Raw genomic sequence first — 113,582 nt, 5'->3', positions numbered from 1 at the left:
CTCACGAGTAAAAGCGCCGAATTCACGAGTAAAAGCGCCGAATTCACGAGTAAAAGCGCCGAATTCACGAGTAAAAGCGCCGAATTCACGAGTAAAAGCGCCGAATTCACGAGTAAAACGCCGAATTCACGAGTAAAACGCCGAAACTCACGAGTAAATGCCACGAATTCACGAGTAAAGCGCCGAAACTCACATGTAAAGCACAAAACCCAAAGAGTAACTAACCCAAAAATTTTCAATAATGTACGGAAACAACACGCTTAGGAGATTCCTAAGCGTGTTGTGTATTATTATTTCAAACTAGGTGGCAAGTATTGTTCACAGATGATGATTTCATCGTCTTTTAGGACATAAGGATGTGTTTCCAACAATATGGTTTTAAGGTAGTCTGGCATCCTGTCACCTTTATACGCACAAATTAATGGAAACGACAGTAGATTTACAGCTTCATCTACTGTTCTCTCAAATTCCTCTATGATGTGCAGCGGCTCTTCCAGGGTTGCCCATTCCACATGTGCCCATGATCGGAAAGAGATTTTATTTTCCACATAGGGCTGTACCATTTTATTAAAGTATTCTTCGATTGCAGGAGGATGATAACTGCCGCTTGAACAATAGAAATCGAAGTTGTTCACAAAATGAAGGAACTCCATTTGATCTTCCGTTAACCGAGTGCTCAGCTCTTTTTGAATAATGGGGTAAATACGGTCATTTTCAACAAGAATGACGTAATCTCCCGCCATGATGCCATCTTGGATATAACTTAAAACCTGGTTAAGGTAATGTTCCATTTCATTATAGGAATACAGCACATGAATGTTTTTTTGATCTTCAAACAACTTATTCATTTTGCTTTTCAATATATCATTCCTTCTTTCATGTATCGCTTCCATTATACTAGAGTTCCATAGGCAGGACAAAATGAGAATTTTTTAACAAGGACAAAAAGCAATCCTTCGCCATTGAAGGATTGCTTTTCAGTATTATTTCAGCCGCTCGATGAGGTCGGTCATTTTATCCAAATTGCTTATGTTCTGGTTGCATTTCATACTGTCCAGGCAAATGTAATTCCCTTTTTTAATGAATGTACCTTGGACGGTTCCTTTTGTTTCAGACATGAACATCCCTACTTCTTCAAAGCGGCTGCATATGGCACAGATCCCTTTTTTGTTGGCAGGCTGAATGGTTCCATGCAATCCGGTGAGTTTATGATGATGGGGGGCAATGATGAATTTCTTTCCGGATCCGACATCATCCCATCCTAGGTATGAAATCTCTCTCAAATCGATGTTTTCCAACAAAGGGGTTTTTAATTTCTTTGCTTTAGGAAATAGTTTTTTTATCGTTTTTTCGGTTACTTCTTTAAATGGGATCACAAATGGCTTCACCTGTAAGAGAAAGGCTTCGGCTTGTGCGGGATCCTTGATGGTATCCACTGGGTCCAGCAGTTGTTTTTGCTCTTCGTTCAAGTCACTGAATAAGCTTAATACTCTTTCTTTGGCGACTGTTTTCAGGGTGTTGATCACATCCTTATCGTTGGCAGTCGCGTGTCCATTTATGAGAATTTGTGTTTGGGATTTTATGAAGTTATACTGCTCGCTCCTGATAAAAGGTTCCATTTTCTTCACTCCTGTTTCTGCAAGTGTTACCGTTTCTCTTTACTTTACATAAATTGCATCTGCTTTAAAAGGGGGAAAACGGCTAAGAAACATACTCTGCATACAAATAGCACTGATATCATTATCAGTGCTACCCGTGTAATCCTTATTTAGAATATACGATTTTCTTGATGGTTTCCGCGGAGAGAAAATGTTCCTCTGCTAATTGATGGATGGTATGCCCGTCCTTGAATGCATATTTTATAGAAGCATTCCGGTCATCGATCAATTCCCTTGATCCCGAACGGGTTCCCCATTTGTGATGGGCCTTTTCGGGTTTAGGGATATATATGGTTTCACCTTGCACATACTTTTGAATTTCAACGATCAGCTTTTCAGGTAAAACGGCCGTCGCTTTTACATATTTCATTTCTGCCAGCCCCTTATTCTTTATTAAGAATGAAATAAGGTGCAAAGCCGAATATTAGAAATGATAAGGCGGGCGATTAAGTTTAGCTTAATTCAACCCCATGCAAAGTATCGCCTCCAATACTAGGCTTTGCATGAGACGCTGCAGAAGGTGGCATTAACATTCTTATTGCCATCTTTACACCTCCCCTTTGTGTTTCCGAAGAACACGTATTGTTCTTATTATAAAATATATAAGGGTGGTTGCCAAACTTTTTCCAATGTTAAAGCAGAATCGGCGGGCTGATTGTTTGATAATGCTCTGAGTCCATGAAATAATTTTAATGGAAACCAAACTAACCATTATGGGAGCTGACCTTTATGAAAGTATTCGTAGTTGGGGCAAACGGGCAGATCGGTAAACAGCTTGTAGATTTATTAAAAGATAGCCGGGATCATAGTGTACGGGCGATGGTTCGCAAAGAAGAGCAAAGTAAGCATTTAGAGAGAAGTGGAATTGAATCTGCGGTCGTCAGTTTAACTGGATCAGTGGATGAGATTGCGAATGCGGCAAAAGGCTGTGATGCCGTCGTGTTCACAGCAGGGTCCGGAGGAAGCACCGGTGCTGATCAAACGCTGTTGATTGATCTGGATGGTGCAGTTAAAACGATTGAAGCGGCAGAAAGCTTGGGAATCGACCGATTCATCATGGTGAGTGCTTTTCAGGCCAATAATCGCGAAAACTGGAATGAAGCGATCAAACCGTATTATGTGGCAAAGCACTATGCGGATAGGGCATTGTTACAAAGCGATTTAAATTATACGATCATTCGGCCTGGCGGTCTGGTGAATGAAACGGGAACGGGAAAAGTGACAGCTGCCGAGGAATTGGAAAGAGGTTCGATTGCCCGTGAAGATGTGGCTCGAACGATTCTTGCGTCATTGACTGAAGAAAATACCTACAAGCGTTCTTTTGATTTAATCTCTGGCGATATTGCAATCGCGGAAGCATTGAAGAAAATTTAACGAAAAAAAGGAGGCAGAGCCACTCAGGGGGAGTGGGCTCTGCTTATTTAATTCCTTCAATATGCTTGATGACCTTCGCTGGGTTTCCACCGACAACAACGCCTTCAGGAACATCCTTTGTTACGACGGCCCCTGAAGCGACGACGGAATGACTCCCTATTGTAACGCCGGGATTGATGATGGCCCTTCCGCCAATCCATACATGATCCCCTATCGTAACCGGCTTTCCGTATTCCACTCCAGAACTGCGTTCAAAGGGATCCAGCGGATGTGTGGCTGTATAGATATGCACTCCGGGAGCCAACATGCAGTCCCTGCCAATTTTCACTTCACAAACATCCAAAATGACACAATCAAAATTAGCATAAAAGTTTTCCCCGACAGAAATGTTGTATCCATAGTCACAACGGAAAGTGGGTTCAATATATACATTTAGCCCAGTGGAACCTAAAAGCTGTTTCAGCAGTGCAGTTCGTTCGTCCCCTTCACTTTCCGTTGTCTGATTGTATAACCGGGTCAACTTTCTGGCATTTTCCCTATCTGTGATTAATTCCGGATCAGCGGCCATGTAAGGTTTCCCGCTCACCATCTTTTCTTTTTCAGTATTCATGTTTACCTCCTATATTCTTGTTTTTTATAGTTTGGTTAAATATTAAAACATTTTTCCTGCAAAATAAATTGCGGTACTTTTTACTCAAATTTCCTGTTGAATCTAAATGCCTCTCTCGTTTTCTTGGAAAGAAGTAAGAAAAGAAAGATTTTTCCGAATAATGAATGAAATAGCTTTGACAAACGTTCCGCCGAATTTTATAGTAAGAAGAGTTATGGATGATTCATAGTTTCATGAAGGTCCATTTTAACAGATAAGTAGAATGGTTCGAAGTTCATGTCACTTTTTACCGGAAATTGATGGACAACTTTTCTTCGTTAAGATAATCAAATCAATGGAGGGCTCTATATGTCACAGAAAGCACCGCTATCTTTTGTCATTGTAACAGGATTAATGCTTTTTGCTTTATTTTTTGGAGCAGGAAACTTAATTTTCCCTGCCATGCTCGGTCAATCCGCGGGGACCAATTTGTGGTCGGCCAGTTTAGGGTTCATCATTACTGGTGTTGGATTGCCATTCATTACAATATTGGCATTTGGTTTTTCGGGGAAAAATGATGTTCAATCGCTTGCAAGCAGGGCACACCCGTTATTCGGCATCATTTTCACAGTCGTTCTTTATTTATCTTTGGGACCGCTTTTCGCGCTTCCAAGAACGGGGAGTGTGTCCTACGAAATAGGGATTAAACCTTTCCTATCTAATGATGTCGGTTTTTTACCATTGCTGATATTCACGATCATATACTTTGGAATTGCCTGTTTGTTATCCATCAATCCATCAAAAATGCTCGATATCGTCGGAAAAATATTAACACCTTTATTATTGATTTTCATCGGGATTCTCATTGTGGTCGCCATTATTAACCCAATGGGTGAAATCCAGTCACCAGCGGCTGATTATTCAGATAATTCTTTCTTCAAGGGGTTTAAAGAAGGATATTTGACCATGGATACGCTGGCCGGATTTGCATTTGGGATCATCGTCATCAACGCGATCAAAGATAGAGGGATAACATCAAGAAAAGAAGTGTTAGGCTTCTGTTTGAAAGCCGGCTTAATTGCTGCCACCTTGTTGGTGATCGTTTATGCGTCCATAACTTATGTCGGGGCAACAAGTGTGGAAAAACTCGGTCAACTGGGTAATGGCGGAGACGTTTTGGCTCAAGCCTCGAATCATTTTTTCGGACCGGCTGGTGCCGTGTTGTTAGGGTTGATTGTGATCGCTGCTTGCCTGACGACAAGCATCGGTTTGATAACGGCTTGTGCTACGTATTTCAATAAAATACTGCCTGCTGTATCGTATAAATCATATGTCGTCATCTTCTCCGTTTTCAGTGCGGCTGTTGCCAATGTAGGTTTGACAAAGCTCATTTCCATTACAGTGCCTGTGTTAACGGCGCTTTATCCCGTGGCGATCGTTTTGATTGTCCTAACGTTCTTCCATTCCTTATTCAAAGGGAAATCGGAGGTATATTTAGGAAGCTTATTATTAACGGCCATCATCAGCATAATGGATGGAATAGTGGCATCAGGCATTAAAATGGATGCCGTTTCGGACCTTTTCACTCAATACCTTCCACTATATAGTGTAGGGGTGGGATGGATAATTCCTGCCATCATCGGCGGTGTATTGGGCTACATGGTATACCTATTGAAAGGCGACCCTAAGGAAGCCTATTAAGGGATATCATTCACTAACATCGATTCTTGAAAGGAGCTGTCTTGCTGACAGCTCCTTGGTTTGTCTACAAAAGTGGGTTCGGAATGGTCTTACCCCGCCCCTATTTTGATGAGGCTGGGCATCCGCGGAAAGGGAGCGGATTTCAGAAATCAGGAAGGAACGTCTTTTACATAAAAAACTGCAGCGAACTAGTTCTATGGTTTTTTATTGTTTTATGAAACTCTTATTGGATTGAAGAAATCTGTGACACGCAATTTGCTTTGATGAGTCTTGGTATCGGAGTAAGGGAGCGAATTTCAGAATGAAAAACTACAGGGGAAACTCGTTTTATTCCGAGTTTATCCACAGTTTGGGAGCTGTCTTGATGACAGCTCCTTTTCTTAGTGTTTGTTTTTAATGGGAAAGAGCCTTAAAATGTTCAGAAAGGGGTGTAGGAACATAATGATCAATCGACTACCAATAGAAATAGCAAATATATTACAAGCAAGCAAAAAGAATCCTGCTCAATTTGAGGAATTGATCAGGAGCGGCGGATATCTGCCTCCCGAGATGGAGTTGATGGTGGATGCCATCACGGCCTTGAGCATGGGAAAGAATATCCTTTTGAAGGGTCCGACAGGGGCTGGAAAGACAAAGTTTGCCGAGACATTATCGAACTTATTCAACCAGCCGATGTTCAGCGTCAACTGCTCAGTCGACTTGGATGCAGAAAGCTTATTGGGCTTCAAGACGCTGGCTTACAAAGAGGAAAAACAAGTGATAGAATTCGTACCTGGACCAGTGACCAATTCGATGAATCACGGTCACTTCCTATATATAGATGAAATCAACATGGCAAAACCGGAAACTCTGCCGCTTATCAATGGCGTGCTTGATTACAGAAGGACGATAACGAATCCGTTCACGAATGAAGTCATAACGGCAAAAGAAGGCTTTAATGTGATTGCTGCAATCAACGAAGGGTATGTCGGAACAGTGCCGCTGAATGAAGCGCTAAAAAATAGGTTTGTCGTCATTGAAGTTCCTTATATTGAAGGGGAGCAGTTAAAGCAATTGATAGAAACCAATACAAAGCTGGAGGACCCAAAAAGTATTGATTTATTCGTTAAACTGTCGAGTGATTTGATAAATGCCGTGAATCAAGGGAAGGTGGCTGAAGATGCGGCATCGATCAGGGCTTTGCTTGATGCTTGCGATCTGAGTGTGTTGATCCCGGCGAAACGGGCGATTCTTCGTTCCATTGTGGATAAGTTGGACGAGGAACGGGAGCGTGAGTTCGTGAAGAACTTGGCTGACACATTATTCTAACTAGGAGAATGCCTCATGAAGTATATCCGGTTCAATGATTCAATAATAGATACGGCTCTTTTTTTACAGCTTCAGGATCTCTCGACTGTTTTATCCGGCATTCCTGAGCTGGAATTCGAATACAATTATGGCTCCTTCATTGATCTGATCGAGAATAAGGTCACAGCTAGCCATTTTTGGGAAAATGGCAATAAGGAAGTGAAGGAAGCGGGATTGAAAACGGACGTGCTCCTTAGAACGATAGGCACGCTGCATCATACGACAATCCAGAGCATGAAGGAGTACCAGGACAGCATCGGGGAAAGTTCACTTCCGAAGTTTGCAGCCCAATTATTCGCTTTGCTGGAAGATTTGCGATTGGAAGAATTGGTGAAGAAAGAAAGGCCAGGCACGAAAAAATGGTTTTCGGTAAGGGGGGCTTACCTTAAACAATATTTCGAAAGCCAATTGGCGACGAATGTCACAAGAAGTTTTGCACTGGATGAATTATACTGCCTCATATATTTACTGCTTCAATCTGACAGGCCGGATCCGATTTTTCCAAGAGCCAATGAAAGGCAGCTGGAAGAACTGGAGAAGCTCAAACCGTTCATCCATTCGGTCTTTGAAGCCACTAAAACCAGTGATATCACAAGGATTTGCGAGCAAATCGTTTTCCGTGTCAATGATGGATACGAGGATACGATGAATGAATATTTCATTTTCCCCATTGCAAGTGTGGAAAAGTATAAAGCAAATACCTTATTTGATGAACTGACTAGAAATGATGAACTGTTGAACGATGATACAGATGATGCAGACGAAGAAAAAAGTGAGTTCATTGATGAAAAATTTTCGACTTGGCATCGGGAGAACAAGAACGGCGAGAGTAATTCGACGTTTCTCCAATTTGAATTGGAGCAGGGAACGAAAACAAGCCTGATGGGCGGAGGTGCCCGGGAAGCGGAAGATGCCGACCAAGCACTGGCTTCGATCCAGGGTTCATCAGGTGAAAGTCAACAAAAGGAATACAATCAGCAAGAAACGCTGGAGAAGAAACAAACCAATATGGGCAAAAGCGGTGAACATCCATTTGGTGAAGAAAATAAAGACGTGGTTCAGGTAATCAAGGAAGCAAAAGTACCAACACTTACGGAAGAGAAGCGCTACCGTGAGTTTGTTGCGGATATCGAACCGTTTAAGAGAAAACTCTCCAGTACAATTGAAAAAACACTGGAAAATAAAAAGAACGCACCTAGAAAAGATTTGGTTTTTGGCCGTTTATCAAAGAAATTACTGCCGCTTGTATTTGAAGAGAATCCTCGGGTTTTTTATAAAAAGAACCAGGATTCAAATGAAATGGATGCCGTATTCACATTGCTTATCGATTGCTCGGCATCCATGCATAACAAGATGGATGAAACGAAACGAGGGGTGGTCCTGTTTCATGAAGTACTGAAGAAATTAAGGATCCCCCACTCGATAGTAGGCTTTTGGGAAGATGCAAATGAAGTGAGAGAAGGATATCAGCCAAACTACTTCCATGTGATTCAATCCCATTCTGATTCTCTTTATCTAAACTCAGGAGCTAAAATCATGCAGCTTGAACCTGAGGAAGATAACCGGGACGGATACAGTATCAGGGTTGCCGCAATGGAATTGGAAAAAAGACGCGAAAAAAACCGTTTCTTGCTCGTGTTTTCCGATGGTGAGCCGGCAGCTGCCGATTATGATCAAAATGGCATTGTCGATACACATCTTGCTGTTTCGGAAGCCAGAAAAAAAGGCATCGAAGTCATCGGCCTGTTTTTAGCCGATGGAGGCATCGATGAAAGTGAAGAGATGACGATGAAAAACATCTATGGCAAAGAACGCCTAATGATTCCGAGTGTAGCTGAATTGCCAGAGCAATTTACACCGCTGTTAAAAAAATTGCTGCTGAAGACCATTTGAGAAATCGGGTTTCCCCTGAAAAGCAAGATTAGAACGGAAATAGGAATCCGATTAGAATAAAGGAATAAAACACAGTAAGATCCAATGGGATCTTACTGTGTTTTTTGTTTTCATGTCAGTTATTTGCATTAAGTGAATATATTGGTGGAGACTTGAAAAGACAACGAATGCGATTTCTTTTGAAGGGATTGGGGTAAACCATAGATGAGGAAGTGATCATGTTGATGAATTTACTTTTTATGCTGCTTTATTTTATAATCATTGTTCTTGTTATTGAAATATCGGTCACCTTGATGAAATTGACTGGATTAAAAAGCACAGTGGCAAGATTTCAGGTTATTTCCATGCTGACGGGCACTGGTTTTACAACTGACGAGTCAAAATCCATTATCGATCACCCCGTTCGAAGGAAAATAAGCATGTTCTTAATTTTATTTGGTGCATTCTCGCTTGCTGTCATCATTTCATCGATCAGTACATTGCTTACAGATGATTTACGCTTGATGGAGTTAAGCATCATTATTGGAATACTGCTGGTTTTAACCGTTTTAGTGAAAGTTCCATTCCTGAATAATAGATTATCGAATAAGATGAAAAGTGAAATGTACAATCATTATGAATTATGGGAACACCCGATAGAAGAGGTCCTATTTTTAGAAGATGAAGACGTGGTCATGGAGATCGATATTTATGAGGACTCGGAGTTCATCGATGTCAAAGCCTATGATGTCATATCACATGGAGCCGACATCAATATTTTATTTATTGAAAGCGGAGAAGTGAAAATCAGAAAAGAGCTATATGAGTATAAAATCAAATTAGGGGATAACCTCTTTTTATATGGAAATAAAAATGAGATAGAAGAAACATTTTCTAAAGAAATCGAAGAGATGAAGAAGAAAAAAAGTGCATCGGAGTGAAAAGAATCCCAGCCTGAAATTTAAGGCTGGGATTTTTTGAAGAAGGACTTGATTAATGTTTTTTATTCGGTAATTTCTGAGCGGGATTCCCATTGCCTTGACGGCGCATATTGCCTTCTTCCTTTTTTTGCTGCTCTTGAATGCTTTCAACAAATTCCTTAGAACTTTTCATTGAATGTACCTCCTCCGTTTATTTTCTTCTTTACTATAACCAGAAGAGGTGAAATTCATGAGTATGGGAGATAAAGGGCGACTCTAGGCAGATGGTAAAGGGAGTAAGGTGGTAAAATATAGACTGGAAGGATGTTTATTAAATCCTATCATGAAAAGAAATAAGGGAAATGAGTGGAAAATCGGTTGGATGGAAAAGTTGCCTTGGTTACAGGTTTATCAAGAGGTATTGGTCGTGCTATAGCGGAACAGCTTGCTGATTTGGGTGCAAAAGTGGTGATCAACTATTCAGGCAGTTCTCAAAAGGCATATGAAGCGGTTGAAGGTATAAAGAAGAACGGCGGGGATGCGGTAGCTATCCAAGCAGATATTAGCCAAGTTTCCCAAATTGTAAATCTCTTCGAAGAAACGCTCCAAGCGTTCGGGAAAATCAATATTTTAGTGAACAATGCGGGACTGATGATAAATAAACCACTTTCCGAAGCAACGGAAGAAGACTTTGATAAACAGTTTGCAGTGAACGCCAAGGGACATTCTTTGCTTGCCAACAAGCTTTGAAATATATGGAGACGGAAGGCAGGATCGTCAATATTTCAACCTCCGTAATAGGCCAGATGTTTCCTTCGTATAGTATGTATGCCGGTACAAAAGGGGCAGTTGAACAGTTCACAAGACATTTGGCAAAAGAATTCGGCCCAAAAGGGATTACGATCAATGCAATTGCTCCAGGACCGGTTAACACAGAGCTGTTTAATGTAGGGAAATCGGAGCAGCAAATCGAAGGGATGAAAAAAATGAATGCCTTCGGACGTTTAGGTGAAACGGATGATATTGCCAATGTGGTTTCGTTTTTAGTAAGTGAACAAGCGCAGTGGGTTACGGGTCAGACGATTAGGGTCAATGGCGGATTCATTTAATTTAATTGCTTGTAATTCAACTAAAGCAACGTAATAATCCAACGTTGCTTTAGTATTTTGTAATATCTTTAATTTGAATTTAACCATTCCAGTGAATTGTTTGAGCGATGATCAAGAAAGCGCCCGATAAGATGAACCAGATAAAAAACAAGGGCAGGTAAAAGCGAACCCATTTTTGCCAGGCGACTCCTGCTAAGGCAAGGGTGGCCATGAAATAGCCAGATGTTGGATATAATATATTACCGATCCCGTCTGCCAGCTGAAAAGCTAACACGGCTGTTTGTCTTGTAACACCGATGATGTCGGCCAATGGAGCCATGATGGGCATGGTAACTAAGGCCTGGCCGCTGCCGGAGGGAATTAAAAGACTACATAACATTTGTACAATGAACATGCCAAGAGCGCTAAATACAGCGGGGAAGTCGCCGACAAGATTACCTAGACTATGAACGATCGTGTCCATCACTTGACCATCCTCCATAACAACAGCGACAGCTCTTGCAACACCCACAATCATGGCACCGACCAAAACTTCTCGAAATCCGTCATTAAATCCTTCGCAAATTTCCGATAAGTTTAACCCGGCAACTAAACCGACAACGATTCCCATGATAATGAAGAGACCTGCCATTTCCAACATAAACCAACCTTTTGCTAAAACGCCATATACGAGTAGGAACAAGAAGCCGACTGTTAAAATTAATGCAATTTTCTGTTTTTTATTCACCTTATATATTTCAGATCCAGGCTTATTTAAGTATAGCGTCCGTTTGGCTTGATCCTCATCAAATACAAAACTACACTTTGGATTATTTTTAACCTTTTTAGCATACCGCATAATGTAAGCCATCCCTGCAGTAACAAAAATGATAAAAGCGATAATCCTTAGCTCGATACCGGAATATAGGGGAAGACCTGCGATTTTTTGACCTAACCCAGTGTTAATGGGGTTAAGAAAGCCTGTCATGAACCCAGCGGTAGTTGCGACTAAAGCTACAGAGACGGCAACCATAGAATCAAATCCTAAGGCAATCATTAGGGGGAGGATGACAGGTACATACACTAAACTTAATTCCTGTGTTCCAATCAAACTGCAAATAATAGCAAATACTACTGTGAGGATAGGAATTAACATCATGCTTTTTGTCGAAAATCGCCTTGCTAATCTATCCACTCCTATTTCAATAAGTCCTGTTTTCCGTAGTACTGAAAATATTCCTCCGATGATGAATGTGAAAAAAACGATCTCCCCTGCAGCTACCAAGCCTTTTGGTATAGCTGTCATGAAGTCTACTGGAGTAATAGGTGTTTGTTCAACGAGTCGATAGGAATTTGGATCAATCGTCAATCGATCCTCAGGACCTGGAATTCGCTCATAAACACCAGCAGGAACGAAATAAGTTGCGAGTGCTGCAAGGAAGATAAATACGAATAATATGACATAAATATGAGGCATATTAAACTTCTTTTTTTTGAATTTAGTCACTTCATCGATACTGAGAATTTTTTTCGAATCATTTTCTAATGCCATTATTTTTCCCCCTTCATCTTTAGTTTATTAGCATGTTTGTGCAGATGTTATGTTAAGTGACATCTTATGTATCTATTTATTACATATTAGTTTAATGATTATGGATTGTCATTGTTCATAATCACTAAAAATAATTTGATAAATTAGATAATATGAATAATTCGAAAATATTAGGAAATGGAAAAAATTTTGTTGAACAGAAATACAAATTAGATAAAAGGGCTAATTTAGGATGTTTTTTTATAGGGAATACTATTTAAATAGCGCTATCTTATGTTAGAATACATTACATTAGAATATTTTGAATATTGACAAAAATAGGGTCGATATCTATAATAATCAATAATAATATCCATGAATAAACGTTTATTGGAGTTTTGCCTATGGAACGGACAATGACTGTCCGAGATTTATGTGAGTTGCATACTCTTTTACAGGACAGTGATATTCAAATTCTTGAAAACCTATCAACGAATTTATCGTTGATAGCCAATTTGAATAAAGCGAATGTGTTTATTGATTGTCCGGTGCGTGAAGGGAAGCATGCCATTGTCGTGGCAGAGGCATGCGGGCATTACGTGAATTCGGTTTACGATCATCCGGTTGTCGGAAAATTTGCCTATGAGGCTTTTGAACCGGCCGTATTTTATGTATTGCGTACCGGAAAGGACATGTTCGTGAATCGGGCATTGACTCAAGAGGGAGCAATGGTCCAGCAAAGTGTCGTTCCAATCAAGGGGGAATGCAATCGGGTCATCGCCGTTTTGATCATGGAAAAGGTGATAGATGAAGAACCTGAAACTTCAAATCAGTTTGATAGGCAAGATCAGCAGAATTCCTTAGTTCCTGAATTTATCGAGGAGTCCATTTTCCTGATTAATAATCAAAATCGACTTGTCTATACGAATCCTTCTGCCATTAACCTAGTATCGGAAATATGCATGACGGAATGTGTCTTAGGTGAATCCATTTTCGAATATTTTCCTGGTTTTGCCGATGTTCTTGCTTCAAAAGAGGACATTTTAATGAAGGAAATGAACATTGGTAAAAAGATTTTCCAAATAAAGAAATTCCATTTGGGCAATAAGAATTCCAATGAAACGTTCATCATCATCCGGGACCTGACTGAACTGCGGGATAAAGAGAGAGAGCTGATTAGCAAATCAGTAGCCATTCGTGAAATTCATCATAGGGTGAAGAATAATTTGCAGACAGTGGCCAGTTTACTTCGGCTGCAAATGAGGATAGGGGCCCCTGAAGAAATCAAGCCCCATTTATTGGTCAGTCTGAACCGGGTGTTAAGCATCTCGTCGGTTTATGAAATCATTTTGGCAAGCAGTGAGGTCGAACATGTGGATCTGCTGGAGCTTATTAGGAAAATAGGCGATATGATTGTTCATACGGAGGGTCATGCCCGTCAATGCCTAAGCATTGAATATAATGGTGAGCTTCATTCCATTGATTCCGACATTGGCATATCTGTCGCGCTGGTGGTGAATGAGCTCATCCATAATTGTGTGAAGCATGCTTTCAAGGAAGGGTCGGAAGGGAAGATTACCGTATGCTTGCAAAAGGATGATCCTGTATTGGAAATTCAAGTAAGAGATGATGGCATCGGGTATACACCTGCTATGAAACCTTCTTTGGGGCTGGATATCATCCGAATGACGGTGGAAAACGATTTGGATGGGGAGTTTTCGATTCATCGGATTAAAGAAGGTACCCTGGCTTCTGTAAGATTTCCATACAAGAGGTAGGTGGGAGAAGTGGTCAAGAGGATTTTGGTCGTGGAGGATGAATCGATACTTCTGCTTGATATAACGATCATGCTCAAGGATGCAGGCTTCGATGTGGTTGGACATGCACGTAATGGCGAGAAGGCAATTGAATTGGCACATGCACTACAGCCGGATCTCGTTTTGATGGATATCAAAATGCCTAAAATGAATGGGCTCAAGGCTAGCGATGTGATATCCAATACCTTTCAGATTCCAGTCCTGCTTTTAACCGCATTCAGTCAGCGTGAATATATCGATGAGGCGAAGCGGGCGAATATCGTAGGTTATCTTGTAAAGCCAATTACGGAGGCGAATCTGATTCCGGCAGTGGAGATAGCTTTGCTGCAAGCAGCCAATACAAAGAAGTATCAGGAACGAAATGCTCAATTGGATGAAACTCTCACAAATCGTAAAGTCATTGAAAAGGCAAAAGGTATCATCATGAAAAGGAAGAATGTAACGGAAGAAGTCGCTTACAATAAGCTGAGAAGGCTAAGCATGGATAAGCAGCTTTCCATGGAGACGGTGGCACGACGAATCATTGCAAATGATCAAAAACAAGTAAATAGATGAAGCAATGGCGCTTTGATGGACCAAATTGGTTGTAGGCAGGCATTTCTGCCGGGTAACCTAAGTTTGGGCTATAAGAGGCGTCTTTTTTATACCCTTTTTTTAAAAGTCGATAGGCCAAATCAAATCGGAATTCAGGGGGAATATGTATGGAGATGGTAGGTAAATTCGTTATTTATATCATTATGGTGTGTGCCGTTGTCGGTGCTATTGCATCGATTAAAGACAGTGAGCAAGGCTTGGGGAAACATTTCATGGAAGGTTTGCATACCGTTGGCCATATATTTATCCCGGCAGCTGGAATCATGGCCTCGATCCCTTATTTATCATGGTTCATCAATACAGTATGCGGCCCGGTTTTCGCTGCGATCGGTGCAGATCCCGCCCTCGCCGCAACAACGATTTTGGCGACGGATATGGGGGGCTACCAATTAGCGGCCGAGCTGAAGGAATCGTATGAAGGATGGATCATGGCGATGATTGTCGGCTTCATGTCTGGGGCAACGATTGTATTCTCAATTCCAATGGGGCTTGCGATGCTGGAGAAGCGTGATCATAAATACATGGCACTTGGTGTCATGTCAGGAATCCTGACGATTCCCATTGGCGCTTTTATCTCAAGCGTGCTGGTGGTGGCAACGAATTCGAAAATCCGCGAAGTGATTTCCACGAATGCGGATTCTACATACGAATTCGCGTTGAGCTATTTGAAAATTGCCCTGAATCTTTCCCCTCTTCTTATTTTTGTGGTCTTGCTCGCGTTAGGCCTTTATTTCCTGCCGGATTTGATGATCAAAGGTTTCATGTGGTTTGGAAAAATATTGGACGCCGCGATTAAACTAGTACTCGTGTTTTCGATCGTTGAAATTTTCACGGGATTGTTTTCCAAAGTATTTGGTGCTTGGGGTTTCCATCCGATCATGGCCGATAAGGCAGACCAGTTCCGTGCCCTGGAAACGGCGGGGTATATCGGGATAATGCTGGCAGGTGCATTTCCAATGATTTACCTGATTCAAAAATATGCAGGCAAGCCTTTGGAAGCGATGGGAGGGAAAATTGGGTTGAGTAAAGCTGGGAGTGCGGGGATATTAGCCACGGTAGCCAATATATTAGCAATGTTCAAGCTTGTTAAAGATATGCCGCCGAAGGATAAGGTCATAAACATCTCCTTCGCTGTGTGTGCGGCCTTCCTATTGGGCGATCATTTATCATTCACAGCCAACTTTCAGCCCTCCTTAATATTACCGATCATTGTCGGTAAGCTATCTGCCGGAGCGATTGGAATCGGTCTTGCTTACTGGCTGTCCGTTCCGAAAGCTTTGGAATTAGAAGAAAAGGATCGTGCAGCAGGAGTTATCGGCATTAATGAATATAAAACGAAAAACGAAGAAGAAAACAGCAATGAAATCCAAGTGGTGTAAAACTGGGGTGTGATTTTAATGAATGAACAGGTGGAACGAATCATCAGTGCAGGAATTGATATTGGCACCAGTACGACGAAACTTATTATCAGCGAGCTCTCGCTTAGGAATGTGGCGGGTGGCGGACAGGTGCCAAAAATCGAAATTACCGATAAGGAAATTCTGTATCGAAGTCCCATTTTCAGGACCCCGCTTTTATCCGAGACGGTAATTGACATACCTGCTGTTCAAAGAATGGTGGAAAGTGAATACCAAAAAGCAGGAATCACGATTGAAAACATACAAACAGGGGCTGTCATCATCACTGGGGAAACGGCAACCAAACAAAATGCAGAAGAAATGGTGTACCGGTTATCTAAAGCGGCGGGGGAATTCCTTGTAGCGGCAGCCGGTCCAGATTTGGAGGGAATCATTGCCGCCAAGGGATCCGGTGCCTATCAACATTCCATCAAGACAAGAAAGACTGTAGCGAACATAGACATTGGCGGGGGGACCGCGAATATTGCCGTATACCATTCAGGCATGCTTTGCGGAACCTGCACACTGCATATAGGAGGCCGTTTGGTGGAGTGGGACGGAGCGAAGGTGAAGGTTGCTCCTTCAATAGGAAAATGGCTGAAATCAAAAGGGCACTCTCCTTTGAATGGTGAAGGGTCAATCATCGCAAATGAAATGGCGAAGGTGCTTTCGAGGTTTTTGGCTGGCTCCTTCACAAAAGAAGATGAACTTCTATTAGTCGGGAAGGGGCCATCTTGGACAGAACGAATAGAAGTGTTGATGTTCTCTGGCGGTGTCAGTGATTGCATTTATCATGAAGAACGGGAGGACAAAAGCTTCCGGGATATCGGCATGATGCTTGCGGCCTCTATCAAGGAAAGTGAAGAATTGGCCGCATGGGAGTGGGAACAGCCCGTTGAAACGGTTCGGGCAACTGTACTTGGAGCAGGCGCACATACAACTGAAATCAGCGGAGCAACCATCGAGGTGAATGATTCTCATCTGCCAGTTCGTAATATTCCAGTCTATCGGGTCGATTTTCATGGCGGGCTTGATGATGTAACCGCGAAAATGGCACAAGCTGTTCAGGATGCGATCACAATATACGACGCCTTGCAGGAGGGGCTGAATTTTGCCTTTTATTTAACGAATTTACCTTATCAATCATTTCGGGACATTCACCGGCTCGCAGTCGCTTTCACCGAGGCACTGAAGCAAAAACCGAATCGGCAGCAGCCTCTGATCGTTGTCATGGATAGTGATTATGGGAAGGCACTTGGTCAAACCATTCTAGCGAACCAACCGGATCTGCCGGTCATCTGCATTGATCAGACAGAAGTGGAGCATGGTGAATATTTGGATATAGGAAGGCTGCTTCGGACAGGAGTCGTTCCGGTTGTAGTAAAAACGCTAACCTTTCACAGTTAGGAAAAGGAGGATCATACGATGAAATTATCCACTCAATACTTTGGGGAAATCCATCAATTCAAATCGTTGAAAGAAGTCCTGGCCAAAGCGAATGAAGAGAAATCAGGAGATAGACTTGCGGGAATTGCAGCAGATTCTGTCCAGGAACGGATTGCGGCGAAAGCGGTGCTTAGCGAATTGACTTTGGCGGACATTAGGAACTATCCCCTGCTCTCCCCGGAAGAGGATGAGGTGTCGCGGATCATAGATGGTCTCATCAATGGAACCATCTATCAATCTGTGAAGAATTGGAGCGTTGCCGAGCTGCGAGAATATATTTTGAGTGACGACACGACCGGCGAGGATTTAAAGCGATTAAGCAGGGGATTGAATAGTGAAATGATTGCTGCGGCAGCCAAATTGATGTCGAACCTCGACCTTATCCATGCAGCCAATAAAATCGAAGTGCTCACCAAGAATAATAGCACGATCGGATACAAAGGAACGCTTGCTTCGCGCCTTCAGCCTAACCACCCGACTGACAATGTGGATGGCATGCTGGCTTCTTTAAAAGAAGGCCTCTCCTATGGAATCGGGGATGCACTCATTGGAATCAACCCTGTAGATGATTCGGTCGAAAGCGTAAAGCGGCTGCTTCATGCGACACAGGATGTCATCCAGAAATGGAACATTCCGACCCAAAATTGTGTGCTTGCGCATGTGACCACGCAAATGAAGGCCGTACAGCAAGGTGCGCCTGCTGATATGATCTTTCAAAGCATAGCCGGAACGGAAACGGCCAATCGCTCTTTTGGAATTAACGTACAATTGCTCGAAGAAGCTAATGAGATCGCGAAGGCCTATGGGACCGGCACAGGCCCGCAGCATCTTTATTTTGAAACGGGGCAAGGCTCCGAGTTATCGGCTGAAGCGCATTTCGGAATCGATCAGGTGACGCTTGAAGCCAGGAACTATGGATTTGCCCGCTATTTTGATCCGTACATTGTCAATACGGTCGTCGGATTCATCGGACCTGAATATCTATATAACAGCAAGCAGGTCATCCGAGCCGGGTTAGAAGACCATTTCATGGGAAAAATGCATGGACTGCCGATGGGTGTGGATATTTGCTATACGAATCATATGAAGGCTGATCAAAATGATATCGAGGACTTAGGTGTACTTTTAACGGCTGCTGGTGTGAATTTCATCATCGCAACTCCGATGGGGGATGACTGCATGTTAAACTATCAGTCTTTGAGTTACCACGATATAGCGACTTTGAGGCAAACGATGGATAAGCGGCCTGCCCCATTATATGAAGCTTGGCTGGAGAAGATGGAGATTATGGAGAATGGAAAATTAACGAAGCGTGCCGGTGATCCAACTATATTTAACCATTAGGAGTGGATGAAATGGGAATGAATCATAAGGAAGATTTGAATGCCTTGATAGCGAAAACCCCAGCACGGATAGGTGTAGGCAGGTCAGGCACCCGGCCGAAAACGGATTCTTGGCTGAAATTTCGTTTTGACCATGCGGCGGCCGTCGATGCTGTATATGGTGAAGTCAGTGATATTCTTTTGAAGCGCTTGGATTTATTCAAGGTGAAAACGAAGGCCGATGATAAGGAAGTCTATTTACGGCGTCCGGATTATGGCAGGAAGCTTTCGGATGAAGCAAAGCGGGTGTTAGAAGCCAAATGCATAAAGGCCCCAACGGTTCAAATCATCATTTCCGATGGCTTAAGTGCCAAGGCGATCGAAGAAAATGTGGAGGACGTCTATTTATCTTTCAAACAATCTTTGGCAGTGGCAGGTCTGGATACAGGTACACCTTTTTATATTGAAAAGGGCCGGGTTGCCGTGATGGATGATATCGGTGAAATCCTTGGACCTGAAGTCATTGTCCTGTTGATCGGTGAACGGCCTGGTCTGGTCAGTGCTGAATCATTGAGCGCTTATATATGCTATAAACCAGGTTTGGGCACCATTGAAGCGGAGAGGATGGTCATTTCCAACATCCATAAAGGAGGGATTCCTCCTGTTGAAGCTGGGGCACATCTTGGCACGGTCATTCAAAAGATCCTCAAATATCAAGCGAGCGGCATGTCCCTCGTGAAGAAGGAACATGAAGAAGAAAAGCGTGAAAAACTCGGTTGACAAAATAAAATGGAGAAGCGAATTACTCCACTCAGTTTGTCGGCAAAAGGGGGTTCGGGATGATCTCATTCCGGATGATGATTAAGACTAGGACGTTGAATTCCTCTCCAGGCACTCGCTTTTCGCGGGCGGTCCGGCAGCCTCCTCGACGCTTCGCGCCTGCGGGGTCTCCCTTGGCCACGCTTGTCCGCAGGAGTCTCGTACCTTCCGTTCCAATCAAATGAGACGTTTTTAAAAATGAAAACTGCAGGATGGTCTATTCCGAACCAAGCTGGTATCCTTGATGTTTTTTTACTGTAATCCTTATTGTATGGAAGAAAATTGGAACACTCCTGCCAAAAGGCTGGCTAGTCAAGACCCCGCAGGCGCTTGCTTTGATGAGGCTTGGCAGACAGTTGGCAGACAGTTGGCGGAAAGGGGGCGGAAAGGGGGCGGAGTTCTGAAGTCGATTGGAACACTTTTAAAATAAAAAAACTGCAGGCACTCGCTTTATTTGCCTGCAGTCTGGGGGAGCGAATCGCTCCTCTATTTACTTGTCCCTAAATTCCATAATCCAAACGGGTTGTAGAAGGGATGGTCTTCTTCATATCTAAAGTCCTGAAGGCCCGTCAATATAAAGTCTGGTGCATCTTGCTGAATGCTAAACGTTTCGCCATTCTTAAAGAGAGGCCGTTCACCTACATGGTAATAATTAAATGTGTTAAGCAGAGCAGCCGCCTCTTTCGGACTCATTGTGTTAAGTGTCACGGCATCCGGAAGACCAAAGGCTTTCATTCCGAATGAACAATAATAGTCTTCCTCTCCGATGATCGTGACAAAATGGGCATATACCGAAAGAATATCCGGGCTATAATGAAGATGCTGCCAATCTTCCTTTGAATGGGCAATTCCAGCGGTTTCTATTTTCACTGCCATTCCGCCTGCCCTTAGGATCGCTGCCCCGGCATCGATCAAATCGATAACAGTTCCGGTATCGGATACATCGGCTATTATATAAACGGTAAAGGTATGGTCATTGATTTCCTCTAATGCATTCTCTGAAAAGGCGTCTTTACTGGCGTAAGAAAAGCTCTCTTTTAAAGTGGGTTCATAATCATGGACCTCCGCCTGAAACGTAATGTTCTTATCACTGTTATGAAAAACATTCCCGGCTAACAGATACCCTTCGCTTTGGGAAGCGACCGTTTGAATCAATTCTGTCCGGTCCTTCCATTTACCGGGTATCCCGATGATGATTTGGTTATCCTTCATGGATCATCTCTCCTTTCCGATCACTTCATACTATACCACTGCTGATGTTTTCCATAGTATTTCATAAGAAATAGCGCAAAGTACCGATAAATGCCAAGTGAGGGATGTGCAGGACTTTTTCAAAATTATACAATTGATGTATAATATAATCTAGTAAACGTATAGCCTATCTTCAAAGGAATTCCCCCTTTGTGGGTTTTCTCCTAGGGCCGTATCTTAATAATCTATTCATATATATCAATGATGAAAGAGAGTGGAATATAATGGGTCGTAAGTGGAATAACATTAAAGAAAAAAAAGCGTCAAAAGATGCTAATACTAGTCGGATTTATGCTAAATTCGGACGGGAAATATATGTAGTGGCAAAACAAGGTGAACCAGATCCAGAATCCAATCAGGCATTAAGGGTCGTACTTGAGCGTGCGAAAACGTACAATGTCCCAAGAGCGATAATTGACCGTGCGATTGAAAAAGCAAAAGGCGGTTCGGAAGAAAACTATGACGAACTCCGTTATGAAGGATTCGGTCCAAATGGTTCAATGGTCATCGTGGATGCATTGACAAACAACGTGAATCGGACGGCATCTGATGTACGTGCCGCATTTGGGAAAAATGGCGGGAATATGGGTGTCAGCGGATCTGTTGCTTATATGTTCGATGCAACGGCTGTCATCGGGATTGAAGGTAAAACGGCTGATGATGTTCTTGAACTGTTAATGGAAGCGGATGTTGATGTACGTGACATCATGGAAGAAGAAGAAAGTGTCATCGTTTATGCCGAGCCTGAACAATTCCATGCTGTACAACAAGCATTCAAGGATGCAGGAATCAGCGATTTTACAGTGGCAGAGCTGACGATGCTTGCACAAAATGACCTAACCCTTCCAGAAGATGCACAAGCACAATTCGAAAAAATGATTGATGCATTGGAAGATTTGGAAGATGTTCAACAAGTTTATCATAATGTAGATCTTGGTGAATGAAATAATAAGCAGACCTTTGCTATAAGATCAAAGGCCTGCTTTATTTTATTTGAATGAAAAGAGCCTGTTCCGAATCACGAAACAGGCTCTTTTCTTTTGATTATTCACTTATGGTAATTCCGGAAAGTTCACGATCCTTCTTTACCTTTTCCAATTCCGAGATTGTGACCAGTTGATAGCCTTGGTCATGCAGTTGTTTGATGATTTTTCCGGCAGCCTGGGCGCTAGTTTGGTAGATATCATGCATTAATATGATTCTGCCATCTTTGGCTTTACTCATCACCTTGTTTACGATTTTCTTTTCATTGCGTTCTTTCCAATCTTCGGGATCGACATCCCAAAGTGTGACTTTCATATCCTCCATGTATTCACGCACATTATTGTTAATCGCTCCATATGGGGGACGGACGAGATTTGGCTCAGCACCTGTAGCTTTTTCTACAGCGTCTTGGGTCTTTTCGATTTGATCTTCGATTTTGTTCTTGCTTAAGCGCGTCAGCTGCGGATGATCCCATGAATGGTTGCCGATCTCATTTCCTTGCTGCAGCATTTTTTGAAGAACTTCCGGATAGTGCTGAACGCGGCTTCCAAGCACGAAAAACGTCGCGTGACCATCATACTTTTTCAGGTTCTCAAGAATGGACATGGTATGACTTGGATGCGGCCCGTCATCGAACGTCAAGGCAATGACCTTTTTTGAAGGGTCGATCCATTCATTTTGCACGGGCAGTTTGGCAACGATATGTTTCGGCTGCCATTCCTTTACACGATCCTCATTCAAATCTTGACTTTGATATGAATCTAGCAAACTATCTTTAAAAAGTTCCTTCTTGATGGCTATTGTATGGGTCTTGGTTGAATCATCAGTCTTAACGTAGAATACAAGCGTATTTTTCAAGACTGAAAAAGAATTGAAGTTGGCTGCCTTCAGTTTGTTTTCCTTTTTAATGAGACTGTTTGAAATGCCTTCTTCTTCCTTCTCCGTTAACTCTTCAAAAACAATATCGGATAAAACGGATAAATAATCAGTATCCGTGGCAAAGATGTCTTCCATGGAGAGCTTTTGCTGAGATGGAATATCATAAGTGAAGATCTGGGTTCCAGACTGCTTCTTTCCTTCCACTTGCTCATATTTATCGAAGGAAATCGTAATGGTCTGTTTGCTGAAATGGAGGATCGTATAGGTGAGGTTAAGCTCGGAAGCTTTTCCGTCGGATGCTTTCCATTTCTTTTCATAATCCTTAATTTCTTTCTTTATGTAGGCTTCTAGCTGCTTGTCGATATTTTCTAAATTCAGAACGGGCCTGCTGGCTGAATATCCGCCTTTCGTATTATCTTTCACATACGTTTGAATATCGGCTTCTGGGTAATTCTTATCGGTTGTATAGGCCGAAACGGTTCTTTTCTTATCAAAAGCAAGGCTTTTGATGGCTAACCCCAATGTTCCCACAGCAGCTGTTAGACAAAATAGAAAAATAAAGACTTTTTTATAATTTAATTTTCTCATGATGCACTCCACCTCGATAATCATTCTACTATATAGACGCGCCAAAAGTCTTAAAAGTTTGTAAAAAATTTCATTTTTTTATATTTATATATTTCCTTGCTCATTTTCAAACTTTTATGGCTCCACCAACGTCTATTCTATGTACCTAGGATACGGAATTTAAATGTAAGGAGCTCTATCATGCAATGAAAAATCCAGATATGAATCAATTACTCGCGGCCCGGATAACCGAACGGCAAGATAATTTGTACAGACTTGCTTTTTACTATGTCAAAAACCAAGATGATGCCCTTGATATCGTGCAGGAATCGATCAGGAAAGCGCTAGCCTCCAGCAGCAAAATCAAAGACGCTGCTTCTATAGATAGTTGGTTATATAAGATCATCGTCCGAACGGCACTGGATGTATTGCGGAAGGAAAAGAAACTGACCGTCGCCGATGACGAAACAATAGAATACTTACGCAGCGGTGAGGAAGATCACTATCCTGACCTGGATTTGCAAAAGGCCCTGGAAGGACTTTCAGTCAAGTACAAAACGGTAGTCGTCCTCCGTTTCTTTGAGGACCTGAAGTTGGACGAGATAGCGGAAGTGCTGGAAGAGAACGTAAGCACGGTTAAAACGAGATTATATAAGGCGCTGCAACTATTGCGGATCAACATGACTGAACGGGAGGAAACGAAAAGATGGAAAAAAAATTAAAAGATCTGCGGGAAGAATATCTTAAAATACCGATACCAAAGGAATTGAATGATGTCGTTCAAGCAGCCTTGAATGAAAAGCCAAGGAAGAAGCCGAGGGTTGGCAGGAATATCCTCTTGTCAGCGGCTGCAGTCCTTCTAATCGTGACAGCTTCCGTAAACATCAGCCCGGCAGCGGCGAAAGCCATGAGTGATATTCCAATAGTCGAGAAGGTCATCAAAGTGATTACCTTCGTCGAATGGAAAGAAGAAGCGAATAATTCCTCGGCAGTAATCAAAACACCTGCTATATCCGGTCTGGAGAATAAACAGCTCGAAGATAGCTTGAATGATAAATACTTATCGGAAAGCAAACAGCTATATAAGGAATTCACGGACTCCATGTCAAAACTGAAGGATGGGGAAAAGGGCAATATCTCGGTGGAAAGCGCATATGTGATATTGACGGATAATGAAACGATATTATCGGTACAGCGTTATACGGATACGATTCAGGCCTCCAGTTCCACGGAAAGTCAATTCGATACAGTCGACAAGAAGAACGAAGTGCTTTTAACGTTAAATAGCTTATTTAAAGATGATCGTTATCTTCGGGTGATCAGCGAAAACATCAAGGAACAGATGAAGCGGCAGATGGCTGAAGATCCGGAAAAGATATATTGGGTCGAAGATGATGATCTTACTGCATTTAAAGGCATCGATGAAAACCAAAACTTTTATATTAACGAAGATGGCAAGCTAGTCATTGCCTTTAACAGCTACGAAGCTGCGCCGGGATATATGGGGGCAGTCGAGTTCATCATCCCGACAAAGGTGCTGTCAGACCTTCTTGTTGGCGATCAATATATCCATTAAAATGGCTCTATTGTAATTCTTATGACGGGCGGAGGGTTTTTAAAACGGTACAAAACTCATTAAAAAAGACGAACCAACGTTACTTGATTACAGTAACCTTGGCTCGTCTCTTTTTTGTTCGAATTTCATCTGATCCAGTTCCAGCCTCATTTTTTCCGTCTCCATAAGAAAGTTTTCATGTTTAAGTTTTTCAAGTTCCAATTCAACTTGCAACATCTTGTGTTTGGTTTTTGACTGTTTTTCAAAATGGGTTGTCAGTATTCCAAGTATAGGGATGGAAAAAATCATCACGACGGTTATGATCCCGAACATTAAGGTGCCTCCTCGTTTTTATATCTATTATACGGTGTATATAACGGTAATGATTTGATTATTCAAAATTTGCCATTTTGATTCTCATTAATATGTGCATGGCTACCAAAGTAATACCATTAGTGAAGTTAGGGTAATATATCATTGATGGCCGCTTTCTATTAGATTATATGGACTGTTTTTTAGTATAAATCCGGACTTTGGCTTGTGTGGTGGAAAGGCACTTCTATTTATTTTGAATTTAATTATTTAAATATACTAAATATTTGTTTACAATAGAGAAAATAAAATGTTATTATACAATAATAAAAGGAGGACTAGGTATGGCAACGATAAATAAACAGAAAATTGTGGATAGTGTACCTCAAAAAGGTTTTTTTGGAAACCCTAAAGGACTATTCACCCTTTTCTTTACTGAGTTCTGGGAGCGTTTCTCCTATTATGGCATGAAGGCCATTCTTGTTTACTATATGTATTACGAAGTTTCTAAAGGGGGACTAGGTCTTGATGAACCCACAGCCCTTGCCCTTGTATCCATATACGGATCTTTAGTATATATGTCAGGTATAATTGGCGGATGGCTCGCCGATAGGATTTTCGGGACTTCAAAAGCCGTATTTTACGGTGGTATCTTGATCATGCTCGGGCATATTGTCCTTGCTGTACCAGGCAGTCTCTCCATGTTCTTTGTTTCCATGGTACTTATCGTTCTGGGTACTGGTTTATTAAAACCGAATGTTTCCAGCATTGTCGGTGAAATTTACGCAGAAAATGACGAACGCAGGGATTCCGGTTTCAGTATATTCTATATGGGTATCAACATGGGTGCATTCCTTTCACCGTTTGTTGTCGGTACAGTCGGAATGGACTATAGCTTCCATCTTGGTTTTGGACTTGCGGCAATTGGTATGTTAATTGGACTCATCGTCTTTGTTACAACAAAGAAAAAGAACCTGGGCCTGGCTGGAACTCTTCCTGCTAACCCATTATCACAGAATGAAAAGAAAAAAGTATTCACTAAATTGGGGATAGCTGCACTAATCATAGCTGCCATTATCGGCATCACGGCTTCTGCAGGCATCTTAACGATTGAAACCTTCATTAATCTTGTAGGTATCCTAGGGATCGTTATTCCGACACTTTATTTCATTTTCATGTATCGCAGCCCGAAAACGACTTCTGTTGAACGTTCACGCTTGATTGCCTATATTCCTTTGTTTATAGCAGCCGTCATGTTCTGGGCGATTCAAGAGCAAGGTGCAACTATATTAGCAAGCTATGCAGACAAACGGACACAGTTGAATTTTGCTGGAATAGAAATAAACCCGGCATGGTTCCAATCTTTGAACCCTTTGTTCATCATTACCCTTGCACCAGTATTCGCATGGTTATGGATTAAACTAGGAAAGCGTCAGCCGACCATTCCTCAAAAGTTCTCAATCGGTTTACTGTTCGCCGGTTTATCATTCCTGGTGATCCTGCTTCCTGTTTATTTCGGTGGATCAGACGCATTAGTCAATCCGCTATGGCTTGTACTTAGTTATTTCCTTGTAGTACTTGGAGAACTTTGTTTATCTCCTGTAGGACTCTCAGCTACTACAAAATTGGCTCCGGCCGCATTCTCGGCACAAACGATGAGCCTGTGGTTCCTGGCAAGTGCAGCAGCACAAGCACTGAACGCACAAATCGTCAGATTTTACACACCTCAAACCGAAATGGCTTATTTTGGAGTGATCGGTGTTGCCTCAATGGTCCTTGGACTTGCCCTGATGGCCTTATCACCAAAGATTCAAGGCTACATGAAAGGCATTCGCTAACACTTAGCCAGCAGTAAAGGAAAGATGATCTCAGATTAAATGGGATCATCTTTTTTTATTTCGTCCTTGAAATATGATCGATTTTTTTCACGGTTATGATTCAATCCTTTAAATTCTTTTTAATATGATTCATAGTGAACACTAAGCTTGGGAAGGGCCCGATATCCGTGATAAAGAAAATACAATATCCTAAAATGAAATAAAACGAAATATGATACTGTTGCCAGGTAGAAATAAGCGAAAAAAAAAGAGCATCCTTTATAGGATTGCTCTTTTTTCCGGTTGTAAGAACCTTTTCCTTTATTGGGTCAAACGCGTCATTTCACCATTGGTTTTTTTATTGGTTTTATTCTTTTTAGTCATTGCAATGGTTCTTTTCTTTAGTTAAGTTCAGCCTTTTCCAGCTTGGAATCCTGGGTATTTGGTCATTCCGCCATCAGCATATAAGGTCATTCCCGTTACGTAGCTAGATTCGGAGGAAGCTAGCCAAGCGGCACAAGCCGCAATTTGTTCCGGTTTTCCGATATATCCCATCGGTATCAGGTCGATGACTTCTTGTTTAGCTTTTGGATCATTGAATTTTTCGGCATTGATGGGTGTGTCGATTGCCCCAGGTGAAATATTATTAATGCGAATCCCTTTAGGAGCATATTCAAGTGCAAGGGTTTCTGTCATCATCTTCACTCCGCCCTTACTTGCTGCATAGTGGACAAAATGAGGCCAAGGGATCCGGTCATGAACGGAAGACATGTTAATGATATTCCCCTTAATGCCATGATCGAGCATATAACTGATTGCTTCCCTGCTTGCCAGGAACATTCCGGTTAGATTTACATCGATGACTTTCTGCCAATCTTCAAGAGTCAATTTTTCGCTAGGCACTTCATTTTCAATGCCAGCATTGTTGATCATGATGTCGATTGTGCCAAAGGTGTCCACAGCGAATGAAAGCAATTTCTTCACATCCGCCTCCTTTGAAACGTCGCCTTGAATGGCTGCGGCTTTCCCGCCTGCCGCTTCAATCGTTTTGATGATTTCCTTATGGTCGCCATTTTCAGTGTGATAATTTAATACGACATGCGCTTTTTCTTTACCGAACCTTTCGGCCATGGCTTTTCCTAACCCTTTTGCCGCCCCAGTGATCACTACCACTTTTTTCTCTAAATCTTCATACATCATTTATCGCTCCTTTGACTATTCTTTTGTAAAGCCGATCATGATTCCGCCAGCAATTACGAGTACACACCCGGTGATGACGAAGACCATTTGCTTTTTGGATTTTTTCTCTCCTAAAAGAAAGATGCCGCCTAAAGTGGAAATGACGATCCCCATTTGGGAAAATGAGAATGCGATGGCAACGCCTACTTTTGGATTAGCGAGCAGGAGGCCGATATTACCGACTGCCCACATCATTCCGGTTAGAATATTTCTTCCGGCATATTTATTAAACGGTTTATGTTTGATGGATAGGAGCAGGGCAGCCAGGAACATGCCAATTGCTTGCGGCAGGATCGCCGACCATCCGTCAACTTCATTCCATCTGACGACAATGACATATGTAACATAACCGACCGTTGAAATGGCAAGATATAAAACCCCTTTTTTCATGCTTCCTGCTTTTTTGTTATCACCATCGCCGTAGCTCGTCAGCAAGATACCTGTAATCAAACAGATTATTGCAATAATGCCGATGATGATTGTCATCCTGTCATTCCATTCCCTGAAAATGATAACTGCAAAAAATGTATTTCCTAGAATTTGCAGCCCTGTTGAGATTGGAACGGTTTTCGATACCCCGATTTCCTTGACGCTGTTGAATTGAAATAACTGCCCGAATGCCCAGCCTATCCCGGAAATGATACCGACAATCCACACTGTACTGCTCCATTCCGGAGGATTGATGAAAGACATCATGATGGCGAACAGTAATGAACCGATTGTAATGCCAAGTGTTTGATTATAAGAGTTGCCTCCGAGTTTTTCGGAAACAAGCACTAAGCTGCCCCATGTCAATGCAGGGAGTAGCGCAAAGAGAAAACCTTCCACAAATTTCATCTCCTAAACTAGAAAACAATGTTTTAATGAATATAAAATAGTTAGTTAGTTAGTAAGCTATTGAATGTATTTAGAGTTTTCCCTTTACACGGGAAAGAAAACATGGTTTTAATTTACCAATTTGGAATTTTATTTTTCAGGGTGGAAACAATGAAAAAATAAGGGGTTTATGGTACTTTTAACTTAAAAACAGTTAGGAGAAATAGTATGACGACACTGAATGAATGGTTTGAAAAGGGGATTCCCGCTAAAGAATTTGTATCTTCAATGAAAGTTCATAAAGAAAACTTACAATCGATTCAGGAGGGTTTTTCCGTTTCTGCAGAGGACCAAGGTTTTTTCGATGAATTAAAGACGAAGGAACTTCGAGCCATTGTCATTACCGAAGACTGGTGCGGAGACGCAATGATGAACATTCCAATACTGCTGAATATAGCTGAAGAGGCAAATATTGAAACTCGGATGGTTTTACGAGACCAAAATCTTGAACTGATGGATCAATACTTAACGAATGGAACAGCGCGTTCAATTCCCATTTTTATATTCATTGATAAGAATGGTGAAGAAAAAGCTGTTTGGGGACCACGTGCACCAAAGGTACAAGAGTATGTAATGGAGTTAAGGTCAGACCTGCCGGCCAAGGATGATGAACGTTTCGAGGCAGCGCAAAAAGCAGTCATCAAGAAGATAACTGCGGCTTTTGCTGAAGAAAAACACCTGTGGGACGAAGTGTACAGCAGTATCAAGGAAGCATTGGGAACCTGCTGACAGCGGGGATATCCTTTTTAACCTTGGAGTTTCTTCCATAATTAAGGGCTGTTTCAAAACGGAGACTGCAACCATTTTGGTTGGTGAATCTATAGTATTCATGGTTCTTTTAGTCCAAGGTTTGAGAACAGCCTTTTCATTTACTTATGATTCCGGAATGATTGTAACGCCGATTGTTCGAATAGGAGAATCTTGTTTAGCACTTTGATTCGTAGAGTTGTAGTATTTTACCATTAAATCGTTCAATTCATTTTGAAAGTTAATAAAGCTTTCATCATCAAGCTTTAGTTCTAAAAGGGAAAAGGTTGAACCATCTTCAGTACAATCTCTTTCTTCTAATTTAGTAAGATAGTTTTGATATTGAGTCATAAGGGATAATTGATAATAAGAAAAGTAGTTCACCTTTTTCTCATTAGAATATTTTTTCCATTCTTCCCCGCTAAGTCGCGCTTCTTCTTCATTTAAAACATAGTATTTTTCGGAAACGGATCTCACTTTTTTCTCTTTTACAATGCGGATGACCCCTGAATCAAATAGAACCTGTATATGTCTATATAATGTTGCTTGGGGTACATCTTTAATGATTTTTAACATTTCTAATGGTGTTAAACCATTTTCCCTGTTTCTCATTAAAGCTTGGGTAATCTTCATTCTTACAGGATGCATTAAAATTTCGGCTTTATTAATCATCTTATTCTCCTCACATTGGAAATGAAATAATTTCAATTGTAATGTCTTCATGCAATAAAGCTTAATAAATATCATATATTATCTAACATGATAATATTATCATTATAAATAACAATAAAACCTCAAACAATATTTTATCAAGAAAAAAATAGGTGAAAAATACCAATTTAAATGTTATCATTACTGATAATGATAATAAAATTTGTTATTAAGGAGTGGTATATATGAAATTGCATTATGGATGGAACGAATTGAAAGATATTGATTTCATGCCTATTCTGCCGATTATTTTACCGGTAATTGCTATTGGGATGATTTTAATCCTTATTGCATTAATTGATTTATACAGAAATCGAAAGACGCGGAAAAATGTTTTATTGTGGACACTCATCATTATTTTTGCAAATACTATCGGTCCAATTCTTTACTTCGTTATTGGTAGAAAGGACAGTGACAGAATATGAAATTGGAGATTAATAATGTCACAAAAAAATTCAAAGAAAAAACAGCGGTCAATAATTTTTCAATGGAATTGCAATCTGGGGAATGTGTTGGATTGATTGGGCCAAATGGGGCTGGTAAGTCGACACTAATAAAAGTCATTGCAGATATTATTGATCCAACTAGGGGAGAAGTATTGCTTGATGGTAAGGGAATTTCAAAAATGAAAAAGGAAATAGGCTACTTACCACAATATCCTAACTTCTTTCAATGGATGACTGCCAAAGAAACCCTTACATTCATGGGGCAGCTCTCGGGTATCAAGAGGGAAGAATTATTAAGCGGCATTCCAGAGATATTGTCGAAAGTGGGGTTGAGCGGGGAAGAGAATTCAAAGGTGCGGACTTTTTCAGGCGGAATGAAACAAAGGCTTGGAATTGCACAGGCATTGTTACATAAACCAGCTTTGATTGTCATGGATGAACCGGTTTCGGCATTAGATCCAATCGGCCGGAGAGAAGTGTTGAATATCATAAAAGAGATAAAGAAAGATACGACAATTTTATTATCGACGCATATATTAAGCGATGCAGAAGAAATATGTGAGAGGTTTGTCATTATAAAAAGCGGTAAAAAAATTGAGGACACAACAATATCAGAATTATTAAACAGGGATAGTGGAAATAAAATTAATGTCGACATAACCTCTAAAAGTCAAAAATGGATTGAAAACGTTAAAAGCTTGAACTTTGTCAAAGGTGTAGAGGTGATTGGAAATAAATTGAAGATAGAAGTGGAAGATATTGAATTAAACAAGAATATGTTACTGGCGAATGCTCTGGAGCATAATGTTGATCTTATAAGGTTCGAAATAGATAACGATACATTGGAAGAGATTTTCTTAAAATTGGTGGTGGAAAAATGAGTGATTTTACCGTTTTGGCTAAAAAGGAATTTGTTCAGATGGTACGTGAATATAAAGTGATATGGCTGCCGCTTGTATTTGTATTTTTAGGAATAACTCAACCAGTCGTAAGTTATTATTTACCTTCAATATTAGAGGCACTGGGCGGGGCCCAAGGGATCACCATTGATCCAAGCATGGCGGCCCAAAAAGGCGGTGAAGTTCTTGCCAGTACCTTAGGGTCTCAATTTGATCAGTTAGGGGTCATGATCATCATCGTTTCCATGATGGGAGTCGTACAATCCGATAAAGCAAATGGTATGCTGGCTTTCATTCTTACAAGGCCCGTGACGGTTGGATCTTACATAAGCGGGAAGATCATTTCCAATTATCTGTTTGTTGCCTTCAGTGTAGCATTGGGATATTTGGTTTCATATCTGTATGCAGTTTTCTTGTTTACGAGCGTTGACTTTGCGGATATAATAGTGGCCTTGCTGTTCTATCTGCTGTGGATCCTATTTATCGTTTCATTCACGACGATGATCAGTACCATTTTTAATAGTCAGGGTATTATTGCATTAATTTCGATAGTATTTCTCCTCGGCTGTAGAATCATAGTTGGATTAAGTCCGGTAATAGACAATGTGAATCCGGCAAGCATGAGTAAACATGCCATGGAAGTACTGATTTTAGGCACAGTCAATTCACAAGCGATTTGGGGTGCATTAGCGGCACTTGAGTTGACGGCAGTAGCGATATTGGTAACGAACATATGGATTTCAAAAAAGAAATTCAATAACGAATAAGTTGGGTATGAAGGAAAAATATATCGACGAAATCTACAGTTATACCTCCGAAAATAGGAATATATCGACGGAATTCTACAATTATATCGGATTGAAATGAAAAAGGACTGATTTTTTACTCAGTCCTTTTTCAATGTAAAGTCCACACAAATCGGCGCAAATCGATTAAATGAGAAACATCGCGACAATTGTAGTCACTGCTAAACCAATGGTTACCGGAAGCAGATTCCGGCGGGCGAGTTCAAAGGGACTGACATTACATATGGCTGCGGCTGGTATCAGTGCCCATGGAATCAGGGTACCTCCGCCAACCCAAATCGCGGTTATTTGCCCGAGTGCAGTCAAGGTGGCGGTTCCGCCACCGATTGCCGTGCCAAAAAGTTTGGCGACAGATCCCGCTAAAGAAATGCCTGAGAAGCCCGATCCATCCAAGCCAGTGATGGCACCGATGCCCGTTAATGTGACGGCGGCTATTTCTTTCGTTAAAGGAACGGAGGCTGCCAAGGCGGCACCAAGGTCATTGACGATGCCGAGGGATGTTTTTGGTAAGTAGTCACCGATGATCTGATTGAATCCAGAATCACCTAGATAGAAGAATGCGGCGATCGGAATGACGGGTCCGAATACTTTAAAGCCAAATTGAAAACCCTGAATCAAATAGGCCGTTGATTTTTCAAGACCTTGTTGTTTATGTGCGACAAGGGATAAAATCAGCAAAATGAAAACGGCAGTGCCCCCAACCAATGCCGTTGCATCTCCGCCTTGCAACTTCAAAATCGACAATGCCACAACATCCAACAGAAAGGCAATCGGAATGAAAATGGCAAAAAACCTCTTTTGTCTCAATGTAAGCAAATCTTCATTCATTGTCTGATCTTGGACGATCCCCTCATTATCCGCCGCATTGATTTTTCCCAGCTTCATATCCCGCTTTAAAAGGATAAAGGCGGAGAGGGTGGTGACGACCCCCATTGTAATGACAAGTGGGATGCTCGCAGCGATGACATCACCGACTGGTATGGAAGCCGCATCGCCCGTTAGTTTAGGGGCAGCCTGAATGATGAAATCCCCTGATAATGCTATTCCGTGACCAAATAGGTTCATCGCCATCGCTACACCAAGAGCAGGTAAACCAGCCCGTAAAGCAACAGGGAGCAGAACAGCCCCAAGTAAGGCAACGGCAGGTGATGGCCAGAAAAACCAGGATATCATCATCATGACGATTCCGATTACCCAAAAGGCAAGTGTAGGATTTTTAATGAATTTCGCAAACGGTGCAATCATGACATCATTAATGCCCGACTTCGTTAAAACCGTGCTCATGGCAACGATGATTGAAATGATTAATATCGTGGACATTAATTCCGTGATTGCGAAAATGAAGCTGTTGAATATCCCGCTTATGGAAGAGGCTAAACTGCCTGTAGCCACTAAAGCCAAAAGGAAAATACCAATTATGCAGATGAGGGTAGTATCACGACGTTTTACCATAAACCCGATTATCAATGCAATGAATACAACATAAATCCAATGGAGTGCCGTTAATTCCATCTCCATGATCCGTCCCCCTCATAAATGTGCCTAGTTACAGATTATGAGGGAGGTACGGGGTGGTGAGTTGTTTCATAAATTTAAAGGCTTATCTTCTTTATTTTCAACAATACTTCAAGTATTCTTAACTTGAATAGCAACTACTGTAAATGAGGGATAAGCCGTGAAGCAGATATATAGTGATGTCATACAATTTCGGGGTACACATTATGAGTTTGGATACATGCAAGGGGAGGAATTAAAAGATTCACTAACGGTAAAAAATCGTGAAGATCAGTGGAAAATCAGGCAGCCTCGGTTTACGGTTGAAGAAGAAGAGGTCAGGAAAGCCATTACACAATTCGCCCCTGGAGTTTGGGAAGAATTACTGGGGTTGCAAGAAGCGCTGAAATGGCCAATTGACCGTGTGCTGCAAGAGTTTGGTGGATACCGTTTGGATTATGTTCGGTCGGGCTGTTCCATCATGACAGGCGATGATTATCTCATTCGCAATTATGATTACCACCCAAAGACCTATGAAGGACGCTATGTCTTATTCCAGCCAACCGATCAAGGGTATTCAAGCATCGGTCCGAGTCAGCGAGGGACTGGTCGAATGGATGGAATGAATGAAAAAGGTTTGGTGATAGGCTATAACTTCATGAATCGCAAGAACCCTGGCGATGGTTTCATCTGTTGCATGATTGGCAGACTGATTGTTGAATCTTGTGCGAACGTTCAGGAAGCGGTCGCGATGTTGAAGGAAATCCCGCATCGTCATTCTTTCACTTACGTCGTCTATGATAAAAGCGGAAGTACCTATATCGTTGAAACCTCCCCGAGAAATGTAGAGGTGCGCACGTCAAATGCCTGTACAAATCACTTTGAAATCATGAAAAATGAAAACCGTAACCATCTTATCGATTCAAAACGCCGATTGGAGATCATCCAAGATCAGGAAGGAAGACTTTCATCTGCCTACGATGCTTATAGGTTGTTTAATGATACCAATCAAGGTGTCTTCTCGGATTTATATAGCAGCTGGGCGGGAACGATTCATACATCCGCTTATTTACCTAAGGAGATGAAAGCTTGGATTGCCTTGGGAGGGAACCAGGAGCCGACTTCAATAGATTTTGCAAAATGGCTCGAAGGGGAAGATGTTGAGTTAAAACGAATCAACGGTGTAATTGATACGGATATTCCCTTCGTGCATATGGATGAGGGAGCGAATTGGTTTCGAAATTGAACGTCTTTAAGTAAATTTGAACCTTGCGTTGTTAACAGGCCCAATCCTTGGATTGGGCTTTTGTTGTTCTATTTTTAGGCAAACCTGGTACTATTTATTAGTGGATGGCACAGTAATATAATATGATGAAGTAACAGATTTTGGATTGGGGACAAGAAGCTGGATTTGTGTGCCGTACTTGTACAATGAATAAGGGGATGAGCGAATGTTTTCGACAGCTATTGGTTGGTTTCGGTTTATTACAATAATTGAGGGAATCTCATATGTTTTATTGCTTGCCATTGGTATGCCCATTAAGTACATATTGGATATTGGGGAAGCAACACTCATTTTAGGCAGCATCCATGGTTTCTTATTTGTTGTATTTGGACTTTTATTACTTTATGTGAGCATCATATCAAAATGGTCCTTTTTAAAAATGGCGATGATTTTCATCGTTTCATTCATTCCATTTGGTAATTTTGTAATCGATCGCAGGCTTCTGAAGCAAAGTTAAATACTTTTACTTTCAAAAAATCCATAAAAAAACGTCTTCCTATTTAAATGGCAGGCGTTTTTTTTATGGATTTAAGCTTGCTGTAAGGTTGGCACAAAGATGCTGTAAGAATGGGCATGTAAAGTATAAGTATCAACAATACTGAAGAGGTGAAACAAATGGGACCATTATTAAAAGTGGAAAATATAAAAAAAACATATGGTAAATCAAGCGCTGCCTTCACAGCGTTGGAAAATATATCTTTTGAGATTCATGAAGGGGAGTTTGTAGGAATCATGGGACCTTCTGGAGCGGGGAAATCGACGTTGCTCAATATGTTGGCAACCATAGATTCGCCGACTGAAGGGAAAATTTTCATGAATGATACGAGCATTCACGATATGAAAGGGGCAGACTTAACGGATTTCAGACGTGATAATCTTGGTTTCATCTTCCAGGATTACAATTTGCTTGACTCATTGACTGTTAAGGAAAATATATTATTACCACTGGCGATTGCAAAAATTCCAGCGAAAGAAATTACTAACTTGGTGAATCGTATTGCTAAAGTATTTGGGATTGAAGGCTTATTAGCCAAATATCCATACCAAATCTCCGGCGGGCAAAAGCAAAGGACAGCTGCAGCCAGGGCACTTGTGACAGAGCCTGCATTGATTCTGGCAGATGAGCCCACAGGTGCACTTGATTCAAAATCAGCAACAGGTCTGCTGGAAAGCTTAAGTGAACTAAATGAAAATAATAATTCCACCATCATGTTGGTGACACATGATGCATATGCCGCAAGCTTCTGCCGGCGGATCATTTTCATCAAGGATGGTACGCTTTCAACAGAAATATATCGTCGTGGCCAATCACGTAAAGCTTTCTTCCAAGAAATTATGGATGTCCTTGCAACAATTGGAGGTGAGGTAGATGACGTTATTTAGTCTGGCGAGAAAGAATATTGCTCGAAACCTCTCCCAATATTTTTTATATATCGCATCCATGGTATTTAGCATTATCATCTATTTTACATTTGTAACATTAAAATATAGTGACACAGTTGCAGAACAAACGGCTTCATCACAGAAATTGGATTCATTAATGAGTGGTGCGGCTGTCATCCTGATTTTCTTCGTTGCCATTTTTATTGCCTATTCCAATTCATTCTTCATGAAAAAACGTAAAAAAGAAGTGGCATTATATGCATTGCTTGGCGTACGTAATCGTCAGATCGGTTTTATGCTCTTCTTTGAAAACCTATTGCTAGGCTTGGTTTCATTGGTTGTGGGGATTTTATTTGGATTTCTTTGTTCAAAAGGGTTCATGACGATTTTGATCTATTTAATGGGCTATGATGTCATAGCACCATTTACATTTTCGGAATCTGCTGCTTTGAACACCTCAATCGTATTTCTGATTATTTTCTTGGTGACATCATTCCAGGGCTATCGGTTGATTTATCAATTTAAACTAATCGATCTCTTCCATGCAACGAAAAAAGGGGAAGCGGCTCCGAAGCCATCGATGATTGTAGCCATTCTGGGAATTTTTCTGATTGTCATGGGTTATTGGATGGCGATGCAAGATCTATTTACTTCTAAAGTATGGGAAAAAGTCGGCTTTTTGATGACGGCACTCATCATTTTGACAACCGTTATTGCCGGTACGTTTTTATTGTTTCATAGCGTGACAGGCTATGTGTTAGCGGTGATTAAGAAAAATGAAAAATGGCTATGGAAAGGCCTGCATCTGATGACGATCTCGCAGCTGCTATATCGTATTCGGGGTAATGCACGGACATTGACCGTAATTGCAGTGTTAAGTGCTACAACGGTAACGGCTGGCGGTGCGGTTTATGGCCTTTATTATAACGCGAATGACCAAGTTATGACCGTTGATCCGAACACCTTCATGTATCAGCAAACGGATGCAAAAAGCGATCGGCAAGTCAGCGCTATATTGCCAGATACAAAGTATGATGAAAATGTCGAAGCACTATCTTTCACATTTAATACAAAAGAACTTAGCGAGGGAACAGCATTCGATAGCTCTGATAAAAGGATTTACACGATAATCGATGAAAGAACATATAACAAATTAGCAGAAGTACAAGGTAAGGATGCATTGCTTGTGAATAATGGCAAAGCAGTCATTTTAGATATTGGATATGACAAAAGATTTTCACCTGAATACAGGGACAAGACGATCAGGACAGAAAACAACACGGCAATCACATTCCAAAGCTTTAAAACACAAACAGTTTTAAATGCCAAAACAGCAGGCATTGCAGTGGTTGTATCGAATGATCAATTTAAATCATTGCAAAAAGAAGGGGAAGCCCTAAAATATCGTGTTATCGGAGTTGATCAAGCTTCCACTGATTTATCGGGGGAAATTGCAAAACAATTGCCTGAAGAAGCGCTATTTTCCAGTGCCCCTCAAGATTTTCAAACAAGCATTGAAGGTGTAGGCTCATTGCTCTTTATCGGAAGTTTCCTTGGTCTTGTTTTTTTAGCGGCAACAGGCAGTATCATTTACTTTAAAGTTCTAACGGAAGCTGAGGAAGATAAATCACAATACAATATGCTCCATAAGATGGGCGTTAACGCAAAAGAAATGCGGAAGTCCATTGCATCACAAGTGTTTGTAATCTTTTTCGTTCCACTGGCAGTGGGGTTATTACACAGTGCGGTTGCTTTAAAAGCCTTCTCGGGCATATTGATGATGGACCTGGAAAAACCTGTGTTGATCTGGATGATCGCCTATACGGTCATTTACGGTCTGTATTATATCTTAACGGTAGCTTCCTATAATCGTATTATCACACAAAATAATAAAACAGAAGGATGATCGAGATGAAGAAATTTATTATGGTAGTTGGCATTTTGTTTATATTGGGAGCGGCAGGTGTCTTCGCATTTACTAAAATGGACTTTAACCGCATGAATGCCGATAATTATTATTTGCAAATTACAGAGGATGGGGTACAACATGAAACCAAACTGGATGATGGTTCAGTGATGACTTACTATTCTTATAAACTGGACGCCAAAAATGCAGATGGTGAAACGATACCACTTGAATTCACGGCACAAAAAAATCTTCGAAAAGACGCTTACTTAAAGATGTACGTGAAAAATGGTGATGAGGTTTCGTCATATGATGAAGTGAAATTTGAGGATATTCCCAAAAAAGCACGAACAAAATAAATGAAAGAAGGGCTGTCTGTAAATTATGGACAGCCCTTTAAATAATTATAAAAGTATCGTAATTGTGGTTCCCTTATTTTCAACGCTAGTCAAATCAAGTTTACCTTTATGAGCCAGAATAATGTCCCTTGCAATGGCCATTCCTAAACCGGTCCCATGTGTACTGGCAGTATTCGTACCTCGATAGTAGCGTTCAAAAACCTGTTCCAAGTCTTTGTCGGGAATACCGCGGCCATTATCGGCAATGGTAATTTTGGTATGAAGTTCCGATTGTGGACCAATATCATCAATTTGTATTTTCACGACGACATTTTCATCATTATGTACGAGCGCATTGTAGATAAAGTTAAAAATCGCCCGTTTCAGTAATTTTTTATCCACTTTACGTGTTGCTTTATCCACATTTGCCACAAACTCAACCTGTTTATCACCAAATTGTGAATCATTTAAAAGCTCGATCGTCATTTCTCTTATAAACCCAACGATATCAACAACTTCAAATTGCAAAGGAAGTCGTTGGGTGCGCAAACGCATCGTTAAATTGAGGTCATCCAATAAATCTTTCATATATACGGACTGTCTATTAATAATGGATGTAAACTCATACAATTCCTGTGGTGTTAATTCAGTGGCATTATCTTTCATCAATTCTGTATATCCATGGATGGAAGCAAGTGGCGTCTTCATGTCATGAGAAACATTGCTAATCCATTCCTCACGCATTTGGTCGAGTTGATCACGTTCCTTTTCATACTGATCCAACTTTATAGATAGTTCATTCATATTGTGAAATACATCTTCATAAACGCCTTTTGGTATACTCATCTTTTTGAAACGTCTTTCGCGAAGCTGCTGTATTCCTTCTATTAAAGTGTTAAGTGGTGTCGTTAATCTTTTACCAAATAATAATCCAATGACTAGGGCGATAATAATATCCACGGTTAAAAACAGTAAAAGTATGATGTTGATGTACTTTAAAATGTGAACATAATTATAGGACATTACATATCGGCCTATTCCTCGATCTTTAACCCCTACAAAATAGCTGAAATCATGAGCTTCGCCGACGAAAACAGTCGTCTCTGCATCAATTTCTTTATACTTATACATTTGGACGATTTCAACAGGAGAATATACGGTTTGCAATTTTTGAGGTGTGTAATAGGCAGAAACTTGTTCGCCCTTATCATTCAAAAATTGTATCCAGGCGTTATTGTTCCGCAGTTTTTCCAGCCCATCTTCATTTACCATTGGTTTGTCATCTATCAGTTCTACATATTGTGAAAAAGATCGGCTAAAGTTTTCCGCAGATTCCTCTTCCGTGTCGAAATGAACAAAGAGTAAGCATAAAAGTAAAATTGTATTTACGATTCCTACGATTACAACAATTGTCACAACGGATCCTAAAAAGCGCCGTGTCAATTTCCACTTCATCTTGTTTCACCCTTGGTTTGTAATTTATAACCAAGTCCTTTAACGGTTATTAAAAAAGAAGGGTTTGAAGGATCTGCCTCGATTTTTTCGCGTAAACGGCGAATATGAACCATAACTGTATTATCAGAGCCAAAGTAATCATCGTCCCACACATGTTCAAATAAAGTTTCTTTGCTTAAAATCTGATTTGGGTGATGCATAAAACAGCTCATCAGTCCGATTTCTTTAGCTGTGAGCTCTAGCGTTTTGCCATCCTTTTTCACTTCATTTTCATTTGCACTAAGCTCAAAAGGACCAATTTGAAATTTTTTCGGAGCAGCTTTTTCCTCTGAAAAGCCCGCACGCCTCAGCTGCGCCTTTACCCGATATGCAACTTCCTTCGGACTGAATGGCTTGGTAATATAATCATCCCCGCCAATCGCCAAACCTAAAAGCTTATCAATTTCCTCATCCTTTGCCGACAAAAATAAAATGGGCACATTCGACACTTCCCGAATTTGCTTGCATAAATCATAGCCTTCACCATCCGGCAGCATAATATCTAGCAAGACTAGTGATGGATTGAACTTCTGAAACTTTGCCCACCCATCCGCAATCGTCCCCGCCGTAACAATATTCGGGATACCTTCTTTATGTAAAACCGTCTCCATGAGACGTGCCAAATCTTCTTCATCGTCAATAATTAAAATCCACTGATCATTAGACATTCTTTTACCTCCTACACATCAATCATACCCTACAGTATAGAGTACCCCTTAACAAAAAATAAGGGGAGGGAAAGTTTTTTAACGAACCCATCCATTATTTTCACGAAAGTGCAATTACATGAAAAAGTTATGTTCAGATCAGGAATCCTGTTATCTGTTCTGTATTTAGTTAAGGTGGTTTGGGTAAGAAGATCGTGCTTCATACTGATTTGGTAAAGGTTGTATGATAAACTGTTTAAAGTATTGTCAGGAAGATTATGCTAAGTAATATGATTCAGGAATTCATTGCTTATGCAGCGAATGTGGAAGAGTAAAAGGAGAAAAAAATAATGGAAACAAAAAAAGTGTTACCCGTTCTTTTTTTAGTGATGTTTTTAGTCATGGTCGGATTTGGGATCATTATTCCCGTCATTCCGTTTCTTGCAGAAAAGGTTGGTGGCAGTCCTACTGAGCTTGGACTTTTAATGGCTGTTTATTCATTAATGCAATTATTTTTTGCCCCGGTGTGGGGACGTATATCTGACCGGATAGGACGTAAGCCTGTCATGATAATCGGGATTGCTGGTTTGGCTCTTTCGTTTTTTATCACGGCCTCGGCAGATTCCTTATGGGTATTATTTGTAGCAAGGATTATTGGCGGGATATTGTCATCGGCAAACATGCCAACCGCAATGGCGTATGTGGCTGACATCACGACGCCGGAAGATCGCGGAAAAGGGATGGGGATCATCGGGGCCGCTACAGGGCTTGGTTTCATCTTTGGTCCGGCGATTGGAGGGGTATTCTCCAAATCAAGTTTGAATTTACCTTTTTACATTGCTGGAATTACCTCTTTGATTACTTTGTTCTTAGTGATTGCGATACTGAAGGAATCACATACAGTTGAAAAGAGGGCCCAGCAGTCAAAAAATAAAGAATCTATGTGGAAAGCCTTTAGAGGGCCACTTAAAACCATGTTCTTTCTGCAATTGATCGTCACTCTTTCTATGGCAGGACTAGAAACGACTTTTGCTTATTTTGCAGCCAAAAAGGCTGATATAAGTCTTGTCCAATTAGGCTATATCTTTATGATCATGGGAGTTGGCAGTGCAATCGTTCAAGGTGGATTAGTGGGTAGGATGACAAAGAAATATGGAGAAGGAGCGGTCATCCGAATGGGAATCATCATCTCGGCAGCTGGGTTCATACTCATCCTGTTTTCTTCCGGCTTTTGGACATCGGCGATCTTCCTGACGATTTTCGGAGTGGGAAATGGGTTCATCCGTCCGGCAATTTCGGCTTTACTGACCAAAAGTTCCATGACGGGCCATGGCAGTGTCACTGGACTGTTATCTTCCTTCGACTCGTTCGGCAGGATTGCAGGTCCTCCGATCGGCGGTTGGTTATTTTCAATTTCGATTGATTTACCATTTATATCGGGAGCGATCCTTTCCGTTTTTGCTTTGCTTCTTTTTCAGTTATACCATGCACGGACACAGACTAGACAGGTCCCAGCATCTCATTAATTTGATGGTGGGCAAAAAACCCCCATTTCAAAAAATGGGGGGGGCTGCGAGCGGTGCTTTAATAGCACCGTTTTTTTATTGAATCAGATTGAGGAATTTACGTGTGCGCGCTTCTTTAGGGTTTGTGAAGATCTGCTCGGGTGTTCCCCGCTCCATTATTTTTCCTTCATCCATGAAAATGACTTCGTCGGCGACTTCACGGGCGAAACGCATTTCATGGGTTACCACGATCATTGTCATGCCTTCTTCTTTCGCCAGGTCTTTCATGACCTGTAACACGTCTCCAACTAGTTCGGGATCTAAAGCGGAAGTGGGTTCATCGAATAGCATGACCTTTGGCTCCATGGCCAGGGCCCTTGCAATTCCGACTCGTTGCTGCTGTCCGCCGGACAATTGAAACGGATAAAAATCGATTTTCTCACCTAAGCCGACTTTTGTAAGCAGGGCAGCAGCCGTTTCCTTTGCTTGATGTTTGGCTATGTTTTTTACAATGATGGGTCCTTCCATTACATTTTCCAATGCTGTTTTGTGGGGGAAGAGGTTATAGCTTTGGAAAACCATCCCTGTTAAACTGCGAAAAGATGTAATTGAATTTTTTTTAACGGATTTTTTGAAGTCCATTATGGTTTCATCAATTTCAATCGTCCCGTCCGTGGGTACTTCAAGGAGATTCAAACACCGAAGAAAGGTTGTTTTACCTGAACCCGAAGGACCGATCAATACAATGACTTTACCTTGCTCCACTTCCAAATCGATGCCCTTTAATACTTCAAGGTCACCAAACGATTTATGAAGATTCTTAATGTTGATCATTTTAAAATCTCCTTTAACTACTGCGGTTCTTATTTTGCTACATAACGATTAAGTCTGTCCTCTAAACTTCCTTGAATGAAAGATAGTATTGTACACAAAATCCAATATAAAGCAGCTGCTTCTATGTAAAGTAGTAGAAATTCATAGTTTTTTGCAGCGATTTCTTGAGCTTTACGGAATAATTCCGTTACCAGAATGAGTGAGGCAAGCGATGTATCTTTTAAAAGGCTAATGAACGTATTGGATAATGGGGGAATGGATACCCGCGCAGCTTGAGGCAAAATGATGCGCTTTAAAGCTTGGGTATATGTCATCCCGATTGAATAGCCTGCTTCCCATTGCCCTTTTGGTATGGATAAAATGGCTGCTCGGATAATTTCTGAAGCGTATGCTCCCACATTTAAAGAGAATCCTATAATGGCCGATATGAAAGGATTGATTGTTACACCTAAATTTGGAAGTCCATAGAAAATGATAAATAATTGCACAAGTAAAGGTGTCCCGCGGATGATTGACACATATACACGCGCAATTATTTGAAGAATCCTTATGGAAGATAATCTAGCCAATGCTGTGAGTACAGCAAGAATAAGGCCGAGAACGAATGTGATCAATGTTAGTGGAATCGTATATTGAATAGCTCCCTCTATCATAGGATAGAGGGAGGTTTGAGCGATGGAAACAAGCTGGTTCATACGCTCGGGGTCGGTGAAAATATTACTTAGGAGAAACATCTTCACCAAACCATTTATCCGAGATTTTCGCGTACGTGCCGTCGTCTTTCATTGCTTTAAGTGCTTTGTTTACTTCTTCCACTAATTTGCCACTGTCTTTTCTGAACATTAAACCACTTGCAACTCCGCTTTCTTCCTCATCAGCCACTTTGATAGGTGCATCCGGGTGTTGCTTTTTATAATCAAGGTACGATAATTTGTCATTGATCGTGGCATCTACACGTTTAGAACCAATAAGCTGTACGGATTGAGAAAATCCTTCAATACCTGTAACTTCAGCACCATGAGATTTGGCTATGTCATTGTAGTTACTCGTTAAAGATTGTGCAGAGGTCTTGCCTTTTAAATCATCGAAGGATTTAATATCCGTATTATCTTTGTGTACCAGTAATACGGCCCCTGATTGAATATATGGGTCAGAGAAATCATATTTCTTTTGACGGTCTTCATCGATGCCCACCTGGTTTGCGATCATATCAAAACGTTTTGCATCCAAGCCTGCAAACATGCCGTCCCATTGTGTTTCCTTGAATTCAGCTTTCACTCCAAGGCGTTTTGCCACTTCTTTAGCAATTTCAACATCAAACCCCGTTAGTTTATCTGAATCATCGTGGAATGTGAAAGGAGGATATGTACCTTCCGTTCCAACAGTTAATACGCCATCTTTTTTGACTTTATCATATAGACTTTCTTGTGAAGAAGATTTATTGTCGGTATCGTTTGCCTCATTTTTTGTATCGGTACCACAAGCGGTAAGTACAACCGTGAAAGCTAACAATAGCGATAAAAGTGCAACCATTTTTTTCATTTGGGTAAACCTCCTAGTAATCTGATAGGGATTGATACTCTGTGATACTATACAAGAAAAGGAAAAAAGTCAATGAAAATAACTTATATCATTAGTGTTAATGAAACTCGGTGAATTATACGGTTTTTCACGCATTGATGTGAAAATAAAAGTAAAAGAAAGGTGTATCGTCAACCAGGGAAGGAGCTGAACCGATATCCATTCTAAGGAGACAAAAAGCCCCTTATCCACGTCAACTATTAGCTAAGCGGAGAGGGGCTTTTTGGACTGTCCAGAACTATTTCAGGATTCTTTTTAACTTAACGTTATTTATGATTTTTATCCTCTACACTAACAAAGATAGGGTTCGAATAGAACCAAAGGTCTTTATAGTTACGTTTGTTTATTTCTAAAAAGCGTTTTTCGTTATCCTCGATTTCAGTCTTTGCATCAATCAGCGGTTCACCGTCCATCGTTTCTCCAGAGACATTAACCCCGAGATTCGTGCCGCGCAAACGGAAATATTGATCCTTATTTGCTCTGAACTTGTAAGTGATGGTATGAAAACCATCGCGATCGGTTTTCCAGTCTTTACTTGTAAAGCGTTTAACCACTTTTGTCGTATCATTGGTGGCTTTATTATAAGCAGGTGTACCAGGTACTGCTTTCCCGGTTACTTCCCCGGAAATTAGATCCACGTGATCCACCTTGACCGGGTCCCCGTTATTGTTCTTTTGGGGGCTTTTAAATCGGATGGTGATCTTGACCATCTGTCCTTCCTTAACTTTAAGATCCCCGCCCATATCTGCCTTGTTGTTTCGGTTTTTAGCTTGGAAATCAAGGGCGTCGATCAAGTCACCAAAAACGGAGAAGGATTTCCCTGATCGCATGCCATCAAGGACGGATTGCATCGATGAACCATTTACCCATGTATAATTCTTGGAATATTCACCTGGCCAGTAGCCGCTTGAGTAAAGGCGGTTTTCACTGATTTCAAAATGGGAGTCTGAATTGGAAAAGTTCCAGAACTTACGGCCTTCCCCAAGAAGGGCATCCCAAGCACCACCTACCTTAGCGAGCATGTGATCGGAACCGCCGTAGGTCCTGTTTTCCGGTGTTGTCAGATTTAAACCGCCTCTATCCGGCTCCATCTGGTTACCTGGCATACCTTCGAACCCGAACATGACATTCGGGGCTATATTGTTGAAGTCGCGAAAATCAGATATGTTGTACACCCTTTTTCTTGATGGGTGGTTCAATATGGCATAACTTGTATTCTTATAATTTTTCTCGAGCCATGCCAATGCTGTTCGAGCATCCTCGGATGTCTTATTAGCTCTTTGATCCTGTGCTCTCCAGACGGCTACATCATCAGGATCAAACTTCTTTTCATCCTGGTTGGTGAACAGATATTCGAACTGATTGCCAGCTTTCAGACTTTTCGGTGAGCCCGGCTTGTCTCCCAAAATTCCTATGCCGACATGCTCGTATGTGGGCATATCCCATTCGAAGCCTGAAAAGATGACTTTACTTTTAAATTTGCCCTCTTTTTGCAATTGCTCCATTTTCGGGGTCTGATATTGTATGATTCCCTGAGATAGCGGTATCGGCCCACCTGTAATCAAATTTCCCTCAGCATCCCTTGAAGACATCCTCAAGTGGTCGGAAATTCCCATCCAATCCATACCATACTTATCAAATGCGTTATTTAGCAAGCTCTCAAGGCTCTGTGAGCCCTCGGCATCATCGGACTGAGTGGTATGGGCATGATATTCCCCCTTCATCCATCTGCCTCCCGGATTTGTCTGAGTGTCTGCTGAATCATTTGCAGCAACCGCGACCGGAAGACCCTGAAATAGGATGGCTATGCTTAGAACCGTTCCTGTGAAAGCCCTGAACTTATTAATCATCTTTCGGACACCCTCCATATATTGAAATAATGTTGAACAAGCTAATTTTATTGTGAAAATATTAAGAGCCCGTTTGGGGGGAGTATGGATTTTGTAAATTAAATGGCCGGGTTGCTTCCATAATATGTTACGGGAAGGTGACAGCGGTTTGGAAGAAGAAGAAAGAAGGGGAGGGCATGAAACAAAAAAGGCTGTAGAGAAAATTTTCTTTCTCTACAGCCTGCGACAATTATATTATTTAGCTTCGAGTAGATTGATATAATCCACAGTTTGATCTTCACCGACAATGAATTGCAGTTCATAGTTCCCTGTCTTGTAAATGTAGTTGTCTTCATTCGTACTGGAAATATGGCGTATTTCGTCAGCACTGCCGAGTTGTTTTCCTAAAACTTTAGGAGTGATGCTTCCAAGATTATGGTCCCGTTCTACATTTGTCCCAAAATATCGGATTTGTGAGATGGTTTTGTCATCGTTATAGGCAAATGCAAATCCTGGATGCCCCATTTCTGCATGGTAATAGTCAAAAGTTTCATCTGTGTTACCTGGCTCAGGGGGAGGACCAAATGTGTCATATACTTCTTTTTGGGTGTTTTCATCAATTTTCAAACCCAAGGCAGTATAAGGCATTTCCCCTGAAAAAGCTTTGTTGTAGATTTCGTGTAAGGTGGTAAGAGCGTGTTCCTTAGCTATGCCAGAAGCGGAATCCATTGTGGATGCAGCCCCAACCGGTTCTGTTGGAAACGATGCACCTGCCCCTAAAAGGGAGCCGGTTAGAATAACGGCGCTAACCATTCTGGCCGCTGGTTTTTTAGATAACATTTCTTATCCCTCCTATACCATTACTTTTCCACAATTTTCTTACATGAAACATTTTCTTGATGATCAATGATTGTAACACCTGGAAATACACATGACAGTCAAACTTAGAGCCACTTGTTGAACAATTGATTGAGAAAGTTGGAAAACCGGAAGCCTTTGCCGCAGATGCAGCTCATATGTTCCCTGATGCTCCACGATAATCAAACAGATCCAGTCTATTTTAAAACAATAAAGTACAGGGGAATTTAAAACTAAGTTAATTGGAGCAAGTGCCTGGAGTGAAAATCAATGTCCAAATTGTACAAGCAATAAAAAAACTGTAGGCAAACACGATTTCCATCGAGTTTGCCTACAGTCTGGGTGCTTCACCGTGATGAATTACCCTATGAAAATGATGCAGTTAATCCCAAACGCTAATTCTAGGAACTCCAGCAGTTCTTAAGTAGTCCAATAATTGACCAGTATGTACAGACTCATGATAAGCGATCCTTAGCAACATATCTCCTAAATCCCTGATATACCCAATATCGGAGCGGTCAATTTTAATAGTGGATAAGTCGTCCTCGCTGAAGGATAGGATTGTTTCCAAAAAGTCACGCCTGTAAGGTTCCGCAAAGTTTAATTCGGCTTCGACAGAGATAAGCGGCTGTTTTTCAAATGGTGATTCATAAACGGGTAAGCTGCCTTGATTTTTAATGGATAAATGGTAGTAATGCTCACTATCAAGGACATGTCTAACCATTTCTAAACAGCTCATTGCCTTGTCGTCTGGCTTCCAATGTAGTGTGCCTTTAGGTATTGAAGTCCATAGTTTAATGTTTCTTCTTCTAACCTCTTCCAGATTCAAGATGATAAGTTCTATCGATTTCATAAAGATCCCCCTTTTTGCAGGTATACATTCACTATACACGAATGGATGGTGAAAATAATGGGATTCATTTGAAAAAATAGAAAATTCAATGAACTACTTGAGGTAGCGAATTTTTTACTATTATTTATGAGAGTACAGGGAAAATGCCCATGAATTCGTGCAGAATTTACAGGCGGTTTCATTAGTTTTGTATGGAGGAACACATGCTTCATATTTAATCCATGTTTTCACAATCTATCTTCTTAATTACGCAAAGCTGGGGCAGGAGGCCCTTGTTATAAAAAGGATTGAATTAGAATGTCATCTTGATAAGTTAAAATTGGTTTAAAGCCAAAGTCTTTAAATTTCTGCAATGCTTCAGGGTTATTTCTGTTTACCAAACCGGACACTGCAAGGATTCCTTTTTCTCTCGCATGAGCCACTAATTTCGGTAAAAGGGATTGCAGAATTCCCTTTCCTCTATATTTCTTGTCAAGGACTACATAATTAACATGAGCGAATTTATATAAATAAAGATTATAACAAAGAAATCCCATTATTTTACCTTTATCATTACAAATTACAAGTACCTTATGGGACTTTTGCAAAATTTCATGCACTGTATCAGACGAAACCCGAAAATTACTTATTGTAATATCCGTTAAAGTCTTGATATCTTTTTTAGGTTTCCAGTCTCGAAAATACATCATAACTTCTCCTTTTTCTCTATTAAACCAAAAAGCGGAGATCATATTATTGTTTATTAATATAGAAACCCTTTAGAATATTCCAAAGGGTTTCCATGTTAATCTCAAAAAAGAAATCTCTTAATCTTTTCTGAATTTCTTGATTGAAATAGGTTCCTTGATTGAAGTACCTCCATTATTGTTTAATAAATCTTTTAAGATTCTTCTCAAGGCAGTCCTAACACTGCTATTTCCATTTTCTGAATTGCCATTACCTGAACCGCCAGTTGTGGAACCAGCATTATCGGATTCACCAGTTCTTCTTAGTTTTTTGTTTGACACTGCAATCATCCCTTTGTTTAATAAATTTTCACATTACTAATTTATGTGTATTATTGCTTTGTGCTTGGACAAGTTCACCATTTGTTGAACACGTTTACGTTATGTAGTGGTGATACCAGTCGATGTAATAATATGGTATAATTGTGAAGTAATTCACAATAAGGGCTGAACTGGTTATCATTGGACCTATTCACTCATAAAAGAAAGCGGGTTGGATATATGCTAAAGAAAGTGGTTCTAGCTGGCGGGACTGGTTTTGTCGGTCAATACTTTGAAAAGCATTTCAGGAATTTGGGATATGAGGTAAGGATCATCTCCAGGCAAACCCCGCATACTGGCTGGGAAGATATAGAAGGAATAAGGGAAACGATCGATAATTCGGATATGTTAATAAACCTGGCAGGAAAAACGGTCAATTGCCGCTACAATGCCAAGAATAAGAAAGAAATATTGGATTCACGAACCGATACGACTGAAGTGCTAGGTAAGGCGATTGAACAATGTGAAAATCCTCCTTCATTATGGATAAACTCAAGTACTGCAACGATATACAGGCATGCTGAGGATAAACCAATGACAGAGGGGGATGGTGTAATCGGTTCAGGCTTTTCCGTAGATGTGGCGAAAGCGTGGGAGCGCTCATTTTTCGATTTCCGATTACCCAAGACGAGACAAATTGCTTTACGGATCGCCATTGTATTGGGAGATGGGGGAGTGATGACCCCATATAGGAATTTGGTTAAATTTGGTCTGGGGGGCCATCAAGGATCAGGAAATCAGAAATTCAGTTGGATACATTTAGAAGATTTATTTAACATTGTCCTTTTTCTGAGAAAGAATCAGGATTCGAGCGGGGTGTATAATTGTTCATCTCCGAATCCAGTTACAAATCGTGAATTGATGGCTCATTTGAGAAAGCTCATGAATATTAGGATTGGACTGCCCTGTCCAACACCCATGCTTGAAATGGGGGCTTTCTTTATGGGTACCGAAACAGAATTGATATTAAAAAGCCGGTGGGTCATACCTGAGAGATTGGAAAAGGCGGGGTATGCATTTAAATTCCCTCATCTTGATGAGGCTCTGGAACATATACTGATGAATTCTTAAAGTACTCGAGATTGATTGCTATAATGATAGATATAAATCATTAATGGAGGGGAATTGTAGAATGAATATGACTCCATCTGAAAAAGTCGGAAGATTCACAACAGGGATATTTTCAGAGTTGGCGGAACGCAAACAGGATGCAATGAAACGTGGGCTGGATGTTATCGATTTGAGTGTAGGAAGTCCGGATTTACCACCGCCTGATTTCGTAGTGGATACGCTTGTGAAGTATGCGCAGGATCCGAGTTCCTATGGGTATACGTTAAAAGGTACGCCTGAATTCCATGAGGCAGTCGGTTATTTTTATCGGAAGCGTTATGGGGTGGAGCTGGATGCAGAAAGGGAAGTCCTCCAACTGATGGGATCGCAGGATGGCCTTGCACACTTGGCAACGGCGATGATAAACCCTGGAGATTATGTGTTGGTGCCAGATCCGGGATATCCAATTTATGAAGCGAGTGTAGAGCTTGCCGGCGGAATCATTTATCCGATGCCGCTTACTGCCGAAAATGGATTCCTGCCGCAGCTCAACGGAATTCCGGAAGAAATATTGAAAAAGACCAAAATGATGATCATCAGTTATCCAGGAAATCCTGTCACCGCCCTTGCTGATGAAGCTTTCTTTGCGGAAGTCATATCGTTTGCGAAAAAGAACGAGATCATGGTGGTTCACGATTTTGCTTATTCCGAATTGATTTTTGATGATCATCCGCAAATTAGTTTTATGTCCATTCCTGGTGCCAAGGAAGTGGGGATCGAGTTTAACTCACTTTCCAAAACTTTTAACATGGCCGGCTGCCGCATCGGGTATGCGGTGGGTAATCAAGAGGTGCTGAACATCCTGGGAACGTTGAAATCACACATCGATTATGGAGTTTTTTATCCTATCCAAAAAGCTGCCGAGATGGCACTGACTTCCAATCTTTCGCTGCTGTCCGAACAGGTTAAGGAATATGAGTCCCGACGTAATGCATTGATATCAGGTCTTGCTAGAGGGGGGTGGCATGTGCCGAAAACCTCAGCTACCATGTTTATTTGGGCCAGAATTCCTGCTGGCTGGAAATCACGTGATTTTTCCTATGCATTGATTGAAAAAGCAGGGGTCACGGTCGTTCCAGGCGATGCTTTTGGGAAGCAGGGTGAAGGGTATGTTCGGATGGCCTTGGTCCAGCCGGCCGAAAGATTGACAGAAGCTGCCGAACGGATCGGATTGTTTTTGGAGGAAAAAAATGGAGTTTGAGATCAAGCGTTCAATATAGTCAGGTTATAAATTGCCTCAGCAGTATAAACCATTTTGGCTGGCAGAGGACTTGCCGCCAGTATCATTTCCGGGGGAGATTGAGAGAAAAGGTAAGCGGACGGTGACTTCCAAATTACCTATAGAGGCAGAAGCTTATTTAAGTAAAGGAAGGAATCAACTGGCACGCAAAGGAGTATATAGAGCTTGAGAAAGTTGTTACTTACTTGTTAAAGTGAGGCGCTCTATCGTTTTTTAAAACTATTTGATAGTTTAAGAGAAGGTCCATCCACTGATGGGCTTTTTCATGTTAATGGGAAACTAGAGAGATAGATTATTTATGGAATTTCCGAACGTAAAAAGGACAAGCCGCATAATATATAGTAAGTCTGCAACTATTTCGGACTTAATATGATAGAGAGGGGGAAAAGCAATGATCAACTGGAAAGTGCGTTTTAAGAATCCGACGTTTATATTCACGGTACTCCTTCCTGGGCTTTTATTATTGGCGCAGATGGTTGCCGCGTTCATAAACAATTTCATTACCCCTATAGGCTTTACCATTACTGATGATGCATTGAACGGGGCTTTAGGCATCATTAACTTCATAGCGCTTACATTCTTTGGGGTCGGCGGTGTGGTCGATCATACTACTAAAGGTCTAAGCGATAGTGAGAATGCACGACAATACGATGAGCCTAAGTAATGGGCACTATTCTTTCATCTATTGAAGAGTAGAATATACCAGATAACACCGTAACTTGCTACACAACGGCGTTATCTGTTTATTTGTTTTTTTTTTTGCAGAAATGATGATCGCACTAATTAAAATGATTTTGGTCTGAAAACCGAAATGCAGCATACATTTAAAATTGTGGTTCATTTTCAGTTTGGGGAGGAAAAAGGATGAGTTATAGTTTACCAGTTTCAAAATGGCTTGCAGCCATAGTTTTGATCGGAGCATTATTGATGGCATTCATATTCAATCCGGCTAATGCTTCAGCCTCTATCAATTATGGCGATGAAGTTTCCGCTTTGGCAAAGAAGCAGGTGGGAAGCAATTATAAATATGGGGGGACGACCCCAAAAGGGTTTGATGCTAGCGGTCTAACCCAGTATGTATATAAAAATGCCGCGACAGAAATGAAGATTCCAAGAACGAGTGCGGAACAGTATAAAATCGGAAAGGCCGTTAAGCAAAAAGATTTAAAAGCGGGAGATTTGGTCTTCTATGCGACAGGTAAGAAAGGGCAGGTTTCTTTTGTAGGAATCTATTATGGAAATGGTACATTTATCGGGACCACCACCAAAGGGGTCAAGGTCGTCAAAATGAGTGATAAGTATTGGAAAGAAAAATATATAGGGGCAAAGCGAGTCATTAAGTAACATCTGATGTTCATATGAAAAAAGTCCAGCAAAAAAGAGCATCGTAAAACCGATGCTCTTTTTGCTAGTCATTTCCGGGTTCATTCATTCAATGATGATATCCGTTAAAACAACATTCCCATTACGAACCTTTACGACGGCGACTGAAGGATTGGCCAATGCTTCCTTCTCCATTTCCTTTGCCTTTTCTTCGGATGCGAAATAATTGTCCAAACCGTATCTGATCTGAATGGTTTCAGCATTGTGCAGGTCATATGGGATTTCCAATTTCCCTTTAAGGTAAACGCCTTTGCCGGGTTTTTCTTTCGTTACGTAATCGACAACATATAGTCCATCCTTATTTTGTTTTAAACGTACATATACCTTTTTAAAATCCCCCATATTTCTTGTATGGAACTCGGTTTTAATCGAGTCATCGACCTGTGATGGCTTAACGGATTCAATTTCGTATTTCAAAGCCACATAGCTTCCCCTAAACAAGTCAGTCGGGTCGACCGGGGCTGTTTTGATCTTGATTACATCTCCTGTCATTGTTGTCCAGACCGGAGGAAACGCCAAGACTAACAGAATCAAGACTGGAATGGAAAATACGATAAGTGGCCGGAATAATGGATTATTCATTGAGCTCCCCTCCTTTTTTTCGTTGATTTTCGAAGAAGAAGCCAAAACCGATAAGCATGATTCCGCCGATGATGAATGTAAGTGATTTTGGCAGGAAGTCAAAAGAATAGATGTAATATCTGAAGATCAGTACACATATTATCACGATACTGGTCAAACTGCCTTTTAGAATGAGATAAAGCAGAAAAACGAAATAAGCTAAAGGGAACCAGATTGAAAAATCAAAGGTAAGGAAGAGTGCAGTAATACCATGTAAGATATGCCCTTGTATGTGGGTGATGTTTTGTAATTTGGCTCTTACCGGAATATAGGCAAGCACGATTCCCAGAACAAACAGAATGGAAAGGACAATCGTATTCGAATTTTCAAACTCCAGCTTAGGCACGAATTCCATAAGAAATAAGGCAATTGTATTGATGGCTAAAGCGTTAATGAAAAAGGTCAGATATTTAGGGTAATCGAATTTCTTTAACAGAATGTATAAAGCCGGCAGAAATACAAGAATGGCAAGCGGATAAGCTGTTTCATCAACGAATATACTTCCGTTAATATAAATGAAAAGCAGGAAAGAGGTAAAAAGGAGAACGAAGACATCCTTCAAATAGTATCCAATGAATACCGTACCGATCGCCCATAATAAAAAGGAACTGTTGAAGTTGATGCTGATATTAAACATCTGCTCAATTAGAAAAATCCCTGAACCAAAGATCAGAATACCTGCATAATGCAGACTTCGTGACGTTTTGGGAAAGCGTACCTGCACCTTCACGCCAGCAAAGTTCACTCCGATTAGGCATGCAATGATAAGCAGGAATTTAACCGCTTTACTTAAATAAATCCAGTTGCTGGCTACGAAGGTCAATACGCCTAAACCTAAAAGAAGTGCCCCAATGGATAATAGAATAGTGATGAAGCTCAAATTTCCTTTTACGTCATAGGAATCTAACATCCTCACTTTCTCTTGCTGGGAGATGACTCCTTCCTTTTCAAGGTAATTAAATTCATGTTCAAGAAACTCGAATTGCTTTTTCGTTATTTCTTTGTTGGCCAAAGTAACTCCTCCTTCCACATTTTACTATTATACATCGTATTCTCTTGCCGCTTTGAATATAATGCTAATTTTCTTCTACCCTTATTGGAACGCATGTAGTACCAAAAAAATATTTATAGTACCTTGCAATGAACAGTACCGTGTGGTAATTTATTTACATAAGATGTATTGTTCGGTGTTCAGTACTGTTTATTGAACTATACTGAAGAACTCTTGGAAGGAGTGATGGTGCAATGAATGTACAATTTAAGAAAGGTGTCCTGGAGCTGTGTGTCCTGGTCTTATTGGATAAGCAGGATCGCTATGGGTATGAACTTGTACAGAAGATTTCAGATCAAATTGAAATATCGGAAGGGTCGGTATATCCACTTTTACGACGATTGACGAAGGAAGAGTATTTTACGACATATTTACAAGAATCAACAGAAGGGCCTCCGCGCAAGTATTATACTTTAACCGACAAAGGCCGGAGATACCTTCAAGAGCTGTTGACGGAATGGAATGAATTTTCCAATGGGGTCAATCAATTAATCAAGGAAGGTGTGAACCAATGAATAAAGAACAATTTTTAAAACAATTGAATGCCTCTTTAACCAGACTTTCCTTAGAGGAACGGGAAGATATCCTTCAAGATTACGAAGAGTACTTCGAAATTGGAATGGAAGAAGGGAAGTCAGAGCAGGAAATCTCCAAATCTCTTGGGAATCCTAAACAGATTTCCAAGGAACTGATGGCATCCTATCGTCTTGGTCAGGTCGAGCAAACTACTTCAGCAGGTAATGTAATGCGGGCAGTTTGGGCAGTCATTGGTTTGGGATTCTTTAATTTAGTGATCGTTTTGGGACCATTTATAGCATTGATCGGAGTTGTCATTGCAGGATGGGCTTCGGCGATAGCGTTCATTCTAGCTCCGTTTGGCGTTCTTTTTAACCTTGCGATAGGTAATTTTCAATTATTCGATCTTTTCTTCGCATTGGGATTATGCGGGATTGGCATTTTCATTGCCATGGGAATGTTTGTCGCTACGAGTGCTTTAACTAAAGGATTCATTCGCTATTTAAAATTTAACGCTTCTCTTGTGAAAGGCGGTTTGAAAAATGATTAATGTAAAAAAATTATCGATCATTGCACTTGTATTGTTATTGATCGGAGTAATAGGAAGTCTGTTTACGTTTTCCCAAGTGACGGATAAGGAAACGACTACAGAGGAAAAAACGATTTCGGAAATCGTAACGGACATTCAGATCGACACTGACAATGCAGCTGTAGAGATCGTTCCAACCAAGGATAAGGAGACAAGGATAGAGTTGGTTTCAAAAGGGATGGATGTTTCCAAGTTGGATTTCACCGCAGATGTGGAAGGGAAGAAGCTTTCGGTACAATTAAAAGATCGACGTACCTTTAGCTTTGGTTTTCATATTCAATCCTTACATTTAAAGGTGTATGTGCCTGATGAATCTTATAAATCCTTTGTCGTCGAATCCGATAATGGAAAATTGCAAATATCAGGATTGAAAAGTGAAGATCTAAATGTGAAGTCTCAAAATGGCCGGGTAGAATTAAATGATATAATAACCGAAAAAGTTGAAGTGAAATCTGCTAATGGAAAAGTAGAGCTTAATAATGTGGAGGGAAAACTGGTTGGGTCATCGAATAACGGTAAAATCACATTGGTCACGAAAGACTTGGATAGGGAGATCGATTTCGAAAGTAATAATGGTAAAATCATGATCCAGACGGAGAATGAACCGACAAATACAACTTTCGATGTTCATGTTGACAATGGGAGAGTGGATATCCTTGGTAAGTATGAGGGAGATACTGTCATTGGCAAAGGTGAAAACTTAGTGAAATTGGAAACGAATAATGGGAAAATCGAGATAACGAAATAGTCATGAAGCATGAAAAAGCCGCGATCCAATTGGAATCGGCTTTTTTCAATTATTATGCCATTGCTAGAAGCTTTCCCATTTACTTAAGGAGATAAGGAAAAACATTTAAAGTTTTTCCTTTAGATGTTTTGGAATTATAATAAATAAAGGATAATTATGTTAAAAGTAATGAGTATAAGTCCGCCATCAAATCTAAGGAAAGATTTTAATGAAAATGACTTCAAAAGTATGGGGGCTGTAAAATGAAATTCAATAAATTGTCATTGGATATATTTAAACGTACGATCTTCACTCGCAAGAAAAGGGAAAAGGACTATCGGAAGAAAGTATTCGAAGTGCAAAAAAAGGTTTTTAATATAGTGGAAAGTTCTAAGGATATTATCTACTCCTACGAAACAAACCCAAGTTCCAAGTTCAGGTATCTAAGTCCATCCATCAATACACTTTTAGGTCATGGCGTCTTAGAAGAAGCATACAATGACCCTTCCTCCCCTTTCGGAAGGATTCATCCTGATGACTTTGAAATCCTAAATGAAAAGATATATGGTGGGATTGATTATACTAAGCCGGTCATTCAACGTTGGAAAAATATCGAGGGGGATTTTTTGTGGTTCGAGGAATATGCTACACCTATATATGAAAAAGATGAATTGGTAGCCGTTCAAGGAATCATTCGCAATATCGATGAAAGAGTGAGATTCATACAGGATATTGAGTATCAAATGTCCCATGACCCATTAACGAATATCCATAATCGACAGTTTTTTGATAATATATTTGCCAAATCCAATCTGGATTTTGATACTCCGGTTGCCATGATTTTGTGTGATTTAGATGAGCTGAAATATATGAATGATACGCATGGCCATAAGAAAGGGGATGAATTGATTAAAGAAGCGGCAAATCTATTGAAACGGATATTCTCTGACATCGCTGTTTTAGCGAGAGTGGGAGGAGATGAGTTTGCCATTCTGCTAATTGATAGAAGCAAGCAAGAAGTGGAATCTCTTTGTGAATTATTAAAGGAAGAAATCCTTTTGCAAAACGATCTAAAAAAAGGCCCTCACATCAGTATGTCATTTGGGCATGCTTACCGTTCGAATTCAAAAGGAAATATGGATAGTTTATTCATGGAAGCGGATCAAAAAATGTTTCAAGATAAACGGCGAAGAAAAGAACAGAAACTTGTTCGGGCCGGTAGATGAAAGATATAGGGGGAGTCCAGTGTCATACTGGGCTTTTATTTATATATATATATTTAGGTACCCGAAATAAATCATTCGCTTATTTTAACCAATTTTAGTAAACTGGCAATGACTATAATAATTAGAAGGTGAAGGGATATGAGGGAAACCTTAGTGGATGAACGGGTAAGAGGGACTGATAAAATCTGGACACGTGATTTCATCATGATCTGTTTGGCAAATATGTGCATCTTCATGGGTTTTCAAATGACGATGCCGACCCTCCCGTTGTTTGTGGAACAGCTTGGCGGTGACGATCGCCTGGTGGGGGCTGTCCTTGGAATCTTCACTTTTTCGGCCTTGCTCGTTCGGCCGATTGCCGGCAGATTATTGGAGACGAAGGGAAGGCGCATGGTTTTTCTTGCCGGTTTAGCCATTTTTGCATTGTCAGTGGGTTCCTTCGGTTTTATGGGAAGCATCGGCTTGTTATTCATGATGCGGATTGTACAGGGCGTCGGCTGGGGATTTTCTTCAACGGCTTCAGGAACGATTGCTTCCGATATAATCCCTGCGAAACGGCGTGGTGAGGGGATGGGGTATTACGGATTATCGGGTAACTTAGCGCTGGCATTCGGGCCATCATTGGGTCTTTTTCTAGTTACGGTCCTTCCGTTTCAAGAATTGTTTTTGATCTGTTCATTATTGGGATTTTTCGCCATTGTTACAGCATCACTTATTCGGTATCAAAAAGTGGAAAGTGATCCTTCCGCGGCTGTCAGAGCCAAAAGGTTTGATATATATGAAAAAAGTGCCCTTCAGCCATCATTGCTCATTTTCTTCATTTCCGTTACGTTCGGTGGAATTGCAACCTTCCTTCCCCTGTATACAGCGGAAAAAGGTGTGGATGGAATTCAGTGGTATTTTTTAGTATATGCAATGGCCCTCATGGTCACGAGATTATTTGCGGGTCGATTATATGACCGAAGGGGACATCGAGCCATATTCGTGCCTTCAACAGTACTCATCATGGCTGGGATGCTCCTGCTTGCATGGATGCCGAGTGAAGTGGTCCTTTACATTGCGGCAGTGCTTTATGGATTTGGATTCGGCTCTGTCCAGCCGGCGCTGCAGGCATGGTCGATTGAAAAGACGGCACCAAATCGGAAGGCGATGGCTAATGCCACATACTTTTCATTTTTCGATCTTGGAGTGGGCATAGGTGCCATCGTGTTCGGGCAGATTGGCTTCCTCTTCGGATATAGGAGCATCTATATCACTGCAGCCGCCTCGATTTTCATTTCAATGATCGTTTATTTATGCATTATCAGGAGCGAGGATAAAGTAAAATCAATATAATAGAAACGTTGGATGGCTTCAATGGAAGTCATTCTTTTTTTTGAGTCAGTAGGAACACCCTTGGTGCATTATCCTAAATATTTTAAAAATGGAAAAACTTTGTTATTATCGAAAAGAGATTATACATAAGATGATAGAAGGTCTATTTGAAGGAAGGGGAAGCTTGGAATGAATGACTCTTCAAACGAAGAAATGACATTAGAAAGAAGGAAGCGTATTTTCCAAGAAGAGCTGGATGTTTTATGGGAAAGGCGGCTCATCCCTAAATCAGAATATATCCGGATTAGCAGGGCATACAATCGGCATTTCCAATTAGCCCTCCATAAACAAAAGCGCTTAGAGCAAGAAAAGAAGAAATCCACCCATGGAACTGAAACGGTAATCGGTGAAAGTGCCGATAAGAGGATTCAGGATAGCCTGATCGAAGAATCTTCATTGCAATTTCAGGAATCCAGTGGATTGAACGAATCGATAATGAAAGATGAGAAGGCCGGGTATGCTCCCATTGAATCCGGTTTAGAGGAGAGCCTTGAACCTGTCAAGGAGATCACTGATAGGAAACCGGTTATTCAAAAGCAGGCCATCAAGCGGGAGAAACCGGTAAAACCGGTAAGGCCGAAGAAAACACCTGAGCAAATCAGGGAACGGAATATTTCTGTCATCCTGCTCACTGGGGTCATATTGCTTCTGTTTGGCGGGTTGATTTTAGCAACCACTTCATGGGGGGATCTGAATGCGGTCCTGAAAGTTCTCTTCATTGGAATGGTATCCGTCATTTTTGCAGGGATGGCCTTCATCGCTTCGAAACTGAAAATTGAACAGACCTCTTTTGCATTCTTGACGCTAGCGGGTTTATTCATTCCGATTACGATTTTATCAGCTTCATATTATCGGATTTTTGGAGAGTACCTTTCACTTAATGGTGGGGGGCGGGGGCTTCTGGGGTTTCTTGGGGGATTTCTCTGCTTAGCCATTTATTGTAAGATTGCTGACTACTTCAAGTCGAAAATATTCATTTTCATTTCAATATTCACGTTTGCCATTACCTGCTATTTCGGATTGGCTTTTGTGACGCCGACTATTGCGTGGATGTTTTTGGCGATTGGCGTTCTTAATTTAATGCTATTATGGAATATTGAGCAATTGAAAAATCAAAAAGCACTAACGTTATTTAAACCATTCATTTTTCAATTTATCCAGTTTAAGATTATCGTGGAGACCTTTGTGATCCTGACGTTATTTTCAAGCAACTTGGTGTATTCGCTAACGTTGATGGTCTTTTCTGTTTTGTTTTTAATTATTTCGGTCAAATTCCAAAAAAAATATTATGAAATGGCTTTTAGCGCCGTTTTCACGTATGGATATATCCATCTTGTTTATAACTCGTTTTTAAGTGAGTACATGATCACCGCATTTGCATTTGTACCAATCATTTTTACCATGCTATCGAAATATCTGGTTAAATCCAAAATGACTAAGCTTTCCAAGAACTTCATGTTCACCAGTTTGATTGGGAGCGGGATCGTTTTCTTATATAGTAACGCGATGGTGTACCAGGAGAACTATGCGCAAATATTCGTCGCGCTCATGTTAGTATCCGCTCAGCTTGCCTATGTTTCCCTTCAATCGAGAAATTCAAGCCTCACGTACCCGGCTGTTGTTATTTTCGACTTAGCGTTACTATACCTTTTCTTTGCATTGCCAGTCTCTTTTTCTACCATCTTAAATCTGATTTTTGTTATTCAGGTCATTCAATATCTTGGAGTTTATTTATATAATCGTCACCCAAGGTACATCCTGTTTAGGAAGAGTATCTTACTTATCTCCCCAATGATCATGTTAGTGATACTGACCATTAAATTCAGCGAAATGGATTGGCTTGCAGTTAGTGTGGCGCTCGCCATGATCTCTGGGCTTTTCTTCATCACATTTATAAAAGACGAAACAAAGCATATGAAGGAAAATGCCTTATACGGATTTCCAATCACTTTCGTACTGGCTTTGGTTGCTTTCTATCCATATTTGATGGAGAGTTTAGAATGGGTTCGGTCAAATATCCCGCTCAGTGTCTATTTAATGGGTGTTTCACTGATTTCCATCGGTGCAGCTTACACATTTAAAAAGGGATATCATAAATTATTTCCAGTTTTTGCATATAGCGGACAGATTCTTTCCTTCCTTTCCTTGATATCGATTCCATTCGATTCACAGAATCCTTTGGAGGCAAGCGGAGTGATTGCCGTAGCTACCGCAATAAACGGCTGGTCCGTCCATATCCATCGGAAGCACATATTCTGGGTGCCTGTCGTGATTACAAGTGCCAGCTTATATGCTTCACTCTACGATGTTTTTGATTTTGCTTCAATGGTGCTGAGGATTGCGTTCGTGTTGCTCGGCCCCATTATCTTTTTCCTATTAGGAGAATGGCTTGGGAAATATTCAAAAAATGGGAAACTGTATTTCATTTACGCAAGTCACCTTGCCAATTTACTGGCGATTCCTGTTGGATATTTGCTCATTATTTTTACGGAAAGCTCACCGTTACTATATGTTGCACAACTGTCGATTTATATTTTAAGTGCTTTAAGGGCGCATGTGAAATGGGAAAAATACGTTTTTACGTACCTAGGGTTTTCAGTCCTTTTCCTACAGGTCCATTTATTTGTGGTAAACATGGAGCAAATGGAATTCATTACATCAATATGCACGATGATTACAGCAGGACTCATAACCATTCTGTGGGCGTTATCCAATAAGAATTGGAAAGGCATCATTGAGTATTACCTTATTCCATTCATTCATTTAGGGATAAGCATATCCATTTTGGAAACGGCAATCCGGGACTTTCCACTTAACCGCGAGTTAGTCTGGGTAGGAGTGATGACCGTACAGCTCTTGTTTGCCTGGTATCTGCTCATGCAAAGGAATTGGCGGAACTATGTTGCGGTTCCTCTAGGCCTGGCGTTCATCTTCTATAATATGTATGTAAATACGTTAGCTCTGGTTATGGCGATTATCGTATTGCTTGTATGTATGGTTGTGATGATGATGGCTAGCAGACGCCTTTTCAAAGGATTGCTCAACCAAGAGGGAACGAAGAGAGTCATTGATTATTATCGAATTTTTGGCTTGTTATATCTGTGTACTCTGAATCTGGAAGTGTTTATGAGCGATACAGGTTCTGCGATTTTGGGGATTTTTGTTTCCCTGCTGTTGCCTAGCTACTTCATCCTGATGGGAAGATTCACGATCTATAAGAAAGAAAAAAGCATTTACTCGGGAATAGCGGCAATCATCGGCCTTTTCCCGTTCATCAATATCATAGTTTATGCCCATACACTCCCAATCGTCACGAGTTTGGCTGTTCTTTTTGGCTGTATGGCAGGAATGTTGTTGTTAAGCAGCCTGTATTCCAGCAGATTACTCAAGAAAAACGGATCAGGCATCATCAGCTTTGATCCTTTCAGGATTTATGGTTTATTCTTTTTGATCGATATGAATGCGAAGGTTTTTAATGATACTAAGCATCAGTTACTCCAAGTCTTTGTATCGCTGCTGTTAACCGCTTATTTCATTTTCCTGAGAAGCTTGACAGCGGAAAAGCTAGAAAGGAAAATCTATTCCAATATTGCTGCACTAGTCAGTCTGTATCCCTTCTTAATCATAGTCGGCTATGCCGACAGCTTATCTGTTGTAATGGGATTGCTATTCCTTTTTGGCTGTATGTCAGGGATGCTGCTTTTAAGCCGGCGTTATTTCGATGGTTTAATCAAAAAGGAAGAAACAGGAATCACCTTCGATGCATACAGGATATATGGCTTGCTGTTTTTACTGGCCATGAATCGGGGATTTCCAGCAACTGAAACATTGACCCAGTTACTCGAAGTTTTTGTATCGCTCTTGATCACGGTTTACTTCATCTTGATTGGAAGTTTCACAAAGGATGTAAAAGAAAAGGGCATCTACGTTTGGCTGACGGGAGTTCTCAGTTTGTATCCGTATTGGATCATCATCATGTACGCGGGCACATTACAGCCTTTCGTTGGAACGGCAGTCCTTTTTGGGTGTACGGCCATAATGGTCCTGCTAAGCAGGAAATACTTTAAAGGCTTGCTTGATAAAGGCGGGGCAGGACTTCAATTGGATTTTTACAGAGTCTATGGTCTGCTGTTTCTTATTGCCATGAACATGGAGGTTTTGACGGGGGGACCGGCACATTTCATTTTGGAAATCATCGCGGCACTTCTGATTCCGGCCTATTTCATTTTGATGAGAAGCACGACGACAGGTATGTTGGAAAGAAAATCCCAGTTGGCAGCAGCGATTTTGTTCAGCCTATATCCGTATTGGGTCATTGTCGATCAGCTCACGATCCCTCCTGTACTTGAGGAGGAGGTGAATATTCTGCCGCTGTTCATTGTCAGCACCACTCTGCTGAGGAGAATCTTTGTTAAAGGCAAAATCACACAATATATCGAAAGCGGTATTGTTTTCCTTTTGTTTTTAGCCCTGATCATTGATGCAATGGCAGGAAACACCTTATATGATGCCCTCATTATCGGAACCGTGTCATTGGCAGCAATGCTCTTTGGATTCATGATGAAATACAAATCCTATTTCATCGCTGGAACTGGGACGATTTTATTCAATGTCTATATGAATACCAATTCTATGTGGAGCGAGATGCCATGGTGGCTGTATTTAATCATCGGTGGAGGGCTGCTTATCGGAATTGCATCTTTCTTTGAATGGAAAAAACAAAAAGACAACCGGACATCGAAGGAGGTTCTTGAGAAAAATAAACAAAGGATCAAGAATTGGTTCAATCGGTGGAATTAAAGAAGGAAATGGAATGCGTCAAATACCCAAGCTCTTAACCTTGGACGAAAATTCAAAGGAAATCTCAAAAAGGGTTCGGAATTTATAAATTCCGAACCCTTTTTGTCTGCAAACCGAGAGTACTTAAAAGCTCTCTTTCTCTGCTTCTATTTTTTTTATTTCCTCTTCCAAATCATGAATTTCTATTTCCCACTGATCTATATTAGTTTGCAAAACATTAATTAAAAATGGTGAAAGGGCATTTCTATATTTTTTTAATTCTTGAATTAATTTCACTCGATCTTCAGTTAAACCTTGTACTAATTTTTTCTTATTTTCCAAATTTGCATAGACAAAAACTGGTCTGAATTTTCGTATCTCATTATCATGCATATCAGTTGTAACTCCTTTAAAATTGAGTAAAAAATTAAGCTTCATCAATCCAGTTCATCTAATTCTTGTGTATACAAAAACGCTTGGATTTCTCCAAGCGAAAAGCTCAAGACGAACAAGAACTGCATGAAGAACAGCTTGAAGAGGAATCAGAACTGCTGTCATGGGAACCGTTATGGCCACCATGATCTGCATGGCCGGATCCAGTGGAAACTGTGTTCGGTTCATTACCGAAAATATCTTTAAATTCGCTGTCGAAATCATCGGTGCTTGCATAAGTGAAATAGGCGGGAGCTGCGTAGTCAGTCTGATCGTACGTTTTCCGCCAATTCAATTCTGTCATGGGGCGATTTTCTTTAAATTGGGAAGTGAAAGATTCAAAGGTCCGTTCCGCCTGTATACTTGTCGGTTTCCGCATATATTTCTCTTTTAACTGCTCCAGCTCCAACGTTTCAAAATCTCGGAGAAGCGTTAGCCCTTTATCATGTTTGAAAAATTTGCCCCATTTTTGAATGGAATGGGAGTCCACCGTAAATAGCTGTACATAGTAAAAGTCAAAAAGAGTGCGCTCATCGGGTTTGAAAACAGGTTCTGAATGAGGATGGTGCTGAATGGTCCTACCGATGAAAACCTGGCAAAACTCATCATATTCCTGTCTATAGTTCAGCATGATATGCCATAACTCATCGATGACTGAATTAAACATTTCAACTTTTCCAAACACTGCAGCCATAATCAAATAGCGTTTCAATTCACGCCAAGCCTGATTGACCTTTAACTGTGAGTCCCGAGGATGCTTCAGGCGGAATTCAGTATTGACTTTTTCCATATAATTGAAATCCAGTGCTTTATTAAGCTTTTCTATCAATGCTTCTGAAACGATTTCCGTTGCATGCAGATCTAAAGTTTCACCATGGTATTTACGGAATTCATTTTGATAGCGTTCTAATTTAGCCGGTTCACTTAGCCCTTTAACGAAATTGACCAGGAAAACAGCAAAAATTGCCGCAAGAATGACATAAAAGAAGGTCATCTTTGTCCACTCCTCTTAATCTATGGATATATTGCTTTAACATTATCTTACATGTTAATGGAAGGGATTGTAAGTTGTTTTATCTAAAATGTTCCATTGGCGGAAATTGATTAAGCTGGTGAGGTTGCATGACAATACCCCGAATCGGGTATCGTCCTTTCCTTGGCATGTAAGGGGTTTTCAGTTAAAAATCAAGCGCTTCAAATAATGCCTCATATCTAGTATAGTTAGAGAGGAAAAGGGGTGAAGGCATGTACTTGACAGTAAAAGAGACTGCGGAATATCTATCGATGCCGGAATCTTATATAGAAAGTTTGATCGTTCAAAATAAAATTCGCACCGTTCATGATGGTGAGCAGCATTTGATTTTTAAAGATCAGTTTAATATGCATCTTGAACAGATGGAGAAATATAAGAAGGATTTAGCGGATTATTATAACGAACCCATCCCCGAAGATATCGATGTGAAGGATGAAGATTAACATCTGCCCATTTGGTTGATTGGAGCGGAAGGTACGAGACTTCTGAGGGAAAAGCGCGTCTAGAGGAGACCCCGCAGGCGCAAGCTGAGGAGGCTCCGCGACCGCCCGCGGAAAGCGAGTGGCTGGAGCGGAAATCAACGTCCAAATTCTAAAAAACAATAAAAAAGCTTTGACATACTCGATTTTCATTGAGTTTGTCTAAAGTCTGGCATCTGCCGATTTGGCAGATGTTTTTTCATGCAGAAAGTGCTGAGAAATAATGGTCGAATATTCGAAAACGGTCTTAACTACGTCTTCATCCTGAGTCTTACCCATTCAAATAATTTTGTTGTCAATGGAAGGTAATTGTAGTAGAATTCCTCAATTCCGTGTAAAATGAAAGGTAGATGGAATTATCACGGCAGAATGGTAGTTAGGAGATAGGTAAGTGGTAAAAGAGTATTTGCAAAGCGAAGGTTTTTCAAGGTTAATTACATTAATTGTATTAGTTCTCTTTTTAATAAGCATCGGCAGTATGGTTAATATCGTGTTATTCACATTTGTTTTCACTTTCCTGATGGGAAGGCTAGAGCAATTTATCATGATTCGGCTGAATAAAGTGATGCATATCAACTCTAAGGTTGTTATAAGCTTTTTATATGCAGTCGTCATTTCTTGTTTAGCCATCGTTCTTTATAAATATCTACCGGTCATTACGCTACAATTCACGGAATTAGTGACACAGATCGTTTTCTTCTTTCAACATCCACCAGATAGCAGGGTCATTCAATATGCCATTAATATAATGAACGAGCTGCGATCGCCGCTCGATCTTCAAACACAGATGAATACACTCTATCTTTATATATCCGATTTCGGTAAACTGGCATTTCAAATTTTCATTTCCATGTTGCTTAGTCTATTTTTCTTATTGGAAAAAGATAAAATCATTCGTTTCACTTCTAAATTCAAGCGGGCCAAATTTAAATCTTTCTTTATAAACTTAAGCCACTTTGGCGTCAAATTCATCAATTCATTCGGAAAGGTGATTGAGGTCCAGTTCTTGATAGCCATTACGAATGCTGTCCTATCTGTAACTTTCTTATGGATTCTTGGCTTCCCGCAGTTGCTCGGTCTAGGGATCATGATTTTCTTCCTGGGTTTGATTCCGGTTGCAGGGGTCATCATCTCCCTCATTCCACTTAGTATGATTGCCTATAGTATCGGCGGCATGCCCAAAGTGATTGCTGTATTAATCATGATAGTTGTAATCCATGCAATTGAAAGCTATATTTTAAATCCGAAATTCATGTCGGCAAAAACAAATCTTCCAACATTTTTCACCTTCATCATCCTATTGTTTTCCGAGCATTTCCTTGGGATATGGGGATTGATCATCGGAATACCGATTTTCATCTTCCTGTTGGATATGTTAGATATTGAAGAGGGGAATAAGGAAGTTCCATAATAATCATTTGAGCAGCGGCCACGCTAATATGGCCGCTGCTTATTTTTGTTCTATTAAACCTTTTGAAAGGTGGCACTATCTATTTTCAATATAATATCCATTAATTCGAATAAAGGGTAAAAGGGTGCATCTTTCCCCATTGGAGCTTAGCTGCGTATTTGATTTACCAAGTTAATTGATTAAAATTTTATTTTACTAAAGTTATTTATCGACTTTTTATTGCATAAAAAAACAAATAAACGTATAATATTCTTAAAAGAATATACTGAATGTTCTCTAAAGTTAGATTTATCTGTTTTTTAAAAAAAGAGAGTTTACGAGAGAGAAGAGGGGATTATTTTGAAAAAGGTTTCTTTTTTAGTGTTTGCCATGGTAGCTTCTTTGTTACTAGTCATGACAGGATGCGGGAAGGGTAAGGAAGTCTCGACAACTGGTAATGAAGAAGAGTCCAATGGAAAAACACTCAGGATCGTGACGGACGCCAACTATGCTCCATTTGAATATCTTGAAGGCGATAAGATTGTAGGATTCGATGTTGATTTCATCAATGCCGTTGCAAAAGAAGCGGGTTATGAAGTTAAATTGGAAACTGTTGGCTGGGATCCGATTTTTGTTGAAATCGAAGGTAAGAGAGCGGATGTCGCCATATCTGCGATTACAGTGAATGACGAAAGAAAACAATCTTATGACTTCTCGGTTCCGTATTTCTTATCCACAAACAAGATTCTCGTTCCTGAGAATAGTGATATAAAATCTGGAGATGAATTGAAAGGAAACGTCATTGCCGTTCAGACCGGTACTACTGGACAGGAAGCGGTAGAGAAACTCCTTGGAAAGAATCACAAGGATATCAAAAAATTCGAAAATAATAACCTGGCCATTCAGGAATTACTAAAAGGCGGAGCTGCGGCTGTCGTAGCTGATAATACGGTTGTTGAAGAATATGTGAAAAATAACCCCGATCAAAAACTGAAAGTCGTTGAAGATAGCAAAAGTTTCAATGAGGAGTTTTATGGTCTTATGTTCCCAAAAGGCAGTGAATTGAAATCGGAGTTCGATAAAGCCGTGAATGCCATTTATGAAAATGGGAAATATGCAGAAATATATAAAGAGTGGTTTGGTACTGATCCAGATATAGAAACATTGAAATCACAACAATAAAAATAAATGGATAGTAAAAAGATTGCGTAACTTTACGTGTGAAGTTACGCAGTTTTTTTGGCCTTAGGAGGGAAACAAAATGAGTTTTCGCTGGGATATTATTTTTGAATATGCTCCTTTCTTATTAAAAGGAACATTGCTTACTATAGGGCTGTCAGTTTCCTCCATCCTCATCGGAACCTTTTTGGGGTTATTGATCGGTTTAGGGAAAATCATGAGAAACAAGGTGCTTGCCTTTCCATTTTACTGTTATGTCACGGTTTTTCGCGGAACACCGCTTTTAGTTCAAATCTTTTTAATCCATTTTGGAATCGTGCCCTTTTTTACCGGGGAAACGAATGCAGTAACTGCCGGTGTCATTGCTTTATCTTTAAATGCAGCTGCATATATTGCTGAAATTTTCCGGGCGGGCATTCAATCCATCGATAAAGGGCAAATGGAAGGGGCCCGTTCATTGGGAATGACCCATGTCCAAACAATGATACATGTTGTATTGCCTCAAGCCTTCAAACGGATGATTCCTCCGTTAGGAAATGAATTCATCGTATTATTGAAGGATTCATCACTGCTTTGTGTCATTGCTGCCCCGGAATTGATGTATTGGGGGAAAGCGATGGGGAGTCAGTACTTTAAAGTATGGGAGCCATACTTGGCGTGTGCCTTCATCTATCTATTCCTTACCCTCATCTTAAGTTTTGTATTAAATAGACTCGAAAGTAGGTTGAAAACAGAATGATAAAGGTGGAGAATCTTAAGAAGTCATTTGGCGATAATGATGTATTGAAAAATATCAATGCAATCGTTTCCCCTCGGGAAGTAGTCGTGGTGATTGGTCCTTCTGGGTCGGGAAAATCCACTTTCCTAAGGTGCATCAATCAACTTGAAACGATAACGGGAGGCCATATTTTCATTGAAGGGCTTGATACGACAGATAAGAAGGTCAATATCAATAAAGTCCGGACGGAAGTTGGCATGGTATTTCAGCATTTTAACTTATTTCCACATAAGACTGTTCTTGAGAATATAATGCTTGCGCCGATAAAGGTCCGCAAGATATCCAAAGAACAGGCTTCCCAAAGAGGGATGGAACTGCTTAAGAAAGTCGGACTTGCCGAGAAAGCGAACGCATATCCGGATTCATTATCGGGGGGACAAAAGCAGCGCGTCGCAATTGCCAGGGCGTTGGCGATGGAACCGAAAATCATGCTATTCGACGAGCCGACTTCCGCTCTAGATCCGGAAATGGTCGGCGAAGTCCTTGAGGTCATGAAGCAGCTGGCTAAGGAAGGCATGACCATGGTAGTTGTGACCCATGAGATGGGGTTTGCAAAAGAAGTTGGAGATCGTGTGATTTTCATGGACGAAGGTTATATTATTGAAGAAAATATTCCTAGTGAGATTTTCAATAATCCCCAGCAGGAAAGAACTAAAGCCTTTTTGAGTAAAGTGCTTTAATTACACGTAAAGAAAAAAACCTTCCATAAAAGGGAGGTTTTTTTTTTTCGGAGTATATCAGGGGGCTTCATTTGATGCATGAAGCGCCTAAAAGCGATTCAGGGCTTTTACCGAGCACAAGCATACTGATTTTGGCATATCCAATATTTTTATTTTGGGAGAAGGTCTGAAGTAATGCCTGGATATTCGGATCATCCTTTAACTTTTGAACTTCCTCTATATATAATCCGATAACGGAGGGCATAACGAATTCAGGGGTGTATTCGTTAGGGTTTTCATCCATGAGTAATGTGCCCATATATTGATATTTAAATTGAAGAGCCCGTGTTAAGGCAACGACATGGAGCAGTTTATCAAATAGTTCGGGGTATGAATATTTAATTTTCTCCAGCGCTGCTTCTGTTGCCTGTAACTCATCGACACTAGATAAAGTGATCATGAATATCTCCTTTTTAGAATATATGGATCCATCAGCATTTACCGTGCTTTTTACTTATACTAGTCTAACCCCGCCGTAACTCATTGTAAAATGGTTAGATGTTATCATGTGCATAACCTAAATCTATGATAATGCTTACATCAATCATGCTAGATAATTCACTGCTTATGTGATAACGCTTCCCTCGTATATTTCAGCCATTCTTTTGCAGCGTATGAAAGGTAATGGTCCTTACTCCAAATAAATCCTAAATTCCAACTAATAGAGGGGTTTTTAACCTTGATTGTCTTTACGCGATCATCATGACGGCATAAACTTTCAGGTAATAGAGCAACGCCAAGTTTACAGTAAACCATTTCCTCAATAAAATCCCATCGTGAACTTTCGGTGACGATATGTGGAGAAAAACCAGCTTCACTACAGGATGAAATGATGAGATCTCGAAGGACGTAATCTTTATTGAATAAGATGAAAGATTCCTTTTCCAGGTCGGCCAAATCAATTTCTTCCACACAAGCATGCGGATGGGAGGGATGGACAATCAAGTTGATGTCTTCTTCCAAAAAAGCAAAATGATGAAAAAGTGCGGTGTTGGTTGGCAGGACTATTACGCCTATATCAATTAAGTCACTTTGAACGGATTCTTCTATTTTCTTTGAACCATCCTCTACTAATTGAAAGGTAATATTAGGATAATCCTCGTGAAAACGGCTAAGTATCCGGGGGAAGAAAGAAGCGTTTATTATCGGCGGAAGCCCGATGCGTATATGTCCCTTTTTCAAACCTACTAAATTGTCCATTTCCGTTTCCAAATTGTGAAAGGCCTTATCAATCAATTTTGCCTGGTCTAAGACGACCCTGCCTGCATCGGTCAAAATCAGTTGCTTGCGTGAACGATCAAAAAGCTCAACTCCTAGCTCGGCTTCCAGGTTTTTAATCATCTTGCTGATGGTAGGCTGGGTAATGAATAAATGGTCGGCAGCCCGAGTGAAGCTATTGAAATTGGTTACCTCTATAAAGTATTGCAAATGTTTAATATCCATTGCGTCACCTGTTATCCTCGTTTAAATTAGTTCCATTTTACCTGTAAACGGAAGTGTTTGTAAAACATGATAAGTTTGGAATTCATGCACGCATAAATAAGCTGGATTCCAAGGGGAACCCAGCCTAGGAAAGGGCTGGTCATAAAGAGTACTGCCGTGAATTTTATTTGACCAGCAAGACAGGAACTGGGGAATGTTGAACGATATAGTGGCTCACGCTGCCAAGGAATTCCTTGAAGCCACTCAATCCGCGGCTGCCCATGATGATAAGGTCGCAATTCTGGGATTTTGCATGTTCCAATAAAGCCGTGATGGCTGAACCCTCTATGACAAATGTTTGGGATGCATTCGGGATTTCGGATAAAAGCGCTTCCGCTTTTTTAATCACTTCCTTGCCATACTTGAGCATGGATTCTTCAATTTCCTGAAAGGCATTGCCATATATATTTGGTTTGATTGGCAGCGTTACAGCGTGAAGCACCTGGATTTCGATAGCGGGATCCAGCTTCGCTAATTCAATCGCTTTTTCTAAAGATTTAAGTGCCAATTCGGATTCATCATAAGCAACTAATATTTTTGAACATAGCATTGAGCGATCATTCCCTTCTTTAAAAGAATATACCCTTAGTATATCAATTTAAATCTTTCATACAGTTTCATATATTATAAATTTTGTGAATAATTATTGAAGTTTACGTTAACGTCAATGTTAAAATGAAGGTAAATAATCCCTTTGCAAAGTGTGGTTTTAACATGTACACCATTTCTGATTTAGCAAAAGAATTCGGATTGACGACAAGGACCCTCCGATATTATGAGGAACTGGGTATGCTTAAACCAAAGCGTACCGAAACGGGAAAAAGGGTTTATGGAAAGAAGGAATATGCACAGCTCAAAATCATAATGCGCGGTAAGAAGTATGGTTTTTCGTTAGTGGAAATAAAAGATATCGTCCTTTTATTCGATAAGGATGGGACAGGCATAAAGCAATTGGAAAAAACGATTGAAACTGCAGGACAGAAGCTGAACGAAATAAATGAACGCATTAAAGAGCTGGATGGGCTGAAGCAGGATTTTGAACAGGTAATCAAAGGCTTTACCGAAACCCTTCATGACTTGAAAGTGAACGATAAAGCAGGCAGGCGGTGAAATAAATCTTGAAAATAGGTTTTGATGATAGTGAAAGATGAATATATATTCTAGAAACAAATGGGGTGAGGATTTGGAAATTCAAGAAACGATTGCAGTTGTGACAGGAGGAGCTTCAGGTCTTGGAGCCGCGACAGTAAGAAACATCATTAAAAAAGGTGGAAAAGCGGTCATATTTGACCTTTCTGAGGAAAAAGGCGCTAAAATGGCTCAGGAATTGGGAGATTCAGTCCTATTTATTAAAACGGATGTAACAAGTGAAGAAAGCGTATCGGTGGCGTTGGATGAAGGGATGAAAAAATTCGGGAGCATCAATGCGGTCATCAACTGTGCAGGTATTGCAATTGCAGAGAAGGTCATAGGCAGAAAAGGTACGCATGAATTGAAAGCGTTCTCAAAAGTCGTGCAAATCAATTTGGTCGGTACGTTTAACGTAATCCGGCTTGCCGCGGAAAAAATGGTCGAAAATGAGCCAAATCAAGAAGGGGAGCGTGGCGTCATTATCAATACTGCTTCGGTCGCTGCCTTTGAAGGACAAATCGGACAAGCCGCATATAGTGCCTCCAAGGGTGGGATTGTTGGTATGACTCTGCCAATCGCAAGGGAGCTTGCCAGCAAAGGGATACGTGTCGTATCGATTGCACCGGGTCTATTCCATACTCCGATGTTCGATTCGTTACCTGATGAAGCTAGGACGTCATTAGGGAAAACCGTACCATTCCCATCAAGGCTCGGGTATCCAGAAGAGTACGCTAAACTAACGGAAAGCATCATAACGAATCCAATGCTGAATGGGGAAACCATCAGACTGGATGGGGCCATTAGAATGTCACCCAGGTAAGTTGTTAATTCCTTCAGGGCAATCCATTCTAAATCCAGGAAAAGAGCCTCCGACAAAGAATTGGAGAGGAGATAAAACAGATGAAACATCCATACCTAAGTGAAGATCATGAGATTTTCCGTAAGTCATTCCGAAAGTTTTTAGAGAAAGAAGCAGTTCCCCACTATGAACGATGGGAAGAAGAGAGGATCATCCCCCGGTCATTTTGGGTGAAAATGGGGGAACAGGGTTTTTTATGTCCGGACCTAGGAGAAGATTATGGAGGTTCAGGGGTAGATTGGGGCTTTGCAGTCATAATTAATGAGGAATTGGAAAGAGTCGGTTCTGGTTTCATTGGTTTCGGACTTCACAGTGACATCACCGTTCCGTATATTTCCGCATACGGAAATGAGTCACAGAAACAGCGCTGGCTTCCCAAATGCACGACGGGGGAAATCATTACAGCCATTGCCATGACAGAGCCTGGTACAGGTTCGGATTTGGCCAATATTAAAACGACTGCCATTTTGGACGGAGATCATTACATAGTAAATGGCCAAAAGACATTCATCACGAATGGCATACATGCGGATTTGGTCATCGTTGCCTGTAAAACGGATCCAAATGCAGTTCCGAAACATAAAGGCGTTAGTTTAGTCGTGGTCGAAAGGGATACACCCGGGTTTTCCAGGGGTCGAAAACTGAAGAAGCTTGGTTTGCACAGTCAGGATACAGCAGAGCTCATCTTCGAGGATTGCCGTGTTCCAAAGGAAAACCTGCTTGGTGAAGAAGGCAAAGGGTTTAATTACCTAATGGATAAACTGCAGCAGGAGCGACTTGTGGTGGCAATTTGTGCTCAAACCGCATCTGAGGATATGCTGGCCGATACGATTGAGTATGTGAAGGGCAGGGAAGCGTTCGGAAAATCCGTAAGTCAGTTTCAAAATACTCAATTCAAAATCGCGGAAATGGCAACGGAAATCAAAATGGGGCGTGCCTTCCTAGATCAATTGATCACCAAACATATGGCTGGTGAACAGGTTGTAACGGAAGTTTCGATGGCAAAATGGCGTTTGACGGAGACTGCCAGAAAAATATCCATTGAATGCATGCAGCTTCATGGCGGCTATGGATATATGGAGGAATACAAGATTGCCAGAAGGTATCGGGATGTTCCGGTAGCGAGCATCTATGCAGGGACAAATGAAATCATGAAGAAGATCATCGCTAAGAATATGGGTCTTTAATTTAATAAAAAGGTTGAGAAGGGAAGAGAGTATATGCGGGAAGTGGTTATCGTTGAAGGGATTCGCACGCCAGTAGGCAGAAGGAACGGTGTCTTGAAAGACGTCCGCCCTGATGATCTGGCAGGGGAAGTATTGAAGAAGCTGATTGAAAAGGCGGGCATCGATCCGGCTATTGTCGATGATGTCATTTTAGGCTGTGTTTCACAGTCGGGCGAACAGGCCGGTGATATAGCAAGGGTTGCTACACTGATTGCCGGATTTCCGATTGAAGTGCCGGGAACGACGATTGACCGTCAATGTGGATCAAGTCAGCAGGCAGTCCACTTCGCTTCCCAGGCCATCTTGTCGGGTGATATGGATGTGGTAGTGGCAGGTGGAGTGGAAAACATGTCACGAGTTCCCATGGGGTCTAATTACCAAGGTGCTGTAACAAGCCAAAAGTATATGGACCTTTATGAGGTGATCAACCAAGGGTTATCAGCTGAGAGAATTGCCGATAAGTGGGGAATAACACGTGAAGATTGTGATCAGTTTTCCGTGGAGAGCCATGCCAAGGCAATACGTGCTCAAAAAGAGGGACATTTTAATCGTGAAATGATATCAGTATCGGGTACTGATAAAGAAGGAAATCATATCGAAGTTACGGAAGATCAAGGCCCAAGGGGTGGAACTACGCTTGAAGTACTTGCTGGATTGAAACCGGTTTTCCAAGAAGACGGTTTAATCCATGCGGGGAATTCAAGTCAAATCAGTGACGGTGCTGCCGCTTTATTATTGATGGAACGCAGTAAAGCCGAAGAGCTTGGATTGAAACCGCGCTTTAAAGTGCATACACGGGTTGTTGTCGGGTCAGATCCCACCCTGATGCTTACGGGGCCGATTCCCGCCACCCAAAAAGCTTTGGAAAAAGCAGGTCTTACAATTGATGATATCGACATATTTGAAGTGAATGAGGCTTTCGCTCCTGTACCGATTGCCTGGCTAAAAGAAACGGGGGCAGACCCGAAGAAACTGAATCCAAATGGCGGGGCGATTGCCTTGGGTCATCCTCTTGGCGGCAGCGGGGCCAGATTGATGGTGTCAATGATCCATGAGTTAGAAAGGACTTGCGGCCGTTATGGGCTGCAAACAATGTGTGAAGGCCATGGGATGGCGAATGCGACCATCATAGAAAGATTGGACTGAAACTGGACATTCCATTTATGAATATTCGTAATTCGCACGAAAGTAAAAGCTGAAAAGGGATGAAGCCGACCATCGCAGGCTTTGCCTGAACTCTTCCTGTTGATGGTGGGCCTACTTGAGGAGGAAAATGATATGTCAGTGACGATTAAAAATATCTTTGATCAGACGGTTCAGGAATTCCCCATTAAAGAAGCTATCTACGACGTGAGAAGAAATATCCGCTATACGTACATTCAATGGAATGAGCAGGTTAATAGGTTGGCGGCGGCCCTTCAAGCGGAAGGGGTGCGGAAAGGGGACAGGGTCTCTACGTACCTTTACAACAATGAAGAGCTTGCAACAGCATTCTTTGCCTGTGCAAAAATCGGTGCAATCTTTAATCCAATCAACTTCCGGTTAATGCCGGAAGAGTTGGCTTTCATCTTGAACGACGCTGCTCCAAAGGTCGTTTTATTCGAACATGAATTGGAAGTGAACGTTGCCGCGGTTGAAAAGCGTTTTTCGGAAACGGCCTTTTGGTATATTGATGATGATGTACCTGGATATGCCAAAGGTTACCGCCAGAAATTGGCCAGTATCTCATCAAAGCCAGAAGAAGTGGATGTTCACGAGGATGATATCTATGCCATCATGTATACGAGCGGGACTACCGGACGTCCCAAAGGGGTCATCCACCTTCATAAAGATATGGTCAAACAAGCAGAGATTTTAATAGAAGCAATGAAGTACGAACGCTCTGATATCGGTTTGATTACTGCACCGATGTTCCATTGTGCCGAATTGCACTGTTCCTTTTTACCTCGCGTACAGGTCGGTGCCGCAAATGTCATATTACATCAGTTTAATCCCAAAAAGGTAATGGAACTGATTGAATCAGAGGGGATCACCAAGTTTTTTGCTGCTCCTACGATGTGGAACATGCTCATTCAGGAAAACTTGGATGATTATAAATTCCAGAGTTTGAAGCTTGGGCTTTATGGAGCAGCCCCGATGGCCCCCTCACTTGTAAGGGCCTGTCAGGAGAAACTCGGCATGCAGTTCATCCAAGCTTATGGAATGACTGAAATGGGTCCCGCCATCACTCTCCTATTGGAGGAAGATCAAATTAGGAAAGCGGGTTCTGCCGGCAAGGCATGCTCCGAACATGAAATCATCATTGTCCGCCCGAATGACGAAGGGCCATCGGATCCCGAGGATATGCTTGAACCTGGGGAAACAGGGGAGATCCTTGTGAAGGGTCCATGTATCATGCAGGGTTACTTTAAAAAAGATAGAGAGACCGAAACGGCGCTTTACAAAGGCTGGTACCATTCCGGTGACATCGGTTTCCTGGATGAGGATGGATATCTGTGGGTCAAGGACCGGGTGGACGACATGATCATTTCCGGAGGGGAAAATATATATCCACGGGAAGTGGAGGATACATTATATGAGCATCCAGGAGTTCTCGACTGTGCAGTCCTTGGTCAGCCAGATGATCATTGGGGGGAAATGGTAACGGCCTTCATCGTAGCCAAAGACCCAACGCTAGCGGAATCCGACTTAGAAACCTGGTGTAAGAACAGTGAAACACTGGCAAACTATAAACGTCCAAGAAGATATATCTTCAGTAATGAGCTGCCTCGAAACGCAAGTGGGAAGATGCAAAAATTCTTGCTTCGTAAACAGTTGGAAGAAAATGCTGATGGAAAAAGTTTGGGGAACCTTCTTTAATGCTGGGGTCAATAGCAATAAGCCTACTGACAAGTTAGGGGTGGAAAAGTCATTTGGCATACGATAATACTTGGAGGTAAGACATAATATAGACCGTAACAGATAGTTATTATATAAATAATAATCCTGTGGAACAATTCAAGGAGAGAGAATAGTTATCCACAATAATAATGCTGAGTGGTTAGCTTAAAATCCACTTTATCCACATAATCCACAGGGTTATCCAGAAATAACATTATTTTCATGTTGATAAGGTGATTTATTGTACTTGTTTTTTATCAGTATTTTCTGAATATATCCACAATATACACAGGGCTGTGGATAAGCTGTGTAAATAAAGAAAACATAAGGGGCTGATTAACAAGCCCCTTGGTTGGTTTCTCCTGCTTATAAGCGGCGATTATGAGCACGGCGGTCAGCCGCATTTGCCCGGGCTTGTGCCTCGATGTCTTTCTGGTCAGCCAGTTCGGAAGAATATTCAACGTCAAGTCCGTCACTTTTCAGGTTTTTAGGAACCTGAGGAAGTTTCTGTGTGTTCTTATCTCGATTATGGTGTATGTTATTGCGTCCCATGTTAGCGCCCCCTAGAATAAAAAATAAGCTGGAGATGAATTCATTTATCATCTCCAGCTTATTTTGTGTTGAGTGGCTGTTCAAAATGTACGGGAAAAAACTCCAAACTTAACGACGGGATTTCTTTTCGGTATATCCACCAGCCCGATCTGCTTTTTTAAATTCGCGAGCATAAAGAATCGCTTGTGTACTAGTCAAGTTACTTTTCTCTTTATCGTGTTTTTTAAGCAATTAGATCATCTCCATTCCACTTAATATCCCTATTTTTTCCTAAAATGACCCTTTCATACGTGAGAATCTTCTTTTAAGATATTTTGTAAAGCTTCTTTAAGGGTTGGAAAGGAGAAGGTGAATCCTTCCACTTTAAGTTTAGCGGGAAGGACATTTTGCCCTTCAAGTACAAGTATGCTCATTTCCCCAAGCAGTTTCTTGAGGAAGAAGGGAGGTACGGGCAACCAATGGGGCCGGTGCAGGACAGCTCCTATCGTTTTCCCGAATGTATCCATCTGAACGGGGTTCGGTGCAGTAAAATTGATTGGACCTTCTATCCGAGCATCGTTCATGCAAAAGATGATTGCACGGACCACGTCATGGATATGAATCCAGGAAAGCCACTGATTCCCTTTGCCCATCTTTCCTCCGCCGAATAGTTTATAGGGGAGGACCATCATTGGCAGTGCACCGTCTTTTTCTCCAAGAATCACCCCGAATCTTGTCAGAATCAACCTTTTACTGTAAGAGCGTGATTTAGCCGCTTCCTTTTCCCATAGTTGAACAGTACGGGCTAAGAAATCATCACCAATCGATTCAGAGGTTTCGGTAAAGGTTTCATTGTCCGAAATCCCATAATATCCGATTGCACTTGCATTAATGATGACGGACACTTTATCGGGCAGTATGGAAATGATCCGGTTCATCTCTTTGGAAGCTTCGACCCTGCTTTCGACAATCCGGCGTTTTCGTTCAGGTGTCCAACGCCCGCTGTTTAAAGATTCACCAGCAAGGTTAATGAAAACATCGAGCCCTGCCAAGTGTTTTTCCGGCTTTGCGTCCTTGGTCAACCAGCCGATATATGTCAAATTAGTCTGTTTATTAAATTTTTCGGGATGACGCGTCAAAATATATATATCATGATTTTCTTTTGATAATTCATCAATAAGGGCTGTGCCGACAAAACCGCTTCCACCAGCAATGGCTATTTTCATGAAAACCACTTCCTTTCCCTTTCTTTCCTTCACTTTAACATGCCCATGTTCTTTTTTCATTTTTAGACATCCTATATATAGAAATGGTAAACGTAAAGGGGTAAAGTAGTGGAGGGGGTGGATTTATGCCAAACATAACAAAAATAACAACCCAAAAGAAACGTAAAGATCGTTATAACATTTTCGTTGACGAAAAATATGCCTTCAGTGTAGACGAAGAAGTGCTACTGAAATTTCACTTGAAAAAGGGTATGGAACTTGATGACCTACTTTTAGCTGAAATACAATTCCATGATGAAATCCAAAAAGCATTTACCGATGCACTTAATTATTTATCATACCGGATGCGCTCGGAATCGGAAATTCGCCTTTATTTAAAAAAGAAGGAAACGGAAGAGCCGATCATTAAGGAAGCGATACATAAACTTTACAGCTTTAACTATTTAGACGACCTTGAATTTGCCAAGGCTTACGTACGGACCCATGTGAATGGCGGCAATAAAGGGCCCACTACCCTTAAGCTCGAGCTTAAGGAAAAAGGGGTGCAAGAAAAGTTGGTTGTCGAGGCATTGAAGGAATACCCCTATGATATTCAGATTGAACATGCAAGCAAACTTGCTGGAAAAGCAGTCAAAAAGGAAAAAAACATTTCCGAACGAGCTTTAAAGCTGAAGGTTGAACAAACCTTGTTACGGAAAGGCTTCCCAAGAGATGTCATCCATGAAGCACTTGAAGATGTGACGGTTGAAAAGGATGAAGATGAACAATGGGATTCTCTTTGCCACCATGCCGAAAAAATGCAACGTCGATATAAAAACCATGAAGGCTTCGAATATGAACAAAAAATGAAGCAGGCATTATACCGAAAAGGTTTTCCAATAGAATTGATTGAGCGTTATCTTTCCAATCCTGATGAGGATTAAGTGCATCGATAGCCAAATCGCAAAATTTTGTTTAATATAGAGGTAAATTAATATTTCATTTAAGGAGTCATATATATGAGCGACGTAAGATACAGCAAGTTGTCCGCCTATGAACTACAGCAGGAAATTGCAGCGTTGACTGAAAAAGCGAGAAAAGCAGAGCAATTGGGAATGGTTAATGAATTTTCAGTATTGGAACGAAAAGTGACGATGGCAAAGGCCTATTTGTTAAATCCGGATGATTTCAAAAAAGGTGAAATATATCAAATTGACGGAGATCCCGGTGTCTATTTCAAAATTGATTATATGAATGGCGTATTCGCCTGGGGATACCGCTTAGGCGGAAGCGGTAAGGAAGAAGCACTGCCGATTTCAATGTTAAGATAAAAAGGAACCGGGGAACTACCCGATTCCTTCTGGTGCATCTTTTAATTCGATCGCTCGTTTGAGGCTTTCATTCTTTCTTGAGGGTGTGTATTTATACTGCCATCTGCACGCTTTGAAGCATACCTTGCTTTGGCACGAGGCTCGCCTTGGAATTTATTATTGTTTTGGTTGGGGAATCCTTTTTGTTTATTTCGCAAATTTTTCTCCTCCAAGCATCAGATTAAAGACAGAAGCGTTTCCGCTTACCACTAGTATGGGTATGGAACAGTATAGTTCATTCTGTAAAAATATTGGCAATGAGGTGGTTCTAATGAATGATTACCATGAAAGATTAACCAAGATACTGCTTGAGAAAAATGAACACATCACGTATGAGCAAGCTTTGACTTGGGTGGAATTATTATGGGAAGATTTCGAGGCGACCTATGCAAAGGCCGGGCATGAATATGCCGGAGAAGAAATGACATCGCGAGTTGTAAGGACCTGGATTGATAACTACGGTGAGCAATTCCACGAATTCATTGCAAAAAACCCTAAATATCAACAGTTATTAAATCAGCAGAATCGAGTGCATTAAAAAAGCTGATTCCAGAGGGGTTCCCTGGAATCAGCTCTTTTTCAATACGCAGTGACTACAAAATAATATTCAATTTCTTCTGCAGTTTCGCTTCGCTAAAGATCCAGCCGGTATAAGAATTCAAGATATTCAATTCGCTGTCTAAATGGACCACTGCCACAAACGGGTAATATCCATTGCTGCGGTATCTTAAATCGATAAAACGGACTTCATAATATTCTTTAATCTGTTCGATTTCAAATCGGTAAACCGGCGAAAAGGACAGAAAGGCTGCCAAGTTGATATCCTTTTTGGCGGCTTCAAGAATTTCACTTTCAGGCAATGGCACTCGATCGAAGGTATCAAGAATCGTCACATATCCATTATCGGCCCGTGCCACATAATAATTCTTTTCGGTAATCACCGCAATTTTCCAGCGATGAAAACGCATGGTCGGTGATAATAGGATTTTCCTTGCTCCTGGAATTTGCTTTTTGACCACTTTTTTTATAAAAGCTTGTTCCCTGAACCTGGAAATATAATAAATGACGAGTATTCCGTAAATGGAAAGAAATAAATAGCCTGGAGGAAATCCATAGCCCCATAATATCAGGCCGGCAACATGTATTCCAAAAATGAACGGGTCAAATGTATTGATGACCCCTAAAGCTACCCATTTAGACGAAATCGGCCTGAGAGCCTGGGTCCCATAAGCATTGAATATATCCACGAATACGTGAAGGAAAACGGCTAAAAAGGTCCAAAGCCAAAGATGAAGGTAATTTGCTTCAGGTAAGATGGCGAAAAGTGCTCCGCTGATAATCAAGGGCCAGAGTAAAACAGCGGGAATGGAATGCGTGATTCCACGGTGGTTTCGTATATATACAGCGTTATTCCTTAATTTTAAAACAGTGTCAATGTCCGGAGCTTGTGATCCCAATATCGTACCTGCTATGACTGCACTTGCAGTGACTGGGCTCTGCGCAATGACAGGATCTAATGTGGCAAGACCTCCAAGAGCAATTCCCATGACAAAGTGAGTACCTGTATCCAAAAAACTAACCTCCCTGCCACAATTTGAAAAAAATGGTCTTCTTTCATCATACCGTATTTATATATTAACCATCAAATGAATATAATTTTGATTTATTTCCGTGAATCTTTACAAATAAATGAATATGAACATGATATTAAAAAAAGAATGGCCTACTATAGGTATTCCCAATTTTGATAAGAGTGTAACATCTTTGGAGGAACTGATGTGAAAGAAATAACGATCCCGACAATAGAAAAAATAAAAATCGATGAATTTCAAAAAGATTTGGTTTCCTGGTTTCTCGAAGAACAAAGAGAATTGCCATGGAGGGAAAATAAGGACCCGTACCGTGTTTGGGTTTCTGAAATAATGCTGCAGCAAACGAGAGTGGACACGGTGATTCCTTATTTCAACCGGTTTGTGGAATGGTTTCCTACACTCGAGGATTTTGCCAATGCCGATGAAGAGAAAATCCTAAAAGCATGGGAAGGGCTGGGATATTATTCACGTGTAAGGAATCTGCATAGTGCCGTTCAGGAAGTGAAGGCATCCTATAATGGGATTGTACCGGATGATCCCGATGAAATATCCAAATTGAAAGGTGTCGGCCCTTATACAGCTGGTGCGATACTTAGTATCGCATACGGTAAGCCGGAGCCAGCCGTTGATGGAAACGTCATGCGTGTTTTATCAAGGATATTGATGATATATGAAGACATTGCAAAGCCAAAGACAAGAAAAACTTTCGAAGCAGCCGTCAGAAAGCTGATCGATCATGAACATACCTCAGCCTTCAATCAAGCGTTGATGGAACTTGGAGCATTGATTTGTACACCAGGTAAGCCTGCTTGCCTATTATGTCCCGTCCAAAGTCATTGTCTAGCATTTGAAGCTGGGGTTCAGTTGGAATTGCCGGTGAAAATCCAAAAGAAAAAGACGCGGGATGTACCAATTGTAGCTGCTGTTTTAACGAATGAAAAAGGTGAGTTTTTAATTCACAAGCGAGCACCAGAAGGATTGCTTGCAAATCTTTGGGAATATCCGAATTTCGAAAACCATTCATCCCTTTTGCATAAGAGGGAGTTCTTCGAAAGTAGGTTTCAGGAAATGTATGGCGTCAAACCGGAAATCACTGAATCACTTGTAAGAATTGAACATGTTTTCTCACACCTCGTTTGGAAAGTGGACACGTATATCGGAGTGGTCAAAGAAGCCATCAGTGAAGAGACATTAAGAGAACAGCAACTTAAGTGGGTGAGTGAGGCAGAGATGGAGGAGTTGGCATTTCCGGTTTCCCACCAAAAAATGATGAGAGCGTATAAAGAAAAAGAGTGTATCGAATAAATCTTTATAGTATTCAAGCATTCATGGGGTCAATCATATTACATTCTTTATTTTTTGGGTGCGATTTGTATTTCCCTGGGAACAGGGATATTATGCTAAAAGAGGATATCCGCTAAGATATCCTCTTCCTTTTGTTGATTATTAAAACGATATCCGTATAAAATCAATCGTAAATGGTTTTCGTTCCATGGGTATAATCTGCTTCTTGTCTATTAAGTCCGCCTCTATTTTCAATTTCTTTGACGATTTCGCTATGGATACTCTGTCCTTCTTGGTTTAAATAAGGTACCATTTGTTGAAGGGAGTGATGAAAATAGGCAAGTTCACTATTTTCCCAATCCGATTTTTGCATCATCGATAACTCTGTCATATCACGTCCAACATACATAACAGTAACACTCCTTAAAAAAAATGATTTTTATTACTAGGTGTTTACTCAGAAAGGATGAATAAACGTATGGAACAAAAAGTGGCACTCGTTACAGGTAGCAGTAAAGGTTTAGGCAGAAGCACGGCAATAAGGCTTGCAGAGGAAGGTTACGACCTCGTTATTAATTATGCCCGGAGCAAGTCGAAAGCATTAGAAGTGGCGGCTGAAATTGAAGCGTTAGGGCGCAAAGCCCTTGTAGTTAAGGCAAATGTCGGTGACGTTGCGAAAGTGAAAAGCATGTTCGAGGAAATCGATGCTTATTATGGACGTTTGGATATTTTCATTAATAATGCGGCCTCTGGAGTGCAGCGCCCATTGATGGAGCTGGAGGAATCCCATTGGAACTGGACCATGGACATCAATACAAAAGCCCTCCTTTTCTGCGCACAGGAAGCGGCGAAATTAATGGAGAGGAACGGCGGAGGGAAAATTGTCAGCATCAGTTCACTGGGATCCATTCGCTATTTGAAAAATTATACAGCTGTTGGAGTTTCCAAGGCTGCACTTGAAGCACTGACAAGATATTTAGCGGTCGAACTGGCTGCAAAAAATATTTGTGTCAATGCTGTATCAGGCGGTGTGATCGATACGGATGCCCTGAAGTCTTTCCCGAATCGGGATGAAATGCTTGCTGAGGCGGCAGATCAGACTCCCGCTGGCCGGATGGTCGAGGTGGAAGATATGGTGAATACCATCCTGTTTTTAATTTCCGATGGAGCCAGTATGATTCGTGGACAAACCGTAATTGTTGATGGAGGCATTTCATTGCTTGTTTAATGTAACTGGAAAAATTTAAATGATTTTTGTTGGATAGCACTCCTGGATAATGGTTATCTTATTATCGTGGAGGTGATATCAATGGCTAAAAACATGAATAAATCACAAGCAGGTACAAATGTTCAACAAGTGAGACAACAAAACGCGCAATCTCAACAAGGTCAAGGTCAATTCGGTACAGAGTTTGCTTCTGAAACCAACGCTCAAGAAGTGAGACAACAAAACGCGCAATCTCAACAAAGAAAAGGCCAAGGTCAAGCACAAGGCCAATTCGGTACAGAGTTTGCTTCTGAAACTAACGTTCAAGAAGTGAAACAACAAAACCAAAAATCTCAAAGCAATAAAAACCAAGGCTAATTGCCGATGAAAAAGCATCCTTCTTATGAAGGGTGCTTTTTTTTGCCTTTCATTGTATTCGACAAATGTTTCGTTGTGTTTACATTTTATGTCAAAGGAAAAAGCTGATTAAAATAGAATATACATACTTATAGAAAAAATAGATTAGGAAGGTGCATTCATGGAGGAATTTAACCGGCTTATTAACAACCAGTTGAAAACGATGGATAAGCTTTTACTTTTACAATCCGAAATCGAAAGATGCCAAGATATAGAGAAGCAACTCCTTGCCCTGGAAGAGGAGAGTGAAGCGGTCACCATTCAGGAAGAGATTCAACTCAAAAAGCAGGAATTGAAAAGTATCCATGATATGTTCGAGAAGCAAACGGAAGAAGTCATCCGTTATTTTCAGCAAGGACAGGCTGCCATACGATAAATAACCGGCTAATTTCTTAGTTAAAATGGGTGGATGGTCAGACTTTTTCGACTTATTTACACATTTTCACTGGGAGATTAGCCACTTTTGTTTTAAATTTGTGAATAAATCGCTATAATATAGGAATATAGGGTAAATGGAAAAAAGTATATATTTTAAATACACACAACAACTGCAAACGGAATAGGGCACAGTACGCTGTCAGGGTGTCTATAGAAAGTAGGGAGAGATAAATGGGGATTGTTCCTGCCGAAGGAGGAAAAATCCAAATCCACAGCTATAAACATAATGGACATATCCATCGTATCTGGGAAGAGACAACCGTTTTAAAAGGGACCCAAAATCTGGTGATAGCAGCGAATGACCGTACTATGGTAACGGAATCAGATGGAAGGACCTGGATTACGAGAGAGCCGGCGATTTGCTATTTTCATTCAAAGTATTGGTTTAATGTTATTGGTATGTTGAGAGAGGACGGGGTTTATTATTATTGCAATATCAGTTCGCCGTTCACATACGATTCGGGAGCATTGAAATACATTGATTATGACCTGGACATTAAAGTATTCCCAGATATGACGTTTAATTTGCTGGATGAGGATGAATATGAAAGGCATCGGAAAGAAATGAATTACCCGGATGCCATCGATTCAATATTGAAACAGAACGTAGACTATTTGATTTATATGATACGCCAGCGAAAAGGACCATTCTCCGCAGAGTTTATTGATAGTTGGTATGAACGCTTTTTAACCTATCGATGATAGAAAAGGCCTGCTGCTTAATTGGCAGGCTTTTTCATTGTGTAACATATATCTACACAACTGTTTCAATCTATCACGATGCAGGAACCATTAAACCTCCTTTAAATGTGTTTGAAAGTTAGTGAATGAAATCCTTTTGATACTTAATCTTCGAAAAGGAAAATATAATTGAACAGTGCATATAAGATTCCAAATTGCTGGTATGGACTTTTTTCATTTGGATTTAATGATTCAGAAAAGGAGGTATTCCGTGGGGAGCATTAAGAGATATTTGCAATTCGTCAAACCATATAAATGGCAGATAATCGGAACGGTACTGATTGGATTGTTAAAGTTCGCAATTCCACTTCTGCTTCCATTGCTCAGTAAGTATATAGTGGATGACATCATCGGAAATGGTGACCTGTCCAAAGCCGTGAAATCCGAACGCCTTTTATGGGCAATGGCCATCATGATTTTCATTTTCGTTGCAGTTAGACCGCCGATTGAGTATTACAGACAATATTTTGCGCAATGGACCGGAACGAAAATCTTATATGATATTCGTAATGATTTATTTACTCATATACAGAAACTGAGTTTTAAATATTATTCCAATACAAGGGTGGGCGAGGTCATTTCGAGGATGATCACGGATGTGGAACAAACGAAGAACTTTGTCATCACGGGTTTGATGAACCTTTGGCTCGATATAGCAACGATCATCATAGTGATAGTCATCATGTTTACAATGGACGTGAAGTTAACCGTTGTATCGATCATCATGCTTCCTTTTTACGCATTTTCGATTAAGCATTTCTTTGGCAAGCTGAGAACCTATACAAGGATTCGATCCCAAGCGTTAGCTGATGTACAGAGTCACCTTCATGAACGGGTTTCAGGGATGTCAGTCATCAAAAGCTTTGCGATAGAAGACAGGGAACAGGAATTGTTTGCGAAGCAAAACAAGAATTTCCTCGATAAGGCCCTAAAGCATACAAGCTGGAATGCCAAGTCATTTGCCGTCGTGAATACGATCACGGATATTGCCCCCTTGCTCGTAATAGGATTTGCCGGTTATCAGGTCATTCATGAACAATTGTCACTGGGTACCATGGTTGCCTTCGTCGGTTTCATTGACCGGCTTTATAATCCCCTCAGACGTTTAGTAAACTCTTCGACGACAATGACCCAGACATTGGCGTCCATGGACAGGGTTTTTGAGTTTGTGGATGAGAAGTATGATATCGATGACGAACCAGGGGCGAAAGAGCTTAAGCATGTGGAAGGCAGAATAACCTTTCAGGATGTATCGTTTGCTTATGACGAAAAAGAGGCACCAGTTTTGAAACATATAAACTTGGATGTCAAACCAGGGGAAACCATTGCACTTGTCGGGATGAGCGGCGGCGGGAAATCCTCGATCGTCAGTTTGATTTCCCGTTTCTATGATGTGACGGAGGGAAGGGTATTATTGGATGGGACGGATATCCGTAAGTATCAAGTCCGCTCCCTAAGAGATAAAATAGGAATGGTTCTACAGGATAATATCTTATTTAGCGAATCGGTTAAGGCCAACATCCTGATGGGACGACCTGATGCAAGTGATGAAGAAGTATTTGAAGCGGCAAAGGCGGCGAATGCCCATGACTTCATCATGGGTCTGAAAGAAGGATATGAAACGAAAGTCGGGGAGCGGGGAGTTAAATTATCCGGAGGCCAAAAGCAACGGGTGGCCATTGCGAGGGTATTTTTGAAAAACCCGCCAATCCTTGTACTTGATGAAGCCACATCCGCATTGGATTTGGAAAGTGAACACTACATCCAGGAGGCGCTGGATATTTTAGCGAAAGACCGGACAACCATCATCGTGGCCCATCGGTTATCCACCATCACCCATGCCGATCGGATCGTTCATATCGATAATGGGGAAATTACGGAAATGGGAACACACGAAGAACTTATGAAAAAGCAAGGGCATTACTACAACCTATTTCAAGTACAACAATTGGATTCTTAAGAAGAATAGGAAAAACAATATACAAAAGAAGACCATTCCTCTAACGGGAATGGTCTTTCTTGTGCGCATGCATGTTATGAAATCCTTTTTTCATGCAGCGTTTTTTTTCTGTCAGGAAGGAAATGCGGCAGATGCTTTATTCCCTCAGGCAAGGCGATGCCTACGATGATCAAGCACATCCCGAACCATTGCAGTGACGTAACCTGTTCATGCAAAAAGATGACGGAAACGACCATCGCTGAGGGCAGTTCCGCAGCACAAAGAATCGTTCCAAGGCCGACACCCACTTTGGGCAAACTGACAGCAAAGAAAAAGAAAGGAACTAAAACACCCAATGTGCCGAGCAGCAGACCGTAGTACCATAGGTTCGTTTGGACAAGATTCGTCACAAGTGTGACGGGGTTAGTTGTGAATACAGCAGTCAGCATACCACCTGTTGCAATGAAAAATAGCCGTTTCATTGAAGATTCCCCAACTGCGAATTGAGAGTTGCAATACATATATAGCGCAAAAAGCAAGGCAGACAATAGACCGAACAATACGCCTTTTAGGCTTAGGCCGGATAGAGGCTGACCAAAGATAGCGCCTGCCAATAATGTTCCGATGAAGAGAACGAAAATGGCAATGAGTTTATTTTTATCCGGGCGTCTTTTATTTATGAAACTTTCAATGAGAACGCCTATCCAGGTAAATTGAAATAAAAAGACAACGGCAATGGAAGCGGGAAGCTCGGATACGGAAACGGCATATGCCTTTCCGACGAAAGTGGACATCATGCCCGTGATTAAAAGTAATCCGGCACTCTTCCATGAAACTTTATATTTAAACGAAAAAAGAAATAACAAGGAGACAATCAGCCAACCGACGAGGTATTGACTGCCAACTAGTTCTCCGGATGAATGGCCATCCATGAATCCAAACTTCATCATGGTGGATAATGTGCCATATGAGATCGAACCGATTAAGACCATTATGGAATACTTCAAAAGTTGCATATTTTTCACCCCTGTAAAAATAAAAATCGCCACCTGCCAAAAAGGCAAGTGACGAACGAAAAAAGGAAATCCTTTTAAAATTCCGTCTCTCAACAAAAGCTGAGTTTAAAAAAATGTTTGTGTTACATTACCTTAGCTTAAAGTCTTTGTGAATATTTGTCAACAAGAAAAATAAGTTAAGCCTGCAGGTCTATCTTTAAGCTAAAGGCAGTGTGGAAAACCCCAGAAGAGGCGAATATGCCGAATGGGGTGACGTTCTTCAATCGCCATTTTGCCGGAAGTCTTCCAATGTACCGCGGTATTCCTTGTCTTTCATTTTGCGAAGATTAGGCTTTTTTTCTGCAGTTGGCTCATCATTTGGCTTTTGATTGTGAAGCTTGGAAAGTGCCAAACGATAATCCTGATCTTTCATTTTCAATTCATCATTGTCTGCTGGGGAGATGATTTCGGTAACGGAATCATCAGCCGAAGAGAAAGCGGACTCTTCCAACGAGTTCTCTTCCTCGACACCCGGCGGCTTACCTTCAGGGGATAAGGCTTTGATATTGTATGTGATCAAGCCCGTAACCGCTAATATGGCAACGATGATAATTAGAATTATGCCCATTGAATTAAGCCTCCTAGAGCTCGTTTATGAATGAACGGGTGACATGGGCAACCCGTTTTCCTAATGCCTCTCCAAGCTGCAAGTCATTTTTGGTGATGTTGTCATCCACACCGGGCGGACAGCTTATTCCTACTCCATAGTAGGAGCCATATAAGGCGTTTTCCGGGACAGTGCCGGGCAAGCCAACAATGATCATGCCTTGATGAAGCATAGGGGTGATTAAGTTCAGCATGGTAGCCTCGAGTCCGCCATGTACGGTGGCCGTCGTACAGAACACAGCACCCACTTTATTGATCAGCGCACCTTCCGCCCATAGATACCCAAGTTTATCGATCCATGTTTTCAAACTCGAACTGATGGTGCCGAAATGACCGGGACAGCCCCAAATGATGGCATCCATTTCCTGGAGCTTATAAACATCCGCCTCGTTCACATGGTCAATGAGAACCTCAGCGCCGGGGACCGCGGCGGCCCCTTGAGCTATTGATTCGGCAAGTGCTTTCGTATGGTTGCCTTCACTGTCGTAAACAACATAGATCTTCATTTTTATTCCCCCATTTAATTAAACCGATTTTTTTACTGGTGAAGGAAGCAAAGGTACATCCAAGTGTTCTTGTTTAGCTTTTTTCATTGCTTTGTCCTTCCGAACGTCACGTAAAAACAGTGAAAGAACGATACCGGCAATTGCAAAGCCTGTTGCCCAAAAGAATGCATCATTGATTCCCATCACATTTGCTTGACCCTGGATTTGTGAAGAAATCAGCGACATGGCAGTTTCCTGTGCCTGTTCACTAGTTTGATTCATCGAACTCATGATGGATTGAACGATTGTTTGGAAATTCTGAACAAAACCGGGATCACTCGTGCTCATTTCCGTTCCTAAAGCAGTTCCATGGAAAGATGCACGGGTTGTATAAATGGTTGTGACGAAGCTCGTACCAATGGCTCCGGTCACTTGTTTAAGCGTATTGCTCATTGCCGTACCATGTGTATTCAAATGCTTGGGAAGCTGATTCATCCCAGCAGTCATGATCGGCATCATCAGTAAAGACATTCCAAGTGCGCGGATGGCATAGATGATGACCAAAGTCGAATAGGTAGTTTCCGTAGTCAATTTAGCGAACTCAAAGGTTGTGACGGCAGTAATCGCTAAACCAATTAGTGCTAATGGACGAGGTCCGATTTTGTCAAATAATGCTCCTGAAATGGGTGACATCACCATCATCACAAGGGCTCCGGGTAACATCAATAGGCCGGATTGAACTGGTGTGAAGCCTCTTAATGTCTGCAAATATATAGGCAATAAGAATATCCCGGTAAACATGGCAACTGTGACGATGGCGGAAATGATATTCGATAATACGAACATGTCATACTTAAATACACGGAAGTCGAGCATAGGTGTTTCCGATTTAAGCTGTTGAACCACAAAAAGCGTCAAAAGGATCAGCCCGATGATGATCGTTCCCAGAACGATGGGATCCGTCCAGCCTTTGGAACCCGCTTCACTGACACCGTATAGTAAGGAAGCAACTCCCAGCAAGGAAAGAGACGCACCCAACAAATCCAATTTGATTTTCTTTGGTTCTGCTACATTACGCATACTTAAAAAGGCGAGTGTCATGACTATCATGCCTAATGGCACCATTGCGTAGAACATGACCCGCCAGCTATATTCCTGAATGACCCAACCAGATAAAGTCGGGCCGATTGCAGGGGCAAACATAATGGCAAGTCCAAAGATTCCCATGCCTTTCCCGCGCATTTCCGGAGGGAAGATGAAAAGAATGATCGTCATGACCAATGGCTGCAGGATCCCGCCGCCAGCCGCCTGAATCAGCCGGCCTGTAAGGATGACGGGGAAATTGGGTGCGATGCCGCAGATGAATGTCCCGATGGTAAATAAAAACATGGCAGCAAGGAATAAAATGCGCGTGCCAAACCGTTCAATTAAAAAAGCGGACAGTGGGATCAAGGCTCCATTCACGAGCATGAATCCAGTTGATAACCATTGAATCGTAGTCGCAGCTACATTGAATTCTGCCATCATCCTGGGCATGGCGACACTAAGCAGGGTTTGATTCAAAATGACCATGAACAAACCTAGCATTAAGATAATTAACATGGGGGCAAACTGCTTCATTCCCTTGTTTTCATTTACTGTGATGGTTTGAGAAGCCATTTAAAGAAAAGCCTCCTTTCTGTATAACTGTGTAGCCATTTTATTTAGTTGAAATTTTCACTTCTGCGTTCATTCCAGGCAGAACTTTATCGGATGGTGCTTTGATGGAAATTTTAACTGGTACTTTTTGAGTGACTTTCGTATAGTTTCCGCTGCTGTTTTGATTGCCCATCACTGAAAAGACGGACGTTGTAGCATAACCGATCTGTTCCAATGTACCTTCGAAGACAGTATCGGGATCTCCATCGATGATAATATCTACGCTGTCACCTTTTTCGATATCCTTTAATTTATTTTCTTCAATATTAGCCGTTATGGACAGATCATCCATATTGATTGTCTGAGCCAGCGTTTGACCCGCTTGAACAAGCTGCTCATCATGCACTTGTGTTTTAACGATAGTACCCTGTGCTGCGGTTTTTACCGCTTCTTTTCCATCTAAAGTGGTTACATTGGCAACATTGTCATCCTTACTTACACTGTCTCCTTCATGTAAGTCCCAATCTGCTAATTTACCGGCAGCGGGGGCAACGATGGTATATAGCTCTCCTGAAACCTTCGCTTCATCCGTTTTAATGAAATTCGTGCTTTCATAATAGTAATAAGCCCCACCGGCTAATACCGCTATGATAATAACCAAACCAATGACATTGATTAAAACTAAACGTCCTCTATTCACTTGTTTCGCCTCCAAAAAATATTGATGATGTATTCCTTTTTTCGATACTGTTCACTAGCCAGAAATGACAACGCCTCCTATTCTAATGTTTATTTGTTAAATTAAATAAATATTAACTTTTATAAGTATTAATATTATTAAGTAAAGAGTTTACCAGTTTAATTATTTTTTGTCATGTAATTTATTCGGAAAAATGGTGGGAAATAAATACAGAGAAATAGTAAAAATTTGAATTTTTTTTAGTTTTAAGGATATATGGAAAGTAAAGTTGACATTGGAATGCCATTTAATTAAATTTAAGAGGTAGGATTGTCCTATATAAGGAGTGAGAAGGCTGGAATTTAAATGGGAAGTAACTAATAGTATAGAAATGCAGATTTTTCGGATTAGGAAGAAGCTTAGGGCCATCGTAGCAAAAAATCTTCAGCCTTATGGATTAACATCGCCTCAGTTTTTCATATTATTGATATTGAAAAAAGAGGGGTCGATCAAATCGACTCAGCTGGCTGACTTCTTAACCGTAAAGCCAAGTGCGATTACCGTATTTGTAGATAAGTTGGTCGAAATGGATTATGTAAAAAGGCAGCCCTCTGATAAGGATCGCAGGGTCATCAACCTTGAATTGAAAGAGGCTGGGGAAGCGATTTTGGGGAGAGTCCTTGCGGATCATAACAAATTGATGGGCAAGAACTTCAATTCATTCTCGGAAGACGAGCTGCAGGATCTTTTGAAGAAATTGGATACGATTGAAAAGGCTGCTGATAAGAACCTTTTGGATGATTGAATGAGGTCATGCTCTAAATAGAGACGAAAAAAGACGGTTCCCGGGAACCGTCTTTTTTTAATCTTCTTCATACTGGACAGATATTTCGTTATCTTCCTTATGGAAGGACTGGAAGCTGACGATCAGCTTTTCAAGGTGTTCCAATTGTTCGTCATATTCTATGACTGCAGAAATCAATGGTACAAGGCGGGCAGAGAGGTGGCCTAGGTTATCATGCATTTCGTCCACTTGATTCTGCTGTTCGAAAAAATGGGCGAGCAGCTCTTTACGACTTAAACAATCCTGGTCCCAATCTTCAATCTCCTCGATTGACTTGATTTTTTCGATATGCAGTAATATCAACTGTTCATGCTTGCGGATCAAGGAATCAAGCTGCTGTAAGATGCTCCGTTGGAAATCTTCAGGCATTTGATATACTTCATTCTCGAATTTATGGATTCTCTTCAAGGTTTCAAACGCTTTTTTTGTCGTTATGATCATTTGCCGATAAACGACAAGCTTTCTTGCTTTAGCTACACTGTTCTTCTTGAAATATTCCCGTTCCTCTTTGTACATGGAATAGATATGTTCCAGATCGAGTAACTCCGCCTTCAATCGGCTGATGTCTTTTTTCAATAAAGTATGTTCTGTAGCATGTCTTGTGCTGATCCTGATCCATTTCAAGATGTCTTCGGTTACATCTGTAATGCGTGTATAAAGCTTTGCTTCGTACTTTGGAGGAATGAAAACAAGATTCACGATAAACGAAGAAACGATTCCAAGCAAAACGGAAGAGAGACGAATAAAGGCAAAATTCAGGAATTCCCCTTCCTGGCTTTCCATGATGGCGATGACCGTCACGATGGAAAGGACGATCGTTTTATCCATTTTCAATTTTAAATTGATGGTTATGACAACCATTACGGCAAGACCGATTATAAAAATATCATTTCCGAACAACAAAACGAAGGAGACAGCAACCAATGCGCCAATGATATTTCCTTGAATTTGCTCCAACACCGTTTGATATGAACGGTAAATGGTCGGCTGTATTGCAAAAATTGCAGCAATCCCAGAAAGGACAGGAGCAGGAAGGTTAAGCAGTTCCGAGAGATAAAGCGCTAAAACAATTGCTATTCCTGTTTTGAGAATGCGGGCACCAAACTTCATATATGGGTTAATCCTTTCTTTGTATTGTAATGTAATGGATCGTGGCTCTATTTATATATAGGCTTTTGCTTAAAGTTGTATTCTAACTTATTTGTTAGTACTTTACACTAAAATAAGAAGATGTAAACAAAAAGTAATATACAGGATTTTCCTAAGAGTTACAATAGCTAAAATCAAGTTTAATATATAAAGAAACGATAGGCAATTTCTTGATTGCTTTCAAATTTGTTTTTCCATTGTTTGAGAACATTCCAGAGGTATATGACTAGAAAAGGCTGATGCTCGCATTAACGAGCATCAGCCTTTTCTTATATTTTCGGCATCACTCCGTGGAAACAGCAGGGTCCGCCTGTTCTTTAACTGGAACGACCTGAAGGAAGTGCTCTTCAGGCTTTTGAAGAAGTGCCTCTAAAGAGGCCGCTTCTTCGGTTTGGCCATGATCTTTCAATAGGGCTGTGTATTTGCCCAGAAGTTCGGCCACATCCTGCAGGCCTCTTGCGGATAGGGGCTCAATGGAAATCTTTGCCCCTTTCGCAACCCGCTTCTTAATGACCTCTTTGGTTAATCCAGATTCAGGCTGTTGCCGTAAATAAACGACACCGCCTGTCATCCCTGCGCAAATCCATGGACCGGGATCTCCCAGAACCAAACCTCTTCCATTTGTCATATATTCAAAAGCGAATCCCTTAATATTGGAAGTTACCGCAATATTACCGGTTTCCTTTTTAGGAAGCGGTTGTTTCAATAATCCTCCAATGATCATATCCGCCCCGGAAAGCCGGATTCCCGCCCTGGCATCTGCATCACCTTGGGCAATGAGAAGGCCGTGTTGTGCACCGTATCCAAACCCCTTGCCTACAGAGCCATTGTAGAACTTTCCATCTTTTCCTGGAGATTTAAAGATGGAAATATTTCCGCCAATCGATGTTTTGCCGATACCATCCTGGGCACCGCCATTCACGCTGATTGTAATTCCCTCCGTATTGTATGCCCCGAGTCCATTACCCGGGATGGAACCATCCTGGTAGGATAGGTGAACGGGGGGAAGTTTTTTGTATGATCCGTCCAATCTGCCCCTAACGCGGTGACAGGACACCCTGCTGCCGAGAACACGCTGCTCGGAAGTGATTGAGCTATAGCTACGGGATTGCTGCAGATCATCTACATGCGAATCAAGATATTCAGCGCCAACGGCCACCTGCATGGAGCCTTCATTCAAATATGCCGCCGTTTCCTTATGTGAGAACGGTGTTATATCCAAGTTTTTCAATAAATAGGTTAAATCCAATGATTGTTGTCCTTTAACTTGCTGCAGTAAATCAGAACGTCCGACGATATCCTGAAGATTCTTCACCCCGAGTGATCCGGTCAAAGCTTTAAGTTCTTTTGCAAATGCATTGAACATATTCGTTAATCCCTGAACGGCTAAATCAAATTTTCGTGGAACAAAACGGCGCAGCCCGTGTTCTTTCGCCTGTGCTTCCGATTCAATTTGTGTGGCGATGCCCACATGGCAAGTGTCAAGGTGACATCCGCGGCACGTTGTACAGCCGACGGCAATCATCGAAAGGGTCCCAAAGCCTACACGGTTTGCACCAAGCAGCATTACCTTCAATACATCCATCGAGCTTTTTAACCCACCGTCAGCCCAAATTTCAACGTTCTGTCGGATACCTGACTCAAGCAGTGCATTATGGGCCGCTTTCACACCTATCTCAACTGGCAGACCGACATGCGCGAGTGCATGGATCCTGGCAGCACCCGTTCCGCCATCAAAACCGGAAAGCGTTATGATATCTGCCCCCGCTTTTGCGACGCCGACAGCAATCGTACCAATGTTAGGAACGACTGGTACTTTGACGGCAACTTTTGCTTTGTCGTTTGCCGTTTTTAGCTCATGGATCATTTGGGCCAAATCTTCAATTGAGTATATATCATGATTATTGGAAGGGGAGATCAAATCGGAACCGATTGTTGCATTTCGGGCTTCTGCGATTTTCGCTGTGACCTTGGAACCTGGAAGGTGACCGCCTTCACCAGGTTTTGCCCCTTGCCCAATTTTAATTTCCAATAGATTTGAAGAGTTCAATAGTTCTGCATTGACACCGAAACGGCCGGAAGCGATTTGCTGTCCGCGCGATTTCGGGTATTTGCCAAGCATATCCTTTATTTCCCCGCCTTCACCATTCATGCTGATCATGCCTAACCTCTCGGCAGCTTCTGCATAGGCCCGGAAAGCAATCTCATTTTGTGACCCAAAAGACATGGAGGCAATGACGAATGGCAATTCCTGTTCGCCGACCGAAAGACTGACTTCTTCAGAAGGGATGGAAGCATCTGAAGTTTTTAATGATGTCAAGTGGCGGATCGTCGTAGGATTGGATTCTTCCTGCTCGGTGATCTTTTCACGATAAGCATCATAGTCCCCGGTTGAAGCAACTTCCCCGATAGACTTCCAAATCCTTGGGAACAAATGGAAGGTTTTGCCCATCCGTTCTTTTTCATTGCCGTAATCTTCTGCACGCTGGATGGCATCGGCCTTGATTTTATCAAAATTATAGTCCAGATCATTGGATCCGAAGAAGTTAGCCACATTTAAATATTTCGCGATTTCCTCATGTAAACCGATGCTTGAGAAAAGTCTTCCATAGCCGCGAAGCTCATGAATGCCAATGGTGGAGATGACTTTCTCAAGACCTTTCGTCAAGGAGTTATATAGATTGCTAACCCCTTTGAGGTCATCCGAAGATAAGGAAAGGAACATATAATAGGGGCTGATTAAGTTGGCCCCAAGACCATAAGAAACGATGATATCATGCAGTGACCTTAGCGATGCTGAACGTAAAAGTATGGAACAATCACGGCGCTTGCCTGTACGGACCAACGCTTGATCGACGGCTGAGGTTACAAGGTGGGGATCAAGCCAAAGGTTGCCGTTTTGATGGGCAAGGGCGTCATCCAGTACGAGCAGCGTTTTTCCTTCATCCACTGCAGTGACACTTTCATCCGTAATCCTGGTCAAGGCATCCGTGATGTTTTCATCCTCTTTGAACGTGCTTGAAATGAAGTGTACGAGTTTTTGATCTTGGTTATATTTAATGAACTGATCATAGCTTGGCTGCGATACGATAGATGAACACTCATAACCCGTTGACCCTTCAATCAATAAGGGAGTCAGCAGCTCCGTAACCTTTCCTGCCTTATTCGCTTCGAAAAGGGAAGGACGTTTTCCGATGATCGTTCTTGTTGAGAAGTGCTCGGTTTCCCGGTCCCGGTCGATCGCAGGGTTGGTTACAACGGCCACACTTTCCTTAATGAAATCAGCAATGTTGGTCCGTTGGGGATTAAGTGCTGCGAGTGGCGCATCATGACCAAGTGAACGAATGGGCTCAGCACCTTTTTCGGCCATCTGTTCCACTAATTGGACATGCTCCCTTTCCCACCCAAAGGCTTTATACTGACCATTATGAATGGCTTGCGTATTTGTCATGGAGACAACCTTTTCAAACACTTGGGGCTGTAAGCGAACTCGGTCATTGGAAAGGACGAAACGATCATTGAAGAGTTCAAATACTTTATCCTGGTAATCCTTGTATGTGTACAATTCAATGCTGTCGCCGTTCCATTTCAAACCGATTTTTTCCCCTGGCCCCATCGGTTTCGGATCTCCGGTATATTCACTGGAAGGGATGATTCCTGGTTCGGAAGTGAACATATAAGATGATTCCGTTTCAATATTCCATAGTGGGCGCAAGCCTAAAGAGTCGACTGAGAACACGGCTTCATCGCCGAAACGGGAGATGATGCCTGCCGGACCTTGTGCAAAATGACCCCATGCTTCCCTTAAATACGTATATAAGTCTTGTAAGTGCTCGGGATATTCCTTGATTTCATTGATGATTGGCGGGAACATAAGATCGACAGCTTCAAATAAAGAGTAGCCATGACGGCAGATGAAAGTTTCGATCGTTTTGTTTAAATCCTGTGAGTCGCTTCCATCTTTAGCGATGGGAACTCCGATCATTTTTGCTTCATCACGCAATTTGGCGATGGTATTGATTTCGCCATTATGTCCAAGTACACTGAAAGGCTGGACCCGGAAGAAGCTTGATAGAGTATTGGTTGAAAAACGATTATGCCCCAGTGTCATGGTGGAGGCAGCCAAAGGGTCGGCAAGATCAAGATAATAGGCAGGGAGCGTATCTCCAGCACCCATCACTTTGTATACCGCATGATGCTGGCTTAAAGATGCAACATGGATGAAATCACTTTTTTCGATGTCGGAAGTCAGCTCAAAAAGAACATTTGAAAGCTCCTGGTTGTTATTGATGGTGGAGGAACAGGCAAATTGCCAGAACACTGGGTCTTCTTGAATGGCAATCGGTCCCAATGCCTCGGAACGGTAGGCTTTATCCGTTTCGAATATCAATGAGAGACCATGCTGGAGCAGTTTCTCCTTGACTTCGATTTTTAAGTCGTTAGCTTCTGTTTTTTTGCTTAAAAATAAATGGCCGACAATGAAGGTATCTTGATCGACGATGCTTGAATCGACATTTACCGCTTCAAGCTTCTTTTTCCAAAGAGCACGGGGAATATCGATATGGATGCCGGCGCCATCGCCCTCACCATTGATGAAGCCGCAGCGATGGTTCATTTTAACCAGGGCGTCGATACAGGCAAAGATGTTTTCGTTAGTAGGGATCTTCTTTTTTTCGATACAGGAAACGATACCGCAGGCATCATGTTCTTCCTTGTGAAATTCTTTGAATGTAGCAGGTGTCCATTGTTGGGTCATATATGTGGCTTGAATAAGGTTACCCTTATTCGCTGCCTTTCACCTCCTGTAGCATATGTTTAATGGGGGAAATATTAGTAAACCCGAACAATAGTCCAAGTTTTGATAGATTGAAAGAAAGTGTATAAATGTATATAAATGTATCCATATCATATCATTTAAATATTCAGAAATCAATTTTTTATACAATGAACTGGATGCTGTGATTGGCGGGATTTTTGTAAGGAGTGGCTTCAAATGCCAATATTAAAGATTTATTACAGGGGAATAAGAAACCCTCAAGATTGATGTACATCCTGAGGGTGTATAAAAAATGCATAATTATGCTGATTCGATTTATTATATTAGGTTTTTGAATGCATGTTCAACCGCTTTTAGAGTATAAGCGATATCATCATCCGTGTGAGCAATCGTCAAGAACCAGGCTTCGTATTTGGAAGGTGCCAAATTGATTCCCTGGTTTAGCATGAGTTTGAAGAACTTAGCGAACATTTCGCCATCCGTATTTTCCGCCTGCTCATAGTTTTCAATTTTTTCTGTCGTGAAATAGATCGTCAACGCCCCTTTAAGGCGGTTGATGGTGATCGGTACATTATATTGGCGGGCTGCTTTCAGGATACCTTCTTCAAGGATTTTCCCCAGCCGGTCCAGCTCGTCATACAGCCCCTCTTCTTTAAGTACTTCTAAGCAAGCTATCCCGGAAAGCATGGAAGCCGGATTTCCTGCCATCGTACCCGCTTGATAGGCCGGTCCCAGCGGTGCGACAGAATCCATGATCTCTTTTTTACCGCCATAGGCACCAATAGGAAGCCCGCCCCCGATGATTTTACCAAGCGCGGTCAAATCGGGTTGAATTCCCAAAAAGTCCTGTGCCCCTCCGTACATGAAGCGGAACGCTGTGATGACCTCGTCGAAAATGACTAGTGATCCGGCTTCGTGAGATAATGAAATGACATCTTCCAAAAAGCCGGGGCTTGGCTCCACGATTCCGAAGTTGCCGACGATCGGTTCAACCAGCACGCCAGCAATTTCATTACCCCATTTATCCAGTGCTTCTTTAAATGGCTCAATATCATTGAAAGGTACCGTGATGACTTCTTGTGCGATGCTTTTGGGAACGCCGGCAGAGTCCGGTGTTCCTAAAGTGGACGGGCCAGAGCCTGCAGCGACGAGAACAAGGTCGGAATGTCCATGGTAACAGCCTGCAAACTTGATGATCTTATCGCGTCCTGTGTAAGCGCGGGCAACGCGGATGGTGGACATGACGGACTCGGTTCCTGAATTGGTGAAGCGGACTTTATCCATGGATGGTATGGCTTCTTTCAACATTTTGGCAAATTTGACTTCATGTTTGGTCGGTGTGCCGTATAAAACGCCCGTTTCTGCTGCTTTAACGATCGCCTCCGTAATATGTGGATGCGCATGACCTGTGATGATCGGGCCATATGCAGCTAAGTAATCGATATATTTATTGCCATCAACATCCCAGAAATAAGCACCTTTGGCATGATCCATCGCAACGGGTGAACCGCCGCCTACAGCTTTGTAGGAACGGGATGGGCTGTTAACCCCGCCAACGATATGTTCCAATGCCTCTTTATGTAAAAGCTCCGAATTACTAAAATCCAATCTTAAAACCTCCTAAAAATATAAACATATTTCCCCTTAATCATAGCACTTTTTCGTCCGTAAATCTGGGGTCGAAAACTGGGAAATGTGATTCATTCACTGATGGAAGAGCTGCAGCCTTATAAGCATCAGGGTTCCGGGCCATCATTCTGTATGCGAAATAGGGTCGGATTTCAAAACTCCTGTTATGAAAGTAAGAATGGCCAAGATGGTGTCAGGGTTTTCGATGTCGAAGGATTGGCGGTTCATTTCGCCCTGGGCTTGGTAATAGATTAGCTGGCCGGTCCCTTTCTCTTCATTAATGAGGAGGTGGAAACTGATGGGTGTGCTTTCGATGGACCCGCTGGAATCCCTTTGGATGACCTGGCATAATAATTCACCGTACTCATCTTCATAAAGGAAGTCATATCGAAGGTCGAAAACGACTTTTTCAATTTGGGATAGTAATAATTTTTTGATATTCATAGCATACTCGTCTCCTTTATATAAGTATCTGGTACAACGGCCATTTTCTCCCTGAAAATGGTATATGGCATCCAAGCATTTTTATTGTCTAAAAAGGTTGGTTTGGATAAACTAATTCATTAGGACAAGAGATTACGGAGGATGTAACAGGATGAGTGATGCAATTCAAGTAAAACAGCTTCGGAAGGAATTTAAGTCGGCATCAAGCCGTTCAGGGCTAAAGGGTGCCTTCCGGGATTTACTTACCAGAAATTATAAGGTCGTCCCTGCCGTCAATGATATCAATTTTACTGTAAAAAAGGGTGAGATGGTAGCTTATATCGGGGAAAATGGTGCAGGGAAATCGACCACGATCAAAATGCTGACAGGTATTTTGGAACCGACAGCAGGTGAAATCACGGTCAATGGCATGAATCCGCATAAAGAAAGGGAAAAGTTCACCCAGACAATCGGAGTCGTATTCGGTCAGCGCTCACAGCTTTGGTGGGATATTGCGGTTCAAGAATCGTTTAGGCTGTTAAAAAAGGTCTATAAGGTAACGGATGAACAATATAACGATCATATGGAACATGTCATCAAGACGCTTGATATCGGTCCTTTGCTGGACAAACCAGTGCGTAAACTCTCGCTTGGTCAGCGAATGCGCTGTGAGCTTGCGGCAGCTTTGATCCACAATCCGCCTTTGCTGTTCCTGGATGAGCCGACAATTGGACTTGATGTGCTCGTGAAAATGAAGATTCGTGAGTTCCTGAAAGAAATCAATGAGAAATATAATACGACAATCCTTTTGACTACACATGATCTAGGAGACATTGAAGCATTATGTGAGCGTGTAATCATGCTTGATGAAGGACAAATCATCTATGATGGGGAATTGCAGAGTTTGAAAGATAACTGGGCTGAGGAAAAACAGATTCATTTTCAATTCATCGAGCCGATCGCATTGAAGGAATTACAATCATTAGCGCTCCCATTTACTGCTAACTGGGTTTATGATGAGAAAAATCAAACTTACATTGCCTTGTTGAAAGAAGAAAGTGATCATATTTCACAGCTTGTTTCAGCTGTCGTATCTCATTTTAAAATAAAAGACATCAAAATCCATGAAACGTCCATTGAAGAGATCGTTCGCAATATTTACGAAGAAGGCACTGTCTGACTCTCTTATCAATAAGAAACAACGTGTCTATCAAGAAGGGGGAGGGCCATGGGGAAGTATCTTGCCATGATCCGCATGCGTTTTTTAATGATGCTTGCGTATCGAACGGATTATTATACCGGCATTTTAATTTATAGCATTAATATCGGTGCTTATTATTTCTTATGGAATGCGATATATGGAGAAAAAAGCTCCATCGAAGGACTTTCAAGCATGCAGATGACAACCTATGTCGCGGTTGCATGGATGGCGCGCGCTTTTTATTTCAATAATATTGACCGCGAAATCGCCACTGAGATTAAAGACGGCAAGGTTGCCATTGAGATGATCCGGCCTTATAACTATTTAGGCATGAAAACGATGCAAGGACTTGGGGAAGGGATATTCCGTTTCTTCTTCTTCTCAATTCCGGGGATGCTGCTGGTAGCTTTCATTTTTCCTATCGAATTGCCGCACGAGCCGGCTACATGGGGGATGTTCGGCATTTCCTTGCTGTTCAGCTTCATCATCAATACACAAATTAACTTATTGACGGGAATCACGACCTTTTTCTTATATAATAATGCCGGATTAATCCGCGCTAAAAGGGTTATCATTGATTTATTTTCCGGCCTGCTGCTGCCCATCAGTTTCTATCCTATATGGGCGCAGGAAGTGATGAAATATTTACCCTTTCAAGGGATCAGCTATGTACCAAGCATGATTTTTACGAACGGGTACAGTTCAGGCGAAATTGGCATGGCGCTTTTACAGCAGTTAATTTGGTGCATCATTCTCATAATACCGATTCAGCTTTTATGGATAGTCGCAAAAAAACAGCTGATTATTCAAGGAGGTTGACGGGATGTTTTATGTATCGATGTTTTTTCAATACGTGAGTCAATATATGAAAACAAGACTGCAATATAGAGCCGATTTCTTCATGGAAATCCTATCTGACCTGCTGAATCAGGTCGTGAATCTGGTATTTATCTTAGTCGTTTTTGGACATACCCAATTTTTAAGCGGCTGGAGCCGTGAAGAAATCATATTCATTTATGGATTTTTCCTTATCCCATTCGCCCTTTTTTCAGCCTTTTTCAACATCTGGGATTTTAATGACCGCTATATCGTCAAAGGTGAAATGGACCGGATATTAACAAGACCGATACATAGCCTGTTTCAAGTCATTTTAGAAAGAATCGAGCTTGAAGCGTTATTTGGTGTTGTGACCGGTTTGATCATTATATTCTATTCGGGGATTTCATTGGATCTGCAGCTTGCGTGGTATGACCCGATTCTTTTCATCATTTTTGCAATAGGCGGGGCCCTTGCTTATGCAGCCATATTCGTTGCGATAGCAAGCATTGGTTTCTGGTCGGATGCGAAAACATCCATCATGCCAATGATGTACAATATCGGGAACTATGGGCGCTATCCTGTTGATATTTATAATAAGGTCATTCGTTTTGTCCTTACATGGGTGCTGCCATTCGCGTTTGTTGGTGTCTATCCGGCATCTTATTTCCTTAGAAAAGAAGAGTGGTATGCATATGCATTTGCCACACCTGTAATTGGGGTAGCCTTTTTCATGATATCCGTATTCATATGGAATCAGGGAGTGAAGAGGTACCGCGGTGCAGGGAACTGAAAGAAACCCCTTCAACAGATTCATGTTGAAGGGGTTTTTGTTTATTTGCGTTTATTCTTTCTTTCAATATATCTTGCTTGTGCTTGAACATATAGCTGCTTTTCCACTTCGGTTTCCGGAATGACCTGTGGTACGTTTGTCGGCTTACCGTCTTCATCAATGGCCAGCATCGTTAAAAAAGCACGGGCCGTAAGCTGTTTCTCACCTGTTAATAGGTTTTCGCGCTCCACTTTCACGAATACCTCCATTGATGTGCGATGGGCACAGGTGACATAAGCTTCAAGGTTGATCGCATCCCCCGTCTTGATGGGGGCCAAAAAATCAAAAGAGTCGCTTGAAGCAGTCACAACGGGTTTTCGACAATGGCGCATAGCTGAAATGCAGGCTATTTTATCAACATAGGCCATTACTTTTCCGCCAAAGATGGTATTGTGATGATTTGTATCCGGTGGAAAAACAAGGTCGGTTAAAAAGGTCCGTGACTGCTGTGTTGGGTGGGCAACGTGCTTTTCAATCATTTGCCGGTTGGTTTAGCTAACAGGTTTTCACGGACGATTTTTGCTGCTTCGACCATGTTTTTCAGGGATGCGACGGTTTCCGGGATACCCCTTGTTTTCAGTCCGCAGTCAGGATTGATCCAAAACTGGTCTTTATCCAATACCTTGATCCCACGTTCGATCATATCGACCATTTCTTCCACTGCCGGCACACGCGGGCTGTGAATGTCATACACACCTAGACCAATACCTTTTTCATATGTTTTTTCCTCGAATGCGGAAGCAAGCTCCCCATGACTGCGGGATGTTTCGATGGAAATTACATCGGCGTCGAGGGAGGAGATGACATCCATGAAACTGTTGAAGTCGCAATAGCACATATGCGTATGAATTTGGGTTGTATCCTCCACGCTTGATGTCGATATCAAGAACGAATTCACAGCCCAGTTCAAATATTCGTCGCGATCGCTTTTTTTCAATGGCAGACCTTCTCTAAGTGCAGGCTCATCGACCTGAATCATTTTGATTCCAGCGGATTCCAATGCAATGACTTCTTTTTCCAAAGCGAGTGCCAGCTGATAGCATACATTCTCCCTGGAAATATCATCACGGACAAATGACCAGTTCAAAATCGTAACAGGACCTGTAAGCATTCCCTTTACCGTCTTCTTCGTCAGTGATTGTGCGTATACACTTTCCCTGACTGTCATCGGTTCGATGAAATGGATGTCGCCGTAGATGACTGGCGGTTTCACACAGCGGGATCCATAGGATTGTACCCACCCCTTTTCTAAAAAGACGAATCCACCTAACTTATGGCCGAAGTATTCAACCATATCCGTTCGTTCGAATTCCCCATGAACAAGGACATCCAAACCGATTTCTTCTTGGATTTCGATCCACCTGCCGATTTCTTCGTTAACGAATGTTTCATATTGCGAAGCGGTCCATTCTCCTCTTTTGAATTTCCCGCGTGCTTGTTTAACATCAAATGTCTGCGGAAAGCTGCCGATCGTAGTCGAAGGAAGAAAAGGCAATTTGAAAAATGCCTGTTGATTTTGGTAACGCTCTTTAAATGGAAGCTGACGGCCGGCGGTCCTGGTTTTAACCTTTTCGACATTGGATTGTACAGTTCCGTGATTCCGGGCATTTGAATTTGCTAACGTTTGAAGCGTGAATTTATTAGCATCGACTTTTTCGGCGATTGCTTCAAAGCCTTGATTATTCCCTTTGACCAAGAGTGTGATTTCCTCGAGTTTCTCATCAGCGAAAGCAAGGGCCTCTTTCACTTCGTTTGATAGGGCGGTTTCATTACGAACGGTCACTGGCACATGAAGCAAGGAACAAGAGGGCTGAAGCCAGATTCGGTCTTCGGCTACCATTGTCTTAAGAGTCTCGATCAATTGGATTTTTTTCGATAAATCAGAAAGCCAAATGTTTTTTCCGTCAATCACACCTGCAGCAAGCACTTTGTCCTTCGGAAAGCCGAATGCTTCCAGGTTGCTTAGATTCCTCCCTTTGTCATGTACAAAATCAAGACCGATTCCTTGGACTTGTAATTCGATGACTTCCTGGTAATGTTCCACGGCATCAAAGTATGTTTGTAGCATGATGTTCAGGTTTGGTGCTGCTTCATTCAGTTTTTCATAGAGGTAAGTAACAGTTTGCATATCTTCTTTGGAAATCGATGAAACAAGTGAAGGTTCGTCCATTTGAACCCACTTCACGCCTTCTTGCTCCAACTCCCGGAGGATTTGCGTGTATAGGGGAAGCAGGCTCAGGATGATGCCAGGGATATCTTGTTTTTTGAAGCCTTTGGAAAGGGAGATGAAAGTATAAGGACCGATCAACACGGGCTTTGTTTCAATTCCTAGCTTTTCCTTGGCTTCCCGATATGCTGCAAGTGGTTTATTTTCCGTTAACGTCAGCTGTGGCACCTTTAATTCAGGGACAATATAGTGATAGTTCGTATTGAACCATTTCGTCATTTCGGAAGCGACTTCATCATTGTTTCCGCGAGCCATTGAATAATAAACGGAAAGGGGAACGCTTCCGCTTTCATAGGCTGAATAACGTTCAGGAACAAGACCGAACATTACGGACATATCGAGCATTTGATCATAGAAAGTGAAGTCGTTGACAGGAATGATATCAATGCCTCGTTTCTTCTGTTTTTGTAAGTTGCCTAAACGGATGGCTTTTAGTTGTGCCGTAAATTCTGCTTCATCGATTTTACCGGACCAGTAAGCTTCCAATGTACGTTTCCATTCACGATCTTCCCCGATTCGAGGGTAACCCAAACTACTGCTTTTCAATATTCCCATCCTCCTATATTCATTTAATTGAGCAATAAAAAAAGCATTCCTAACCGTCAAAAGAGATGGTTAGAAATGCTTAAAATAAAGAGGCATGCAAAATGCCCCTTACAATTATAAGGTCCCTAACACCTCCCTATCTCCCGTAGGTTAAAACAGTGTTGTCGAAATAGGCAGGTCTCCTGACTTAGGGATTAACATTAGCGGCGGGCCTTCCCGATCCGTTGATCAGTGGCATATTGGATGGCGCTAACACTCCCATTACAGTGGCGGGACCGTCCCGGAATTACACCGGACTTCCCTTTTAATCCTAATTTAAAATTAGGAACCTATTTCCACATATGAAATTTGACAAAACCTGCCTTGATAACTGTTTGTAGGTTAAAAATTTATAAAATAAAAACTATTATAAAAATTTAGACAATCTTAACATATCCGACCAAAAGGGTCAACATGAAAAAAAATTCAGTAAAAGTATCCGGTTATAAGGTGTGTGGGTGATAAGGATGAGGTCTGTTCCTAAAAAAGAATATATTGTTTGGACAGGGAGTATGTATAGAGGAAGTGGCGTTTTGAAATGGGGCGTGGGGGATGACTTTCTACATCTTGATTGCAGGAATCATTTTTTGCATGGTGATGAGTATTCGTACGTTATTTCTTGTTGAGTCGGGAGGAAAGAAGTTTTCTCTGGAGGATATGCTGTGGCTTGGCAATTTATATGCGACGATATTAGTTGGATTTGCACTGATTTATTTATTATACGAACTTCAGAATCATTCGGTGATTCTTGATATGGGCAATCGATTGGATGGCACTTTCTATGAACAGTTGAAGACTTCTTTTTATTTTAGTGCGATGACGATGTTTTCTGTAGGGTATGGAGATATAGCCCCGATTGGCATGGGCAGGATGATAGCTACGATTCAGGCTTTCATCGGTTATACACTGCCGGCAGCGTTCGTGATCCGGACGGTGATCGATTTGGAGCACAAAGATAGGAAGGATAAATGAAAGTTGTGTTTCTTTCGATTATTGGGTACTCTTACCATAATGAAAGAAATGGAGGGTTTAATATGACTGTTAAAATTGGAGAAAAAGCACCTGATTTCAAGCTCCCTGCAAACAATGGTGAAATGGTGTCCCTATCGGATTTTAAGGGAAAATATATTGTTTTATATTTTTATCCAAAAGACATGACGCCAGGTTGCACGACGGAGGCCTGTGATTTCCGGGACCATAATGAGCAATTTGAGGAATTGAACGCGGTCATCATTGGAATCAGCCCAGACCCAGCTGCACGTCATGAAAAATTCATCGAAAAACATGGATTGCCTTTTCTGCTGCTGGCTGATGAAAATCATGAAGCGGCTGAATCATTTGATGTGTGGCAGTTGAAAAAGAACTTCGGCAAGGAGTATATGGGCATTGAACGTTCAACTTTCCTGATTGATAAGGCTGGTATGGTAGTCAAAGAATGGCGTAAAGTAAAGGTCAAAGGCCATGTCGAAGAAGCTCTTCAAACTCTTCGCGACCTCGAAAAATAAGGGACAGGCAGATGAAGGATGAGCGAATAACGAAGCTTGCAGCCAGGCTGATTCATCATTCGATACAATTACAGCCAAAAGAGAGAATCCTCATACGGGGGAATATCAATACGAAACCATTATTGAAAGAGCTGATTGATGAAATATACAGAGTGGGTGCTTATCCATATGTAGAACTCGAAGACGATGAAATAAGCCGCCACCTGTTACAAGGGAATGTAAAGGAACAACTTGACACCTCTTCACAATGGGCCTTGAGGAAATATAAGGATATCGATGCGGTAATCATCATCACCGGGGAAGAAAACGATGTGGAAATGACCGATGTTTCCATCGAGAGGCACCGTCTTCAAGGGGAGGCTATGAATTCCCCCACTCTTTTCTATGTAAACAACCGACGTTGGGTCTTGCTTAATTATCCCACCAACGCATCAGCGCAAAAAGCCGGCATGACCTTCGACAGGTACGAAGATTTTCTTTTGAATGTATGCAACATGGATTACGGGAAAATGGAGACGGCCTTGAAACCGTTAAAACAATTGATGGAACGAACTGACAAAGTCAGGATCGTTTCGCCAGGAACAGATTTGACCTTTTCCATCAAAGGTATGCCGGCCGTCATATGTGCCGGAAAAAAGAATTTACCTGATGGGGAAGTGTTTACGGCACCCATAAAAGATAGTCTCAATGGTAGGATATCCTTCAACACACCAACAACCTATGAAGGATTCACCTTTAGTGACATAGAATTAAACTTGGAAAAGGGAAAAATCATTAAAGCTACTTCCAATCGTGACTCTGAAATGAACCAAATTCTGAATATTGATGAAGGGTCCCGGTTTATCGGGGAGTTCGCAATTGGGATCAATCCATACATATTGGAACCTATGGACGATATCTTGTTCGATGAGAAAATAAGCGGAAGTCTGCACTTGGCTCTTGGACTTGCCTATGAAGAAGCGGATAATGGAAACCGATCATCGATTCATTGGGATATGGTCTTGATCCAGCGTCCCGAATATGGGGGTGGTGACATCTTCTTTGACGACGTCCTGATAAGAAGGGATGGCGTTTTCATTTTGCCGGAATTAGATGCATTAAACCCAAATTCCTTAAAATAAAGCCTTTTTTAATAAGGCTAAGGCTTTTGTCCAACTCAAAAAGGGGACACCTGAATATGCTTTATTAAGGGAATACCTCCTCAGAGAAAGTTGCGCGGGACACATAGAGCCCGTGTTTTTTTATGTTAATTAAAGGGAGAGATAAACATGTTAATACTTTCAACTGTCATTCCGAATGAAGGCATCCAAAAGAAGATGACGGAAGCTTTTAGTGACTTGAGCTTCATTTATCAAAAAGGATGGACGGATGGGCCGCTTCGTGAAGCTGAAATCTTAATTACATATGGTGAAGACTTAACTGAAGAAATCATTGGGAAAGCTACGAACTTGAAATGGATCATGGTCATGAGTGCAGGGATGGAATTAATGCCATTTAAAGCCATAGAGGAAAGGGGCATTCTGGTGACGAATGCTAGAGGCATTCATAAAATACCGATGGCAGAGTATACGATAGGGATGCTTTTGCAATATGAAAAGAAATTGAAACTGCTTATGAAGAATGAAAAGGAAGAACTGTGGGATAGAAAGATTGAAGTAGGGGAATTGAACGGCAAGACGATGCTCGTTATTGGCGTGGGTGCAATTGGAGGGGAAGTGGCTCGTCTTGGGAAAGCCTTTCGGATGAAGACGATAGGAGTGAACCGGAGCGGGAAGCCAGTGGAATCCATCGATCACCTTTATGCCCTGGATAATTTATTGGAAGCCATACCGGGAGCCGATTATATCGTATCCGTCCTGCCAAGTACGGATGAAACGAAGGGCCTTCTGCAAAAAGAACACTTTGAAGCAATGAAAGAAACTGCAGTATTCGTGAATATTGGCCGCGGCGACCTGATTAACGATGAAATGTTGATCGAAGCCCTGGATGCCGGGGAATTATCTCATGCCATCTTGGATGTATTTGATCCGGAACCTTTAGGAAAAGGGCATCCGTTTTGGAGGATGGAGAATGTTACAGTCACTCCGCATCTTTCAAGTAAAAGCGGAGAATATTTACCAAGAACCTTTGCCATATTCGAAAAAAATATGCGTGAATACCTGAAAGCTGGAAAAGACTTCACCAATGTAATCGACTTATCCAGGGGATACTAAACTCAATGCAAAAATGGGAAAGATTCAATGTGCTCATGAATAAACTAAAAAAGAATGGTTAAGCCATTGAATTATTGACAAATTCAACGCATAAAAGGTACACTATTTATAAACATTATAATTTAAGAATGCATACTTAATGAGAAAAAGAGGTGGATGACGGTGTCTGAAGTTCAGTTAAAAGAAGCGTTGGATTCCTTAAAAGATACCGGTGTAAGAATAACTCCTCAACGCCATGCGATACTTGAGTATTTGATAAGCTCCATGTCCCACCCTACCGCTGATGATATATATAAAGCGCTGGAAGGCAAGTTTCCTAATATGAGTGTGGCAACGGTTTATAACAACCTGCGTGTGTTCCGTGAGGTAGGTTTGGTGAAAGAACTTACGTATGGTGATTCTTCGGCAAGGTTTGATTTTGTGACGACGAATCATTATCATGTAATTTGCCAAACTTGCGGGAAAATTGTGGATTTCGATTATCCTGCATTGGATGAAGTCGAGCATTTCGCAGCACAAGTCACCGGTTTCAATGTTAGTCACCATCGGATGGAAATCTACGGCGACTGTACGGATTGTGCGAAAAAAGAATCGCATTAAAAAAAGTTCCTCCACTTGGTTGGAACTTTTTTTCATGTTATGAAGAAATGATACAATTGTTAAAGACTTCTTTAAAGGGAATTCAGCTAGCCGAATTCCTTTAGTCATGCAGGCTTTTCCGGTTATATTTTTCGTTGAATTCTTCGCCTTCCAACTTTTTGTCAAGTGTCAATGGTTCTTCACAATGCATGCAAATATCTACACGCCCTAGTATTTTTGTAGGTTTGCCGCAGTTAGGACAGACAACCTGGATCGATTTTGTGGAAAGCATTCCAATCCAAAAATAAACCCCTGTACTTGCGATTATGAATAAAAGGCCCAGCCCCATGAAAATCGTCATGACAACAGGATGCGTTTTGAAGAAAAGCCCAAGGTACATTACGATGAAGCCAATGAAAATCAAACTCAAAGCAAAAGTACGTATTTTATTGATTTTGCTAGAATATTTAGCCATGGATTGTCCCTCCTAAAATATAACTTTAACTATAACATAAACAGCGGATGGAACAAAAAAGAAATAAAGGATACATATTACTTTTGAATTGAGATGGTTTGGGGTAAGGGAGATAAGCAGGAATTTGAAGAGTTTTGTCGAAAGTCTAAAAAAAAAGGTTTTGGAGGAATTTATGATGGAAGATATCCTTCGCCCGATTTATCAAGAGCGAGCAAGTTTAAAATCTACACTTGGAATCTTGTTAATAGAAAAAAGGGATGATAATAGCCCGATTACCGATACATTTGACTACATCCTTTTTGTGATTGCAGACGAAGCCGAAGAGGCCGTGTTTTTAAAGCATTACACTTACCGGGATAAAAAGGCAGCCTTGCATATCGTACAGGAAGACCAGTTAAAAGAATGGCTTCTATTAGGTACGAACCGCAAAGTGGTTGACTGGATATATAACGGGAAGGTTCTTTTTGACCGGAATGAATATTTGGACCGTTTGAAAACAGAAATCCGGGAGTTCCCCTTCTATGGAAGGAAGTTAAAGATGGGGATGGAGTTTGCAAAGTTAATTCGCAGGTACATGGATGGGAAAAGCTTCTTTGAAAAAGGCCATTATCTGGAGGCATACAACCATATCGTTCATTCCTTGCATCACTTGGCCCGTTTGGAAATAATAGAACAAGGTTTTTATCCGGAGGTTACGGTCTGGAACCAAGTGAAGCATATGGAACCTGAGATCTATAAGTTATATAAAGAATTGATCAGCAGCGAGGAAACACTCGAAAAAAGATTGGAGCTTCTTTTCCTTGCGAGCGAATTTCTTATTTATTCGAGGACGAATGCAGGTTCACAGCATTTGATAGAAATAATGGGGACGAAAGAAGATCCGTGGACGATTGCGGAGCTTATGGAGCATCCGGAAGTTAAGTTTTATTCAGTCGACCTGGGTGTTTTATTGGAATATTTGATAGAGAAGAAGGTTATCGACGTCATCAAGGCGGAGACAAAAGGTCACGAGGTATATCACCGGTTTTATCGGGTATCAAAAAACTTTTAAAAAAATGCATTTTTATTGTTGACCAATAGTAATATAGGTGTTATATTAATACATGTCGCTGCGGGACATCAGCTTTCGCAGCTTCATCAAAACAAAAAAATAAAAAAACATGTTGACAACAATGTTGAAGACATGATAAGATGTAAAAGTCGCTTACGAAGTAAACGACAACGAAATTGCTCTTTGAAAACTGAACAAAACAAAGCGCCAACGTTAAATTTTAAGTGAGCACACACTATCAAAAAAGCAAATGAGCAAGTCAAACATT

At 41.3% G+C, this 113,582-nt stretch carries 111 protein-coding genes, 2 pseudogenes and 1 riboswitch; of the genes and pseudogenes, 65 read left to right on the top strand and 48 right to left on the bottom strand.

Annotation, left to right across the window (positions count from 1 at the left end):
* Nucleotides 1-290: 290 nt before the first annotated feature.
* The 3 genes from ACQKMF_RS22955 to ACQKMF_RS22945 form a co-directional block, all read right to left on the bottom strand.
* Nucleotides 291-860, bottom strand: coding sequence for an MEDS domain-containing protein (locus ACQKMF_RS22955; RefSeq protein WP_427575120.1), 570 nt, complete (start codon nt 858-860; stop codon nt 291-293).
* A gap of 123 nt (nt 861-983) precedes the next feature.
* Nucleotides 984-1,619 carry a FusB/FusC family EF-G-binding protein gene (locus ACQKMF_RS22950; protein ID WP_427575118.1) on the bottom strand — a complete coding sequence of 212 codons (636 nt, stop codon included), beginning with the start codon at nt 1,617-1,619 and terminating at the stop codon, nt 984-986.
* A gap of 145 nt (nt 1,620-1,764) precedes the next feature.
* Nucleotides 1,765-2,028: a CD3324 family protein gene (locus ACQKMF_RS22945; protein ID WP_101225543.1), complete on the bottom strand. Its 264-nt coding sequence runs from the start codon at nt 2,026-2,028 to the stop codon at nt 1,765-1,767.
* Nucleotides 2,029-2,387: 359 nt separating this feature from the next.
* Here ACQKMF_RS22945 and ACQKMF_RS22940 point away from each other — a divergent pair, with 359 nt between their 5' ends.
* Nucleotides 2,388-3,032 carry an SDR family oxidoreductase gene (locus ACQKMF_RS22940; RefSeq protein WP_427575116.1) on the top strand — a complete coding sequence of 215 codons (645 nt, stop codon included), beginning with the start codon at nt 2,388-2,390 and terminating at the stop codon, nt 3,030-3,032.
* Nucleotides 3,033-3,075: 43 nt separating this feature from the next.
* Here the strand turns inward: ACQKMF_RS22940 and ACQKMF_RS22935 are convergent, their stop codons facing one another.
* The gene (locus ACQKMF_RS22935) at nt 3,076-3,642 is read right to left on the bottom strand and encodes a sugar O-acetyltransferase (RefSeq protein WP_230178468.1); all 567 of its coding nucleotides are present in this window, start codon (nt 3,640-3,642) and stop codon (nt 3,076-3,078) included.
* Nucleotides 3,643-3,990: 348 nt separating this feature from the next.
* Here ACQKMF_RS22935 and brnQ point away from each other — a divergent pair, with 348 nt between their 5' ends.
* The 4 genes from brnQ to ACQKMF_RS22915 all read left to right on the top strand — a co-directional run bounded on the left by brnQ (nt 3,991) and on the right by ACQKMF_RS22915 (nt 9,482).
* Nucleotides 3,991-5,322: a branched-chain amino acid transport system II carrier protein gene (gene brnQ / locus ACQKMF_RS22930; protein ID WP_101225540.1), complete on the top strand. Its 1,332-nt coding sequence runs from the start codon at nt 3,991-3,993 to the stop codon at nt 5,320-5,322.
* A 441-nt stretch (nt 5,323-5,763) separates the two neighbouring features.
* On the top strand, nt 5,764-6,630 hold the full coding sequence (locus ACQKMF_RS22925) for an ATP-binding protein (RefSeq protein ID WP_260359125.1): 867 nt from the start codon (nt 5,764-5,766) through the stop codon (nt 6,628-6,630).
* 15 nt (nt 6,631-6,645) lie between these two features.
* On the top strand, nt 6,646-8,562 hold the full coding sequence (locus ACQKMF_RS22920; RefSeq protein WP_402944993.1) for a vWA domain-containing protein: 1,917 nt from the start codon (nt 6,646-6,648) through the stop codon (nt 8,560-8,562).
* A 218-nt stretch (nt 8,563-8,780) separates the two neighbouring features.
* Nucleotides 8,781-9,482, top strand: coding sequence for a hypothetical protein (locus ACQKMF_RS22915; RefSeq protein WP_232783026.1), 702 nt, complete (start codon nt 8,781-8,783; stop codon nt 9,480-9,482).
* A 52-nt stretch (nt 9,483-9,534) separates the two neighbouring features.
* Here the strand turns inward: ACQKMF_RS22915 and ACQKMF_RS22910 are convergent, their stop codons facing one another.
* Nucleotides 9,535-9,654 carry a DUF4023 family protein gene (locus tag ACQKMF_RS22910; RefSeq protein WP_048686276.1) on the bottom strand — a complete coding sequence of 40 codons (120 nt, stop codon included), beginning with the start codon at nt 9,652-9,654 and terminating at the stop codon, nt 9,535-9,537.
* Nucleotides 9,655-9,827: 173 nt separating this feature from the next.
* Here ACQKMF_RS22910 and ACQKMF_RS22905 point away from each other — a divergent pair.
* Nucleotides 9,828-10,570: pseudogene (locus tag ACQKMF_RS22905) on the top strand (SDR family oxidoreductase).
* Nucleotides 10,571-10,649: 79 nt separating this feature from the next.
* Here ACQKMF_RS22905 and ACQKMF_RS22900 read toward each other — a convergent pair.
* On the bottom strand, nt 10,650-12,101 hold the full coding sequence (locus ACQKMF_RS22900) for a YfcC family protein (RefSeq protein ID WP_289351191.1): 1,452 nt from the start codon (nt 12,099-12,101) through the stop codon (nt 10,650-10,652).
* A gap of 383 nt (nt 12,102-12,484) precedes the next feature.
* Between ACQKMF_RS22900 and ACQKMF_RS22895 the strand changes: the two genes are divergently transcribed.
* From ACQKMF_RS22895 to eutC, 6 genes and pseudogenes are all read left to right on the top strand, one after another.
* Complete coding sequence (locus ACQKMF_RS22895) at nt 12,485-13,858, top strand: sensor histidine kinase (RefSeq protein ID WP_402944989.1); 1,374 nt, start codon at nt 12,485-12,487, stop codon at nt 13,856-13,858.
* Between the two features lie 9 nt (nt 13,859-13,867).
* Nucleotides 13,868-14,452 (top strand): ANTAR domain-containing response regulator, encoded by a 585-nt coding sequence (locus tag ACQKMF_RS22890; RefSeq protein WP_230178460.1) that lies wholly within the window; start codon nt 13,868-13,870, stop codon nt 14,450-14,452.
* Nucleotides 14,453-14,598: 146 nt separating this feature from the next.
* Nucleotides 14,599-15,870, top strand: a complete 1,272-nt coding sequence (gene eutH / locus ACQKMF_RS22885; protein ID WP_427575111.1) for an ethanolamine utilization protein EutH — start codon at nt 14,599-14,601, stop codon at nt 15,868-15,870.
* 18 nt (nt 15,871-15,888) lie between these two features.
* Nucleotides 15,889-17,295, top strand: a complete 1,407-nt coding sequence (locus tag ACQKMF_RS22880; RefSeq protein WP_427575109.1) for an ethanolamine ammonia-lyase reactivating factor EutA — start codon at nt 15,889-15,891, stop codon at nt 17,293-17,295.
* A gap of 18 nt (nt 17,296-17,313) precedes the next feature.
* Complete coding sequence (locus ACQKMF_RS22875) at nt 17,314-18,678, top strand: ethanolamine ammonia-lyase subunit EutB (RefSeq protein ID WP_101225534.1); 1,365 nt, start codon at nt 17,314-17,316, stop codon at nt 18,676-18,678.
* A gap of 29 nt (nt 18,679-18,707) precedes the next feature.
* Nucleotides 18,708-19,436, top strand: a pseudogene (eutC, locus tag ACQKMF_RS22870) (ethanolamine ammonia-lyase subunit EutC); the annotation flags it as partial.
* Between the two features lie 525 nt (nt 19,437-19,961).
* Here eutC and ACQKMF_RS22865 read toward each other — a convergent pair.
* On the bottom strand, nt 19,962-20,687 hold the full coding sequence (locus ACQKMF_RS22865; protein WP_402944976.1) for a DUF4261 domain-containing protein: 726 nt from the start codon (nt 20,685-20,687) through the stop codon (nt 19,962-19,964).
* 263 nt (nt 20,688-20,950) lie between these two features.
* On the opposite strand from ACQKMF_RS22865, the gene ACQKMF_RS22860 reads away from it, so the two are divergent.
* Complete coding sequence (locus ACQKMF_RS22860; RefSeq protein ID WP_101225530.1) at nt 20,951-21,670, top strand: YebC/PmpR family DNA-binding transcriptional regulator; 720 nt, start codon at nt 20,951-20,953, stop codon at nt 21,668-21,670.
* 100 nt (nt 21,671-21,770) lie between these two features.
* Here ACQKMF_RS22860 and ACQKMF_RS22855 read toward each other — a convergent pair whose 3' ends face one another.
* Nucleotides 21,771-23,177, bottom strand: a complete 1,407-nt coding sequence (locus tag ACQKMF_RS22855; protein WP_427575106.1) for a polysaccharide deacetylase family protein — start codon at nt 23,175-23,177, stop codon at nt 21,771-21,773.
* 185 nt (nt 23,178-23,362) lie between these two features.
* Between ACQKMF_RS22855 and ACQKMF_RS22850 the strand changes: the two genes are divergently transcribed.
* Together ACQKMF_RS22850 and ACQKMF_RS22845 are read left to right on the top strand one after the other, a co-directional pair.
* On the top strand, nt 23,363-23,878 hold the full coding sequence (locus ACQKMF_RS22850) for an RNA polymerase sigma factor (RefSeq protein ID WP_101225528.1): 516 nt from the start codon (nt 23,363-23,365) through the stop codon (nt 23,876-23,878).
* Nucleotides 23,863-24,732: a DUF3298 domain-containing protein gene (locus ACQKMF_RS22845; protein ID WP_427575103.1), complete on the top strand. Its 870-nt coding sequence runs from the start codon at nt 23,863-23,865 to the stop codon at nt 24,730-24,732. The genes ACQKMF_RS22850 and ACQKMF_RS22845 overlap by 16 nt, the downstream gene beginning before the upstream one ends.
* A gap of 87 nt (nt 24,733-24,819) precedes the next feature.
* On the opposite strand, the gene ACQKMF_RS22840 is transcribed toward ACQKMF_RS22845, so the two are convergent.
* Nucleotides 24,820-25,044 (bottom strand): hypothetical protein, encoded by a 225-nt coding sequence (locus ACQKMF_RS22840; RefSeq protein WP_101225526.1) that lies wholly within the window; start codon nt 25,042-25,044, stop codon nt 24,820-24,822.
* A gap of 323 nt (nt 25,045-25,367) precedes the next feature.
* Between ACQKMF_RS22840 and ACQKMF_RS22835 the strand changes: the two genes are divergently transcribed.
* Nucleotides 25,368-26,861 carry a peptide MFS transporter gene (locus ACQKMF_RS22835; RefSeq protein WP_260359112.1) on the top strand — a complete coding sequence of 498 codons (1,494 nt, stop codon included), beginning with the start codon at nt 25,368-25,370 and terminating at the stop codon, nt 26,859-26,861.
* Nucleotides 26,862-27,251: 390 nt separating this feature from the next.
* On the opposite strand, the gene ACQKMF_RS22830 is transcribed toward ACQKMF_RS22835, so the two are convergent.
* Both ACQKMF_RS22830 and ACQKMF_RS22825 read right to left on the bottom strand, forming a co-directional pair.
* The gene (locus ACQKMF_RS22830; RefSeq protein ID WP_101225524.1) at nt 27,252-28,037 is read right to left on the bottom strand and encodes a glucose-1-dehydrogenase; all 786 of its coding nucleotides are present in this window, start codon (nt 28,035-28,037) and stop codon (nt 27,252-27,254) included.
* Nucleotides 28,038-28,055: 18 nt separating this feature from the next.
* Entirely contained in the window at nt 28,056-28,916 is an 861-nt protein-coding gene (locus tag ACQKMF_RS22825; protein WP_427575100.1) for a GRP family sugar transporter, read from the bottom strand.
* A 207-nt stretch (nt 28,917-29,123) separates the two neighbouring features.
* Here ACQKMF_RS22825 and ACQKMF_RS22820 point away from each other — a divergent pair, with 207 nt between their 5' ends.
* Nucleotides 29,124-29,684 carry a thioredoxin family protein gene (locus ACQKMF_RS22820; RefSeq protein WP_230178448.1) on the top strand — a complete coding sequence of 187 codons (561 nt, stop codon included), beginning with the start codon at nt 29,124-29,126 and terminating at the stop codon, nt 29,682-29,684.
* 144 nt (nt 29,685-29,828) lie between these two features.
* Here ACQKMF_RS22820 and ACQKMF_RS22815 read toward each other — a convergent pair whose 3' ends face one another.
* Nucleotides 29,829-30,374, bottom strand: a complete 546-nt coding sequence (locus ACQKMF_RS22815) for a helix-turn-helix domain-containing protein (protein ID WP_427575098.1) — start codon at nt 30,372-30,374, stop codon at nt 29,829-29,831.
* 224 nt (nt 30,375-30,598) lie between these two features.
* Between ACQKMF_RS22815 and ACQKMF_RS22810 the strand changes: the two genes are divergently transcribed.
* The 3 genes from ACQKMF_RS22810 to ACQKMF_RS22800 are packed head-to-tail and all read left to right on the top strand — an operon-like array spanning nt 30,599 to nt 32,525.
* On the top strand, nt 30,599-30,838 hold the full coding sequence (locus tag ACQKMF_RS22810; protein ID WP_101225520.1) for a PLDc N-terminal domain-containing protein: 240 nt from the start codon (nt 30,599-30,601) through the stop codon (nt 30,836-30,838).
* Nucleotides 30,835-31,740, top strand: coding sequence for an ABC transporter ATP-binding protein (locus tag ACQKMF_RS22805; RefSeq protein WP_402944945.1), 906 nt, complete (start codon nt 30,835-30,837; stop codon nt 31,738-31,740). The genes ACQKMF_RS22810 and ACQKMF_RS22805 overlap by 4 nt, the downstream gene beginning before the upstream one ends.
* Nucleotides 31,737-32,525, top strand: coding sequence for an ABC transporter permease (locus tag ACQKMF_RS22800; protein ID WP_427575095.1), 789 nt, complete (start codon nt 31,737-31,739; stop codon nt 32,523-32,525). The genes ACQKMF_RS22805 and ACQKMF_RS22800 overlap by 4 nt, the downstream gene beginning before the upstream one ends.
* Nucleotides 32,526-32,690: 165 nt before the next feature.
* Here ACQKMF_RS22800 and ACQKMF_RS22795 read toward each other — a convergent pair whose 3' ends face one another.
* Nucleotides 32,691-34,082, bottom strand: coding sequence for a hypothetical protein (locus tag ACQKMF_RS22795; RefSeq protein WP_101225517.1), 1,392 nt, complete (start codon nt 34,080-34,082; stop codon nt 32,691-32,693).
* 157 nt (nt 34,083-34,239) lie between these two features.
* Between ACQKMF_RS22795 and ACQKMF_RS22790 the strand changes: the two genes are divergently transcribed.
* The 5 genes from ACQKMF_RS22790 (at nt 34,240) to ACQKMF_RS22770 (ending at nt 38,991) form a co-directional block, all read left to right on the top strand.
* Nucleotides 34,240-35,304: a C45 family autoproteolytic acyltransferase/hydolase gene (locus tag ACQKMF_RS22790; protein ID WP_402944937.1), complete on the top strand. Its 1,065-nt coding sequence runs from the start codon at nt 34,240-34,242 to the stop codon at nt 35,302-35,304.
* Nucleotides 35,305-35,509: 205 nt separating this feature from the next.
* Entirely contained in the window at nt 35,510-35,800 is a 291-nt protein-coding gene (locus tag ACQKMF_RS22785) for a DUF3817 domain-containing protein (protein WP_034305497.1), read from the top strand.
* A 158-nt stretch (nt 35,801-35,958) separates the two neighbouring features.
* Entirely contained in the window at nt 35,959-36,726 is a 768-nt protein-coding gene (locus tag ACQKMF_RS22780; RefSeq protein ID WP_402944932.1) for an ABC transporter ATP-binding protein, read from the top strand.
* Entirely contained in the window at nt 36,713-38,632 is a 1,920-nt protein-coding gene (locus ACQKMF_RS22775) for an FtsX-like permease family protein (RefSeq protein ID WP_427575092.1), read from the top strand. The genes ACQKMF_RS22780 and ACQKMF_RS22775 overlap by 14 nt, the downstream gene beginning before the upstream one ends.
* 5 nt (nt 38,633-38,637) lie before the next feature.
* Complete coding sequence (locus ACQKMF_RS22770) at nt 38,638-38,991, top strand: YxeA family protein (protein WP_427575090.1); 354 nt, start codon at nt 38,638-38,640, stop codon at nt 38,989-38,991.
* A gap of 45 nt (nt 38,992-39,036) precedes the next feature.
* On the opposite strand, the gene ACQKMF_RS22765 is transcribed toward ACQKMF_RS22770, so the two are convergent.
* Both ACQKMF_RS22765 and ACQKMF_RS22760 read right to left on the bottom strand, forming a co-directional pair.
* Nucleotides 39,037-40,425 (bottom strand): sensor histidine kinase, encoded by a 1,389-nt coding sequence (locus ACQKMF_RS22765; protein WP_427575088.1) that lies wholly within the window; start codon nt 40,423-40,425, stop codon nt 39,037-39,039.
* The gene (locus ACQKMF_RS22760; RefSeq protein WP_427575086.1) at nt 40,422-41,132 is read right to left on the bottom strand and encodes a response regulator transcription factor; all 711 of its coding nucleotides are present in this window, start codon (nt 41,130-41,132) and stop codon (nt 40,422-40,424) included. The genes ACQKMF_RS22765 and ACQKMF_RS22760 overlap by 4 nt, the downstream gene beginning before the upstream one ends.
* Nucleotides 41,133-41,461: 329 nt before the next feature.
* Here ACQKMF_RS22760 and ACQKMF_RS22755 point away from each other — a divergent pair, with 329 nt between their 5' ends.
* Nucleotides 41,462-42,637 carry an MFS transporter gene (locus ACQKMF_RS22755; RefSeq protein WP_101225509.1) on the top strand — a complete coding sequence of 392 codons (1,176 nt, stop codon included), beginning with the start codon at nt 41,462-41,464 and terminating at the stop codon, nt 42,635-42,637.
* A 75-nt stretch (nt 42,638-42,712) separates the two neighbouring features.
* Here the strand turns inward: ACQKMF_RS22755 and ACQKMF_RS22750 are convergent, their stop codons facing one another.
* The 8 genes from ACQKMF_RS22750 to ACQKMF_RS22715 all read right to left on the bottom strand — a co-directional run bounded on the left by ACQKMF_RS22750 (nt 42,713) and on the right by ACQKMF_RS22715 (nt 49,578).
* A complete protein-coding gene (locus ACQKMF_RS22750) occupies nt 42,713-43,450 on the bottom strand; it encodes an amino acid ABC transporter ATP-binding protein (RefSeq protein ID WP_101225508.1) in 738 nt (245 codons plus the stop codon).
* Between the two features lie 29 nt (nt 43,451-43,479).
* Complete coding sequence (locus tag ACQKMF_RS22745; protein WP_101225507.1) at nt 43,480-44,184, bottom strand: amino acid ABC transporter permease; 705 nt, start codon at nt 44,182-44,184, stop codon at nt 43,480-43,482.
* Nucleotides 44,168-44,992, bottom strand: coding sequence for an amino acid ABC transporter substrate-binding protein (locus ACQKMF_RS22740; RefSeq protein ID WP_402944918.1), 825 nt, complete (start codon nt 44,990-44,992; stop codon nt 44,168-44,170). The genes ACQKMF_RS22745 and ACQKMF_RS22740 overlap by 17 nt, the downstream gene beginning before the upstream one ends.
* A gap of 305 nt (nt 44,993-45,297) precedes the next feature.
* On the bottom strand, nt 45,298-46,881 hold the full coding sequence (locus ACQKMF_RS22735; protein WP_427575083.1) for an S-layer protein: 1,584 nt from the start codon (nt 46,879-46,881) through the stop codon (nt 45,298-45,300).
* 234 nt (nt 46,882-47,115) lie between these two features.
* On the bottom strand, nt 47,116-47,700 hold the full coding sequence (locus ACQKMF_RS22730; RefSeq protein WP_427575081.1) for a YjgB family protein: 585 nt from the start codon (nt 47,698-47,700) through the stop codon (nt 47,116-47,118).
* 400 nt (nt 47,701-48,100) lie between these two features.
* Nucleotides 48,101-48,571 carry a DinB family protein gene (locus ACQKMF_RS22725; RefSeq protein ID WP_230178433.1) on the bottom strand — a complete coding sequence of 157 codons (471 nt, stop codon included), beginning with the start codon at nt 48,569-48,571 and terminating at the stop codon, nt 48,101-48,103.
* A gap of 275 nt (nt 48,572-48,846) precedes the next feature.
* Nucleotides 48,847-49,257 carry a GNAT family N-acetyltransferase gene (locus ACQKMF_RS22720; protein ID WP_402944909.1) on the bottom strand — a complete coding sequence of 137 codons (411 nt, stop codon included), beginning with the start codon at nt 49,255-49,257 and terminating at the stop codon, nt 48,847-48,849.
* Between the two features lie 120 nt (nt 49,258-49,377).
* Nucleotides 49,378-49,578, bottom strand: coding sequence for a hypothetical protein (locus tag ACQKMF_RS22715; RefSeq protein ID WP_230178429.1), 201 nt, complete (start codon nt 49,576-49,578; stop codon nt 49,378-49,380).
* 219 nt (nt 49,579-49,797) lie between these two features.
* Between ACQKMF_RS22715 and ACQKMF_RS22710 the strand changes: the two genes are divergently transcribed.
* From ACQKMF_RS22710 to ACQKMF_RS22695, 4 genes are all read left to right on the top strand, one after another.
* Complete coding sequence (locus ACQKMF_RS22710) at nt 49,798-50,688, top strand: TIGR01777 family oxidoreductase (RefSeq protein ID WP_402944907.1); 891 nt, start codon at nt 49,798-49,800, stop codon at nt 50,686-50,688.
* Nucleotides 50,689-50,749: 61 nt separating this feature from the next.
* Nucleotides 50,750-51,928 (top strand): LL-diaminopimelate aminotransferase, encoded by a 1,179-nt coding sequence (locus ACQKMF_RS22705; RefSeq protein WP_101225500.1) that lies wholly within the window; start codon nt 50,750-50,752, stop codon nt 51,926-51,928.
* A gap of 430 nt (nt 51,929-52,358) precedes the next feature.
* Nucleotides 52,359-52,631: a phage holin gene (locus tag ACQKMF_RS22700; RefSeq protein ID WP_101225499.1), complete on the top strand. Its 273-nt coding sequence runs from the start codon at nt 52,359-52,361 to the stop codon at nt 52,629-52,631.
* A gap of 200 nt (nt 52,632-52,831) precedes the next feature.
* Nucleotides 52,832-53,311, top strand: a complete 480-nt coding sequence (locus ACQKMF_RS22695) for a C40 family peptidase (protein ID WP_427575077.1) — start codon at nt 52,832-52,834, stop codon at nt 53,309-53,311.
* Between the two features lie 84 nt (nt 53,312-53,395).
* Here ACQKMF_RS22695 and ACQKMF_RS22690 read toward each other — a convergent pair whose 3' ends face one another.
* Nucleotides 53,396-53,932 carry a GDYXXLXY domain-containing protein gene (locus tag ACQKMF_RS22690; protein ID WP_101225497.1) on the bottom strand — a complete coding sequence of 179 codons (537 nt, stop codon included), beginning with the start codon at nt 53,930-53,932 and terminating at the stop codon, nt 53,396-53,398.
* A complete protein-coding gene (locus ACQKMF_RS22685) occupies nt 53,925-54,983 on the bottom strand; it encodes a DUF2157 domain-containing protein (RefSeq protein ID WP_101225496.1) in 1,059 nt (352 codons plus the stop codon). The genes ACQKMF_RS22690 and ACQKMF_RS22685 overlap by 8 nt, the downstream gene beginning before the upstream one ends.
* 233 nt (nt 54,984-55,216) lie before the next feature.
* Between ACQKMF_RS22685 and ACQKMF_RS22680 the strand changes: the two genes are divergently transcribed.
* From ACQKMF_RS22680 to ACQKMF_RS22655, 6 genes are all read left to right on the top strand, one after another.
* Nucleotides 55,217-55,537 (top strand): PadR family transcriptional regulator, encoded by a 321-nt coding sequence (locus ACQKMF_RS22680; protein WP_101225495.1) that lies wholly within the window; start codon nt 55,217-55,219, stop codon nt 55,535-55,537.
* A complete protein-coding gene (locus tag ACQKMF_RS22675; RefSeq protein ID WP_101225494.1) occupies nt 55,534-56,088 on the top strand; it encodes an HAAS signaling domain-containing protein in 555 nt (184 codons plus the stop codon). Before ACQKMF_RS22680 ends, ACQKMF_RS22675 begins: the two co-directional genes overlap by 4 nt.
* Nucleotides 56,081-56,875: a DUF4097 family beta strand repeat-containing protein gene (locus ACQKMF_RS22670; protein ID WP_402944896.1), complete on the top strand. Its 795-nt coding sequence runs from the start codon at nt 56,081-56,083 to the stop codon at nt 56,873-56,875. The genes ACQKMF_RS22675 and ACQKMF_RS22670 overlap by 8 nt, the downstream gene beginning before the upstream one ends.
* A gap of 242 nt (nt 56,876-57,117) precedes the next feature.
* Nucleotides 57,118-58,080: a sensor domain-containing diguanylate cyclase gene (locus tag ACQKMF_RS22665; RefSeq protein WP_427575073.1), complete on the top strand. Its 963-nt coding sequence runs from the start codon at nt 57,118-57,120 to the stop codon at nt 58,078-58,080.
* Nucleotides 58,081-58,218: 138 nt separating this feature from the next.
* Nucleotides 58,219-59,415, top strand: coding sequence for an MFS transporter (locus tag ACQKMF_RS22660; protein ID WP_260359087.1), 1,197 nt, complete (start codon nt 58,219-58,221; stop codon nt 59,413-59,415).
* A gap of 168 nt (nt 59,416-59,583) precedes the next feature.
* Nucleotides 59,584-64,254: a hypothetical protein gene (locus ACQKMF_RS22655; protein ID WP_402944890.1), complete on the top strand. Its 4,671-nt coding sequence runs from the start codon at nt 59,584-59,586 to the stop codon at nt 64,252-64,254.
* 123 nt (nt 64,255-64,377) lie between these two features.
* Here the strand turns inward: ACQKMF_RS22655 and ACQKMF_RS22650 are convergent, their stop codons facing one another.
* Both ACQKMF_RS22650 and ACQKMF_RS22645 read right to left on the bottom strand, forming a co-directional pair.
* The gene (locus ACQKMF_RS22650; RefSeq protein WP_402944886.1) at nt 64,378-64,626 is read right to left on the bottom strand and encodes a hypothetical protein; all 249 of its coding nucleotides are present in this window, start codon (nt 64,624-64,626) and stop codon (nt 64,378-64,380) included.
* A gap of 106 nt (nt 64,627-64,732) precedes the next feature.
* Entirely contained in the window at nt 64,733-65,659 is a 927-nt protein-coding gene (locus ACQKMF_RS22645; RefSeq protein WP_402944883.1) for a hypothetical protein, read from the bottom strand.
* Between the two features lie 251 nt (nt 65,660-65,910).
* On the opposite strand from ACQKMF_RS22645, the gene ACQKMF_RS22640 reads away from it, so the two are divergent.
* The 5 genes from ACQKMF_RS22640 to ACQKMF_RS22620 all read left to right on the top strand — a co-directional run bounded on the left by ACQKMF_RS22640 (nt 65,911) and on the right by ACQKMF_RS22620 (nt 70,204).
* Nucleotides 65,911-66,141: an excisionase family DNA-binding protein gene (locus ACQKMF_RS22640; protein WP_048687214.1), complete on the top strand. Its 231-nt coding sequence runs from the start codon at nt 65,911-65,913 to the stop codon at nt 66,139-66,141.
* A 427-nt stretch (nt 66,142-66,568) separates the two neighbouring features.
* The gene (locus ACQKMF_RS22635; RefSeq protein ID WP_230178816.1) at nt 66,569-67,588 is read left to right on the top strand and encodes an AI-2E family transporter; all 1,020 of its coding nucleotides are present in this window, start codon (nt 66,569-66,571) and stop codon (nt 67,586-67,588) included.
* 339 nt (nt 67,589-67,927) lie between these two features.
* Nucleotides 67,928-68,749, top strand: coding sequence for a basic amino acid ABC transporter substrate-binding protein (locus tag ACQKMF_RS22630; protein ID WP_101225941.1), 822 nt, complete (start codon nt 67,928-67,930; stop codon nt 68,747-68,749).
* Between the two features lie 79 nt (nt 68,750-68,828).
* Nucleotides 68,829-69,485 (top strand): amino acid ABC transporter permease, encoded by a 657-nt coding sequence (locus ACQKMF_RS22625; protein WP_101225942.1) that lies wholly within the window; start codon nt 68,829-68,831, stop codon nt 69,483-69,485.
* The gene (locus ACQKMF_RS22620; RefSeq protein WP_076371113.1) at nt 69,482-70,204 is read left to right on the top strand and encodes an amino acid ABC transporter ATP-binding protein; all 723 of its coding nucleotides are present in this window, start codon (nt 69,482-69,484) and stop codon (nt 70,202-70,204) included. Before ACQKMF_RS22625 ends, ACQKMF_RS22620 begins: the two co-directional genes overlap by 4 nt.
* A gap of 67 nt (nt 70,205-70,271) precedes the next feature.
* Here the strand turns inward: ACQKMF_RS22620 and ACQKMF_RS22615 are convergent, their stop codons facing one another.
* The 3 genes from ACQKMF_RS22615 to ACQKMF_RS22605 form a co-directional block, all read right to left on the bottom strand.
* Nucleotides 70,272-70,643 (bottom strand): hypothetical protein, encoded by a 372-nt coding sequence (locus tag ACQKMF_RS22615; protein ID WP_101225943.1) that lies wholly within the window; start codon nt 70,641-70,643, stop codon nt 70,272-70,274.
* A 158-nt stretch (nt 70,644-70,801) separates the two neighbouring features.
* Nucleotides 70,802-71,686: a cidABC operon transcriptional activator CidR gene (gene cidR / locus ACQKMF_RS22610; RefSeq protein WP_402944877.1), complete on the bottom strand. Its 885-nt coding sequence runs from the start codon at nt 71,684-71,686 to the stop codon at nt 70,802-70,804.
* A 163-nt stretch (nt 71,687-71,849) separates the two neighbouring features.
* The gene (locus tag ACQKMF_RS22605) at nt 71,850-72,275 is read right to left on the bottom strand and encodes a universal stress protein (protein ID WP_101225945.1); all 426 of its coding nucleotides are present in this window, start codon (nt 72,273-72,275) and stop codon (nt 71,850-71,852) included.
* Between the two features lie 164 nt (nt 72,276-72,439).
* Here ACQKMF_RS22605 and ACQKMF_RS22600 point away from each other — a divergent pair, with 164 nt between their 5' ends.
* The 5 genes from ACQKMF_RS22600 (at nt 72,440) to ACQKMF_RS22580 (ending at nt 77,800) form a co-directional block, all read left to right on the top strand.
* Entirely contained in the window at nt 72,440-72,835 is a 396-nt protein-coding gene (locus ACQKMF_RS22600) for a MerR family transcriptional regulator (RefSeq protein ID WP_427575067.1), read from the top strand.
* A gap of 73 nt (nt 72,836-72,908) precedes the next feature.
* Nucleotides 72,909-73,676, top strand: coding sequence for a 3-hydroxyacyl-CoA dehydrogenase (locus tag ACQKMF_RS22595; RefSeq protein ID WP_101225947.1), 768 nt, complete (start codon nt 72,909-72,911; stop codon nt 73,674-73,676).
* A gap of 80 nt (nt 73,677-73,756) precedes the next feature.
* On the top strand, nt 73,757-74,902 hold the full coding sequence (locus ACQKMF_RS22590) for an acyl-CoA dehydrogenase family protein (RefSeq protein WP_402944868.1): 1,146 nt from the start codon (nt 73,757-73,759) through the stop codon (nt 74,900-74,902).
* Between the two features lie 33 nt (nt 74,903-74,935).
* Complete coding sequence (locus ACQKMF_RS22585; protein ID WP_427575065.1) at nt 74,936-76,087, top strand: thiolase family protein; 1,152 nt, start codon at nt 74,936-74,938, stop codon at nt 76,085-76,087.
* Nucleotides 76,088-76,219: 132 nt separating this feature from the next.
* Nucleotides 76,220-77,800, top strand: a complete 1,581-nt coding sequence (locus tag ACQKMF_RS22580; RefSeq protein ID WP_402944862.1) for a fatty acid--CoA ligase — start codon at nt 76,220-76,222, stop codon at nt 77,798-77,800.
* Nucleotides 77,801-78,187: 387 nt separating this feature from the next.
* On the opposite strand, the gene ACQKMF_RS22575 is transcribed toward ACQKMF_RS22580, so the two are convergent.
* The 3 genes from ACQKMF_RS22575 to ACQKMF_RS22565 form a co-directional block, all read right to left on the bottom strand.
* Complete coding sequence (locus tag ACQKMF_RS22575) at nt 78,188-78,373, bottom strand: YfhD family protein (protein WP_402944859.1); 186 nt, start codon at nt 78,371-78,373, stop codon at nt 78,188-78,190.
* Nucleotides 78,374-78,481: 108 nt separating this feature from the next.
* Nucleotides 78,482-78,604 carry a YfhE family protein gene (locus ACQKMF_RS22570; RefSeq protein ID WP_081088510.1) on the bottom strand — a complete coding sequence of 41 codons (123 nt, stop codon included), beginning with the start codon at nt 78,602-78,604 and terminating at the stop codon, nt 78,482-78,484.
* A 53-nt stretch (nt 78,605-78,657) separates the two neighbouring features.
* A complete protein-coding gene (locus ACQKMF_RS22565) occupies nt 78,658-79,578 on the bottom strand; it encodes a TIGR01777 family oxidoreductase (RefSeq protein WP_402945096.1) in 921 nt (306 codons plus the stop codon).
* Between the two features lie 125 nt (nt 79,579-79,703).
* Here ACQKMF_RS22565 and recX point away from each other — a divergent pair, with 125 nt between their 5' ends.
* Both recX and ACQKMF_RS22555 read left to right on the top strand, forming a co-directional pair.
* The gene (gene recX, locus ACQKMF_RS22560) at nt 79,704-80,501 is read left to right on the top strand and encodes a recombination regulator RecX (protein WP_402944856.1); all 798 of its coding nucleotides are present in this window, start codon (nt 79,704-79,706) and stop codon (nt 80,499-80,501) included.
* A gap of 75 nt (nt 80,502-80,576) precedes the next feature.
* Nucleotides 80,577-80,888 (top strand): YfhH family protein, encoded by a 312-nt coding sequence (locus tag ACQKMF_RS22555; RefSeq protein ID WP_402944853.1) that lies wholly within the window; start codon nt 80,577-80,579, stop codon nt 80,886-80,888.
* A 41-nt stretch (nt 80,889-80,929) separates the two neighbouring features.
* On the opposite strand, the gene ACQKMF_RS22550 is transcribed toward ACQKMF_RS22555, so the two are convergent.
* A complete protein-coding gene (locus tag ACQKMF_RS22550; RefSeq protein ID WP_034305387.1) occupies nt 80,930-81,085 on the bottom strand; it encodes a small, acid-soluble spore protein K in 156 nt (51 codons plus the stop codon).
* 113 nt (nt 81,086-81,198) lie between these two features.
* On the opposite strand from ACQKMF_RS22550, the gene ACQKMF_RS22545 reads away from it, so the two are divergent.
* Entirely contained in the window at nt 81,199-81,465 is a 267-nt protein-coding gene (locus ACQKMF_RS22545; protein WP_101225953.1) for a YfhJ family protein, read from the top strand.
* A 55-nt stretch (nt 81,466-81,520) separates the two neighbouring features.
* Here the strand turns inward: ACQKMF_RS22545 and ACQKMF_RS22540 are convergent, their stop codons facing one another.
* The gene (locus ACQKMF_RS22540) at nt 81,521-82,498 is read right to left on the bottom strand and encodes a metal-dependent hydrolase (protein ID WP_101225954.1); all 978 of its coding nucleotides are present in this window, start codon (nt 82,496-82,498) and stop codon (nt 81,521-81,523) included.
* Nucleotides 82,499-82,705: 207 nt separating this feature from the next.
* Between ACQKMF_RS22540 and mutY the strand changes: the two genes are divergently transcribed.
* Nucleotides 82,706-83,824: an A/G-specific adenine glycosylase gene (mutY, locus tag ACQKMF_RS22535; RefSeq protein ID WP_402944849.1), complete on the top strand. Its 1,119-nt coding sequence runs from the start codon at nt 82,706-82,708 to the stop codon at nt 83,822-83,824.
* Between the two features lie 163 nt (nt 83,825-83,987).
* Here the strand turns inward: mutY and ACQKMF_RS22530 are convergent, their stop codons facing one another.
* On the bottom strand, nt 83,988-84,212 hold the full coding sequence (locus ACQKMF_RS22530) for a hypothetical protein (RefSeq protein ID WP_101225956.1): 225 nt from the start codon (nt 84,210-84,212) through the stop codon (nt 83,988-83,990).
* A gap of 69 nt (nt 84,213-84,281) precedes the next feature.
* Here ACQKMF_RS22530 and fabL point away from each other — a divergent pair, with 69 nt between their 5' ends.
* The 5 genes from fabL (at nt 84,282) to ACQKMF_RS22505 (ending at nt 88,566) form a co-directional block, all read left to right on the top strand.
* Nucleotides 84,282-85,031: an enoyl-[acyl-carrier-protein] reductase FabL gene (gene fabL, locus ACQKMF_RS22525; RefSeq protein ID WP_230178804.1), complete on the top strand. Its 750-nt coding sequence runs from the start codon at nt 84,282-84,284 to the stop codon at nt 85,029-85,031.
* 81 nt (nt 85,032-85,112) lie between these two features.
* Entirely contained in the window at nt 85,113-85,388 is a 276-nt protein-coding gene (locus ACQKMF_RS22520; RefSeq protein WP_402944846.1) for a gamma-type small acid-soluble spore protein, read from the top strand.
* Nucleotides 85,389-85,548: 160 nt separating this feature from the next.
* A complete protein-coding gene (locus tag ACQKMF_RS22515; protein WP_063577340.1) occupies nt 85,549-85,803 on the top strand; it encodes a YgaB family protein in 255 nt (84 codons plus the stop codon).
* 233 nt (nt 85,804-86,036) lie between these two features.
* Nucleotides 86,037-86,567 (top strand): nucleoside tri-diphosphate phosphatase, encoded by a 531-nt coding sequence (gene ntdP, locus ACQKMF_RS22510; protein ID WP_048685440.1) that lies wholly within the window; start codon nt 86,037-86,039, stop codon nt 86,565-86,567.
* A gap of 250 nt (nt 86,568-86,817) precedes the next feature.
* Nucleotides 86,818-88,566 carry an ABC transporter ATP-binding protein gene (locus ACQKMF_RS22505; protein WP_101225958.1) on the top strand — a complete coding sequence of 583 codons (1,749 nt, stop codon included), beginning with the start codon at nt 86,818-86,820 and terminating at the stop codon, nt 88,564-88,566.
* Nucleotides 88,567-88,640: 74 nt separating this feature from the next.
* Here ACQKMF_RS22505 and ACQKMF_RS22500 read toward each other — a convergent pair whose 3' ends face one another.
* The 5 genes from ACQKMF_RS22500 to ACQKMF_RS22480 form a co-directional block, all read right to left on the bottom strand.
* The gene (locus ACQKMF_RS22500; protein ID WP_402944842.1) at nt 88,641-89,561 is read right to left on the bottom strand and encodes an EamA family transporter; all 921 of its coding nucleotides are present in this window, start codon (nt 89,559-89,561) and stop codon (nt 88,641-88,643) included.
* A gap of 259 nt (nt 89,562-89,820) precedes the next feature.
* On the bottom strand, nt 89,821-90,168 hold the full coding sequence (locus tag ACQKMF_RS22495) for a hypothetical protein (RefSeq protein ID WP_101225960.1): 348 nt from the start codon (nt 90,166-90,168) through the stop codon (nt 89,821-89,823).
* Nucleotides 90,169-90,181: 13 nt separating this feature from the next.
* Nucleotides 90,182-90,712, bottom strand: a complete 531-nt coding sequence (locus ACQKMF_RS22490; RefSeq protein ID WP_063234827.1) for an NAD(P)H-dependent oxidoreductase — start codon at nt 90,710-90,712, stop codon at nt 90,182-90,184.
* An 18-nt stretch (nt 90,713-90,730) separates the two neighbouring features.
* Nucleotides 90,731-92,350, bottom strand: a complete 1,620-nt coding sequence (locus ACQKMF_RS22485; protein WP_101225962.1) for a DHA2 family efflux MFS transporter permease subunit — start codon at nt 92,348-92,350, stop codon at nt 90,731-90,733.
* A gap of 40 nt (nt 92,351-92,390) precedes the next feature.
* Nucleotides 92,391-93,029 carry an HlyD family efflux transporter periplasmic adaptor subunit gene (locus ACQKMF_RS22480; RefSeq protein ID WP_101225963.1) on the bottom strand — a complete coding sequence of 213 codons (639 nt, stop codon included), beginning with the start codon at nt 93,027-93,029 and terminating at the stop codon, nt 92,391-92,393.
* A 370-nt stretch (nt 93,030-93,399) separates the two neighbouring features.
* On the opposite strand from ACQKMF_RS22480, the gene ACQKMF_RS22475 reads away from it, so the two are divergent.
* Nucleotides 93,400-93,813 carry a MarR family winged helix-turn-helix transcriptional regulator gene (locus ACQKMF_RS22475; protein ID WP_048678312.1) on the top strand — a complete coding sequence of 138 codons (414 nt, stop codon included), beginning with the start codon at nt 93,400-93,402 and terminating at the stop codon, nt 93,811-93,813.
* A gap of 57 nt (nt 93,814-93,870) precedes the next feature.
* Here the strand turns inward: ACQKMF_RS22475 and ACQKMF_RS22470 are convergent, their stop codons facing one another.
* The 4 genes from ACQKMF_RS22470 to ACQKMF_RS22455 form a co-directional block, all read right to left on the bottom strand.
* Entirely contained in the window at nt 93,871-94,962 is a 1,092-nt protein-coding gene (locus tag ACQKMF_RS22470) for an FUSC family protein (RefSeq protein WP_101225964.1), read from the bottom strand.
* Between the two features lie 322 nt (nt 94,963-95,284).
* Nucleotides 95,285-99,757, bottom strand: a complete 4,473-nt coding sequence (locus ACQKMF_RS22465; protein WP_427575057.1) for a glutamate synthase-related protein — start codon at nt 99,755-99,757, stop codon at nt 95,285-95,287.
* Between the two features lie 339 nt (nt 99,758-100,096).
* Nucleotides 100,097-101,386: a glutamate-1-semialdehyde 2,1-aminomutase gene (locus tag ACQKMF_RS22460; RefSeq protein WP_101225966.1), complete on the bottom strand. Its 1,290-nt coding sequence runs from the start codon at nt 101,384-101,386 to the stop codon at nt 100,097-100,099.
* A 144-nt stretch (nt 101,387-101,530) separates the two neighbouring features.
* Nucleotides 101,531-101,851, bottom strand: a complete 321-nt coding sequence (locus tag ACQKMF_RS22455; RefSeq protein ID WP_101225967.1) for a hypothetical protein — start codon at nt 101,849-101,851, stop codon at nt 101,531-101,533.
* Between the two features lie 151 nt (nt 101,852-102,002).
* Between ACQKMF_RS22455 and ACQKMF_RS22450 the strand changes: the two genes are divergently transcribed.
* Genes ACQKMF_RS22450 through ACQKMF_RS22440 form a run of 3 tightly spaced genes read left to right on the top strand, consistent with a single transcriptional unit; the run spans nt 102,003 to nt 104,640 of the window.
* Entirely contained in the window at nt 102,003-103,010 is a 1,008-nt protein-coding gene (locus ACQKMF_RS22450) for an ABC transporter ATP-binding protein (protein ID WP_034305344.1), read from the top strand.
* 48 nt (nt 103,011-103,058) lie between these two features.
* The gene (locus ACQKMF_RS22445; protein ID WP_072272421.1) at nt 103,059-103,850 is read left to right on the top strand and encodes an ABC transporter permease; all 792 of its coding nucleotides are present in this window, start codon (nt 103,059-103,061) and stop codon (nt 103,848-103,850) included.
* A 4-nt stretch (nt 103,851-103,854) separates the two neighbouring features.
* A complete protein-coding gene (locus ACQKMF_RS22440) occupies nt 103,855-104,640 on the top strand; it encodes an ABC transporter permease (protein ID WP_101225968.1) in 786 nt (261 codons plus the stop codon).
* 41 nt (nt 104,641-104,681) lie between these two features.
* Here the strand turns inward: ACQKMF_RS22440 and ACQKMF_RS22435 are convergent, their stop codons facing one another.
* Complete coding sequence (locus tag ACQKMF_RS22435; protein WP_230178786.1) at nt 104,682-105,158, bottom strand: acyl-CoA thioesterase; 477 nt, start codon at nt 105,156-105,158, stop codon at nt 104,682-104,684.
* Nucleotides 105,155-107,461 carry a 5-methyltetrahydropteroyltriglutamate--homocysteine S-methyltransferase gene (metE, locus tag ACQKMF_RS22430; RefSeq protein WP_427575053.1) on the bottom strand — a complete coding sequence of 769 codons (2,307 nt, stop codon included), beginning with the start codon at nt 107,459-107,461 and terminating at the stop codon, nt 105,155-105,157. The genes ACQKMF_RS22435 and metE overlap by 4 nt, the downstream gene beginning before the upstream one ends.
* Before the next feature lie 146 nt (nt 107,462-107,607).
* Nucleotides 107,608-107,800, bottom strand: a riboswitch (cobalamin riboswitch).
* Nucleotides 107,801-108,043: 243 nt separating this feature from the next.
* Between metE and ACQKMF_RS22425 the strand changes: the two genes are divergently transcribed.
* From ACQKMF_RS22425 to perR, 5 genes are all read left to right on the top strand, one after another.
* Nucleotides 108,044-108,463, top strand: a complete 420-nt coding sequence (locus ACQKMF_RS22425) for a potassium channel family protein (protein WP_101225970.1) — start codon at nt 108,044-108,046, stop codon at nt 108,461-108,463.
* Nucleotides 108,464-108,525: 62 nt separating this feature from the next.
* Entirely contained in the window at nt 108,526-108,996 is a 471-nt protein-coding gene (bcp, locus tag ACQKMF_RS22420) for a thioredoxin-dependent thiol peroxidase (RefSeq protein WP_402944826.1), read from the top strand.
* A gap of 11 nt (nt 108,997-109,007) precedes the next feature.
* Nucleotides 109,008-110,117: an aminopeptidase gene (locus ACQKMF_RS22415; protein WP_427575050.1), complete on the top strand. Its 1,110-nt coding sequence runs from the start codon at nt 109,008-109,010 to the stop codon at nt 110,115-110,117.
* Between the two features lie 147 nt (nt 110,118-110,264).
* The gene (locus ACQKMF_RS22410) at nt 110,265-111,209 is read left to right on the top strand and encodes a D-2-hydroxyacid dehydrogenase (protein ID WP_427575048.1); all 945 of its coding nucleotides are present in this window, start codon (nt 110,265-110,267) and stop codon (nt 111,207-111,209) included.
* Nucleotides 111,210-111,365: 156 nt separating this feature from the next.
* The gene (perR, locus tag ACQKMF_RS22405) at nt 111,366-111,809 is read left to right on the top strand and encodes a peroxide-responsive transcriptional repressor PerR (RefSeq protein ID WP_076371177.1); all 444 of its coding nucleotides are present in this window, start codon (nt 111,366-111,368) and stop codon (nt 111,807-111,809) included.
* 100 nt (nt 111,810-111,909) lie between these two features.
* Here the strand turns inward: perR and ACQKMF_RS22400 are convergent, their stop codons facing one another.
* A complete protein-coding gene (locus ACQKMF_RS22400; protein ID WP_101225973.1) occupies nt 111,910-112,263 on the bottom strand; it encodes a YgzB family protein in 354 nt (117 codons plus the stop codon).
* Nucleotides 112,264-112,438: 175 nt separating this feature from the next.
* Here ACQKMF_RS22400 and ACQKMF_RS22395 point away from each other — a divergent pair, with 175 nt between their 5' ends.
* Nucleotides 112,439-113,314, top strand: a complete 876-nt coding sequence (locus tag ACQKMF_RS22395; RefSeq protein ID WP_101225974.1) for a nucleotidyltransferase-like protein — start codon at nt 112,439-112,441, stop codon at nt 113,312-113,314.
* Nucleotides 113,315-113,582: the final 268 nt, after the last annotated feature.

Source organism: Peribacillus sp. NPDC101480 (assembly GCF_050277335.1).
Classification (GTDB): domain Bacteria; phylum Bacillota; class Bacilli; order Bacillales; family DSM-1321; genus Peribacillus.
This window is presented reverse-complemented; position numbering and strand designations above follow the sequence as displayed.

Coding starts and splice junctions, on each gene's coding strand:
- ACQKMF_RS22950 (WP_427575118.1), bottom strand. CDS start 1,619: ATGGAACCTTTTATCAGGAGCGAGCAGTATAACTTCATAAAATCCCAA.
- ACQKMF_RS22945 (WP_101225543.1), bottom strand. CDS start 2,028: ATGAAATATGTAAAAGCGACGGCCGTTTTACCTGAAAAGCTGATCGTT.
- ACQKMF_RS22940 (WP_427575116.1), top strand. CDS start 2,388: ATGAAAGTATTCGTAGTTGGGGCAAACGGGCAGATCGGTAAACAGCTT.
- ACQKMF_RS22935 (WP_230178468.1), bottom strand. CDS start 3,642: ATGAATACTGAAAAAGAAAAGATGGTGAGCGGGAAACCTTACATGGCC.
- brnQ (WP_101225540.1), top strand. CDS start 3,991: ATGTCACAGAAAGCACCGCTATCTTTTGTCATTGTAACAGGATTAATG.
- ACQKMF_RS22925 (WP_260359125.1), top strand. CDS start 5,764: ATGATCAATCGACTACCAATAGAAATAGCAAATATATTACAAGCAAGC.
- ACQKMF_RS22920 (WP_402944993.1), top strand. CDS start 6,646: ATGAAGTATATCCGGTTCAATGATTCAATAATAGATACGGCTCTTTTT.
- ACQKMF_RS22915 (WP_232783026.1), top strand. CDS start 8,781: ATGTTGATGAATTTACTTTTTATGCTGCTTTATTTTATAATCATTGTT.
- ACQKMF_RS22910 (WP_048686276.1), bottom strand. CDS start 9,654: ATGAAAAGTTCTAAGGAATTTGTTGAAAGCATTCAAGAGCAGCAAAAA.
- ACQKMF_RS22900 (WP_289351191.1), bottom strand. CDS start 12,101: ATGGCATTAGAAAATGATTCGAAAAAAATTCTCAGTATCGATGAAGTG.
- ACQKMF_RS22895 (WP_402944989.1), top strand. CDS start 12,485: ATGGAACGGACAATGACTGTCCGAGATTTATGTGAGTTGCATACTCTT.
- eutH (WP_427575111.1), top strand. CDS start 14,599: ATGGAGATGGTAGGTAAATTCGTTATTTATATCATTATGGTGTGTGCC.
- ACQKMF_RS22880 (WP_427575109.1), top strand. CDS start 15,889: ATGAATGAACAGGTGGAACGAATCATCAGTGCAGGAATTGATATTGGC.
- ACQKMF_RS22875 (WP_101225534.1), top strand. CDS start 17,314: ATGAAATTATCCACTCAATACTTTGGGGAAATCCATCAATTCAAATCG.
- ACQKMF_RS22865 (WP_402944976.1), bottom strand. CDS start 20,687: ATGAAGGATAACCAAATCATCATCGGGATACCCGGTAAATGGAAGGAC.
- ACQKMF_RS22860 (WP_101225530.1), top strand. CDS start 20,951: ATGGGTCGTAAGTGGAATAACATTAAAGAAAAAAAAGCGTCAAAAGAT.
- ACQKMF_RS22855 (WP_427575106.1), bottom strand. CDS start 23,177: ATGAGAAAATTAAATTATAAAAAAGTCTTTATTTTTCTATTTTGTCTA.
- ACQKMF_RS22850 (WP_101225528.1), top strand. CDS start 23,363: ATGAAAAATCCAGATATGAATCAATTACTCGCGGCCCGGATAACCGAA.
- ACQKMF_RS22845 (WP_427575103.1), top strand. CDS start 23,863: ATGGAAAAAAAATTAAAAGATCTGCGGGAAGAATATCTTAAAATACCG.
- ACQKMF_RS22840 (WP_101225526.1), bottom strand. CDS start 25,044: ATGTTCGGGATCATAACCGTCGTGATGATTTTTTCCATCCCTATACTT.
- ACQKMF_RS22835 (WP_260359112.1), top strand. CDS start 25,368: ATGGCAACGATAAATAAACAGAAAATTGTGGATAGTGTACCTCAAAAA.
- ACQKMF_RS22830 (WP_101225524.1), bottom strand. CDS start 28,037: ATGTATGAAGATTTAGAGAAAAAAGTGGTAGTGATCACTGGGGCGGCA.
- ACQKMF_RS22825 (WP_427575100.1), bottom strand. CDS start 28,916: ATGAAATTTGTGGAAGGTTTTCTCTTTGCGCTACTCCCTGCATTGACA.
- ACQKMF_RS22820 (WP_230178448.1), top strand. CDS start 29,124: ATGACGACACTGAATGAATGGTTTGAAAAGGGGATTCCCGCTAAAGAA.
- ACQKMF_RS22815 (WP_427575098.1), bottom strand. CDS start 30,374: ATGATTAATAAAGCCGAAATTTTAATGCATCCTGTAAGAATGAAGATT.
- ACQKMF_RS22810 (WP_101225520.1), top strand. CDS start 30,599: ATGAAATTGCATTATGGATGGAACGAATTGAAAGATATTGATTTCATG.
- ACQKMF_RS22805 (WP_402944945.1), top strand. CDS start 30,835: ATGAAATTGGAGATTAATAATGTCACAAAAAAATTCAAAGAAAAAACA.
- ACQKMF_RS22800 (WP_427575095.1), top strand. CDS start 31,737: ATGAGTGATTTTACCGTTTTGGCTAAAAAGGAATTTGTTCAGATGGTA.
- ACQKMF_RS22795 (WP_101225517.1), bottom strand. CDS start 34,082: ATGGAGATGGAATTAACGGCACTCCATTGGATTTATGTTGTATTCATT.
- ACQKMF_RS22785 (WP_034305497.1), top strand. CDS start 35,510: ATGTTTTCGACAGCTATTGGTTGGTTTCGGTTTATTACAATAATTGAG.
- ACQKMF_RS22780 (WP_402944932.1), top strand. CDS start 35,959: ATGGGACCATTATTAAAAGTGGAAAATATAAAAAAAACATATGGTAAA.
- ACQKMF_RS22775 (WP_427575092.1), top strand. CDS start 36,713: ATGACGTTATTTAGTCTGGCGAGAAAGAATATTGCTCGAAACCTCTCC.
- ACQKMF_RS22770 (WP_427575090.1), top strand. CDS start 38,638: ATGAAGAAATTTATTATGGTAGTTGGCATTTTGTTTATATTGGGAGCG.
- ACQKMF_RS22765 (WP_427575088.1), bottom strand. CDS start 40,425: ATGAAGTGGAAATTGACACGGCGCTTTTTAGGATCCGTTGTGACAATT.
- ACQKMF_RS22760 (WP_427575086.1), bottom strand. CDS start 41,132: ATGTCTAATGATCAGTGGATTTTAATTATTGACGATGAAGAAGATTTG.
- ACQKMF_RS22755 (WP_101225509.1), top strand. CDS start 41,462: ATGGAAACAAAAAAAGTGTTACCCGTTCTTTTTTTAGTGATGTTTTTA.
- ACQKMF_RS22750 (WP_101225508.1), bottom strand. CDS start 43,450: ATGATCAACATTAAGAATCTTCATAAATCGTTTGGTGACCTTGAAGTA.
- ACQKMF_RS22745 (WP_101225507.1), bottom strand. CDS start 44,184: ATGTTTCTCCTAAGTAATATTTTCACCGACCCCGAGCGTATGAACCAG.
- ACQKMF_RS22740 (WP_402944918.1), bottom strand. CDS start 44,992: ATGAAAAAAATGGTTGCACTTTTATCGCTATTGTTAGCTTTCACGGTT.
- ACQKMF_RS22735 (WP_427575083.1), bottom strand. CDS start 46,881: ATGATTAATAAGTTCAGGGCTTTCACAGGAACGGTTCTAAGCATAGCC.
- ACQKMF_RS22730 (WP_427575081.1), bottom strand. CDS start 47,700: ATGTTATCTAAAAAACCAGCGGCCAGAATGGTTAGCGCCGTTATTCTA.
- ACQKMF_RS22725 (WP_230178433.1), bottom strand. CDS start 48,571: ATGAAATCGATAGAACTTATCATCTTGAATCTGGAAGAGGTTAGAAGA.
- ACQKMF_RS22720 (WP_402944909.1), bottom strand. CDS start 49,257: ATGTATTTTCGAGACTGGAAACCTAAAAAAGATATCAAGACTTTAACG.
- ACQKMF_RS22710 (WP_402944907.1), top strand. CDS start 49,798: ATGCTAAAGAAAGTGGTTCTAGCTGGCGGGACTGGTTTTGTCGGTCAA.
- ACQKMF_RS22705 (WP_101225500.1), top strand. CDS start 50,750: ATGAATATGACTCCATCTGAAAAAGTCGGAAGATTCACAACAGGGATA.
- ACQKMF_RS22700 (WP_101225499.1), top strand. CDS start 52,359: ATGATCAACTGGAAAGTGCGTTTTAAGAATCCGACGTTTATATTCACG.
- ACQKMF_RS22695 (WP_427575077.1), top strand. CDS start 52,832: ATGAGTTATAGTTTACCAGTTTCAAAATGGCTTGCAGCCATAGTTTTG.
- ACQKMF_RS22690 (WP_101225497.1), bottom strand. CDS start 53,932: ATGAATAATCCATTATTCCGGCCACTTATCGTATTTTCCATTCCAGTC.
- ACQKMF_RS22680 (WP_101225495.1), top strand. CDS start 55,217: ATGAATGTACAATTTAAGAAAGGTGTCCTGGAGCTGTGTGTCCTGGTC.
- ACQKMF_RS22675 (WP_101225494.1), top strand. CDS start 55,534: ATGAATAAAGAACAATTTTTAAAACAATTGAATGCCTCTTTAACCAGA.
- ACQKMF_RS22670 (WP_402944896.1), top strand. CDS start 56,081: ATGATTAATGTAAAAAAATTATCGATCATTGCACTTGTATTGTTATTG.
- ACQKMF_RS22665 (WP_427575073.1), top strand. CDS start 57,118: ATGAAATTCAATAAATTGTCATTGGATATATTTAAACGTACGATCTTC.
- ACQKMF_RS22660 (WP_260359087.1), top strand. CDS start 58,219: ATGAGGGAAACCTTAGTGGATGAACGGGTAAGAGGGACTGATAAAATC.
- ACQKMF_RS22655 (WP_402944890.1), top strand. CDS start 59,584: ATGAATGACTCTTCAAACGAAGAAATGACATTAGAAAGAAGGAAGCGT.
- ACQKMF_RS22650 (WP_402944886.1), bottom strand. CDS start 64,626: ATGCATGATAATGAGATACGAAAATTCAGACCAGTTTTTGTCTATGCA.
- ACQKMF_RS22645 (WP_402944883.1), bottom strand. CDS start 65,659: ATGACCTTCTTTTATGTCATTCTTGCGGCAATTTTTGCTGTTTTCCTG.
- ACQKMF_RS22640 (WP_048687214.1), top strand. CDS start 65,911: ATGTACTTGACAGTAAAAGAGACTGCGGAATATCTATCGATGCCGGAA.
- ACQKMF_RS22625 (WP_101225942.1), top strand. CDS start 68,829: ATGAGTTTTCGCTGGGATATTATTTTTGAATATGCTCCTTTCTTATTA.
- ACQKMF_RS22620 (WP_076371113.1), top strand. CDS start 69,482: ATGATAAAGGTGGAGAATCTTAAGAAGTCATTTGGCGATAATGATGTA.
- ACQKMF_RS22615 (WP_101225943.1), bottom strand. CDS start 70,643: ATGATCACTTTATCTAGTGTCGATGAGTTACAGGCAACAGAAGCAGCG.
- cidR (WP_402944877.1), bottom strand. CDS start 71,686: ATGGATATTAAACATTTGCAATACTTTATAGAGGTAACCAATTTCAAT.
- ACQKMF_RS22605 (WP_101225945.1), bottom strand. CDS start 72,275: ATGCTATGTTCAAAAATATTAGTTGCTTATGATGAATCCGAATTGGCA.
- ACQKMF_RS22600 (WP_427575067.1), top strand. CDS start 72,440: ATGTACACCATTTCTGATTTAGCAAAAGAATTCGGATTGACGACAAGG.
- ACQKMF_RS22590 (WP_402944868.1), top strand. CDS start 73,757: ATGAAACATCCATACCTAAGTGAAGATCATGAGATTTTCCGTAAGTCA.
- ACQKMF_RS22585 (WP_427575065.1), top strand. CDS start 74,936: ATGCGGGAAGTGGTTATCGTTGAAGGGATTCGCACGCCAGTAGGCAGA.
- ACQKMF_RS22580 (WP_402944862.1), top strand. CDS start 76,220: ATGTCAGTGACGATTAAAAATATCTTTGATCAGACGGTTCAGGAATTC.
- ACQKMF_RS22575 (WP_402944859.1), bottom strand. CDS start 78,373: ATGGGACGCAATAACATACACCATAATCGAGATAAGAACACACAGAAA.
- ACQKMF_RS22565 (WP_402945096.1), bottom strand. CDS start 79,578: ATGAAAATAGCCATTGCTGGTGGAAGCGGTTTTGTCGGCACAGCCCTT.
- recX (WP_402944856.1), top strand. CDS start 79,704: ATGCCAAACATAACAAAAATAACAACCCAAAAGAAACGTAAAGATCGT.
- ACQKMF_RS22555 (WP_402944853.1), top strand. CDS start 80,577: ATGAGCGACGTAAGATACAGCAAGTTGTCCGCCTATGAACTACAGCAG.
- ACQKMF_RS22545 (WP_101225953.1), top strand. CDS start 81,199: ATGAATGATTACCATGAAAGATTAACCAAGATACTGCTTGAGAAAAAT.
- ACQKMF_RS22530 (WP_101225956.1), bottom strand. CDS start 84,212: ATGTATGTTGGACGTGATATGACAGAGTTATCGATGATGCAAAAATCG.
- fabL (WP_230178804.1), top strand. CDS start 84,282: ATGGAACAAAAAGTGGCACTCGTTACAGGTAGCAGTAAAGGTTTAGGC.
- ACQKMF_RS22520 (WP_402944846.1), top strand. CDS start 85,113: ATGGCTAAAAACATGAATAAATCACAAGCAGGTACAAATGTTCAACAA.
- ACQKMF_RS22515 (WP_063577340.1), top strand. CDS start 85,549: ATGGAGGAATTTAACCGGCTTATTAACAACCAGTTGAAAACGATGGAT.
- ntdP (WP_048685440.1), top strand. CDS start 86,037: ATGGGGATTGTTCCTGCCGAAGGAGGAAAAATCCAAATCCACAGCTAT.
- ACQKMF_RS22500 (WP_402944842.1), bottom strand. CDS start 89,561: ATGCAACTTTTGAAGTATTCCATAATGGTCTTAATCGGTTCGATCTCA.
- ACQKMF_RS22495 (WP_101225960.1), bottom strand. CDS start 90,168: ATGGGCATAATTCTAATTATCATCGTTGCCATATTAGCGGTTACGGGC.
- ACQKMF_RS22490 (WP_063234827.1), bottom strand. CDS start 90,712: ATGAAGATCTATGTTGTTTACGACAGTGAAGGCAACCATACGAAAGCA.
- ACQKMF_RS22485 (WP_101225962.1), bottom strand. CDS start 92,350: ATGGCTTCTCAAACCATCACAGTAAATGAAAACAAGGGAATGAAGCAG.
- ACQKMF_RS22475 (WP_048678312.1), top strand. CDS start 93,400: ATGCAGATTTTTCGGATTAGGAAGAAGCTTAGGGCCATCGTAGCAAAA.
- ACQKMF_RS22470 (WP_101225964.1), bottom strand. CDS start 94,962: ATGAAGTTTGGTGCCCGCATTCTCAAAACAGGAATAGCAATTGTTTTA.
- ACQKMF_RS22465 (WP_427575057.1), bottom strand. CDS start 99,757: ATGACCCAACAATGGACACCTGCTACATTCAAAGAATTTCACAAGGAA.
- ACQKMF_RS22455 (WP_101225967.1), bottom strand. CDS start 101,851: ATGAATATCAAAAAATTATTACTATCCCAAATTGAAAAAGTCGTTTTC.
- ACQKMF_RS22450 (WP_034305344.1), top strand. CDS start 102,003: ATGAGTGATGCAATTCAAGTAAAACAGCTTCGGAAGGAATTTAAGTCG.
- ACQKMF_RS22445 (WP_072272421.1), top strand. CDS start 103,059: ATGGGGAAGTATCTTGCCATGATCCGCATGCGTTTTTTAATGATGCTT.
- ACQKMF_RS22440 (WP_101225968.1), top strand. CDS start 103,855: ATGTTTTATGTATCGATGTTTTTTCAATACGTGAGTCAATATATGAAA.
- ACQKMF_RS22435 (WP_230178786.1), bottom strand. CDS start 105,158: ATGATTGAAAAGCACGTTGCCCACCCAACACAGCAGTCACGGACCTTT.
- metE (WP_427575053.1), bottom strand. CDS start 107,461: ATGGGAATATTGAAAAGCAGTAGTTTGGGTTACCCTCGAATCGGGGAA.
- ACQKMF_RS22425 (WP_101225970.1), top strand. CDS start 108,044: ATGACTTTCTACATCTTGATTGCAGGAATCATTTTTTGCATGGTGATG.
- bcp (WP_402944826.1), top strand. CDS start 108,526: ATGACTGTTAAAATTGGAGAAAAAGCACCTGATTTCAAGCTCCCTGCA.
- ACQKMF_RS22415 (WP_427575050.1), top strand. CDS start 109,008: ATGAAGGATGAGCGAATAACGAAGCTTGCAGCCAGGCTGATTCATCAT.
- ACQKMF_RS22410 (WP_427575048.1), top strand. CDS start 110,265: ATGTTAATACTTTCAACTGTCATTCCGAATGAAGGCATCCAAAAGAAG.
- perR (WP_076371177.1), top strand. CDS start 111,366: ATGACGGTGTCTGAAGTTCAGTTAAAAGAAGCGTTGGATTCCTTAAAA.
- ACQKMF_RS22400 (WP_101225973.1), bottom strand. CDS start 112,263: ATGGCTAAATATTCTAGCAAAATCAATAAAATACGTACTTTTGCTTTG.
- ACQKMF_RS22395 (WP_101225974.1), top strand. CDS start 112,439: ATGGAAGATATCCTTCGCCCGATTTATCAAGAGCGAGCAAGTTTAAAA.